Source organism: Brevundimonas sp. Br13 (assembly GCF_055391505.1).
In genome coordinates, this window is record NZ_AP044008.1 from 1,739,433 (window position 1) to 1,850,174 (window position 110,742).

Here is a 110,742-nt window from a genome sequence, read left to right on the forward strand (position 1 = left end):
CGGCGACGAACAGACCCAGCCGATCGCCGAACCGATGCGAAACCGCCAGGGCCGCCTTGCCCGATTTCGGTCGGTCGAACCGGGTCAGCCAGCCGTGCTCGACCGACAGCCGCACATGGTCGTGGTCGGCGTCGAAGGCTGTGGGGGTCTGGATGTCGATCAGCCCGCCCAGGGCGTCGCCGTCCAGATCGGGCGTCAAGGTCTTGCGCACGATCAGGTTCTGGATTCCCTCGGGCGGCAAATAGCTGAGGCGGACGCCGCGATAGAATTTGTCCGCCCGCGACCCGGCTCCGCCCAGACGTACGCCGTTGATCCGATAGGCGTTCCATTCGGTGGACATGCCCCGAACCGTCAACCGGTCGCCCTCGCCGGTCTGATGGTTGCGGACGGCGTTGACGCCAGGCAGGCGCGCAAGACTTTCCGCCAGATTGTTGGTCGGCAGCAGGCCTTCATCATCGGCGCTGACCACATCGCTGACGCCGTCATAGGCGCGTTTGATCGCCAGGGCGTCGTCGATCGCGCCCTTGCGTCCCAGGACCACCACCTCTTCCAGCTCGGCCGCGGGGGGCTGGGGCTGGGCGCGCTCGACGATCAGGGTCTGACCCACGATCCGGCCCCTCAGATCGGGGTGGGCGGCCAGCAGCCGGTTCAGGGCGGTCCAGGCGGTGGTTCGGGCCTGTATGCCCGGCGTGCGGCGGCCACCCACCAGATCGGCGTCAGCCAGCACAGCCAGACCCGATTGGCGCGACAGCGCCCGAAGAGCCTCGGCCATAGGGCCGCTGGATATCTGAAACCTATGGGCTGTTCGGTCAGGTGTGGACTGAAGGTCCCGAGCTTCAGCCTGTGCCGGCGAAAGCCCCGCCGCAAGCCACAGGCTCGTCGCCGCTACGGCGCTCCACAGCCTTGCACGGCCCGTCCCCATGCCTGGCTCACCGCTCGATCAGCAGACGGCCGGAGGCTTCCCTGCGAAGGGTCAGGCCCTGCATGTCCGCGACGGTGGTCAGGACGTCCTGAGGCTCAGAGGCGGCGAACCGCCCGCTGATCCGGCGGCGGCTCAAGGCGGGATCGGCCAACTCGGCCTTCAGCCCCGGCGATCGGCGCTTCAGCTCGATCAGCAGGTCGGCCAGGCTCATATTGTCCGCGTCGATCCATCCCTCGGTCCAGTCCGGCGTCGTCACATCGGCGTCCAGCCGCTGGATCGGCCCGGCGGCGCCGTCGCTCAGCAATCGGCGGCCGGCGGACAGAAGCTGACGGCGCTCGGGATGGTTCAGTGGAACCACCTCGACCCGACCTTCCAGAACCGTGACCTCCACCGCGCCGCCGCTGCGTTCATCGACGTTGAAGCGCGTGCCTAGGGCCGTGATGCGGTGGGTCGCCGTAAGGACGGAAAACGGACGTCTGGCGTCCTTGGCCACTGAGAAGAAGCCTTCGCCGCTGAGCCAGACGTCGCGCCGTTCCGGTCCGAAGGCCGTGCGGACGCGGCTGTCGCCGTTGAGCTGGATCAGGGAGCCGTCCTCTAGGGCCGCCTGAAGACTTTGTCCCGCCACGCCCTCCAGCCTTTGTTCGATGACGACGGGCGCAGAGGGCCACATCAGCACGGCCAGCGCCGCGCAGGCCGCCGCCGCTAAGCCGCCGACCCAAAGCCGTGAAGACCAGCGGTGGAACAGCCGAGGCGCAGGATGGAGGCCGGCGCGCCGAGAACGTCCGGCCTCGGCCGCCAACCGCGCAGTGACGGCGGCAAGGGCGGGATCGGTCAGCAGGCGTTCCTGGGCGTCCAAGAGGCGCGCGCGGTCCGGGGCCTCCGCAAGCCAGGCGCGCAGCGCCTGGTCAGCCGCCGCATCCATCTCGCCGCAGCGGCGCCGGTCGGCCCACAGGGCGGCCTGTTCTTCTGGGGTGGGCGCAGACGGCCTCATCGGGCGCGCTCCATGTCCACCGCGCGGCGGACCTCAACGGCCGCGCGGCTGAAGTGTTTCTGGGCCGCCTCGACTGAAATGTTCAGCCGGGCGGCGATCTCGGCGTAGCTGAGATCGGCGGACTGTCTCAGCACGAAGACTTCGCGCCTCAGCCGCGGCATGCGCTGAAGCGCACGGGTGAAAAGGTCCGCTCTCTGCTTCATGTCGAGAACCTCGAATGGAGAGGGGGCGTCCGACGCCGCCGCCTCGTCGATCGCCTCGCCGGCCGACGGAGAGGCGACGCGCCTGCGATCGCTCAGCAGGTTCAGGGCCACCCGGAAGGCGTAGGCCACCGGATCCTTCAGCGGCGCAGCCTGAGATCGCGCCAGGACGCGGGCGTAGGCCTCCTGACTGATGTCGTCGGCGTCCGCATCATTGTGGACGCGGCTGCGGACGAAGGCGCGCAGACGCACGGCGTTCTTGGCCAGCAGTCGTCCCGCACCCAAATCCTGAACTGACATCCAATCCCCGTGGGCCCACCCGTTGGGCCGCGCTTTTACGGCTCAACGATGACGTTCCGAAAACAGTCCGGCGAATAATCGCGGCGACGGCCTTCGCCGACCAAGACGGTCAGGCGCTCATTGACGGGGAGGGCCGACGACGACGGATGACGTCTTCTGACGCATCGCCCCAATTGCCGAGATCGCCGCTCTTGCCGAGTCGCGTCGCTTGCTGCCAAGTTTCCCGAAAAACGAGGAAATGTGAGCGTGCGCCAGTTGAAGAAGATCCTGATCGTCGGGGGCGGTTCGGCCGGCTGGATGGCGGCGGCCTTGTTCTCCCGCCTGTTTCGGGGGCTTTACGACATCACCCTGATCGAATCGGAAGCGATCGGCACGGTCGGCGTGGGCGAAGCGACCATTCCGGCCATCAAGACCTTCAACGCGCTGATCGGTTTGGACGAGGCCGACTTCATGCGGCGGACCCAGGCCAGTTTCAAACTGGGCATCCAGTTCATCGACTGGGACCGGATCGGCTCCAGCTACATCCACGGCTTCGGCGTCATCGGGCGCGATCTGGAGTGGCTGCGCTGCCACCAGTACTGGCTGAAGATGCGCGCTGCGGGTCGCGCGTCGGACTTCGCCGCCTATTCGATCAATACGGCGGCGGCCTTGCAGAACCGTTTCATGCGGGCCGATCCCCAAAGAACGGGTTCACCGCTGGGCCATATCGCCCACGCCTTCCATTTCGACGCCGGTCTCTACGCCAAATATCTGCGCGGCCTGTCGGAGGCGGCGGGGGTGCGACGGCGCGAGGGCAAGATCGCCTCGGTTCAGTTGCGGCCCGACGACGGCTTCGTCCAGTCGGTGACGATGGAGGACGGGGCGGTGGAGGCGGCCGATCTGTTCATCGACTGCTCGGGCTTTCGCGGCCTGATCATCGAAGAGGCGATGAAGACCGGCTATGAGGACTGGACCCACTGGCTGCCCTGCGACCGGGCCCTGGCCGTGCCCTGCGCCCGCACCGAACCCTTCACCCCCTACACGCGCGCCACCGCCCGGCCGGCCGGGTGGCAGTGGCGCATTCCGTTGCAGCACCGCACCGGCAACGGCCACGTCTATTCCAGCCGCTATATGGACGAGGCGGAGGCCGAACGGATTCTGCTGTCCAATCTGGATGGGGATCAGCTGGCCGAACCCAATCGCATCCGTTTCGTCGCGGGCAAGCGACGCCAGGTCTGGAACAAGAACTGCGTCGCGGCCGGTCTGGCCTCCGGTTTTCTGGAGCCTTTGGAATCCACCAGCCTGCATCTGATCCAGTCGGTCCTGACCCGTCTGGTGCGACTGATGCCGGACGGCGGTTTCGACCCGACCACCATCGCCGAGTTCAATCGTCAGATGGACTTTGAATATGAGCGGATCCGCGACTTCGTCATCCTGCATTACAAGGCGACCTATCGGGACGACACGCCCTTCTGGCGGGATTGCCGCGACATGGCCGTTCCCGACACCCTCCAGCGCAAGATGGACCTGTTCCGCGCCAACGGCCGGGTCTTCCGCGAGGACGACGAGCTGTTCACCGAGGAAAGCTGGATCCAGGTCTTCCTGGGCCAGGGTGTGATCCCCGCCGGCTATGATCCGCTGGTCGACGTCACGCCCGAAGCGGAGATCGAGCGGTTCCTGAACGATGTGGAGACGGTGATCGGCAAATGCGTGGCGGTCATGCCGTCCCACGCCGACTATGTGGCCCGGGTCTGTTCCGCGGTCGCCGCCTGACTCGTCCGGCGGATTGCAGGCCTTAGAACCGTCCAGGCCAGGAGGGCGGCGATGGCGGCCAGGGCGCCGTTCATGGCCCAGGCGGCGGAGTCTTCGTAATGGGCGCCGTGGCGAACCAGGTGTGTCAGCACGACCAGCCCCAGGGCGACGGCGGAGACGAGCCGCAGGATGCGCGACAAGCGCGCCGGTTCGACCCAGACTGACAGTCCCAGGGTCGTCCCCGTGACCAGACCCCAGACCAGCAGGGGCGTCGAGGCGGCGGTGGAGGACAAGCCCAGGACAATAAGGGCCGAGGCGGCGAAGGCGAGGGGTTGGCTCCAGACGGCGCCGATCCAGATCCGTTCCCATCGCGGGGCGGGGCGGCCCTTGTCGCGTCGCCGCGCCAGCCAGATGGCGACGCCGCTGGCCGTCACCGCCGTCAAGGCCAGACCCAGCAGTCCATAGGCGATCTTGACGACGATGCCGCCGAACCAGCCGAAATGCAGCGGCCCCAGGGAGGCCAGGATCTTTTGCCCCAGGTTCGGCTCAGCCGTGCGGCTGATGTCGAGCAGGCGACCCCGTCCGTCGAAATAGAGGTTGGAGCCCGCCATCACCCGATTGGGTTTGGCGACATTGACCACGACCGTCTGTCCCTGTTCGGCAGGATGTTCGATGCTGATGAAGGTCGGCCGCGCATCGGGCGCCAGCCGCTGGGCCGCCTCGACGGCGGCGGCCAGATCGGGCGGGGCGACGGCCGGGCGCGGATCGTCGGGAATGACCGGAACGAACAGGGCGTAGGCCTTGGAGGTGTCGCCCTGGAACATGGCCAGGGCCAGAATTCCGACGATGAGGGTGCTGAGGCCCAACAGGGCGCCCGTCAGCGAGACGATGACGTGAAAGGGCAGGGCCCACACACCCGCCCGATTGTGCAGATCGGCTTCCTGCAGCCGCTTGGCGCCGCCCCAGCGTAGATGAAAGGCGTCCTTGAACACGCGCGGATGGGCCAGGACGCCAGAGATCAGCGAGGACAGAAGGGCGACCCCCGCCAGACCCACGACGAAGCCGCCCCAGGCGCGGGGCAGATGCAGGGCGGTGTGCAGCAGGACCATGAACTCAGTCCAGACGGCCTCGCCTTCATCCCCCAGTCGCCCGGCCGCATCCGCGGCGTAGGTATGCTCCACGCCGTCGGCGTCCGTGCTCACCGTCAAGCGAGGCAGGTCCGGGGTGGGGGGCAGGATGCGGACATGCTCCACCGTCGTCGAGGAACGAGCGATGGCCTGTTCCATGGCGGTCTGCAGGGCGGCCGGCGTCACTGCGGCGATGGGCGTCGCATTCGGCTGTTCCCAACGCTGGAACTCCCGCGCGAAGACGGCGACCGATCCTGAGAAACAGACCAGATAGATCAAGGCTGCGAAGGCCAGGCCGAGGGCGGAGTGGCCTGCCAGGACGGACCGGACGAATCCAGCCGGGACCTTGGGCCAGATGGGCTTGCCAGCCTTCTTGGGCGCGGGATCGAGGCGGTTGTCCTTCATCGTCAGAACCCCTTGAGCATGGCGGCGGCGAAGGTCGCCAGGCTGACGCCGACCAGGACGGCGGTGGCGCGCAGGATCTTGTCGTCGGCCAGGGTCCAGGCCATGGCGGCGCCCCACAGCAGGGGCGCCAGCAGCCCGCCCAGCACCAGCCGGGTCTCGGCCGCGCCCGGACAGAAGGCGACGAAGGCGATGGCGGTGCCCATGGCGGCGATCATGCCGATCGGTCCGGCCAGAAGAGCCCGAAGCCAGCCGCGCCAGGCCTTGGCGCCTCGGTTGGACGGTTCGGGCGCCAGGCTGCGTTCGGCCCGTCCGCGCGCGGTGCGCCGCTCCATGCCCCAGGCCACCACCAGAAGGACGCAGACCGAGATCAGCGTCACGGCGATGAAGGGACCGCGCGCCGGCCCCAGCCAGAAGGCGTATGCGAAGGTAAGTGTCGCCAGCAGCGCCCAGCCGCCGACGATCCACAACGGGCGGCGCGCCGAGCGATCCCCCCAGGCGCGGCGCAGCAGCCGCGCCCCGCCGACCCCGCCGGCGATCAGGGGGATCGACGCGAGGAGGGTGGTCGCCTCGGGGCTCACCAGCGCGCCTGAAGCATCAGGCCGACGACCCGCGGATCGCCCAGAACGGCCTGGTTCGTCTGGGCGCGGTCGTAGCTCATATAGTGTTCGTCGAAGAGGTTTTTGGCGTAGACATAGGCGCCCCAGGGGCCGGTCTCATAGCCGATCTTTCCATTGACCAGGGTGCGGCCGCTGACGCGGCTGTCGCCCTGGCTGAATCCGGTGCTGGTGAACACCTCGGATCGATAGTTGGCGTTCAGATTGGCGACGAAGCCGTCGCCCCAGCGGTAGTTGCCGCCCAGGGCCAGGGTCCAACGGGGGGCGAACGAAAACTCCGAGCCGGTCAGATCGCTGGTCTGGCCGTTCACCGTGGTCGTGAACTCGTCGAACTGGGTGCGGGTGTAACCGGCGGAGGCGTACCAGTCGAAGGTGGACGAAAGCCGGTGCGCCGTCTCGATCTCGAAGCCGTACAGATGCGACCGACCGGCGTTGACCGTGTGGCTGTCGTACAGGTTGATGCCGAAGTTCACATTGACCTGCTGGTCAGTCCAATCGACATAGTAGGCGTTGGCGTTGACGGTCAGGGCGCCGTCCAGCCAGGCGGAGCGCAGGGAAGCCTCATAGTTCCAGGTGTATTCGGGATCATAGGCGAACAGCTGGGATCGGGCCGTATTGCTGCTGGATCCGCCGGAACGATAGCCGCGCTGGACGACGAAACCTGCGGTCACGTCCGGCGTCAGGTCGTAGAGTACGCCCAGCTTGGGCAGAAAGGCCTCGAATTCTCGCGTGGCGGGGGGCGTGGCCGATCCCGCTTGGGCCACCATGGCGGCCACCCCGGCATTGATTCCGGTCACAGCCAGATACAGGGGCGAACCCGCCGCGCCGAAGGCCGCCGGATCGGGATAGACGCCGGCGAACCGGGCTGATTGCGTGACCTGGGTGGTGTTTTCCTCATGATCCCAGCGGAAGCCGCCCACGATCGACAGGCGGTCGGTCAGGTTCCACTCGCCGTCGCCGAACAGGGCGTAGGTCGTGACCTGGGCCGGAAAATCGCCCGTATAGTCCACGGGAATGACGGGCAGGACGGCGGCGTATTGGGCGGCGATGGCGGCTGCGGCGGAGGTCGGGAAGCCGCCGGCGCTCAGGAGGCCCGCAATGGTGTTGACCGGCGTCGGCACGTCGGTGCGGCTGGCCGAAATGCGCCTCTGATCGCGATCATAATAGAAGGCGCCGATCAGGCCGTGCAGACGGTCGCCTTGATAGTTGAAGCGCAACTCCTGGGTCAGGGTCTCGAAGTCGTCGCCGTTCTTGCCGTAGCTGACGGCCTGGGCCGTCCCGTCGCCGTCGTACTGAACACGCTGGGCCACATCGCTCCAGGAGGTCACGGCCGAGATCGACAGCCGGTCGGACAGCCTTTGGGTTAGCTCAAGGGTCGCCAGATCGGCCTCGACATGGCTCAGGTTGGCCGTGTCCGAGAAAGCCTGCCGGTTCTCGTAGAAGTCCGGCGCATTGGTGTTGGTGTAGACGAACAGGTAGCCGCCGTCGCTTTCGAACCGGGTGTAGCCCAGGCGCGCCTCGAATCCCGGCAGAGCCTTGGGCGTCCACAGCAGCCGTCCCCGCACCGTCAGACTGTCGACCGGGTCTTCAGGCTGGTCCAGGGTCACATTGTGCGTGAAGCCGTCACCGTCCCGCTTTTCAGCCGACAGGCGGAACGCCAGCTCGTCCGCGATAAGAGGCCCGCCTCCGGCGACCGCCAATGTGGTTTCGTCAGGCGAGGCGATGGTGGCGCGGGTGCGAAGGTCCCAGTCGAAGGTCGGGTCCACGGTCCGCATCACCACGGCGCCGGCCAGGGCGTTCAGACCTTGCAGCGTCGATTGCGGTCCGCGGAAGACCTCCACCTGACGCATGTCCCAGACGTCGGTCGGACCGTTGAACGTGATGGCGGCGGGCAGGGGCGCGCCATCGACATAGATGGTCGCCAGGGAAGAGTCGCCGCCGCCCGACACGCCGTTGTTGTTGATGCCCCGAATAGTGAAGCCGTTGTGGCCGTAGGTCTCGGACATGTTGGCGGTGCGCTGGAAGATTTCGGCCAGCGACTGGATGGCTTCTTGGTTGATCCGGCGCGCGGTGACGACGCCGACGCTGGTCGGGGTGTCCTGCAACGAGCGATCCGTCTTTTCGCCGGTGACGACGATCTCATCCAGCGTCGTCGTCTGATCGACCGTTTGCGCCCTGGCCCCAAGCGGGCTCAGAGCCAGAACGGCGATGGCCGTAGAGGCCAGAAGGTGAAGTCGCGACATGGCATCCCCCGCTCGCTGAGTTCGTGCGGAGCGCCGTAAAAGGGCCAGTAATGCGAGTCAATCGCATTCTCAAAATAATCTGAGCCGTTCCGATGTTTCGGCGGATCGGGTCTCAGTCGGCGGTGAGGATGGCCTTAACCCGCCGGGCCAGTTCGTCCATGGCGAAGGGCTTGGTCAGTATGTGCATTCCCGGGTCGAGGTGGCCGTGGCTGAGGACGGCGTTCTCGGCATAGCCGGTGACGAACAACACCTTCAGATCGGGTCGGACCGCGCGCGCGGCGTCGGCCACCTGGCGGCCGTTCATCCCACCGGGCAGACCGACGTCGGTGATCAGAAGGTCGATGGGCCGGTCGGTATTCAGGGTCGCGAGCCCGGCCTTCCCGTCCTCGGCTTCCAGGGTGGCGTAACCCAGTTGGCCCAGGACTTCAGAGGCCAGCATCCGCACCGTCGGTTCGTCGTCCACGATCAGGATCGTCTGGCCCGCCGTCGCCTGGGGCGTGTCGGCGGCGCTCGGCGTCGGCTCGGGCGCTTCGGCCGCGCCCAGGTGGCGGGGCAGGTACAGGCAGACCATCGTCCCTTGGCCCGGTTCCGAATAGATTCGGACCTGTCCGCCTGACTGGCGGGCGAATCCATAGATCATCGACAGGCCCAGCCCCGTGCCCTGGCCGATCGGCTTGGTGGTGAAGAAGGGTTCGAAGGCCTTGGCCACGACGTCCGGCGTCATGCCTTCGCCCGTGTCGGACACGCACAGCGACACATATTGGCCCGGCGGCAGTTCGCATTCCGCCGCCACCCGCTCATCCAGCCAGCGATTGCCGCTTTCGATGGTCAGTTTGCCGCCCTCGGGCATGGCGTCTCGGGCGTTGATGCACAGGTTCAGCAAGGCGTTTTCCAACTGACCCGGATCCACCAGCACGGGCCACAGACCGCCCCCGTGCACGGCTTCGACGGTGATGCCCGGCCCCATGGTGCGCTGGATCAGCTCCTCCATCCCCCTCGCCAGCCGGGCCAGATCGGTGGGGCGAGGGGCCAGGGTCTGGCGACGCGAGAAGGCCAGCAGGCGGTGAGTCAGGGACGAGGCGCGGCGCGCGGCGCCCTGGGCGGCGGTGATGAAGCGATCCGCCTCATTGATCCGCCCTTCGGCCAGCCGCTTGGCCAACAGATCCAGGCTTCCGGTTATGCCCGTCAGCAGATTGTTGAAGTCATGGGCGATGCCGCCGGTGAGCTGTCCGACCGCCTCCATCTTCTGGGATTGGCGCAGAGCCTCCTCGCTCTTCATCAAGGCGGCGGTCCGCTCTTCGACTTGACGTTCCAGAGAAGCCGCCAGGTCCGCGAGGTTGCGCTCGACCCGTCGGCGTTCCGTCGCGGCGCGAGTCCGCTCGGCCACGTCGCGGATGAAGGCCATTTCGTCTTCAGGCCATGCACGGGTCGTGGCGTGGTTCAGATAGAGCAGGGCCACCAGACCGCCCTGTTCGGTCAAGGGCATGTTGACGAAGGCGCGCGCACTGATGGCCTCCAGCGCCTGGGCCGTCTGGGACGTGCGGGGGTCCAGCCGTGCGTCGGCGATCACGGCGGTCTCGCCGCGCTTCAGCTCCTCGATGTAGGAGCCGTAGTCGCGGAAGTGCAGCACGCCGGCCAGCGTCTTTATTCCAGGCGCGTTCCAGTCGCGGTCGATGGTGATCGTCTCGGCCTGTCGATCGACCAGGCCGTAACCGGCGCGGCTGACCTCCAGGGTGCGGCCCAGAACCTGGGCCGCTGCGTAGGAGATGTCGGCGGGGTCGTCCAGATCGCGCAGGGCGTCCGACAGCTCCACCAGGGCGGTCCGCATCTTCTGGGACCGCACTTCGCGGGTGATGTCCTGGGTCACGCCCGCGATACGAAGCGGCGCGCCGTCCGCATCGCTGATCAGCACGCCGCGCGCCTTCATCCAGCGGGTTTCGCCCTGGGGCGTGACGATGCGGTGGGTGATGTCGTAGTCCGCGCCGTCGTTAATCGTGGCGTCGCTCTGGGCGCGAACGGCGTCGCGATCCTCAGGGTGGATCAGCGACTGACGATCCTCATAGGTCATCGGCCGATCGCTCGGCCATCCCAGCAGGGCCTTGTAGGCCTCCGAGGCCGCCAAGGATCGGCTGGCGACATCCACGCTCCAGGCGCCCAGCCCGCCGGCGGCCATCGCCAGCTCAAGTTCGCGCTCGCGTTCCTGCGCAAGGGTCAGGCGGTTCGTCAGCTCCGCCGACAGGGCGGCGTTGCGGGATTTCAGCCCCTCGACCTTTTCCCGGTCGCGTGTGACGTCCAACTGACTGGCGAAGAAATAGGCCAGGTCGCCGTAGCCGTCATAGACCGGCGCCAGCAACAGGCGGTTCCAGAAGGCGGACCCGTCCTTGCGATAGTTGCGGATGTCGATCTCGATCGGCGCGGCGTCTTTCACAGCCCTGTGGATGCGCTTGACCGTCTCCGGCTCGGTCTCCGGCCCTTGCAGGAACCGGCAGTTTCGACCGAGAATTTCGGACCGCTCATAGCCGGTCAACCGGCAGAAGGCGTCATTGGCGAAGACGACCGGATTATCCGGCAGACGAGGGTTTGTCACAATCATCGGCATGCGGGTCGCCCGCACGGCGGCGACGAAGGGATCGGTCCCGCGGTCGATTCCAGCGACCTCATCGGCGATTCGCTCGGCGTCCAGGGCCTCCACCTGACCGTCGTTGGCGTTCCGCCTGTCCTTGTCCAAATCTCGCATCCTCAAGTGATCCGCCGAAGGGCGACGCTTAGAACACCCCCGAGGGCAGTTCGGTTCTAAACAGATTCACAGGTTTAGGTTTGATCCTTTCCCCTCGCGTCGCGCGGAAAGGATCGAAAGCGGCCGGCCGCCGTCCCGGCGCCTGAATGCTGGACGAACGGGGCTGGGGTTTCTATGATCGCGCCCGACCGTCGGGGTTTCGCCCGCGGCGTCTTTTCGCGTGGGTTTGACGACGTGCTGAACAAAATTTTCGCCTGGTGGAATGGGGCCACGATCGGCACCCTGTTTACGATCGCCAAGCGCGGCCGCTTCGTCGGGACCGATGAGTTCGGCAACAAATATTACGAAGCTAAGGACCGCTCCAGCTATGACGGCCGCAAGCGTCGCTGGGTCGTCTATGAAGGCTATGCCGACGCCACCAAGGTGTCGCCGGACTGGCACGGCTGGCTGCGTTACACCTTTGACCTGCCGCCGACCGAGGCGCCCCTGTTGCGTCGCCCGTGGGAGAAGGACCATCTGCCCAATCTGACGGGCACGCCCATGGCTTGGCGTCCGCAGGGCTCGCTGGCCGCAGAGGCCAAGCGCCCGGCCGCCACGGGCGATTATCAGGCCTGGACGCCCGAGTGAGACAGAATCGGCTGCTGACGGCTGGGGCGACCCTCGTGCTGGCGCTTAGCGCCGGGGCGGTCACCGCCAGCGTCCTTCAGGATGCGCCCCGCGACGCGCGTCCGGTTCAACAGGATCCGATCGGCGAAATCCTGCGAAACACGCCGGCGACGCCGGCCGTCCCGACCGAGACGGCCCCCGCTGGCACGCCCGCGCCTCGCGCCCCGATCGCCGTCTCTCCTCCACCGTCGGTTCAGATCGCCGAGGACGCGGCCGTGGCCGAAAAAGCCGAGGAAGAGGTCGAGGCGGAAGCCCCGGTGGCCGAAAAGCCGATCGAACAGCCCGAGACTCCGGCTCGCCGTCAGCGGCGCAAGTTCGCCGTCATCCAGGCCCTGGACAAGACCACGGCCGAGACGATGAAGTTCGAGGTCGAGGTCGGCGGTCGGCCGGTCCGGTTCAACAAGAATCTGATCTTCACCGCCCGCGCCTGCGAAGTCTCCACGCCCGACGAGCTGACCGAAGACGCCATCGCCTATCTTCAGGTCGCAATTCAGAGCCGAGGCGCCGCCTCGGCCGAGCCGCGCCAGATCTTCCGCGGTTGGATGTTCGCCTCGTCTCCGGCCGTCAGCGGGCTTCAGCACCCGAACTACGACGCCTGGGTCGTAGGCTGTAAGAACTGAGCGGGGCGGGCGGCGACATGGCGCCTCGGCCGCTGAAGAAGACGGAAACCGTCGAAATCCGTCTGCCGCACGAGACCAAGACGGCCTTCATGGCGCGCTGCCGCGCCGAGGGCCGCACCGCCAGCGACGTGCTTCGCCGTTTTATCGACGCCGAACTGGCCGGGCGTCCGCGCCGGTTCGACGGCCGCCTGCTCCTGGCGGCGGTTCTGGCCGCCCTGGCCCTGGGGGCCGTCGCCGCGCCGTCCCTGGCTGAGAGCGTGACGCCGACCCGAACCGCCTTTGATCGCCTGGACCGCGACCATGACGGCCGTCTCAGCTTCGAAGAGTTCCGCGCCCGCTAGAGCATGATCGTTTCGGACGGAACCGCTTCGCGGTTCCTCCTCAACGGATCAGGCTCTCGCTTTAATCTGGAGCCTGATTCACCGTTTCAGCGGAACCGCGAAGCGGTTCCTTCTCAACGGATCAGGCTCTAGCGGATCGGGACGAAGAACCGGCCTCCGCGCAACTGGGTCCAGGTCCAGGGCTTGACCAGGGCCGCGCCCAGCTTCCAGGACCAGGCGATGAACTCCGCTCTCCCTATGATGTTCTGGGCGGGCAACAGACCGACCCCGACCGAGGCGGGCCAGCGCCCGTCCAGCGAGTTGTCGCGATTGTCGCCCATCATCAAATAGCGGCCGGCCGGCACCTGATAGATTTCGGTGTCGTCGCCGGGCAGGTCGGGACCGCCGTCATAGGTGACATAATGTTTGCCGTTGGGCAGGGTCTCGGCCACCAGCCGCACCGTGCGGCCCGGATCGTCATGGTCTTGGGTGATGCCCAGCCGGGTCTGGGGGATCGGCCGGTCATTGACGAAGACGGTTCCGCCCCGCACCTGAACCGTATCGCCCGGCAGGCCGATCACCCGTTTGATCCAGACCTGACCCGGATCGCGCGGCAGGCGGAAGACGACGACGTCGCCCCGCCGGGGCTGACGCTGACCCAGCCGACCCTCGCCCTCTGGACGGCCTGCGGGCAGGGAGGCCCTGCTCCAGCCATAGGCGAATTTGGAGACGACGATGTAGTCGCCGACCACCAGTCCCGGCTCCATCGAGGCGCTCGGAATGGTGAAGGGCTGATAGGCGATGGTGCGAAAGGCCGTGGCCAGCACGAGGGCGACGATCACTGTCACAGCAATCTCAAACGCGTCACGCCAGAGGGCGCGTGCGGGGAGGGGCGGGGTGTTTGAAGCGGCTTGGGTCATGCGCCTGAAGAGGCCGCATCCCTTACGCCGTCGCCAGGGCGAACCTGTCCGGACGCCGGAATAGCGTGTCCGGACAGCCGGAAATCAGCCGCCCGCGGTCCCCAGCGCGACGGCCTCGGCGCCGCTCATCGGGCCCCACAGGGCGGTCTCGTCAACGACAGTCCTGAGCGCCGGCTTCAGGCGACGCAGATAGGCCGCCTGGGGCGTCTCGACCGCCCCGAACTGGCTGAGGTGTTCGGTCAGGAACTGGGCGTCCAGCAGGCTCCAGCCACCCTTTCTCAACCGTGCGACCAGATGGACCAGGGCGACTTTTGAGGCGTCCCGCTCGCGGCTGAACATGCTTTCGCCGAAGAAGGCGCCGCCCAGGGAGACGCCGTACAGGCCCCCCACCAGCCTTTCGTCCTTCCAGCATTCGATCGAATGGACATGGCCTTGGGCGAACAGGGCGGCGTACAGGCGGCGGATCGGGGCGTTGATCCAGGTGTCCTGACGCTCGGGCCCTTGCGCCGCAGCACAGCCGTCCAGCACAGCTTCGAAGGCCGTATCCACCCGTACCTCGAAAGGCTCGCCCCGGACGGTTCGGCGCAGGCGGGTGGGGATATGGAAGCCATCCAGCGGGATGACGCCGCGCTGCTCGGGCTCGATGATGAAGACGCGCGGATCGTCGCGCGACTCGGCCATGGGAAACACGCCCCGCGCGTAACAGGCCAGCAGGTCCTCGGGGCCGAAGCCGCCGAACGGCCCGCTGGCGCTGTAGTCGGGGTCGGTCAGGCGTCGCCCTTCTGACGGGCGGCCCACTTCTCCAGCCAGTGGATGTCATAGTCGCCGGACAGGATGTCGGGCTCGGCCAACAGGCGCTGGAACAGGGGGATGGTGGTGTCCACGCCGCCGACCACGACCTCATTCAGCGACCGCTTCAGGCGGGCGATGGCCTCCTCGCGGTCGCGGCCGTGGACGATCAGCTTGCCGATCAGGCTGTCGTAATAGGGCGGGATCGAATAGCCGGCGTAGATGGCGCTATCCAGCCGCACGCCCAGGCCGCCCGGCGCGTGGAAGTCGGTGACCTTGCCCGGCGAGGGCGTGAAGGTCTCCGGATTTTCGGCGTTGATCCGCACCTCGATGGCGTGGCCCTGGAACTTGATGTCCTCCTGGGTGAAGGAGAGCGGCAGGCCGGCGGCGATGCGGACCTGTTCGCGCACCAGATCGACGCCTGTGATCATTTCCGTCACCGGATGCTCGACTTGCAGGCGGGTGTTCATCTCGATGAAGAAGAACTCGCCGTCCTCCCACAGAAATTCGATCGTGCCGACGCCCAGATAGCCGATGGCGGCGATGGCCTTGTTGACCGTCTCGCCGATCTTCTTTCTGCCTTCAGCAGAGAGTGCGGGCGAGGGGGCCTCTTCCAGCACCTTTTGGTGACGGCGCTGCAGCGAGCAGTCGCGTTCGCCCAGGTGGACGACATTGCCGTGGCTGTCGGCGATGACCTGAATCTCGATGTGGCGTGGCTTCTGGAGGTAGCGCTCCATATAGACGGCGCCGTTGCCGAAGGCCGCCTTGGCCTCGGATTGGGCGGTCTGAACCGCCTCGACCAGATCGTCAGGCGTCAGGGCCACCTTCATGCCGCGTCCGCCGCCGCCGGCCGCCGCCTTGACGATCAGGGGGAAGCCGATCGATTTGGACGCCTCGATGGCGGCTTCGACCGTTTCCACCTCGCCGTCCGAACCGGGGACGACGGGAATGCCCGCATCCTTGACGGTCTGCTTGGCGGTGATCTTGTCGCCCATCACCCGGATATGCTCGGGCTTGGGGCCGATGAAGGTCAGGCCGTGGGCGCCGACGATCTCGGCGAACCGCGCGTTCTCCGACAGAAAGCCGTAGCCGGGGTGGATCGCCTGGGCCCCGGTGATCTCGGCCGCCGCGATGATCGACGGGATGTTCAGATAGGATTTGGCCGCCGAGGCGGGACCGATGCAGACGCTCTCATCGGCCAGCCGCACCCACATGGCGCCGCGGTCGGCTTCGGAGTGCACGGCGACGGTGGAGATGCCCATCTCCTTGCACGCCCGATGAATGCGAAGCGCGATCTCGCCGCGATTGGCGATCAGGACTTTGGTGAACATCAGGGCGCCTTAGGCTTCCAGCAGGACGAGGGCTTCGCCGTACTCGACCGGCTGGGCGTCGCCGACCAGAATCTCAGCCACCACGCCGTCGCGCGGCGCCTGGATCGGGTTCATGGTCTTCATGGCTTCGACGATCAGCAGGGTCTGACCCTTCTTCACCTTGTCGCCCGGCTGGACGAATGGCGCGGCCTCCGGCGAGGGTTGCAGATAGGCGGTGCCGACCATCGGCGACTTCACCTCTTCGCCGGCGCGGGCGACGATGGTGGCGGGGTCGGACGGCATAGCGGCCGGCGCGGCGACGGCGGCCGCAGGCGCAGCGGCCGGAGCCGGGGCTGCGGCGTACTGCACCGGAGCGGCGTTGACGGTGACTTCGCGCGCCACGCGGATGCGCAGCTCGCCGCGCTCGACCTCGACCTCGGTCAGGTCGGTCTCGTTCAGGATCTCGGCCAGCTGGCGAACCAGGGACGCGTCGATCTCGGCGTGTTTCTTGTCATCGGCCATTGGATTGCGCCTTTGTCTTTCGTCTTGGATTGCGAACGGGTCGGCCCTCAGGCGCGTTCCCGGATCTGGGTCAGGGCCGCCTGCACGGCCAGTTCATAGCCTGCCGCGCCGAAGCCGGCGATGACGCCGGTCGCCGCGGACGACACATAGGAGTGATGGCGGAACGCCTCGCGCGCCGCCGGATTGGACAGATGAAGCTCAATGACCGGTATGGTCAGGGTCTTCAGCGCGTCGTGCAGGGCGACCGAGGTGTGGCCATAGGCCGCTGGGTTGAGGATCAGGGCCTGCGCCTTCTCACGCGCCTCCTGGATCCAGTCCACCAGCACGCCTTCATGGTTGGTCTGGCGGAACACGATCTGCGCCTCGCCCGCCGCCGTCACGCAGCGCTGTTCGATGTCCGCCAGGGTGTCGCGGCCATAGATCTCCGGCTCCCGCACCCCGAGAAGGTTCAGGTTAGGGCCGTTCAGCACATGGATGACGGACGTGTCGGACATCGGTTCTCGAAACGAGGCTCCGGAATCGGGCGACCTCTGACGGTTCAGGGCCGGCCTTGTAGCTCAGGCGCGGCGCGGGTCAAAGCGCAGCGTGGAAACGGCTTGACCTAACGTCATCCGCGCGGGCGTCAACGGATTTCCCGTCGGAGGGGCGAGAAGGCGGGGAAAAGGGGGAGAACGGATGGGTTTGGTGGGCGCTAGCCTTCCGTCTCCCCATCACCCACCGCCGTCGTCCTCGGGTCAAGCCCGAGGACGACGAATAGGGGTAGGCGACGAATAGGGGTAGGCCATGTGAATGCGGCGGCGCCTCATGCCCTCCGCGCCGAAACGCGCTATGACACGCCGACACACGGGCATCGAGGCAGACGGTTTGCGTATTCAAGTCAACGGCGATCCACGCGAGGTCTATGCGACGACGGTGACGGAGCTGGTCGAGGAACTGGCGCTGGACCCCCGCAAGGTGGCGGTCGAGCGTAATCTGGAGATCGTGCCCCGGTCGCTGCACGCCGTCACCGCCCTGGCCGAGGGGGACCGGATCGAACTGGTCCAGTTCGTCGGCGGCGGGTGATCAGACGGCCAATATGGCTTCCTGATAAAGGGTGATGTCGCGGTCGGCGGTCATGAGGACCAGGTCTTCGCAGCGGGCCTGTGCGATCAGGGCGCGGTCGAAAGGGTCGCGGTGCAGCAGCGGCAGGGCCTGGACGGCGAGGCCGTGCAGGCTGGTGAAATCGATCTCGTTGTAGCCGTTGGCCAGAAGCTGATTTCGCAGCCGCTCCGGGTCCAGCTGGAAGTCGAGCCGCTCCAGCCGGCGCTTTATCCCAATCTCCCAGATGCTGACGGCGCTGAAGAACAGGAGGTTGCGCGAATCTTCCAGAAAGCTGCGGGCCCTGGCCGACAGACGCTCGGGTCGTGTCGCCGTCCAGACCAGCAGATGGGTGTCCAGCAGGATGTTCACGGCTTGCCGTAGAACATCTCTTCGATCTCGTCCTTGAACGGCGTCTTGATGTCGTCCGGGATGACGCCTTCGCCCTCCATGAAGCCGATGCGTTGGACGACCCTTTTCGGCGCCTCGTTCAGCGGGACCAGTTTGGCGATCGGCTTGCCTGCCTTGGCGATGGTGATGGTTTCACCCTTGGCCGCCCGGTCCAGCAGGCGGGACAGGTGGGTCTTGGCCTCGTGGACGTTGACCGTTTCCATGCGTCGCCCCGGTGAACTTAGTCCACTTAGTTTAGTTCATCTGACCCGGTCTCGCAACGCGGCGTGATCTATCGGCCCTTTCGCATTTGACGCGACAGGACTAGGTCACCTCCATGACCGATACAGCCCCCGAAACCTGGTCCGTCGCCGGCCGCACCTTTACCTCACGCCTGATCGTGGGCACCGGCAAATACGCCGATTACGCCCAGAACGCCGCCGCCGCCGAGGCGGCGGGGGCCGAGATCGTGACCGTGGCCGTGCGCCGGGTGAATCTGACCGATCCGAACCAGCCGATGCTGGTCGACTATGTGAAGCCCGACCGTTTCACCTTCCTGCCCAACACCGCCGGCTGTTTCACCGGCGAGGACGCGGTGCGCACCCTGCGCCTGGCGCGCGAGGCGGGGGGGTGGAGTCTGGTCAAGCTGGAGGTCCTGTCCAACACCGCCCACCTCTATCCCGACATGGTCGAGACCCTGCGGGCCCTGGACATGCTGATCAAGGACGGGTTCGACGTCATGGTCTATTGCACCGACGACGTGGTCATGGCCAAGCGGCTGGAAGACGCCGGCGCCGCCGCCATCATGCCGGCCGCCGCCCCGATCGGCTCTGGGCTCGGCATCCAGAACGAGGTCAATGTCCGGCTGATCGTCGAACAGGCCAAGGTGCCGGTTCTGGTGGACGCCGGAGTGGGCACGGCCTCGGACGCCACCCGGGCGATGGAGCTGGGCTGCGACGCCGTCTTGATGAACACCGCCATTGCCGGGGCCAAGGATCCGATCCGCATGGCGCGCGCGATGAAGCACGCCGTGATCGCCGGTCGCGACGCCTATCTGGCGGGGCGGATGCCCAAGCGGATGTACGCCGACCCGTCGTCGCCCCTGGCCGGCCTGATCTGAGGCGCGCCATGACCCACTACACCGACAACCTCAGCCAGCTGGGCGCCCAGACCGCCGCCCCGACCAGTCCCGAGACGGCCGTGCTGGAACGGGTGCCGAACCCGCATGCGGATACGCTGTATCTGGCCCGGTTCACAGCGCCCGAGTTCACCAGCCTGTGCCCGGTGACGGGCCAGCCGGACTTCGCCCATATCGTCATCGACTATGCGCCGGGCGACTGGCTGGTCGAGTCCAAGAGCCTGAAACTGTACCTGACCAGTTTCCGCAACCACGGCGCCTTCCACGAGGACTGCACCGTCGCCATCGGCCGGCGGCTGGCGGATCTGCTGGAGCCGAAATGGCTGAGGATCGGGGGGTATTGGTATCCGCGCGGGGGGATACCGATCGACGTCTTCTGGCAGACGGGCCCGGCGCCCGAGGGGCTGTGGCTGCCGGATCAGGGCGTGCCGACGTATCGCGGGCGGGGGTGAGATCGCACCCCGCCCGCGACGTCTGGATCAACCGCCGAAGCGGATACGGACCCCGACGTTGGCGACAAAGCCTTCCAACGGGGCCCAGGCGTCGGTGGTCCAGCGACCGTCCGCCGTCCGGGCCGGTCTGAGCAACGGATCGCTCTGGGTCTGGCGTTCGTCCAGCAGGTTTTCCAGGTTCAGGAAAAGCCGGTAGCGACCCAGAACCACCTCGCCCAACAGCCCCAGCTCCCAGTAGGGGGCGCTGCGATCGCGGTAGGGATCGTCGTCCAACGGCTGGGCGCCTGTGTAATAGGCCTCGAAGCCCAGGCGGCCGCGATCGTGTTCCTCCCACATGGCCACGAAGCCGGCCGAATGACGCGGCGTCATCGGCGTGTCGCGCCGCGCAGATCCTGCTTCCTCCGGCTCGTCGGCGTCCAGATACATGTAGTTGGCGGTGAGCACGAAAGGCGCCCGGCGCCAGCGGCCCAGCAGCTCGACCCCACGGGTGCGGGTGACGCCGTCCACGTTGATCAGCCGCGCTCGGTCGGCGGAGACAGGCTGAAGCCGCACTGCGTCGTCTATGTCCGACCCGAACAGCGTCAGGCTGGTCTCCCAAGATCCTCTGGCCCAGCCCAGGTCCAGCGAGGCGGTCGAGGCCGTTTCCACCTCCAGATTGGCGATGGGCTCCAGCCGCGACAGGCCCGCAGCCTCGGTCTCCTCCACGAAGGGCGTAGGGGCGAAAAAGCCGCGTCCCCACGAACCCCGCACGGTCCACGGACCCGGTCGCCAAAGCAGGGACAATCGCGGGCTGAACTGACCGCCGTAGCGGCTGTGGTCGTCATAGCGGGCGCTGGCCGAAACCGTCAGATCCTCGGTCCAGTCGCGTTCGACCTGGGCGAAAACGGCCGGGGCCGTGTAGCGATAGTCGAAGGCCGGGAAGGCGTCCGAGGCGTAGTCATCCGCCTGCCATACCAGGCCGCCCATCCAGTCGGCGCCCATAGCCTCGGCCGAGACGGAGGACTCCACCAGGAAGGTCTGGTGGCGGTCTTCTTCGATCAGATCGCCGTACCGGTGGCGGTGGCTCTGTTCGACGGCGGACGCGCGGGCCTGGAGCCAGGCGCTGTCGCCCAGAGGCCGTTCATAGACGGCGCCGGCGTCCAGGCGGTCAGTCTCCTGATCCAGTCGGAAGGGCTGACCGTCGGGGGCCAGGGCGCCGTCGCGCGTGCCGCCCCGCCGCCGCTCGGTCATGCCGCCTGCCGTCAGGAACAGGGTCGCGCCGTCGTCGCCGTTCCAAAACAGCCGCGGCCGGGCCGACCAGCGCGTGTAGCCGGCCATGTCGATCCAGCCGTCGTCGTCCAGGTCCTGGATCGCCTGATGATTGTAGGTCGCCAGGACGGAGCCGCTCCAGTCTGAAGACAGGGGAGCAGCGGCGTAGGCCGAGACGTCCTGACCGTCGCGCGAAGTGGCGTTCAGGATCAACTCGCCTTCGCGGGTTTCGCCCGGTCGGCGGGAGATCAGATTGACCACGCCGCCCAAAGCCTGTCCGCCGTATAGAGCCGAGGCGGCGCCCTTGATCACCTCGACCTGCCCCAGATCGCTGGGCGGGATCTGCAGCAGGCCCAGGGACGAGGATTGGCCGCCGTAAAGGGGCAGGCCATCGGCCAGCAACTGAGTGTAGCGACCCCTCATGCCTTGAACGCGGACGTTGGCGGATCCCAGTCCGGGGGAGGTGACCTGGACGCGCACCCCGCCGGTTTCGGCCAGGATCATCGAGATGTTGCCTGGACGCATGATGAGCTTTTCGGCGATCTCCTCTTCGTTCAGCACCTCGATCCGGACGGGCTCGTCCTGAACGCGGCGGCGGGAGCGGGTCGAGACGACGAAGATCTCCTCCAGCTCCGCGACTTCTTCGGCGGGCGGTGTTTGGGGCGGGTATGGCGAGGTCTGGCTCTGGTCTTGGGCGAGGGCGGCGGCGGCGGGCAGCAGAGTCGCGAAGGCGACTCCGGCCAGGAGATGATAGGCGATGGTCATGATCTGATCCTCGGCCGGCGCACGGGCCGGCCCTGACGACGATAGGCGCGCTCCACCCAGCAGCGGAACGACGCGGACGAGGCGAAGTGGGCCTGTGCGGCCCTGGCGGGATCAGACGCGCGGGGGGCGGTCGGGGCCGGCGGTATCGACCGGCGTAGGTTCCGGCGACTGACGCCAGGCGTGACGCGCGGCTGTGTGAGCCAGCGTCTGGATCAGGATCGGGTCTGATCTATATGCGGGGTGAGGCGCGTGGCAGCAGCCGTTGGCGCAGGCAGGCCCGCAATCGATGCAGCCCTGGTCCTGATCCGAAACGGCTTCGCCGACGACAGCGACTGCCGCGCAGTTCGCTTCGGCGCAGGCGTGGGCCGACGCCGCCGGCGCAAAGGCGACAAGCGCCAGCACCAGCTGCAAAACCAGCTTCAGACCGGCTGACAGGGAGGGCCCAGGGCGTCGCATCGCGGGCCGAGGCTTAAGTTGATCGACAGCGGATGGCAAGTCCGCCGGCTTGGGCTAAGCCTTGGGCATGTCGCGAAGTTCCTCCTTGCCTCTGGAAGCCTGGGGGCGCCGTCTCCTCACGCGCGCCCAGACCTGGGCCGACCGGTCTCGTCCGCGTCGCTACGCCTACGAGTTCCTTTGGTTCGGGCTGAAACAGGGGTGGGCGTGTCTGTTCGGGGGGCTGATGCTGGGGCTGATCGTCGGCACCTTCCTGTGGTGGCCGGATCAGTCGCCGATCTCGCGGTATGATTTTCTGGCGGTCGGGGCGGTGATGATCCAGGCGGCTATGCTGGCCTTCCGGCTGGAGAGCTGGGAGGAGGCGCGGGTGATCTTCCTGTTCCATGTGGCGGGGACGATCATGGAGCTGTTCAAGACGGCGCACGGGTCGTGGGTCTATCCGGAGGACAGTCTGCTGCGCATCGGCGCCGTGCCCCTGTTCTCGGGCTTCATGTATGCGGCGGTGGGCAGCTATATCGCGCGGGTGCAGCGGATATTCCATATCCGGGTGCGCGGCTATCCGCCGCTGTGGACGACCTGGGTGTTGGCGGCAGCCGTCTATGTGAATTTCTTCGCCCATCACTGGCTGCCGGACGTGCGGATCGTTCTGTTTCTGGCGACGGCCCTGCTGTTTGGGCGGGGCTGGTTCTATTTCACGGCGGACCGGCGTCGGCGGTCGATGCCGCTGCTGCTGGGCTATGGGCTGGTGGCCCTGTTCATCTGGTTCGCCGAGAACCTGGGCACCTTCGCGCGGGCCTGGACCTATCCGGGGCAGGACGGGGGCTGGGAGCCGGTGTCCCTGCACAAGCTCGGGGCCTGGTTCCTGCTGATGATCATCTCGGTGGTGCTGGTGTCTCTGGTGCACCGGCCGGAGAAAGAACCGTCAGGCGGTGCGGGCCAGTGACGCGGCGCGGGGCCAGGCGACCAGCCCCAGGGCCTCAAGCGCCGGTCTTGCCAACAGATAGCCCTGCATCAGATCGACGCCCAAGTCGCGCAGGACGTCCTGTTCGGCCGGGGTCTCTATACCTTCGCAGACCGGTTCAACGCCCAGATCGCGCAGCATGTTCAGGGTGTTGCGCACGATGGTGCGCTTAACCGGATCGGTGTCGATGTCGCGGATCAGGGCCATGTCCAGCTTGACGATGTCCGGCTGGAACAGGGTCAGCAGACCCAGGCCCGCGTAACCGGCGCCGAAGTCGTCGATGGCCGTCTTGAACCCCATGGCGCGATAGGAGCGCAGGATGTTCAGGATGTGGTCGGCGTCCATCGCCTCGCTCTCGGTGAACTCAAAGATGATCTTGTTCACGGGGAAGCCTGTTCGCATCGCCGCCGCCAGGGTGGCGCGGATGCAGGCGCGCGGCTCATAGACCGCATTGGGCAGAAAATTGATCGACAGGTTGGCGCCCGTCGCCGCCATGTCGAGCCCGGCCGCCAGTTCGATCGCGGTGGTGCGACAGACCTGATCGAAGGCGTAGCGGTTGTGGTCAGCTATCTGAGCCAGCACCTGACCGGCGCCGGCGCCGTCCTTGCCCCGCACAAGCGCCTCGTAGGCGAAGACTGTCTGTGTTGAGACGTTGACGATGGGCTGGAAAGCCATGGTGATGGGCAGGTCGAACCCCGCCCCATCTTTGCAACCCACACAGGACATCGGACCACTCGCTACAGCTAAGGGTCTGACGCTTAGAGGGAAAAGATTAACGACAAGGCCTGTCCAGATCTAGGGCAGGCGGGTGACCTTGGCCGCCATGTCGGGGCGGGGGCGTTCCAGGGCCGGTTCGTTCAGGGTTCCGATATGGATGAAGCCGGCGACCGCCTCGCCGTCGGTCAGGCCGAACAGGGCTGTGGCCTGGGCGTCATAGCTGTACCAGTCCGTGATCCAGCTGGAAGCATAGCCGAAGGCGCCGGCCGCATGCTCCAGATTCATACAGACCGCGCCGGCCGACATCTGCTGCTCCCAGAGCGGCTTGGCGTCGGGCACGGGTGCCGAGATGACCAGGACGGTGACGGGGGCGGCGGTCAGCTTGGCCAGGACCGCCTGCTCCTTGGCGGGACGGCCCTGGGTCTGCGCAAGGCCGGACAGTTTTTCGGCGATTTCCCCGCGGCTCTGCGGCCCCAGGACCACGAACCGCCAGGGAAACAGCTTGCCGTGATCGGGCGTGCGGGCGCCCAGGGTCAGGATCTGATCCAGTTCGGCCTCGGTCGGGCCGGGGCTGGTCAGGGCCTGGGCCGGGGCGGAGCGGCGTGAGGCCAGCCGATCGCGCAACTCCTGCGACGGGACCGGGGCGGGCAGGGGGGCGTTCAACGGAAAGAGAGGCGAAGGGGTCATGCGGTCTAGCTAGGCTTTCCCCCCGCCGTCCGCCATAGCTGAGGTATGAGCGATTTCGACGAACCGAAATGGGCCGCCGGCCTGGCCAAGCCGCCGGCCTGGCGCAGCAAGACCGAGGAGACGGTGTTCGAAAATCCGTGGATGCGGTTGACGCGGCACCGGGTGATCGCCCCGACGGGCCAGCTGGCGGACTATGCGGTGATGCGGCCCAAGAATGTCGCGACCGGGGTGCTGCCGGTGCATGACGACGGCACGGTGGTTCTGGTCGGGCAGCAGAGGTTCGCCTTCGCCAACTATTCCTGGGAGATGCCCGAGGGCGGGGCGTCCCTCGACGAGGATCCGTTCGACGGCGTCCGGCGGGAGCTGGCCGAGGAGGCGGGGCTGGAGGCCGCCCACTGGACGCCGGCCCTGACGATGGAGCTGTCGAACTCTGTCACGACCGAGATGGCGCATACCTGGATCGCCTGGGGCCTGAGGCCTGTGCCGGTGGCGCCGGACCCGACCGAGGTGATCGCCGTCGTGCGCGTGCCGTTCCTGGATCTGCTCGACGAAGTCGGGCGCGGGACGGTGCGGGACAGCCTGACGGTGGCGACGGCGTATAAGGCCTATCATATGGGCTTGAATGGAGCCCTGCCTCCGGCGCTGGCTAAGGCCATGCTGGGGCGGGTATGATGTCGCCGAAGGAGTCCGGCATGCCCAAGCTTGAAGTCGTCGCGGAAACTGACAGCGTGTGGCGCCAGCTGCGCGCCTCCGCCGAGGCCGCCTCGCGCGAGGAGCCCCAGCTGGGTTCGCAGATGAACGCCGTCATCCTGTCGCACGATGATCTGGCCGGCGCCCTCAGCTTCCAGATCGCGCGTAAACTGGCCGATCCGGAAATGAGCGCCATGTCGGTGCGCGAGGTCTGCTTGTCGGCCTTCGCCGCTGATCCGGCCATGGTCGCGGCGGCCGAGGCCGATCTGCGCGCCGTGGCCGAACGCGATCCGGCCATCCGCAATCTGTTGCAGCCCTTCCTCTATTTCAAAGGTTTTCAGGCCTTGCAGGGCTGGCGCGTGGCCCATTGGCTGTGGGGCCAGGGCCGTGAGACCCTAGCCTTCCACTTCCAGAGCCGGATTTCCGAACTGTTCCAGCTGGACATCCATCCGGCCGCGCGGCTGGGTCAGGGACTGTTCCTGGACCACGGCACCGGCATCGTCATCGGCGAGACGGCGGTGGTCGGCGACGACGTCTCCATGCTGCACAGCGTGACCCTGGGCGGCACCGGCGCCGAGCGCGGCGATCGCCACCCCAAGATCGGCAAGGGGGTGCTGCTGGGCGCCGGGGCCAAGGTGCTGGGCAATATCCATATCGGCGACTACGCCAAGGTGGCCTCCGGCTCGGTGGTGCTGAAGGACGTGCCGTCCGGCTGCACCGTGGCGGGCGTGCCCGCCCGCCTGGTCAACTGCCCCACCGGCGCCGAGCCGGCCCGGACCATGGACCATACGCTGGCTGAGGTGGTGTACGACTTCGTGATCTGAGGAGGAGCCGAGCGGACCTTCCGCGCTCCTGATCCCTGCCGTCAGCGGCGAACCATTCGGACATCGCCGATGCGGCCGCCGACCGGCAAGAGGCGCACCCGCATCGCTGCCGAGCCTCTGAAGCCGTCACGCGCTCGGTCCGTCAGCGTATAGATCAGCCTTACGCCGCCGCCGGAATAAACGACGATCAGGTCCCCGTTTCGAATCCGACACTCTGCGGATTCGCCGTCCAGCACGCAGGCGAGACGGCCTCTGGGCTGGGCTGTGATCCTGAGTGGAAAGTTCAGCCGTTCGTTTCCATCCTTGCCCTTGAATGTGATCCTGTTTTCGCTGTCGGGAGCGGGCGTGACCAACAGCGACCATTCGCCGACCACGTCTGCGGCGCCTATGGGGCCGGACGCCTGAGCAATAGCCGCGTCGCCCAGGGCGAGGCTTGCGAGGACGGACGTTAGAACCAGCCGTCGGTTCATACTGGTATTCCTGGAATTCAGCCTCTGATCAATATTGGCGGAAACTCGGGATGGTCACGTGAATCTTTGGACATCTCGTCGAAAGGGCCGGCGCTCGCGCACGTGCGGAGCGAAAGGCGAGGGCCGGATGTGATGGACCTGCGGCGGATTGGGGAAAATGCGCGTCGCCGGTTCCCCTGAAGCCCCGATGTCTCTAGGGTCCGCGGCCAACCCAAGACCATGAGGCCCCCGTGAAAGACACTGACCTGAAGCGCATCGAGGCCCACCTCAAGCGCACCTTCAACACCGGCGGCATCATCGTGAAGGCCCGTCCCAAGCAGAATGACTCGGCCGAAGTCTATGTCGGAGACGAGTTCATCGGCGTCGTCTTTGAGGACGAGGACGAGGAAGGCTCCTTCATGTTCGAAATGGCCATCCTGGCCGAAGACCTGCCGGCCTAAGTCGCGCGCGCCGACCGCCCTGCGACATCGCGCGCAGGGCGGTTGTGAGAACGTTCTCAAAAATGGCTTGACGGGCTGCGCCGGCCCGGCCCTAATCGCGGCGAAGGGCGGCGGATCGATCGCTCGGGAGCAGACGCGCTGAGGGGCAAGGGTCGGGACGTCGCCGTTCCGTCGCGCCCATCCGCCTGTTTTCCGATCCGTCAGACGCACGTCCTCCTGGTTCATCCCGAGAGGAAATCCGATGCGCGCGACTGTGTCCCTGATGGTGCTGGCCCTGGCCGTGAGCGGGGGCGCGCCGGCCCTGGCCCAGACGGCGACGGTTCCCGAAGCGTCGCGAGCCCATCCCGAGCGCTGGCCCCATGCCGCGACCCCGGCGGCCATCAGCGACGCCCGCACCGAGGCATTCGTCTCCGAACTGATGGCCAGGATGACGCTGGAGGAGAAGGTGGGCCAGCTGATCCAGGCCGACATCTCCTCAATCACCCCCGACGATCTGAAGACCTATCCGCTGGGCTCGATCCTGGCTGGCGGCAGCTCCGGTCCCTGGGGCGACGACAAGGCGCCTCCGCAGAAATGGCTGGACCTGGCCCGCGCCTTCCGCGCCGCCAACGAGAGCCGGGGCGGGACGGTGATCCCGCTGATCTACGGCATCGACGCCGTGCACGGGCACAACAACGTCCCCGGCGCGACCATCTTTCCCCACAACATCGGCCTGGGCGCCGCGCGCGATCCGGACCTGATCCGGCGCATCGGCGAGGCGACGGCCCTGGAGGTGGCGGTGACGGGGGCGGAGTGGACCTTCGGCCCAACCCTGGCCGTGCCGCGCGACGATCGTTGGGGCCGGTCCTATGAGGGCTATGCCGAGGATCCGGAGGTTCAGCGGTCCTACGCCGGGCCGATGACCCTGGGCCTTCAGGGCGAGCTGCAGCCGGGGCGGCCGCTGGCGCCCGGCCATATCGCCGGATCGGCCAAACATTTCCTGGCCGACGGGGGCACCTTCGAGGGCGAGGATCAGGGCGATTTCCGGGGCACGGAGCAGGAGCTGATCGACGTCCACCTGGGCGGATACGTCCAGGCCATCGACGCGGGCGTGCTGTCGATCATGGCCAGTTTCTCGGGCTGGAACGGTTACAAGCACTCAGGCAATCCGACCCTGCTGACCGATGTCCTGCGCGGGCCGCTGGGGTTCAAGGGATTCGTCGTCTCCGACTGGAACGCGCACGGCCAACTGCCGGGCTGCACCAATGAGAGCTGCGCCCTGGCGGTCAACGCAGGCATCGACATGCTGATGGCGCCCGACAGCTGGAAGCCGCTGTACGCCTCGACCCTGGCCCAGGCCCGGTCGGGCGAGATCCCTATGGCGCGGGTGGACGAGGCGGTGCGTCGCATTCTGGTGGCCAAGGTCAAGACCGGCCTGTTCGAACCGACGCGGCCGATGGAAGGCCGGTTCGAGGAGCTGGCTTCGCCCGCGCACCGCGCCCTGGCGCGCGAAGCGGTGCGCAAGTCGCTGGTGCTGTTGAAGAATGACGGCGTCCTGCCGGTTGGGGCCAATGCGCGGGTGCTTGTGGCGGGGACGGCGGCTGACGACATCGGCCAGGCCTCGGGCGGCTGGACCTTGAGCTGGCAGGGGACGGGCAATACGAATGCCGACTTCCCCCAGGGCCAGTCGATCTGGAGCGGGATCGAAGAGGCGGTGAAGGCCGGCGGCGGGACCGCAACCTTGAGCGCGGACGGGTCCTTCACCCAGAAACCGGATGTGGCGATCGTCGTCTTCGGCGAGACCCCCTATGCCGAGTTCCAGGGCGACGTGGACAATCTGGACTATGTCCCGACCGCGCCGCTGGAGACGCTGAAGCGGCTGAAGGCGGCGGGGATTCCGACCGTGTCGGTCTTCCTGTCCGGGCGGCCGATGTGGACCAATCCGGAGATCAACGCCTCGGACGCCTTCGTCGCGGCCTGGCTGCCGGGGACCGAAGGCGGCGGGATCGCCGACGTCCTGGTGGGCCGAGCCGACGGCAAACCGCGCCACGACTTCCACGGCAAACTGTCCTTCAGCTGGCCCAAGGATGCGACGGGAACGCCGCTGAACCACGGCCAGCCCGGCTATGATCCGCAGTTCGCCTATGGCTACGGCCTGACCTACGCCGCGCCGGCGCGAGTCGGAATGCTGTCGGAGGAGAGCGGGGTCTCGGCCCAGGCGACCAATCTGGATCGCTATTTCGTCGACGGCCGGTTCGTCTCGCCCTGGAGCTTGTTGCTGAACGACGCAGGAGGTCAGACCCGACCCGGCACGGCGAAGACGGCGACCAGCCCGCGCGCCGGCGTCGCCTCACGCCCGGTAGACGACCTGGCCCAGGAAAGCGGCCAGCAGTTCGCCTTTGCGGGAACCGGGCCGGCCAGCGTTGAGATCTGGGGCACGGCCGTCGATCTGACGCGCCAAGCCAACGGCGCCGTCGCCCTGGGCTTCCGCTATCGTGTTGACGTCGCGCCGTCCGCTCCGGTGGCGTTCAAACTGGGCGGCGGAGCGGTGGACCTGACCGGCCTGTTGCGCTCTGCCCCCGTCGGGCAGTGGCGCGAAGCCCGCATTCCCCTGACCTGTTTCCGCACTGACGGCGGGGACCTGTCGCGCGTCGAGGTTCCGTTCCACATGGCGACCAGCGGTGCGATGACCGTCTCGGTGTCCGAGATCAAGCTGGACGCCAGCCAGACCGAAACGCGCTGCCCGGCCTAAAGGGCGCGACATGGACGGTCCCCTCCGCCTTCACCCCGCGTCGGCGGTGAAGGTCAGGGTGTGGGTGTAGCTGCGGTAGGGGGTGGGGCTGCCTGCCGGGGCGGCGGTGCGGTAGCGGACCTGTGTCATATAGGCACCGGGCGCCGAGACCCGCAGGGTCAGGACGCCGGAGGCGTCGGTGGCGGTTTCGGTCTCGATCGTCTTGCCGTCGTACTGGCCGGCTTCGCGAAAGACGGTGACAGGCGCGTCGGCCAGGGGCTGGCCGTCGAACAGCAGGCGGAAGGTCGCGTCCTCGCCGGCGACGATCTGGTTCGGCTGGATCAGAGGCTGAAGCTCCAGCCCTTGGCCGGTGGGCTTCAGCGCCGCCTCGTCGGGGACGCCCCGCATAACATAGGCCTCGGCGACGGTGATGCTCTGGACATCGACCAGTTCGGCGCCGGGCGGGGGCGGCGCATCCTCTTCGCCGACCATCTTCCAGCCGGAGGGGGTGTGGTACATCTTGGCCGTGCGGCCGGCGCGTGGGCCGGATGACAGACGATAGAGGCCGTCCACCGGCGTCGGCGCCTCGAACACCGCCAGATCGCGCAGATAGGTGACGGCGCTGATCGGCGTGTCGCCGTTTGGCCCGACCACATGGAAGCCGTCGGACCGCATGGCGACCTCGGCGTTGAACACCTCCTCGGTAAAGGCCGCCTCGACGGTCACATGATCGCGCCGCCCCGCGTCGAACAGGTTCGGCCGAAGATAGGGGGAGTGGGCCTGGGCCACGCCCGCGCCCCAGACGGACAGAAGGGAGGCCAAAAGGCCGGCGTGGAGGGGATGTCGGGTCATGGTCGTCCTCATAGGCCGAGGCAGAGTATGCAAGTGAGAACGAATTGCAACAAAGGGTTCGGGATAGGGGCGTCTGGGACCGGACGCCGACGACGGGATGGGCTAGAGTCGCGCCGAATCTGATCTGGAGTTCGATCATGAGTTTTTCCGCCACCGACGCCGCATTCGAGGGGTTTCGCGTGACGCGCCAGAACCCGGCGGCGGTTCTCCTCTGGTCGATGGTCTGGCTGATCGGGCTCATATTGAGCAGTCTGCTCGCGGCGCCCGCAATCATGCCCCATATGGCCGAGTTGCAGGCCGCCAACGGCGATATCAACGCCTTGTCGCCAGAAGCGCTACAAGCCTTCGGCTTGGCCATGGCTGGATTCATGCCGCCGTTGCTGTTGGCCCAGGCCCTCGTCGCGCCGGCCGTCTACCGCGCAGTGTTTGAGCCTGAGAAACGACGGTTCGGCTTCCTGCGACTGGGCAAGACCGAGGCTCGGATGTTGGGGGTTCTGATTATTCTGGTCGTCGTTCAGCTCGTATTGAACGTTGGAGCGGACCTCGCCACTCGGGGCGCCGGCGCGGCGATCGGTCTGGCGGGAGGCGTCATCGTGAATCTGATCGCCTTTGCACTGGGGCTCTGGGTGGCGGCTCGACTCAGCTTGGTCGCGCCTCTCACGCTGCTGCGGAGCGGCCTTCCTCTCGTGGAAGGATGGAAGCGCAGCGGACCCATCGTCTGGCCTCTGATCGGCGTGAATGTGCTCGCCGTCGCCATGGCCTTGTTGGTGGGTCTGCTGCTGGCCCTCGTCGCCTGGCCTATGACGGCGGCCATGTCCGGCTCCGGCGCAGGCGCGGGTTTGGCGGCCCTGCTGCTGATGACGCTGATGGCGCTCGGTTTCGCACTGATCACCGTCCTGCTTTGGAGTCCGTTCGCGGCGATCTTGAAGCAGCTGGAGGGCTGACGGAGACGTTTCAGCGTCTGGAGTAAAACCTCAGGCCGAGGCCTTGACCCGCTTCCGCTTCGCCGGCGGGGGCGTCGCCGCCTGCCCCAGTGCGGCGACCCGCGCCTTGCGCCGGGTCTCGTGACGATCCAGCACCTCCTTGAGGTATTTTCCGGTCCAGCTGGCCTTGTTCTCCGCCACCTGTTCCGGTGTGCCGACCGCGACGATCTCGCCGCCGCCGTCGCCGCCTTCCGGCCCGAAGTCGAGCAGATAGTCCGCCACTTTGATGACGTCGAGATTGTGCTCGATCACCACGATGGTGTTGCCAGCCTCGACCAGTTCCTGAAGCACTTCCAGAAGTTTGCGCGTATCTTCGAAATGCAGGCCGGTGGTCGGCTCGTCGAGGATGTAGAGGGTCCGGCCGGTCGCGCGTTTCGACAGTTCCTTGGACAGCTTGACCCGCTGGGCCTCGCCGCCGGACAGGGTGGTCGCGGGCTGGCCGACCTTGACGTAGCCGAGGCCCACCCGCTCCAGCGTCAGCATCTTGTCGCGGATCGGCGGCACGGCCTTGAAGAACTGGGCGGCCTCCTCGACCGTCATGTCCAGGACGTCCGAGATCGACTTGCCCTTGAACACAATCTCCAGCGTCTCTCGGTTGTAGCGCTTGCCCTTGCAGACGTCGCAGGTGACGTAGACGTCGGGCAGGAAGTGCATCTCGATCTTGATGACGCCGTCGCCCTGGCAGGCCTCGCAGCGGCCGCCCTTGACGTTGAAGCTGAACCGGCCGGGGCCGTAGCCGCGCGCCTTGGATTCCGGCAGGCCGGCGTACCAGTCGCGGATGGGGCCGAAGGCGCCGGTGTAGGTGGCGGGATTGGAGCGCGGGGTGCGGCCGATCGGCGACTGGTCGATGTCGATGACCTTGTCGAAATGCTCCAGCCCCTCGATGCGGTCGAAGGGGGCGGGGGCGTCCGACGCATTGTTCAGACGGCGCGCGGCGGCCTTATACAGGGTCTCGATGGTGAAGGTGGACTTGCCGCCGCCGGACACGCCGGTGATGCAGGTGAAGACGCCGACGGGGATTTCGCCGGTGACGCTCTTCAGATTGTTGCCGCTGGCGCCGCTGATCTTCAGCATCCGCTTGCGGTCGATGGGGCGGCGGCCGTCGGCGGGGATTTCGATCTCCCGCTCGCCGGTCAGATATTTGCCGGTCAGGGAGTTCGGGTTGGCCATGACCTGTTGCGGCGTACCCTCGGCGCAGACCGTGCCGCCATGCACCCCCGCAGCGGGCCCCATGTCGATGACATAGTCGGCGGTCAGGATGGCTTCCTCGTCGTGCTCGACCACAAGGACCGAATTGCCGAGGTCGCGCAGCCCTTTCAGGCTTTCCAGCAGGCGGGTGTTGTCGCGCTGGTGCAGGCCGATGGAGGGCTCGTCCAGCACATAGAGGACGCCGGTCAGGCCCGAACCGATCTGCGAAGCCAGACGGATGCGCTGGCTCTCCCCGCCCGACAAGGTGCCGGATGAGCGGGACAGGTTCAGATAGTCCAGGCCGACGTTGTTCAGGAACCGCAGCCGGTCGCAGATCTCCTTCAGGATGCGCCGGGCGATCTCCATCTGCTTCTCTGTCAGGCTCTCCTCCAGGGTCGAGAACCAGAGGTAGGCCTTGGAGATCGACAGCATGGAGATGTCGGCGATGTCCTCGCCGCCGACCTTGACGGCCAGGGCCTCGGGCTTCAGCCGCTTGCCGCCGCAGGCCTCACAGGGGGTCTCGGACTGATAGCGTGCCAGCTCCTCGCGAACCCAGGCGCTGTCGGTCTCGCGCCAGCGCCGCTCCAGGTTCGGCAGGACGCCCTCGAACGGCTTAGAGACCTCGTATTTGCGGGCGTTGTCGTCATAGGTGAATTTGATCTTCTCAGCGCCCGTGCCGTGCAGGATCGCCTTATGCGCCTGGGCCGGCAGATCGCGCCAAGCCACATCCATCGAGAAGCCGTAGTGGCGGCTGAGCGACTGAAGCGTCTGGGTATAGAGAGGTGAGGGGCCGCGCGCCCACGGCGCTACCGCCCCCTTGTGCAGGCTCTTGTCGCGATCGGGGATCACCAGGTCGGCGTCGAAGGCGAGCTTGACCCCTAGGCCGTCGCACACCGGACAGGCGCCGAAGGGATTGTTGAACGAGAACAGCCGCGGCTCGATCTCCGAGATGGTGAAGCCGGACACCGGGCAGGCGAATCGTTCGGAGAAGACGAGGGTGCGCGGCGCTGTCTCGCCCTCGGCGACGCTGGCCCATTCCGCCGTGGCGATACCGTCGGCGAGGCTCAGCGCCGTCTGCAGGCTGTCGGCGTAGCGACCTTCCTGATCCGGCTTGGTCACGATCCGGTCCACGACGATGTCGATGTCGTGCTTGAACTTCTTGTCCAGGGTCGGGGCTTCGTCGATCGGATAGAATTGCCCGTCGATCTTCAGCCTCTGGAAGCCCTGACGCTGCCATTCGGCGATTTCCTTGCGGTACTCGCCCTTGCGGCCGCGAACGACCGGAGCCAGCAGCAGGATGCGTTCGCCGTCGGGCAGGGCCGTCAGCTTATCGACCATCTGGCTGATGGTCTGGCTCTCGATCGGCAGGCCGGTGGCCGGCGAATAGGGCACGCCGACCCGCGCCCACAGCAGGCGCATATAGTCGTGGATCTCCGTCACCGTGCCGACGGTCGAGCGAGGGTTTTTGGACGTCGTCTTCTGTTCGATCGAAATGGCCGGCGACAGACCCTCGATCAGGTCCACGTCCGGCTTGCCCATCAGTTCCAGAAACTGGCGCGCATAGGCCGACAGGCTCTCGACATAGCGCCGCTGGCCCTCGGCGTAGATGGTGTCGAACGCAAGGGACGACTTGCCCGAGCCCGACAGGCCGGTCATCACCACCAGCTGTTCGCGCGGAATATCCAGGTCCACGCCCTTGAGATTATGCTCGCGGGCGCCGCGAACGCGGATGAAGTTGTGCTTTTCGGTCATGCGGTCCGGGAAACGCGGAGAGGAGCCGGAGGGCTCCGGCGCGACATCGCTATATGGGAATGATTTGCCCGGTTTAAGCAAGAACAATGTGGGAACATTGCGCACTGGGCGCGTCCAGCCCGGTTGACCTACTCCGGCGTCCAGGCCTGTGTCGGGCGCAAGAAACGCTCCCCCTTGGCCAGCATCACTCCGTTTGCGGTCGCGACGCCGAGCTCCAGGCTCTCGGCGATGCGGCGGGCGCGTTCGATGAAATGGGCCGCGGCGACGGGCGGGCACAGGTCGCGGGCGGTCTCGGCGAACAACTCAAGCCAGCGGTCGAAGTGGCGCGCGTCGATCGGCAGGGGCAGATGTTTCGGCATAGGCCGACCCTGGTAGACGCCAGACGAAAGGGCGACCGACGACCAGAACAGCTTCATCTGCGCCAGATGCGGGCCCCAGTCGGCGATCCGATCCGCGAAGATCGGCCCGATCAGCCGGTCGTCGCGGACGCGGGCGTAGAAGCCCTCGACCAGGGCGTCGATCATCGCCTCGTCGATGCCGGTTTCGTCGCGCAGCCGCTGAACAGCCGCGTCGCGGCGCGCGGCGGCTCCGGCAGGGTCTTCTATGCGGAAGCGGCTCTCCATTCCGACGTCCTAGCGGCTTGGTGGGCGGGGCGCCATCGGACCATCGGTCCACCCCGGAGCCACCCCCTCTTCACGCGGGCGTGTTCATAGCAGGGGCTCCCCGGACTTGCGGATTGCATAAATACGACCCATCCTCCTGTCTCTGAGGAGTTTTGAGCAGGAGGCTCGAAGATCATGATCATCGCACTGGCAACCGGTTCCGCCCTGTCCGCCATGCTGCTCGTGATCCTCCATGCCAACCAGCCCAAGCCCAAGCGCGTTCCCGTGCGCGCTCGCGACCCTCGACAAGGTCGCCGCTAGAACGCCTGACGGCGTTACGCTTTTCGACAATCTGAGCCTGACGTTCGGGCCTGAGCGCACCGGCGTCGTCGGTCGCAACGGCGCGGGCAAGAGCACGCTGCTGCGTCTGATCGCCGGCGACCTGTCCCCCAATGAGGGAACGGTCACGTGCCTCGGCTCTGTCGGCGTTCTGGATCAACGGTCCGATCCGTCTCCCGTCGAGACAGCGGCGCAAACCCTGGGCGTCGCGCCGGCCCTGGCGGCGATCGACCGGCTGCTGGCTGGCGCGGGCGACGCCCAGGACCTGGCCGACGCCGATTGGACCCTGGAACCCCGGATCGATTCAGCCCTCGCCGAAGTCGGGTTGGCGGGCCTGCCGATGGACCGGCCGACACGCAGCCTCAGCGGCGGGGAACAGACCCGGCTACGGCTTGCGGGATTGATCCTGGCGGCGCCCGACCTGATCCTGCTGGACGAACCGACCAATCACCTGGACGTCGAGGCGCGGCGCTGGGTGGCCGAGGTGCTGGGTCGCTGGAAGGGCGGGGCGGTGGTGGTCAGCCATGACCGGGATCTGCTGCGTCGCATGGATCGCATCGTCGAGGTGTCCGGCCTGGGGGTCGCCGTCCACGGCGGGAACTACGACCTCTACGCCGCACGCAAGGCGATTGAGCGCGAAACAGCCGAACGCGACCTGGTCGAGGCTGAACGGACGCTGGCCCGCGTGGCGGCGGACGCCCAGCGTCGCACGGAGATGAAGGCGCGGCGGGACGCGGCCGGACGCCGCAAGGCGGCCAAGGGCGACATGCCCAGGATTCTGATCGACGCCCGGGCCGAGCGGGCCGAAAACAGCGGCGGCGGCGACCGGCTCCTCGCCGTGCGCCAGGCGGCGGAGGCGGAAACCGCCTTGGCCGCCGCGCGCCAAGGGGTGGAGCGGGTGCGAACCCTAACCATCCCCATGCGCGCCACAGGCCTTGCGGCGGGACGGACGGTGGCCACCTTGAGCGGGGCGGTCTGGACGACACAGGACGGGCGGCGGATCGTCGGTCCTGTGGATCTGACCTTGACCGGCCCGGAGCGGGTCGCCGTCACCGGCCCGAACGGCGCGGGCAAGACGACCCTGCTGCGGCTCATCACCGGCGATCTTGCACCGACTTCGGGTCAAGTGCAGCGACCCGTTCCCGCAGCCTTGCTGGATCAGGAGGCGGCTTTGCTGCGCCCCCAGGAAACCTTGGTCGAGGCCTGGATGCGGCTGAATCCGGACGGTTCGGTCCAAGAAGCCCAGGCGGCCCTGGCTCGCTTCCTGTTTCGAAATACGGCCGCGCATCGGCGGGTCGGCGACCTGTCCGGCGGTGAACGGCTGCGGGCCGCCCTGGCCTGCGTCATGACGGGAACGCGCCCGCCGCAGCTTCTGGTGCTGGATGAGCCGACCAACCACCTGGACCTCGATTCGGTGGCGGCGGTGGAGGCGGCGTTGAGCGCCTATGACGGCGCCCTCGTTGTCGTCAGCCACGATGCGGACTTCCTGGCGGCGGTCGGGATAGATCGGACGGTCAGCCTAGCCCGCCCGTCTGCCTGAGGCCCTCCCAAAGGGCGATGCCCGCCGTGACCGACAGATTCAGCGACCGGGCCTCGGGTCTGAGCGGAATCACCACGCGCGCGTCTGCGGCGGCGTGCACATAGTCCGGGGCGCCGGCGGTCTCCTTGCCGAACAGAAGCGTGTCGGTGGGTTCGAAGACGAAGTCGGGCAGGGGCGTCGCCCCCTTGGTGGTGAAGAGCACCAGCCGTCCGGCGGGTCGCTCGCGCTGGAACGCGTCCCAATCCGCATGGCGGGTCATGTGCGATAGGGGGCCGTAATCCAGGGCCGCCCGCTTCATGGCGCGGTCGTCAAAACGGAAGCCTGTGGGCTCAATGACGTGCAGGGCGACGCCGAAACAGGCCGACAGCCGGATACAGGCGCCGACGTTCTGAGGAATGTCCGGTTGAAAAAGGGCGAGACGCATTCTAAGCCCTAGGTATACGCGACCTGGGGGTTTGTCGCGGTCTGTTTGCGAGCGTTTCGCAAGAAACGTCAGCAGCTTGCGGCGAACGCCGCAAATACAGGCCGAGGGGACCACAGGGCAGCGCTTTTAGGGTTCGTGCCGTAGCAGAGGAGCGCCAACACAGGCGGTCCCGGCGGTCTTCGAGAGGTGAAACGTGGCCGAAACGGGTGTGATTCCGGAAGGCGAGGGCGATCCGAATCGCCGCGACTTCATCCATATCGCGGCGGGCGCCGCTGCGGTGGGCGCCGGGGCGATGATCGCCTGGCCTCTGATCAATCAGATGAACCCTGCGGCCGACACCCTGGCCCTGGCCTCGATCGAGTTCGACCTGACCAAGGTTCAGGAGGGCCAGCAGGTCGTGATCAAATGGCAGGGCAAGCCGGTCTTCGTGCGCTATCGCACCCCGGCCGAGCTGCAGAAGGTCATTACCGAGGGCGCCGTCGGCAGCCCGCCCCAGACGGATGCGGAACGCACCAAGTCCGGGCATGAGAAATATCTGGTCGTGGTCGGCTCCTGCACCCACCTGGGCTGCGTCCCGACCTTCGGCGCCGGCGATTACGGCGGCTGGTTCTGCCCGTGCCACGGCTCGCACTACGATGCGTCCGGTCGGATCAGAAAGGGGCCGGCGCCCCTGAACCTGGTCGTGCCCGACTACGAATACACGTCCGACACCCGCGTTAAGATCGGTTGAGGGCGAAGGGGGAGGAAATGAGCGAACACGAATCCACCTACGTCCCGAAGACGGGCGTCGAAAAATGGCTGGACACCCGGCTGCCCATCATCCGCTTCGGCGCCGACTATATGTCGCTGCCGACGCCCAGGAACCTGAACTACTGGTGGACCTTCGGCGGCATCCTGGCCCTGTGCCTGATGACGCAGATCGTCACCGGCATCGTTCTGGCCATGCACTATACGCCGAACGTCGACCTGGCCTTCGCCTCGGTCGAACGGATCATGCGTGACGTCAACGGCGGCTGGCTGATCCGCTATGTCCACGCCAACGGCGCCTCGATGTTCTTCATCGCCGTCTATCTGCACATGCTGCGGGGGCTGTACTACGGCTCCTACAAGGCGCCGCGCGAGATGATCTGGATCATCGGCTGCGTGATCTTCTTCCTGATGATCGCCACGGCCTTCCTGGGCTATGTCCTGCCCTGGGGTCAGATGTCCTTCTGGGGCGCGGAGGTCATCACCAATCTGATCGGCGCCGTGCCCCTCGTCGGCGAACCGATCCTGATCTGGCTGCGCGGCGGCCCGGCGATCGACAATGCGACGCTGAACCGCTTCTTCTCCCTGCACTATCTGCTGCCCTTCGCCATCCTGGGCTGCGTGGTCCTGCACCTTTGGGCCCTGCATTCGGCCGGTCAGAACAATCCGGTGGGCATCCTCATTCCGAAGGATCGCGCCAAGAAGGACACTCTGCCCTTCCACCCCTATTTCACGGTCAAGGACGGCTTTGCGATCATCCTGTTCCTGATCCTGTTCGCCGTCTTCGTCTTCTATCAGCCGAACGCCCTCGGCCACGCCGACAACTACATCCCGGCCAACCCGCTGCAGACGCCCGCCCACATCGTGCCCGAATGGTACATGCTGCCCTTCTACGCCATCCTGCGCGCGGTGCCGGACAAGTTCGGCGGGGTGGTCGCCATGTTCAGCGCCATCGGCGTCCTGTTCGTCCTGCCCTGGCTGGATACGTCCAAGGTGCGGTCGATGCGCTATCGCCCGACCATGCGGACCTTCTTCTTCATCTTCCTGGTGGTCGGGGTCGGCCTGGGCTGGTGCGGCGGTCAGCTGCCGGACGCCCCGGTCATTCCGGGCATGGCCAGCTTCGTCCTGTTCGACGGAGAGGTGAACTCCTACCTGTGGCTGACGCGGCTGTTCACCCTCTACTATTTCGTCTTCTTCCTGGTGATCCTGCCCTTCGTGGGCCTGAAGGAGACGCCGCTGCCGATCCCCGCGACGATCTCGGAACCGGTCCTGACGGGCGGCGACGCCGTCCCGGCCGCCGCGCCCGCCTCGCCCGAGAAGAAGGGCTGAGCGTCATGAGCTTTGGAACAATGAGCGTGTCGATGTCCAGACTGGTCGCTTCGGCGGTCGCCGCCCTCGGCCTGATGACGGCGGCGCCCGCCCTGGCGGAGGGCGGGGCGGCCCACCCCCGTTCCGGCGGCTTCAGCTTCGACGGCCCCTTCGGCGTCTATGACCAGGGTCAACTGCAGCGCGGCTACAAGGTCTATCACGAGGTCTGCGCCGCCTGTCACAGCATGAACCTGATGCACTACCGGAACCTGGGCGATCGCCACGGGCCGTTCTGGAATCCGAAATATCCGAATCCGAACGACAATCCGGTGGTGAAGGCCCTGGCCAAGGAGATCCAGGTCCCCGACATCGACAGCGAGACGGGCGAGCCGATCCAGCGCGACGCCACCCCGGCCGACAAGTTCCGCGCCCCCTATCCCAACGCCACCGCGGCTGCGGCCGGCAACGGCGGGGCGGCGCCGCCGGACCTGTCGGTCATGGCCAAGGCGCGTCACGGCGGCGCGGACTACATCTATTCCCTGCTGTCGGGCTATCGCACCCCGCCCGCCGGCCTGCAGATCCGCCCCGGTCAGCACTACAACCCCTATATGCAGGGCGACCTGACCCCCTTCTGGACCGGCGACCCGGACCATGTGCCCGAGGGCGGCTTCATCGCCATGCCGCCGCCGCTCCAGAACGGCCAGGTCACCTATGACGACGGCTCGCCCCAGACGGTGGATCAGTACGCCAAGGACGTCGCGGCCTTCATCGCCTGGACGTCCGAGCCGAAGATGGTCGAGCGCAAACAGGCCGGTTTCGGCGTGATCATCTTCCTGCTGATCTTTGCGGGCCTGACCTACGCCAGCTATCGCCGCATCTGGAAGGGCGTGGCCCACTAGGCGCGCCCGAACGAAAACCGAAACTCAGCCCGCCGAAGCCCGCTTCGGCGGGCTTTGTTTTGCGACATCCTGGCCGCTGACACGGAATCGACATGATGGCTTTACCCGCCTAGGGTTCGGCCTTCTTCTGCGGCTGTGGGGCCCTGTGTTCATGCGTATCCGTTCTTCCTTGGTCGCCGTGCTGATGGCCGGCGCCGCACTCTCCGCCTGCGCCGCGCCGGCGGCTCTTGAAGGTTCAGGCTCGGTCGCGGCCTTCGACGCAGCTCGTATCGCCGAGGACATTCGAACCCTGTCGGACGACAGTTTCGAGGGGCGCGGCATCGCCACCCCGGCCGAGCAGAAGGTGATCGACTATCTGAGCCGCCAATACGCCGCCGCCGGCTTCCAGCCGGGCGGTCCGAACGGCCAATGGACCCAGGACGTGATCCTGAACCGCTTCACCCAGTCCAACGTCCAGGCGGCGCTGAAGCTGGGCGACTGGACCCTGCCGATGACCCAGGGACGCGAGGTCGCCCTCTCGACCCGCCACCCGGCCGAGCACGTCAGCCTGAAGGACGCGCCCCTGGTCTTCGTCGGCTATGGGATCACCGCGCCCGAGCGGAATTGGGACGACTTCAAGGGGCAGGATCTGCGCGGCAAGGTGCTGGTCGTCCTGGTCAATGACGCCGATTTCGAAGAACCGGCCCTGAACACCTTCGGCGGCAAGGCCATGACCTACTACGGCCGCTGGACCTACAAATATGAAGAGGCGGCCCGCCATGGCGCGGCCGGGGTGCTGATCGTCCATGAGACGGCGCCCGCCTCCTATGGCTGGCAGACGGTCGCCAACTCCTGGGGCGTGCCCCAGTTCGACATCCTGCGCCAGAATGCGGCGGCTGAGCGGGTTCCGGTCGAGGGCTGGATCCAGCGCGACGTCGCCGTCGATCTGTTCCGCCGCGCCGGTCTGGATTTCGAGACGCTGAAGGCCCAGGCTCGCCGCCGCGACTTCCAGCCCGTGCCCCTGACCGGCGCCGGCTTCTCGACCGAGTTCGATGTGGCGACCAGTCAGGTCACCACCCATAACGTCATCGCCCGCCTGCCGGGAACCACCCATCCGGACGAGACGGTCCTCTACACCGCCCACTGGGACCACATCGGCATGGGCGAGCCGGACGAGACGGGCGACCGCATCTTCAACGGCGCCGTGGACAACGCCTCGGGCACGGCGGGCCTGTTGGAGCTGGCGCGGATGTACGGTCGGGCTCCTCGGACCGAACGCTCAATCGTCATGATCAGCTTCACCGCCGAGGAGAGCGGCCTTCTGGGCGCTGAATACTACGCTTCCAATCCCGTCTATCCCCTGGCCAGGACGGTGGGCGGCTTCAACATGGATTCGATGAACGTCTATGGCCGTGTCACCGGCCTGGGCGTGACCGGCTACGGCCAGTCCGACTTCGACGAGCGCTTGGCCGCCGCGATCCAGCCCCAGGGCCGCACCCTGATGCCGGATTACGAGAACGCCGCCGGCACCTACTACCGGTCCGACCACTTCCCCCTGGCCAAGCGCGGCGTGCCCATGGCCTATGCCGGCAGTCGGGGCGACTTCCGCGACGAACCGATCGCCGAGCGCCAAGCGGCGCGCAGCGACTACGGCGCCAAACGCTATCACCAGGCCGCCGACGAATGGTCGCCGGACTGGGACTACAGCGGAATGATCGAAGATCTGACGGTCTTCTATGACGTTGGCCGCGCCCTGGCGAACGGTCGCGACTGGCCCGAGTGGAAGTCGGGCTCCGAATTCGGTCCCGTCCGCGCCGTCTCCGCTGCCGAACGCCGCTAAGTCCGCTGCTCCTCCCGTCTTTCCTCATTCGAGAACCTTCATGATCCTGCGTCGTTCTTCCATCATCGCCGCTGCGGCCCTGCTCCTGGCCGCCTGCGCCACGGCGCCGGACGCGCCTGTCGTCCCGCCTTCGGCCGCGACCGACGCCTTCGCCGTGGCCTCGGCCGCCACCCCACAATTCAGCGCCCAGCGCCTGTCCGACCACATCAAATATCTGGCCGACGATCGGCTGGAGGGGCGTTTCCCCGGCCTGGTCGGCGAGCGGCTGACGCTGGAGTATCTGCAGGCCCAGTATGAGGCCATGGGTCTGGAGCCGGGCGGGCGCGACGGCTCCTGGCTCCAGCCGGTCGATCTGGTGCGGTTCACGCCCGAACGGCCCCCCGTCGCGACCTGGACCGGAGCCGACGGCGTCAGCCATGATCTGACGTCGGGCGCGGACATCACCCTGCGGGCCGGCCCGGCCGATCCGGTGGTCAAGGTCTCCGACGCCCCCCTGGTCTTCGCCGGCTACGGCATTGTGGCGCCCGAGCGGGGCTGGGACGACTATGGCTCGACAGACCTCACCGGGAAGGTCGTGGTCATTCTGCGCGGTCAACCAGAGTCCATGGGCGCCGACCCCAACTTCTACGGCTCGGGCGAACACAAGACCCAGGAGGCGCTGAAGCGCGGGGCCGTCGGCGTCATCAGCCTACAGGACGTCGAGGGCCGTTGGCGCCGCGCCGTCGGCGGCGCGAACCGGCCGGTGATGACGGTCAAGGGCGCGCGCGACGCCCGTTTCACCGGTTCGATCAATATGGCGACCGGAGCGGCCATCGGCGGCGACGTCCTGGCCCAGGCCTTGGCGCGTGCCAAGACGGCTGGCCTGGGCGGCGGCGTCGATCTGGGCGCCCGGCTCAGCGTGGACATCGCCGAAAAGACCGAGGTCATCCACTCCAACAATCTGCTGGCCAAGATCACCGGCACGACCCGGCCCGATGAATATGTCTTCTACTCCGCCCACTGGGACCACGTCGGCAAGGCGCGGGAGAAGAACGAGGCGGGGGACGACGTCTTCAACGGCGCCTGGGACAACGCCTCCGGCACGGCCGGCCTGATCGAAATGGCCCGCGCCTTCAAGAACGGCCCGGCGCCGGAGCGGACCGTGGTCTTCCTGCACGTCACGGCCGAGGAACAGGGGCTGCTGGGCTCTGAAGCCTATGCCGCCGACCCGGTCTATCCGCTGGCCAAGACGGCGGCCGACATCAATATCGACATGCTGCCCTTCACCCCGGCGACGCGCGACGTGGCGGTCTTCGGCGTCGGCAAGTCGGAGCTGGAGGATATTCTGGGACGGTTCGCCGCCGTCCAGGGGCGCACCGTCACTGGCGACGGTTATCCGGAAGAGGGCTTCTACTACCGTTCCGACCACTTCAACTTCGCCGCAGGCGGGGTGCCGGCTCTGATGCCGTGGAGCGGCCGTGATTTCGTGGAGGGCGGAATCGAAGCGGGCAAACCCTATTACGAGGCCCAGATGGCTCGCTACTATCACAAGCTGACGGACGAATGGCGGGCGGACTACGACTTCACCGCCGCACTTCAGAACCTGGATCTATTGTACCGGCTGGGTCTGACGGTGGCCGACAGCACCACCTGGCCGGCCTGGAAGCCGACAGCCGAGTTCAACGCCATCCGCGACGCCTCGGCCGCCGAACGGCGCTGAGGCCGTCGGCGGCGGGCGATCCGGACCTCAACGGGCGGCGGCGGGCTGGCTTGATGTGGCCTGGGCAATCAACTCGCGAGCCCGGGCGACGGCCTCGGCCTCAGCGACTTCGCCGTCGGCCAGCGACTGGGCCAGATCCATCAGCGGCGCTCCAGTGACCGCGCCGGTCTCGGCCTCCTGCTGCAGATGGACTCCGTTTCCGGCGACGATGGCTGCATCCCAGGCGTCGCGCACGGCGGCCCAGAAGCCTTGGGTCTTGGCCCAATAGTCGTCCCCCGGCTTGGGGGAATAGCTGTCGTTCCGGTCGTAGGTGTTGATCACATCTTCCTGGACCACGGCGATCGGCGCACCGTCCGGCTGGCCGGCCATCTTCATGTTGTCTTGAATATGCACCCAGCCGGCGGGTGTCAGGATGTGCCGATTGGTCCCCAGATAGCGGTCGTAGATCGGATGCCGCACCGCGTCCCGCCGCGCCAGCGGCCGCCAGGTCGGGTCGGACGTCCAGGCCGTCAGCCCATTGTCATAGGTCCAGCGGCCGACTCCGCCGTAACGAGGTGAATCGTCAGTCTGCCACACGGTCTGAGACCAAGCGCCCTGGCGCTGGGCTTCCGGGACGGGGGTCAGCACCCATCGGTTCGGCCCGGCGTAGGTCAGGACCGTCTGCGGCTGATAGGTCCAGTCCTGGCGCCAGTGTTTGATCGCCATGGTCTGACCGTCGTGCTCCATCACCAATATGTGCTGTAGGCTGATCCGATCGCCCTTGTCGTAGACGACACGCACGATCTCGCTGCCGCCGGACAGCTTCTCCTCCAGCGGATCATAGTCGGCGCGGAAGCCGACGTTCTCGCGCATGTCGAAATGGACGCGGTATTGGCCCGCCTGGGCCAGAATGGCCTGACGGTCTCGCTCGAAGGCGGCGGCCGGTGTGGTGGACGTCGCGGGGGCCGATGCGGCGGGAGCCCGGGACAGGGGCTCCGCCCCCTGGGCGGCGGGGGCGGAAGCCATCAAGGCGGCGGCGATCAATAGGGCGGGCATGGGGCTTGTCTTGGAAAGGTGAACGGTCATGGTCGGTTACAGACGCAGGGTCAGCGACAGGCCGAAGTTGCGGCCCGGCTGGGTGTAGGCGTCCTTGACGCTCGAGGTCTCCGACAGGCCCCGCACATCGCTCCACCAGCCATAGGTCTCGTCGAACAGGTTGAAGGCCCCGCCGCGCAGGGTCACACGCTCGGTCACGTTCCAATAGGCGGTCAGGTCCAGAAGGGCGAAGCTGTCGCCCAGATAGCAGCTCGATCCGCAGGACAGGCCATAGGCGGCCTGATCCTTCTTGCCCGACCAGGTGACGGTCGCCGATCCGCCCCAGACGCCGGACGGCGCGGCGTACTGGAGCCCCGCCACCACCTTGACCGGATCGACGCTGCCCAGTTCGGCCCGCCGGCCGCCGTTCGTCTGTTCGCCCTCGGCATAGGCGGCCGAGCCGATCAGGCTGAAGCCGTTGTCCCAATAGAGATCGGCGCGGGCCTCCAGGCCGCGGATATCGACCTCGGTCAGGTTCACATATTGATAGACCAGCGGATCCACGCCCGGCACGCCCGTTCCGCTGACGGGGATCTGGTCGATGAAGTCGTCATAGTGGGTGGCGAAGGCGGTGGTGTTCAGACGCATCACGCCCCCGGCCACGCCGATGTCGCGCAGTCGGAAGCCGGCCTCGAAGCTTTCGCTGGTTTCCGGCGACAGGTTCGGATTGGGTATCGAACGATAGCCGAAGACGGGATTCTCGAAATAGTTGTTCACCTGCATCGGCGAGGGGGCGCGAAAGCCCAGGCCGTAGCTGGCGAAGACGCCCAGATGCGCGCCGGTCCAATAGACGACGCCCAGCTTGGGCGAGATATGGTCGTCGCTCTGTCCCGAGGCTGCGGCGGGGAACACGGCGTCCACCTTGGGCGACAGCTCGTACCAGTCGTAGCGGACGGCGGGGATGATGCTGAGGGCGCCGCCCAGGGTCTCGATCTCGTCCTGGACGAACAGGCCTGCCAGCTGGAAATCGGTTGTCGGGAAGGCGCGGACAGGGAAGGTCTCGCCGACCGGCGGCGTGATCCCGTCGCGCAGACCCTCCTGGGTCGTCTTGGACCAGTCGCCGCCGAAGGTGACGCGGTGCCGGACCGCGCTCGTCTTGCCGAAGACCCGCGCCCCTTGGGCGGCCAGGCCATAGACCCTGTTGTCGAAGGTGACGTCCCGCGCCCGGTCCACGGCCGGCGTGCGATCCTCAAAGGTGTACTGCCGCGTCTCGGCGTCCTGCCAGTAAAGGCCGATCGAGCCGTCGCTCAGGCCGGCGAAATCATTGAAGCGCCAATCACCGCTTATGCGGTCGCGACGGGTCTCGTCATGGGCGGTGACGGACAGGACGGTCGCGGACCGGCTGCTCAGGGCGTCGCCGGTCATGTCGGAATCCAGATGGTCGTAGGTCAGACGCAGCACATGGTTCGGCGCGGCCTGCCACACCAGCTTGCCCAGATAGGCGTTGGAGGCGAAGTCCTGGGGGTTGGGCTCGGTGCGGGCGGCGCCGACCCCGCCGGTTTGGCCCTTATTCTCCGTCTCCTGATGGTCGCGGCGGGTGTAGGCGATCAGCCCTGACAAGGCGCCCGATCGGCCGGCGAAGGCCAGTCCCTCGGTCCAGCCCTCGTCGGCCGAGCCGTAGCCGACTCGCGCCCGTGCGCCGAAGGCCTGGCCGGCGGTCAGAAAATCGACCGGATCCTTGGTCTTGAACGCCACCGCACCCGCCACGCCGTCCGAGCCGTAAAGGGCCGAAGCCGGGCCGCGCAGGATCTCCACCGACTTGGTCAGGTCCAGGTCGTTATAGCCGCCGCGCCCTACCGCCTGGGCCCCGAAGCTGAAGCCCGCCGGCAGACGAACGCCGTCGTTGATGATCAGCACCCGGTCGCCGCCCATGCCCCGGATGGTGAAGCCCGAATCGCCGTCGCGGCCCGCGCCGGACAGGGCCAGGCTGAAGCGGGCGGGGGAGGTGGGCACGCTGACCCCCGGCTCATACCGGATCAGATCCTTCATGTCTGTCGCCAACATGGTCTCGATCTCGGCGTCAGTGATGACGCTGATCGTGCCGGGCGTCCGGGACGCCTGCCGCTCCGATCGCGTGCCGATCACGACGATTGGATCAATCTGGGTCGCTGCGACCTGCGGCGTTTCGGCCCGCGCGGACGCGGTGGAATGGGCGGTGGCGGCCGCAGTGACGGCGACGGTGCAGAGGAGAAGGTGATTGCGCATAATAGCCCCGGCTGATGAAGGCGGCTTCATTAATGCGAACGATTATCAGAATCAACCGCACTTGTCGCGCGGGTTTGAACCGGAGTTGGGTCTCGACGTTGCGGTGTCATGAGACTCGCCTTGTTTCCGCTGCTCGCCCTGGGTTCCCTGCTGGGCGCTTGCGGCGAGAATGACGTCAATCCTCCCGACCAGCCCGCCGCGCCGCTCAGGACCGCCGAAGCCATGCAGGCGGTTGAACCGCCCGGCCCCTCGTCCCTGGCGTCGCGGGGGCCGCGCAGCTTCGTCGGGGTCTGGGCCGGCGACCTCGCTTGGTGCGCCCGCCCGCAGGGCGACCGATGGACCCTGACCATCACCCCTCAACGGTTCGAGGGGTATGAGAACCGTTGCGACATCGCCCATATTGACGAGACGCCCCACGGCTATGTGGCGACGTTAAACTGCACGGCGGAGGGGCAGGTCGCGACCGAGCGCGTCCACATGGCGGCGGCCGGCGACGTCATGAACCTGACCTATATTGACCGGGACATGACCACGGTGAAGCTGCTGCGCTGCCCCGGCTCGCCACGGGCGCCCGACCCCGCCAATCCGCTGGAGAAGATGCTGAAGCCCGACAAGGACCAGGACCAGGCCGCAGCGCGGCAGTCCCCCTGATCTGACGCCTCAGTTGAACAGGAAGTTCATCACGTCGCCGTCCTTGACGACGTAAGACTTGCCTTCCGCGCGCAGCTTGCCGGCTTCGCGCGCCTTGGCCTCGCCGCGCAGGGCGACGAAGTCTTCGAAGGCGATGGTCTCGGCGCGGATGAAGCCTTTTTCGAAGTCGGTGTGGATGACCCCGGCCGCCTGGGGCGCGGTGTCGCCGACATTGATGGTCCAGGCGCGGGCCTCTTTGGGACCGACCGTGAAATAGGTCTGCAGGCCCAGCAGCTTGTAGGCCTCGCGGATCAGCCGGTTCAGGCCGGGTTCCTCCAGACCCAGGGTCTCCAGGAACTCTTTCTGCTCGGCGTCGTCCAGCACGGCGATCTCGGATTCGATCTGGGCCGAGATGACGACCGAGTTGGCGTTGTCCTGGGCGGCGCGGGCGGCGACCTTGGCCGACAGCTCATTGCCCTGGTCGGCCGAACCCTCTTCGACATTGGCGACATAGAGGGCGGGCAGGGCGGTCAGCAGCTGCAGCATGTGCCAGGCCTTCATATCCTCCTTGGATACCTCGGCGGTGCGGGCGGGCTTGCCGGCGTTCAGCTGGGCCAGGGCCAAATCGACCAGTTTCAGCGTAAGCGCCGAATCCTTGTCGCCGGTCTTGGCCCGCTTCTCCAGCTGGGGCCGGCGGCGCTCCAGGCTTTCCATATCGGCCAGCATCAGCTCGGTCTCGATGATGTCCAGATCGGCGATCGGATCGATGCGGTTTTCGACGTGGGTGATGTCGTCGTCGACGAAGCAGCGGGCGACGAAGGCCACGGCGTCGCAGTCGCGGATATTGGCCAGGAACTGGTTGCCCAGGCCTTCGCCCTTGGAGGCGCCGCGCACCAGGCCCGCGACGTCCACGAAGGTGATGCGGGCGGGAATGATCTCCTTGGAGCCTGCGATCTCGGCCAGGGCGTTCAGGCGCGGCTCTGGCACGGCCACGTCGCCGGTGTTCGGCTCGATGGTGCAGAACGGATAGTTGGCCGCCTGGGCCGCCGCCGTCTTGGTCAGGGCGTTGAACAGGGTGGACTTGCCGACATTGGGCAGGCCGACGATCGCGACTTTCAGGGCCATGGGATTCCTCGTGAGGCGCGAGCCTTTAGCCGGTTCGAACCGGTTTGTCAGGCTCGCGCTTCAAAAGGCCTCAGTGGGCGGCGTGATCCATCCCCGCCATGGTCGGTTGGCGCACCGCCGCCTGAACCGTCACCTCGGGCGCCGAGGCGAACGTCAGGGTGATGGGCACGGTCTCGCCTGCGACCAGGGGGGCGGTCAGGCCGATCAGCATCAGATGATTGGCGCCGGGCGCCAGCTCGACCGCCTGACCGGCCGCCAACGGCAGGCCCTCGGTCAGTTGGGCCATCTTCATCATGCCGTTCTCGGTCTTCATCTCATGGACCTGAAGCTCGGCCGCGCGCGGGGTGGAGCCGCCGGTCAGCCGGTCGTCGGTCGCGGCGGTCAGGGTGACGTAGCAGCCCCCGGCCTTGGCTCCGTTGGGCGAAGGGCGGCACCAGGCGTCGGCGGCGGTCACGGCGGCGGCCGTCGCCTCAGCGGCAGGGGCCGGCTTGTCCGCAGGCGGGTTGCAGGCCGTCAGTGCAAGGGCGGCGACGGCGAGGGACAGATGGGTCTTCATGGCGTCGGTTCTTTCAGGAAACGGCGGGACGGCGCCGGATCATCGGCCGCACGGCTCGATCGAGCAATACGGCGAAGACCAGGCTCAGGCCCGTCAGGGGATAGAGGAGGGCGAGGGGCAGGACGATGCCCAGGACGGCGGCGCGGATGCGCGGTCCGGGCGGGGCGGGCGGGCCGCCCAGTCGCAGGCGCGACAGGTTCGGCGGGCGGCGCTTCCACCACATGACCAGACCGCTGATCGCCAGCAGCCAGACGCCGATACAGCCCAGCAGCATGATGATCCGGTTCAGCTGGCCGTACTGTGTGCCCTGGTGGGTATAGACGCCCCATTCGACGGTTTTGGCGCCGACGCCGAACCGGTCGTAGCCGAGGTCGGCCAGCAGACGCCCCGAGGCGGCGTCGATGTACAGGGACCGGCTGTCCTGAACCCGGCGGGCCTGTGTGGTGATCGTATAGGCCGTGCCGCCGGCGGCGGGGATGTTGACGGCGTAGGGCCGGGCCAGACCGGCGTCGTCGGCGGCCTTCAGCACCCGGTCCAGTGCGCCGTGGCCCGCGTGGTCGTGGGTCATGACCATTCCGTCCATGGCCCAACCGGCGCCGATGGGCTGGTCATGGTGTTCGGCGCGCTGCCAGGCTCCCGCGACAGGCGCGGGCGGGCGGCCCAGACCGCTGGACTTGACGGCGTCCATCACCGTGTCGCCCCAGAAGGCCGACCAGGGCATGCCGGTGACCGCCAGGAACAGCACCACACCGCCGACGTAAAAGCCCGTCAGGGCGTGCAGGTCGCGCCAGAAGGGGCGGCGTCGGGCGTCGGTCGTTCGGAGCGAGACGGTCGCGACAGCCCGTCCACGCGGCCACCACAGATAGAGGCCCGTGGCGAACAGGATGATGGTCCAGCCCGCCACGATCTCGACCAGGATGTTGAACGGCCGCCCCAGCAGGGTCAGGCTGTGGGTCTTCTTCACCAGTTCCATGACCCCGCCGGCGGAAAAGGCGCCGGTGGCGTGGCCGGTGTGCGGATCGACGAAGACCGTCTTCTGCACCCCGTCGGGCCGATCCACGCGCAGGCGGACGGCCTGGTCCAGCCGGGCGGGCAGGACCAGATTGGCGACCCGACCGCCGCCGGCGGCCTGGGCCGCCGACGTCAGCCAGGTTTCCGGCGCGGTCTGGGTTTGGGCCGCCGGCACGCGGATCATGTCCCGATAAAGGGCTCCGTCGATCTCGTCCTTGAACAGATAAAGCCCACCCGTCAGGGCCAGCAGCATCAGCACGGGCATGACGAAGACGCCGGCGTAGAAATGCCAACGCCAGACGGCGCGGTAGGCGCCGGACAGATCGTCCGGCGCCTGGGTTGTGGCCTTCCCGGCCATCAGTAGCTCATCCTGACGCCGACATAGGCCGAGCGGCCTTCGCCGGGGAAGAAGACGGCTGTCGAAGCGGTCCGGGCGTCCGTAACTGCGCTGAAGTTCGAGACATAGGCCTCATCGAACAGGTTGCGCACGTCAGCGAAGACGGTCAGCCCGTCCCGCACGGTCCAGCCCATGTTCAGGTTCGCCACCGTATAGGCGGGCGACTTCAGGGTGTTGGCGTAGTCGACCCAGGCGTCCGCCATCGACCATTCCACGCCGGGGGCCAAGAACCACCCCGCCGGGTGGTCATACCGCAGCTCGGCCCGATAGAGGTGCGGCGGCACCACCGGCAGGTCCGCGTCGCCGTAGACCTTGTCTCCGTCGAAGTGGAAGTCGGAGAAGGCGTAGGTCTGGCGCAGCCGCCATTGCGGCGCGATCCGCCAATCCAGCCCCGCCTCTATACCCTGGTGAACCGTGGGCCCGGCGTTGAAGGTGGAGGCGGGAATGCCCAGCGAGGCGTTGACGACGAAGTTCAGCAGTTCGTGGTTCAGATCGGCGCGATACACGGTGACGTCCCAGGTCACCGGACCGCGGCGACCACGCGTACCGACTTCCCAGGTCACGGCCTCCTGCGGGACCAGGGGGAGATACCCGGCCGCGGTGGGCGACAGGGCCGAGAAGTTGGGCGGCTCGACCGAGCGGGTGACATTGGCGAAGACCTGATCGCCCTGCTCGCTTTCCCACAACAGGCCGGCGCGGGGGGCGAACCAGTCGAAGCTCTTGTCGACGGTCAGGTCGATCGTGCCGGAGACGCCGGGGACCACATAGCTCTGATAGTCCCGCTCGGCGCGGCCCCAGGTTCCCCCGGCGACCAGGGTCAGGCGGTCGGTGACGAACAGCCGCCCCTCGCCGAAGACGTCCAGCCCCTTGCCGTTCTGGAAGCTGCGGGCGCGCAGGCCGTTCTGCTGTCCGGCCAGATTGCCCCACTGTTTGGCGTCCAGATCGCCCTGACGATACCAGGCGCCGTAGAAGGCGTCGGCGCGCAGGCCGAAGACCTGTCCCTGCCAGTCGAACCGTCCGAAGGCGCCGTAGTTGCGGCTTTCCTGATCGATCACCTGGAAGATGGGGTGGTCCAGATCCTTCCAGGTTCCATAGATCGCGCCCTCGAACACGGTGGACTCGTCCAGCCGCCAGCGCGTCTGCACCGTCGTGCGGACTGATTGCATATTGCGCTGGTAGTTCAGGGTGATGTTGCTCGGTGTCGCCGCCTGGGGCTTGGTCAGTGCGTCCGATAGGCTGACGCTGCCGGGGATTTCCTGATGGATGTCGCCCCCCGAGACCAGCAGACGAACCTCCCGGTCCTGGCCGAAGCTGCGGCCGATGTTGGCGGACAGGTGCAGGGACTTGCCCTCGCTCTGTTGACGCCAGCCGTCCACGCTCTGGCCCGTAACGGCGGCGAAGCCGTCCCAGTCGCCCCGGACGCCCGCGACCTCGGCATGGGCGCGCACCGTGCCATAGGAGCCGCCGTCCAGCCGCAGGCTCAGGTTCGAAGTCGCCGTGTGGCCGGTCGGCGTGACCAGATTGATCGCACCGCCCAGCAGGGCGCCGCCGAAACGCAGGGCGTTGCCGCCCTTGTAGACCTCGGTATAGCGGGCGATCAGCGGGTCGATCAGCTGGAAGTCGCCGAAACCGTCGGCCTCGTTGAACGGAACCCCGTCCTGGGCCAGCAGGGTTCCACGGTTATGGATGGAGTTGCCGATGCCCGAGCCCCGGATCGAAAGCCGGATGTCGCCCCCCCACTTCTTCTGGGCATAGACGCCCGGCGCGTCGCGCAGCACGTCGGCGAGGTTGGGCGCATAGCGGTCGGCGTAGGATTCGGCCGAGACGACGGCGACCGCGCCCGGCGTGCGGGCCAGACGCTCCCGCGCCTCGGCGACGACGGCGGGGTCGTCGGCGTTGCGGCGGGCGGTGACGATGACGGTGTCGAGGACGGCGGGCTCTGACGCCTGTTGCGCCAGGGCGGGGCTGGCCCATCCGGTCGTGGACAGGGCGGCGAGCAGCAGGGCGCAGGGCGCCGCAGTGGTCTTGAGAGACATGATGATCCTGAAGTCAGAACGGGAAAGGGCGCGCGGGCGCTGAGCCGGCGCGGGCTTCGTGTCTGGTTCAGGCGTAGGGTGGGGCGGTGGACGGCGGACGCGGCGGCGCGCGGGCCGGCGGCGGGGGGCTGACGCGGGCCGGCATATAGACGACGGTCTCGACCGTGCGGATGACCGGCGCGGGTTCGGGTGCGGGCGGGGCGGGCAGGGCGGCGGCCAGGGGCACGACGCAGGCTGCGCACTTGGCCCCCAGATGCTTGTTGACCGGGCCGTCCATGCCGCCGGACTGGATGGTCTGCGGCCCTTCTGCGGAACAGATGACCAGAGGCTGGCCCGGCTGGGCCGCCGCCAAGGCGCCGAACGGCAGCAGACTTCCGAGCACGATGGCGAAGACCGCCGCCAGGAAGGCGAGCGACTTCGATGTCGACCAATGATCGGCGCCGGAACGGTTCACGCCTCGCCTCTACGGCGTTTCGCCAAGGGCGTACAGGCTACAGTTCGCCGCGCGCCGCCTGTCGGGGGCTGAACTTGGGCGCCGGGGCCAGGCGCATGACCTCGCCCTGATAGCGTTCGTCGTCGCCGGCGACGGCGAAGGGCAAAGCGTCAGCGCAGGCCTGGAGCAGGGCGTCCAGCCAGGGCTGCTCCGCCTTGTGGAAGTCTCCCAGGACGTGGGGCATGACCATCTCCTTCTCGCCGGGATGGCCGATCCCCATTCGGGCGCGACGGAAGTCCGGTCCCAGATGACTGATCAGCGAGCGGATTCCGTTCTGGCCCGCCGCTCCGCCGCCGGTCTTCATGCGGAACCGACCGGGCGCCAGGTCGATCTCGTCATGGAAGACGATGATCTCGCTGGGCTTGATCTTGTAGAAGCGCGCGGCCTCGCCGACGGCCCGGCCGCTCTCGTTCATATAGGTCTGGGGCTTCATCAGCAGGACCTTGACCGGCCCGTTCGCCGTCTCGACCTGACCCTCGCTGACGATCGACTGAAACTTGGCCCGCTCGGGGCCGAACCGCCAGCGCCGCGCGATCTCGTCGGCGGCCATGAAGCCGATGTTGTGGCGGTTCTTCTCGTATTTGGCGCCTGGGTTGCCCAGACCGGCAATGATGATCATGGCGCTCCTCATGCCGTTTGCGTCGCGCAAAGAAAAGCCCCGCCGCGGCGAGCCGCGCGGGGCCTGACTTCGGCGATGCGACGAAGGTTCAGCCTTCGGTCGTCTCGGCCTCGGCGGCTTCGTCGGCGGCGGCCGACAGGGCGGCGGACGAGACCTTGATGGTGGCGATCACGAAGTCGCGGTCGGTGATGGTGGGCTGGGCGCCCTTGGGCAGGGCGATGTCCGAGATGCGGATGGTGTCACCCATCTGGGCCTTGGCCAGATCGACCACCAGTTCTTCCGGAATGCTGTCGGCCTTGACCAGGATTTCAACGGCGTGACGGACGACTTCCAGCGAACCGCCCTGACGGGCGAACGGCGCTTCGTCAGCGTTCTTGAAGTGCACGGGCACTTCGATCTTGACCGGGGCGTGCTCGTCGACGCGCATCAGGTCGAAGTGCAGGGGACGGTCCGACACCGGGTCGAACTGTACGTCCTTGGCGATGACCGGCTGGGTTTCTTCGCCGTACTTCAGCGTCACCAGATGGCCCAGCAGCTTGCCGGTGTAGAGCGACTTGCGGAAGTCCTTCTCGTTCACCGAAAGGGCGACGGGGGCCTTGTCGCCGCCGTACAGGACGCCCGGCACGAAACCGGCGCGACGGGCGGCGCGGGCGCCACCGGTGCCGACGCCTTCGCGGACGTCCACGTTCAGAATGATCTCGGCCATCTGGCTCGCCTCAACAACAACGGAAACACCGCGCCAACCCTGGGCCCGCGCGGCGGGGGTCATGAACCCTCGAATTCAAGAGCGCGGGCTATTACACGCATCATGACGGATGTGCAACCGCCTGAGACCGGATCGGCGACCGCTCAGCGGAATCACGCCGCCTGGGCGTCGATCTTCGGCAGGGCGGCGGGGTCGATGACGATCGCCAGCAGTTCGGCGGCGTTGAACGGCTTGGCCAGATGGTGGTCCGCTCCGGCCGAGCGACCCGCCGCCACATGTTCGGGCATGGCGTTGGCCGTCAACATGACGATCGGGGTTCGCGCCGCCCCGGTCGCGCTTTCATGCAGTCGAATCTCCCGGGTGGCGGTCAGGCCGTCCATCACCGGCATCTGCATGTCCATCAGCACCAAGTCAAAGCTGCGAAGACGGAAGGCGTCAACGGCCTCTGCGCCGTTTTCGACCATGCACAGCTCGACCGAGGTCTGGGCTAGAATCAGCTCGATCACCCGACGGTTGGTGGGATGGTCGTCGGCGACCAGCACCCGCACGGGACGGCGCAGGCGAGCCGGCGTTTCAGGGTCGGCCTGGGTTTCGCTCTGGGCCGGAGCGTCGCAGACCGACAGGGGCAGGGTCAGTATGAAGGCCGAGCCGCCCCCGGGCTCGCTTTCGCAATCCAGGTCGCCGCCCATCATCTCCGCCAACTGGCGGCAGATCGACAGCCCCAGGCCGGAGCCGCCGAACTTGCGCGTAATGCCGCCGTCGGCCTGTTCGAAGCGTCGGAACAGACGCTCTCTCGTCGCTGAGTCGAAACCGATGCCGGTGTCTTCGACGGTGAAGCGCAGGGTCGGCCCACGCGCATGGTCCGCTCCACGCTGGACGGTCAGGCCGACAAAGCCCTGGCTGGTGAATTTGACGGCGTTGGAGATCAGATTGGTCAGGATCTGCTTCAGGCGCACGACGTCGCCCCTGACCCAAAGCCCGTCTTCGACATCGATGTCCACATGGAAGCCGAGGTGCTTCTCGCGGGCGTTCTCGGCATAGAGCTGGGCCGCCTCGCGCACCGCGCCAGCCAGTTCGAAGGCGTCCTCAGTCAATTCCAGCCTGCCCGATTCGACCCGCGCCAGATCCAGAATGTCGCTCAGCAGGGTCCGAAGCGTCTGGCCGGAGGCTTGCATCAGATCCAGGATTTCGCGCTGCTCGGCCGTCAGTTCCGTCTTGGCTAGAGCCTGGGACAGGCCGATGACGCCGTTCAGCGGGGTGCGAATCTCGTGGCTCATATTGGCCAGGAACAGGCTCTTGGCCACATTGGCCGCCTCGGCCGCGTCGCGCGCCTCGCCCAGGGCGCGGGCGTCGTGCTTCAGGTCGGTGATGTCGTTGCAGACGGTGACGGTCCCACCCTCCGCCGTCCGGCGGTCCTGGATCCGCAGCCAGCGGTCGCCAGCCACCTGCTGCTCAATGAAGGAGGATGCGGCGCGGCGCGCCCTCAGCCGCTCGGCGATCCACTCGTCCTCGCGCCCGATGGCGTCGTCATACCGCCCTTCGTCCATGCCGATCCGAATCAGGTCCAGGAAGGGGGTCCCGACCTTTAGAAGCGGCCCCAGTTCCGGGTTCACCTGGGCATAGCGGGCGTTCCACAGCACCAGTCGATCGTCGGCGTCGAAGAAGGCCAGGCCGTCCGGCATGGCTTCGACCGCCTCGCGGATGCGCGCCAGGGCTCCCGCCCGCGTCATATAGGCCATGACCCCGATCACCCCGCCCGTTCCGCCGACGGCCAGAAAGACGAGGATGATCAGGGGGCGCATCGCCTCTGGAGACAAGGCGGCCTGCCGTCCCGCCGCCGGATCGGGCGTCACGCTCAGCGCCGCCGTACCCATGACATGGAGGAACATGATGGCGGCGACCGCCCCGCCGGCGCTCAACAACAGGCGAGGAAGGCTGCCCCGACGATGCAGGAAGGCGGTTGCGCCCGCGATGGCCATGCCGCCGACGATAGACAGAACCACCAGATCGGACCGCCACTCCATCCGACCGGACGCCTGGAAACCCACCATGCCCAGATAGTGCATGGCCGCCACGCCGGACAAGGCGATCAGCCCCGCAAACGTCCGCCACAGCCGTCCTCGCGCCAGGGCCACGACGACGGCCAAGCCGATCATCGCCATAGCCAATATGCTGGACCCCAGGGCCAGGCCGACGTCATAGGTCCCGCCCAGGCGGGCGGCCAGCGCCTTCATGGCCAGGACATGGGCCACCCAGGTCGTGAGCGAGGCGACGATGCCGGCGGCGACGGCGAGCCGCCAGCGCGTCTTGACGTCCCGCCGGCGTGTCAGCTCGATCAACTGCAGGGTCGACGCCATTCCCGCAAAGCAGAAGGCGACGGCGAGCAGGCTGAGCCGCCAGTCGTGACCGTACAGGACCGCGTCCATCGTCCGAACCAAGGAAGTTCCCCCTTTGGCGACAGCCTGCCTAAAACTCCTAAACAAACCGTGCGGTCAGGCTTGGAAAAATCGCCGGTCCTGTCGGCGCGGCGTCACAAAATCCGTGCAAGGATGGGATTTACCCAACCGTTCGAGCGAGTCTCGCGCCGCCCATGTCCTATGATTCCTCGCCTTCGCCGGTGGCGCCGACCTCGACGTCTCGATTGTGGACGGTAGGCATCAGCATCGCGATCGCGGTGGGGGTTCTGCTGGGTCTCGCCTTCGTCCATCCTCAGATCGCCGGATGGCTGGTCGGCGGGGCGGTGGTGGTGGCCGGATCGGCCTGGCTGCTGAACGCCCAGTCGCCGGCGCCGGCGCCGACGCCGACGCCGGAGGGCGCGCCGGCGGACGGGCCGACCGATCCCGTCACCGCCGACCTGCTGGACCGGGTGTTCGAAAGCCTGGACGATCCTGTTCTGATCGTCAGCGGCGGCGAACCGGACGACATCGCCGGTCGGCGCATCGTGATGGCGAACAAGGCCGCGCGCGACCTGTTGCGGATTCATCGTCAGGGCGCGCTGCTGGTCCAGGTGATCCGTGAGCCGGGGGTGCTGGAAGCCGTGGACGAAGCCCTCTTCGGCGACGTCTCGCGCACGACAGACTACACCACCGGCGGGCAGCGGGACCGGCGCTGGCGCGCCTGGACGCGGCCCTTGTCCACCGAGGCGGGGGAGGGGCGCGATCCCCTGGCCCTGGTCGTCCTGCGCGATGAGACCGCCGCGCGCCGCACCGAGATGATGCGCGTCGACTTCCTGGCCAACGCCAGCCACGAACTGCGCACGCCGCTCGCCTCGCTCAGCGGCTTCATTGAAACCCTGAAAGGTCACGCGCGCGACGACGCCGCAGCGCGCGACCGATTCCTGGACATCATGTCGGCCCAGGCGGATCGCATGGGACGTCTGGTCGCCGACCTTCTGTCGCTCAGCCGGATCGAGCTGAATGAACACATCCCGCCGTCAGGCCGGGTCGATCTGGATCGCGCGGCGGCGGACGTGGTCGACGCCGTCAGCATTCTGACCCAGGCCAAACAGATCGTCGTGGCCCTGGATCGCGGGGAGACGCGCGCCTCCATAAACGGCGACCGCGACGAAATCCTCCAGGTCGTCCAGAATCTGCTGGATAACGCCGTCAAATATTCGCCTGCCGGGGGAACGGTGGAGATTTCGGTGCGCTCGGATCTGTCGTTCGACGAGGCCTGGTCGTCCCGCATGCCGGGCGCGACGCGGTTGCCGCTGGTCACGCCGGACCGGGCTGCGGGCGTCCTCTATGCAGCCGTCACCGTGCGCGATCATGGGCCGGGCATGGCGCGCGAGCACCTGCCGCGACTGACCGAGCGATTCTATCGGGTCGAAGGTCAAAAGAGCGGCGAGCGCCAGGGCACAGGACTGGGCCTGGCCATCGTCAAACACATCGTCAATCGCCACGAGGGCGGTCTGGTGGTGGAGAGCGCACCGGGTCTGGGCGCCGCCTTTACCGCCTGGTTCCCCATGGTGGTCGAACGACGGGATGTTCGCGCCGCCTCGTGATCGGCGCGTCGCAAAAGCCTGCGCTGTTATGGAACTGTCACTAAGTCGTCTTATTCCGCTGACCATTCGCGGGCAGTAGTCGCGCCGCTTAGTCGCCGGATCGCCGGCCTTCTTTCGATTCGCGCCTGACCGCCTCGGACCCGGAATGATCTGGATTTACCTACTGATCCTCGTCGCGCTCAGCGTCGCCGCCTATCTGGGCGGTCGCGCCCTGGCCGTCCGCCGCGCCGTCGGGGCCAAGCCGCATTCGCGACCCGGACAGCATGGCGCCTACGCCCTGATCTGGGTCGCCGCGCCGGCCCTGCTGGTTCTGGTGCTGATGAGTCTGTTCTCGGCGCCCCTGGAGCGGCAGCTGACCGCAGTGGACACGCCGCCGGAGGTGGCCGCCCTGGATCCGTTCCGTCGCGACGCTTTCTTCGCCGACGCCCATCGCCTCGGTCGCGGCGAGCCCGCCCTTCAGATCTGGGAACGGCCCCTGGCCGAGCAGCTCCCGGTCGAAGCGCGCCGCATGGTCAGTATCGAGCGCACCTTGAAGTGGGGCGGGGGACTGGCCGCCGTCCTGGCCGCCGTCCTGGGCGGTCTGTTCGCCATGACCCAAATCCGTCCCCAGACACGCGCGCGCAACCGGGTGGAAGGCTGGGTGTACGGCGCCCTGTTCGTCTGTTCCGCCATCGCCGTTCTGACGACGATCGGCATCATCGCCTCCCTGGCCTTCGACTCCTTCCGCTTTTTCCAGCGGGTCCCGATCTTCGACTTCCTGTTCGGAACCCAGTGGAGCCCCCAGATCGCCATCCGCGCCGACCAGGTGGGATCGACCGGGGCCTTCGGCGCCGTGCCCCTGTTCGCGGGCACCCTGCTGATCATGGCGATCGCCATGTGCGTGGCCGCGCCGATCGGACTTCTGTCGGCCATCTATCTGTCGGAATACGCCGGGCCCGGCACGCGGGCGGTGGTCAAGCCGCTGCTGGAGATTCTGGCCGGGGTGCCGACGGTGGTCTACGGCTTCTTCGCCGCCTTGACCGTGGGGCCGCTCCTGCGGGTCTTCTTCAATGAAATCGGGCTGTTTCTGATCGGCGGACCGCTGGACGGCCTCGGTCATTATCTGGCCCTGGTGCAGAACCAGATGGCTCTGACGGCCGGCGCTGTGATGGGGATCATGCTGATCCCCTTCGTCTCCTCCCTGTCGGATGACATTCTGAACGCCGTGCCCCAGACCCTGCGCGACGGCTCCTTCGCCATGGGCGCCACCCAGTCGGAGACGGTGAAGCGGGTTCTTCTGCCGGCCGCCCTGCCGGGCATCGCCGGCGCCCTGCTGCTGGCCGTGTCGCGCGCGATCGGCGAGACCATGATCGTGACCATGGCGGCGGGCCTTGCGGCCAACCTGACCTTCAATCCGCTGGACACGGTGACCACCGTCACGGTCCAGATCGTCACGCTGCTGACCGGCGACCAGGAGTTCAACAGCGCCAAGACCCTGTCGGCCTTCGGCCTGGGGTTGACCCTGTTCATGGCGACCCTGGTGCTCAACATCGTCGCCCACCGCATCGTGCAGACCTATCGGGAACAATATGACTGACGCGACCTCCGATCGCCTCGCCGGCGCGACCGACAGGACGCGGCTGGACCGACTGCGCGCCGGGCTGAAACGACGCCACGCCAAGGAGGCGCGGTTCAAATGGTATGGCCGTCTGGCCATCGCCGCCGCCGTCCTGTTCCTGGCGATCCTTCTGGTGCGGATCGTGGAGCAGGGGCACACCGCCTTCTACACCCATACGGTGACCGTCCCGGTCTATATGGACCCGGCCCGCGTGGATCGGGCCTATCCTCAAGGGTCCAACTTCGAGCAATTGGCCGCCGAGCAGCAGCTGGCGCGCTGGGGCGTTCAGGACGACGCTGCCGGTCGCGCCTCGGCCGAAATGCGCGGCCTGTTCTCGTCCGAGCTGAAGTTCGTCGCCGCCGACCTAGTCGCCAAACGCCCGGACGTCATCGGCGAGACCGTGCCCCTGGCCGCGCCCCTATCGGACGATGCGGACCTGTATCTGAAAGGCGAGATTTCGAAATCGACCCCTGAAGACCAGCGCCGTCTGACGGATCGGCAGATCGCCTGGTTGGAGCGGATGCAGGCCGAGGGGGTGGTGGGGGCGCACTTCAACACCGCCCTGTTCACCAACGGCGACTCGACCCAGCCGGAACTGGCGGGCGTGCTGGGCGCGGTGGTGGGTTCGGCCCTGATGCTGATGGTCACCGCCCTGATCGCCATTCCGCTGGGCGTCGGCGCAGCGGTCTGGTTGGAGGAGTTCGCGCCCAAGAACAGGCTGACCGACATCATCGAGGTCAATATCAACAACCTCGCAGCCGTGCCCTCGATCGTCTACGGCCTGTTGGGCCTGGCGCTGTTCATCAACTGGATGCACCTGCCGCGCGCCAGTCCCCTGGTCGGCGGCCTGGTCCTGGCTCTGATGGCCCTGCCGACCCTGGTCATCGCCACCCGGTCCTCGCTGAAGGCGGTGCCGCCCTCGATCCGGGAGGCGGCCCTGGCCATGGGCGCCTCGCGCACCCAGACGGTGTTCAGCCACGTTCTGCCCCTGGCCATGCCGGGCGTGATGACCGGCGCCATCATCTCCATGGCCCACGCCCTGGGCGAAACCGCGCCCCTGCTGCTGATCGGCATGGTCAGCTTCGTGCCGGGCGTGCCGCACGCCATCGACCAGCCGGTCGGCGCCCTGCCGTCGCTGATCTACATTTGGGAAAACGCCTCTGAACGCGCCTTCCACGAACGCACGGCTGCGGCGATCATCGTTCTGCTCGTCTTCATGATCATCATGAACGCGGCGGCTATCATCTTGAGGCGGCGCTTCGAGCGCCGGTGGTAAGAGCATGAAAACTCGCATCTTCCGTTCTGCTGAAGACCAGACCGGCGCCGGGACGGCCGATCCGACCGACGCCGTGCGCATGGGCGGTCAGGTTCTGCCTGCGGCCGTGAGCGAAGCGTCCGAAACGGCTGGCGACGCAGACCGGATCGAGGCCGCCGCCGAATCTTCGCGCCAGGCGGACCAGACGGTCGTGGCTACGCCGCCCACCGGCCCGATCAAGATCGCCGCGCGCGACGTTTCGGTCTTCTACGAGGGCAAACAGGCCCTCTTTGAGGTGTCGCTGGACATACCAGACAAGACGGTCACGGCCCTGATCGGTCCTTCTGGCTGCGGCAAGTCGACCTTCCTGCGCACCATGAACCGCATGAACGACACCATCTCCGGGGCCAAGGTCACGGGGCGGATCGCCATGGACGGCGAAGACATCAACGACCGCTCCATCGACCCGGTCCTGCTGCGCGCGCGGGTCGGCATGGTATTCCAGCGTCCGAACCCCTTCCCCAAATCGATCTACGAAAACGTCGCCTACGGCCCCAAGATCCACGGCCTGGTCTCGGCGAAGTCCGAGATGGACGGCGTGGTCGAAAGCGCCCTGAAACGCGCGGGCCTTTGGGATGAAGTCGCCGATCGCCTTCAGTCCTCGGCCATGGGCCTGTCGGGCGGCCAGCAGCAGCGTCTGGTGATCGCCCGCGCCATCGCCGTGAACCCCGAAGTGATCTTGATGGACGAGCCCTGCTCGGCGCTTGATCCCATCGCCACCGCCCGGATCGAAGAGCTGATCGACGAACTGCGCGAGCGGTTCTGCATCGTCATCGTCACCCACTCCATGGCCCAGGCGGCCCGGGTGTCGCAACGCACGGCCTTCTTCCACATGGGGCGTTTGGTCGAGACCGGCGACACCGAAGACATCTTCCAGAATCCGCGCGAGCGGCGCACCCTGGACTACATCACGGGACGCTTCGGCTAATGAACCAGCACACGGTCAAGGCTTACGGCGACGAGCTGAATCAGATCACGGCCGAGATCGCCCGCATGGGCGGTCTCGCCGAGGCCCAGGTCGCAGATGCGATCGACTCTGTCGCCCGGCGCGACATCGCCCTGGCCCGCGCCGTGGTCGAGCGGGACCTCAAGCTCGACGCCCTGCACCGTGACATCGAAAAGAAGGCCATTCGCCTGATCGCCCTGCGCCAGCCGGTCGCCAGCGACCTGCGCCGCACCCTGGGCGCCATGAAGATCGCGACCGACCTGGAACGCACCGGCGACCTGGCCAAGAACATCGCCAAGCGCGCCCTGATCCTGGCCGAGGGGGAGCCCATGCAACCCCTGACCCGGTCGATCGAGCGGATGGGGCGGCTGGTCTCGACCCGGCTGCGGGACGTGCTGGACGCCTATACGGCCTCAGAGCTGGATCGCGCCGTCGCCGTCTGGCAGACCGACGACGAGGTCGATGAGCATTACAACGCCCTGTTCCGCGAACTGCTCACCTATATGATGGGCGACCCGCGCACGATCGGGGCCTGCACCCATCTGCTCTTCATGGCCAAAAACCTGGAGCGGATCGGCGACCACGCGACCAATATCGCCGAGACCGTGCACTACGAAATCACCGGCGAAGACATCGTGGGCGAACGCCCGCGCGCCCAACCCACGGCCGAAGATTCCGATCCGACGCCGAACCTTTCGACGCACTGACCCGAGACCGGAGACCCGACGTGCAGCCCTATATCCTTGTGATGGAAGACGAGGACGCGCTGGCGACCCTGCTTCAGTACAACCTTGAAAAGGAAGGCTACGACGTCACCGTCGCCGCCGACGGCGAGGAGGGGATGCTCCAGATCGACGAGCGCCAGCCCGATCTCGTTCTGCTGGACTGGATGCTGCCCAAGCTGTCGGGCATCGAGGTCTGCCGTCGCATCCGGGGCAAGGCCGAGACGCGCAACCTGCCCATCATCATGCTGACGGCTCGCGGCGAGGAAAGCGATAGGGTGCGGGGGCTGGATACCGGCGCCGACGACTATCTGACCAAGCCCTTCTCGATGGTCGAGCTGATCGCCCGCATCCGCGCCGTCTTGCGCCGCATCCGTCCGGGTCTTGCCGACGACCGCCTGAACCACGGCGACATCATCGTCGACCGCGTCTCCCATCGGGTGAAGCGGTCTGGGCAGGAAGTCCATCTGGGGCCGACCGAGTTCCGCCTGCTGGATCACTTCATGCAGCATCCGGGCCGGGTCTTCAGCCGCGAGCAGCTGCTGGACGCCGTGTGGGGGTCGGACGTCTATGTCGAGGCGCGCACAGTGGACGTCCACGTGGGCCGTCTGCGCAAGGCCCTGGCCATCGGCGACGACAGCGCCAATCCGATCCGCACGGTCCGCTCAGCCGGCTATTCGCTGGATCTGGAAGGCTGATCAGCCCTCAGCGCCGGACGCGCCAGGTGCCGGGCTCGATCACCGGCCCCGGATGGGCTTGAACCGATCGATTTGACGCCGTCTGGACGGGGAGGGGAATGGGCGTCGCCGCCTCAAGGCGTCGCTCGATTTCAGGCTCTACCGCACGGGCGATCCGGGGCGCCGCGTCTTCGGCCATGAGGATGTGATGCGGACCAAGGGGAAGCAGAGGCGTGACCCCGTCTTCGCTCTCCAGTCCGTCGGGCAGGCAGGCGGACCGGTCAAATCCATAGAGGTGGCTGGCCAGGTCGAATACGCCGCGTTCCACCAGGGTGCGGACCCCCAGTTGCATCGGCTCCAACTGGCTGGCGCCTCCCGATATGTCGAAGACGTTGCCGTCCAGAAAGTCGAAGACGCCGGCCTTGATCTCTCGGCCGATCAACTGCTTCTGATAGGAGGCGACGGCCGCGACCTGTTGGCTGACGGAATCCACCAGGCGCAGGTCGATGGCGATATTCATCACATAGGCGCTGTTGCGGAAACTGCCCTTGGCGCCCTGGCTGTCCACCTCGCCCCCGGCGGCGTCGACGCCCGAAGATCGGATGTTGTAGTTCAGCTCGGTGACGCCGCCGACGATGTAGTAGCGCGAACCCGCGATCTGACCGGTCAGGACCGGTCGGGGGGCAAGAGCCGTCGCATCGGCCGGAACGACGGTCGAGACCACCTCGGGGTCCGGTTCCGACGGCGTCCGGGGCGCGATCGTCGCGGCAGGCGTCGTTTCGCCGATCAGGGCCCCGGACAGAGCCCCCGTCTGGGCGTAGGCCAGCTCGATGTCGGACACGGAGCGGTCATAGCGTTCGACCACCGGCAGTCCGGCCCTGCCCAAGGCGGTCATGGCGAAAAGCGCGGCGCCCTGGCTGACTTTTCGTCCAGTGTCCCAGTCGTTCTTGCCGGTCAGGTCCGAAATGGCCCCCACGGCCAAGGTCGGCCCGCGCAGGCTCTGGGCGCGCGCCGCCCGTGCAAGGCACTCCAGCGATTGAGTGTAGGGCGTCGGGTTCGGTGTCGCCGGCGCGCCCCCCAGGGTGCGGGCGTAAAGCCCGGTCGCCGGATCGTAATGGGCGCCGACACAGCCGGACATTCCAACGGCCGCGACGCACAGGGCGGCGGTCATTTGTATCGACAGGCGCTGCATGGCGCCTTGAATGCCCCAAATCCGTGAAGATTCAGGAAAGCGTCAGGAGCCGGGCAGGGCGGCGTAGGTCGGCAGCGTCGGACCGGACGGATTGGCGGCCGGGTTCAGACAGTCGGCGGTCGCGTTCCCGCCCTGAAGATTGGCGATCAGCTGAAATACGCCCCGCTCGACGAGCGTGCGCACCGCCGCTTGCAAAGGCTCCATGGCGCCGCGTCCGCCGTTCAGATTGGCGCCGTAGTCTCCGACCGTCCCGACCAGCCCCAGGCTGGCGTCGCGCCCAGTCACCTGTTTCTGGAAAGAGGCCATGTCGATCACCTGCTGTGTGCGGGTGTCCACCAGGCGCAGATCGACGGCGACGTTCATCACATAGCCGGTCGTGGACGCCGTGCCCCGCACCCCGGCTGCGGCCGCCTCTCCGACCGTGGCCTTCAGACCGGAGGAGGCGATATTGTAGTTCAGCTCGGTGACGCCGCCGACGATGTAGTACTGCGACCCGGCGATCTGGCCCGCATAGATGGGGCGGAAGTTCTGTGGATCGGAGCCCGCCCGTTCGGGGGTGTCCGACAACAGATGTTGGCGGGCGTAGTTCAGCTCGATCTCCGCGACGGAATTGTCCAGCCGTTCAACAACGGGAACGCCCGCCTTACCCAGGGCGGTGATGGCGAACAGGGCCGCGCCCTGGGGGATTTTGGCGCCAGTGTCGAAATCCACGCGCCCCGTCAGGTCGGAAATCCGGCCGACCGAGATGCGCGGGGCCGGGCGTCCCGCCGCACGTTCCGCCAGGCAGGTCAAGGCAGGTGTATAAGGAGTCGGATTGGAGGTGACAGGGGCGTCGCCGATCGGCGGGACATAGTTCTGGCGCGTCTCAGCCGACGCCAGGGCGGGCGTCAGTCCCAGACCAGCGGCGATAACGAGCGCGGCGGCGCGAAGGGCGATCGGCGACATGTGTCGTTCCTGAACAGTCTTAGGTCTCTCGACGGTTGAAACGCACCGTTCGGGCCAGCGAGAAATTCGCCCGGAAAACGAAAACACCCGTCGGCGAACCGACGGGCGTCCAGCCTTCCCTGATCGAAGACCTATTGTCCGGTCGTGTTGCGTCCGGTCACTGTGGTGGTCGCATTGATCGGGGCGTTGTTGATCTGTGTCGAATCCAGCACCACCGTGTTCCAGGAACCGTTGACGTTGACGTTGATCTGATTGCCGATCGCCGTCGAACTGGCGGTCAGGGCCCCCGCCGTGAAGCTGTCTGCGCCGGAGCGGAAGAAGTCCGCCCCGGAGGTCTGGCCGTTGGCGTTGACGTTGATCTGGCTTCCGCCCTGACCGTCCTGGATCACCCCGTTCATGATGACGCGGTTGTTGTTCGCATCACGGGTGGACGGATTGAAGGCGGTGGACAGGGTGCGGCGGGCCCCACCGTATCCGGCCTCCATCTGGGCGACGCTGGACTGGGCCTGAACCGCGCTTGCAGCGGCGAGAAGGCTCAGAACGGAGAGCGCAAGCAGCCGGTGTCTCATTTAAGTCTCCTCGCCTGATCTGTGGCGGGACGCGACCGCGGCCGCGTCCCGCCGTAGGATCAGAAGCCCTTGACGGTCAGGCTGTTGCCGATCGACGTGGCGGCGGCGTCGATCTTGCCGGAGACGGCGCCGACCGACAGGTTCGTCACGGCGTTCAGAGGCGCGGCGTGGGCGAACTGGTTGGAGGACAGGTTGGCCACGTCGGCGGTCACATTGGCGATGTTGCCGCCGGCGATGGCGCTGACGGTCAGATCGCCGCCGACCGAACCCAGCTCGGCGTTGACCACGGCCGACGGATCGCGGTTCAGGATTTGCTGGTTCAGATCGATGCGGCCCGCCTGGGCCACGTCCACCGACGTGTTGTTGGCGATGGCGCTGGAGTTCAGGGTGACGTCCGAGGCCGCGTCGCCGATCTTGGCGTTCAGCGTAGCGTAGGCCTCGCCTTGGAAGACTTGGTTCGAAGACAGGGATTCGACCGACCGGCCCTCGGCCTTGAAGTTGTTGCCGATGGAGGTGGCGGCGGCGGTCACGGTGTCGGCGGCGTGACCGATTGTGGTGTTGACCGTGGCGTTCAAGATCGAGTTCGTGCCGTCGATGCGCTGGGTGTTGGCGATCGACTTGCTCCAGACTGCGTCATAGCAGGGGTCGGTGGGGCGGCAGGTGTTGCTGGTGGTGGTCGTGGTGGCGGTCTGGGCGAAGGCGACAGGCGCGACGCTCAGAGCGGCCAGTGCGGCGGCGGCGGCGATGGCGGTTTTCATGGCGATGTCTCGAATTCGGTCAGAGGGACGGTCCTCCGTCCCCCAGGTCGCAAACACCATGCCTGAATGCCCGATCAGATCTGGGCCGCCACCACCTCGTCCGGTTCCAAGGCGTAGACCGTGGCGCAATATTCGCAGGTGACGTGGATACGCCCGTCGTCCTCGATCATTTCGGCCCGTTCGGCCGGGTCGAAGGAGGCCAGGACCGAGGCGATGCGGTCCTTGGAACACCGACAGACGGCCGTCAGCGGTCGCGCACCCTCCAGCCGGACCCCGTCCTCGTGGAACAGGCGGAACAGCAGGGTTTCGGGCGTGATGGTGGGGTCGATCAGTTCGTCGTCGGCCAGGGTGCCGAACAGGGCGCGGGTGCGGTCCCAGACTTCCTCGGTCGAGCCGCGCGTCTCGTCGCCGGCGATGATCTGGATCATCGCCCCGCCGGCGCGCCACTGGACCCCGGCGCCGGTCTGGACCGAGCCGACGGCTAGGCGCACCTTGGTCGGCACCTGTTCTGACTGCTGGAAATAGTGTTCGGCGCACAGGGACAGGCTCTCGCCCTCGATCGGGGTGATGCCTTGCGTTCGTTCGAAATCAGGACCGCGGTCCAGGGTCATGATGAAAACGCCCTGACCCAGCAGGGTCCGGGCGCCCGGCCGCGCGAAGCCCTGAGAGGCCGCCGCCACCTCGTCCTCGTCATAGCGGCAATAGCCCCGCAGAGAGCCGTCCGTGCCATAGTCGGCGACGACATAGCGCACCGGCCCGTCGCCCTGGGCCTGGACCAGGAGCCGGCCTTCGAACTTCAGGCTGGAGCCGATCAGGGCCGCCAGGGCGCAGGCTTCGCCCAGCAGGGCGGCGACCGGCTCAGGATAGGCGTGGGCGGCCAGTATGGTGTCGATCGCCGCGCCCAGCCGAACCAGGCGACCGCGCACGGGCCAGCCCTCGATCTGGAAGGCGGCGGCCAGGTCGTCGGAAACAGCGGATTGGGGCGCGTGATCGGTCACGGCAAGGTCCTTGGAAGGCGTCATTTCGGGATCGGGGCTATTTAGGCGCCCGAGACCGGCTTGGTAAGAGGCGCCCCCAACATCCCGCCGGCCGCGCCTCAAGGGCTTGCGCCTGCGCCCAAGCCAGGCATCTTTCTATCTGACCCGGTCGGGTGGGGCGGAACCGTTTTTGGCGCGGTTCGCTCCTTCGCTGATGCGGAACCGCCGTTCCGCCTATCGGCCGAACGACGGCGGGCGCCGTGACCCGACCGCGAACGGTCTGGATGAAGAGGTTCACTATCCTATGGTTCGTAACTTCAACGCCTTGGACGAAGTCCGCAAACATCCGGGCGTCAGCGCCGGGACCCTGGCCGCCCTTCTGGTCGGCGCCGGTCTGGCCATCTATCTGTCGCAGCGCAGCGGCCCGACCCGCTATGAGCGGATCAAGATGCGGATGAATCCCCGCGGCTGGGTCGATACGGCCGATCTCCGCGACCGGTTGCATGACGCCGTGGACGCTTTCCGCCACCGGGCCGAAGACGCCGGGGAATGGGCCGGCGAGCGCGCCGGCGAATGGTCGCGCGAAGCGCGTCACCGGGCCGCCGACGGCGCCCGTTACGCCCGCGCCCGCGCCGACGGCTGGTTCCACGCAACTCGCAAGGGCTCCAAGAAGGCGCTGAAGAAACAGGGCAAGAAGGCGCGTCACTACGCCGATGAAGCCGGCGCCTACGCCCGGGATCATGCGCGGGAGGGCGGGGCCTTGCTCGCCGTCGCGACCCTTGCGGCTGCGATCGGCGCCGTCGTTCTGGAAAGCCGCCGGCCGGACAGCCGCGTGCGCCGTATCGCCCGGTTCTGAGATTTCTTGCCGCCCGCAGCTCGGAATATCGCGGCGGGCGGCAAGGATTAAGCGCAACTGATAGCCTTCTTCAGCACGCCTCGGCTTTGCCGCAGGCGCGAAGGCGGCTAAGACGCGCTCCATGACTGCGCGCCCCACCCTGATCTTCGACTTTGATTCGACCCTGGTCGATTTCGAGACACTGGAAGCCTTGGCCGACCTCGCCTTGGCGGACTCGCCCCAGGCTGAGGCGACGCGGGCCGAGATCGCCGCCCTGACCGATCAGGCCATGGCGGGCGACCTCGCTTTTGGGGAGGCGCTGCGTCGGCGTCTGGCCCTGCTGCCCCTGACCCGCGACCATGTGCAGTCCCTGGCGGAGCGCGCGTCCGACCGGCTGACCGCCTCTGTGCGGCGCAATCTGAACTTCTTCCAGCAGCACAAGGGCAGGGTGGTCATTCTGTCCGGCGGCTTCCGCGAGGTGATCGCGCCGGTGGCCGAACTGCTGGGCGTTTCGCCCGACCGGGTGCTGTGCAACGACCTGATCTATGACGCGGACGGGCGGGTGACGGGCGTCGACGACGCCAATCCCCTGTCCCACGCCGACGGCAAGCCGGCGGTGATCCACGCGCTGAACCTGTCGGGTCGCGTCGTCATGGTCGGCGACGGCTGGAACGACGCCGAGGTCAAGCTGGCAGGAGGGGCCGACGCCTTCTACGCCTTCACCGAGGTCGCGCGCCGTCCGTCGGTGATCGAGGTCGCCGACGCCGAAGCCGCTTCTCTGGATGAGGTGCTGCACGCCGAGGGCCTGTCGGGCCGCTGGTCCTTTCCGCGCAGCCGGATGAAGATGTTGCTGCTGGAGAACATCCACCCCGTAGCCGTCGAGCGGCTGGAGGAGGCCGGCTATTCCGTCGAGACCATGAAGGGCGCCTTGGACGAGGACGATCTGATCGCCGCCATCAAGGGCGTGCATGTGTTGGGCATCCGCTCGAAGACCACCGTCAGCCGCCGTGTGCTGGAGGAGGCCGATCGGTTGATGGCGGTGGCCGCCTTCTGCATCGGCACCAACCAGATCGACTTAGAGGCCGCCGCCGATCACGGGGTGGCGGTGTTCAACGCCCCCTATTCGAACACCCGCTCGGTCGTGGAACTGGCCATCGGACTGATGATCGTCCTGATGCGCGACGTGCCCGACAAGTCGGCCGCCATGCACGTCGGAAAATGGAACAAGTCGGCGACCGGGTCCAAGGAGCTGCGCGGCAAGACCCTGGGCATCGTCGGTTACGGCGCCATCGGCAGCCAGCTGTCGGTGCTGGCCGAAAACCTGGGCATGCGGGTGCTGTTCTACGACCTGTCGGAACGGCTCGCCCTGGGCAACGCCCGGCGCATGCGGTCGCTGGACGCCCTCTTGGCCGAGAGCGACGTCGTGACGCTGCACGTCGACGGCCGGCGCGAAAACGCCAACATCTTCGGCGCGGCCCAGTTCGCCCGGATGAAAGAGGGGGCGTTGTTCCTGAACCTGTCGCGTGGCCATGTGGTCGACGTCGGCGCCCTGGCCCAGGCCATGGGGTCCGGCCGGATCGCCGGGGCTGCGGTCGATGTCTTCCCGGAAGAACCGCGCACCAATTCCGACCCATTCGAAAGCCCGCTTCAGGGGCTGAAGAACATGATCCTGACGCCGCACATCGGCGGATCGACCGAGGAGGCCCAGGAAGCCATCGCCGAGTTCGCGGCCGAGCGCCTGCTGGGCTATCTGAACCGAGGCGACACCACCTTCAGCGTCAATCTGCCGAATGTGCAACTGGCCGAGGTCTCCGGCGCGCACCGCATCCTGCACATCCACAAGAACCAGCCGGGGGTCTTGGCCGACCTTAACCGGGCGCTCGCGGCGGCGGGTCTGAACATCCTGGGTCAGCATCTGAAGACCGACGAACGCACCGGCTATGTCATCACCGATGTGGACAAGGACTACGATCCGGAGGCGCTGCGCACGCTGAAGACGGTGATCGGCACCCTGAAGTTCCGCACCCTGCATTAAGCGTCTGCGACATATTCTTTCCGAAGACTGACGTAACGGCATCTTGCGCTCTTCGCAGAGTGGCGCATCCTCCCGACCTAACGGCCGCGACACAGACGGCTGTGGGAGGAACATATGTCACGCTATCTCAACGGCGCCGCCGCCGCGGCCCTGGCGCTCGCCGCCTGCGCCTTCGCGGGTTCGGCCTCGGCCCAGACCTATAATCGCCTGGTCGTCTTCGGCGACAGTCTGAGCGACAACGGCAACCTCTATCTGGCCTCGGCGGGCACGCAGCCGCCGTCGCCGCCCTATTATCAAGGCCGGTTCTCTACCGGCCCGGTCTTTACGGAGTTGCTGGGCTTCAACGCCGTCAACTTCAACGGGTCGGTCAGCGGCAGCATCAACTACGCCTTCGGCGGCGCCCGTACCGATTCGTCGGCCGGCCCGCCGCCAGGCATGCTGACCCAGTTGGCCGCCTACACCAGCCGCGGCGGAACCTTCGGGGCCAATGACCTGGTCAGCGTCCTGGGCGGCGCCAATGACATCTTCCAGGGTCTGCCTGCCGCCGGCGCCTCCTCCAGCCCGGTCGCCGCCATCACCCCGGTCGCGACCGGCGCGGCGGCCAACGTCAACAGCCTGGTCAACAGCGTGGCCGGAGCAGGCGCGGGGACCATACTGGTCACCAACCTGCCCAAACTCAGCCTGACGCCCCAGTTCCGAGGCACGACAGCGGCGCCCTTGGCGGATTATGCGGTGACCACCTTCAACACCGCCCTGCAAACGGGCCTGACCGCAACGGCGGCCGCCCGTCCAGGCAGCAACATCATCATGATGGACCTGTTCAAGATCGGCGACACCTTGGCGGCCAATCCCGGCCAATTCGGTGTGACCAACGTCACCCAGGCCTGTTTCAACGGGGTGACGGTCTGTTCGAACCCCGCCAGCTACTTCTACTTCGACGGGGTGCATCCGACCGCGACGGGGCACCAGATCATCGCCCGGCTGGCGACCGACTACCTCTATTATGGCGACATCGGCGCCCAGGCGGCCTTGCAGGGGGAGACCGCCTTCCGGCACCGTGAAGACGCGCTGGACGCCGCCAGCGAGGCCCTGTCCGGCCGCGAGGCCTGGGAGGCGGGCGTGGCGATCACCGCCTCGGCCATGGTCGACAGCGTCGAGACGGATGCGCGCGGCTCGGTCACCGATTCGTCCAGCGACGGCTGGGGTGCTCGCATCGCCCTGGAAGCCGGTCCGTCGGAACATTGGCGTTTCGGCATGGCCGGGACGGCCCGCACCAGCGACGTCGAAAGCCAGGCCTTGACCTTCAGCGTCGAAAGTTTCGGCCTGGACCTGTACGGCGGCTGGCGCTCGGGCGACCTGTTCGTCAATGCGGCGGTCGGGGTGGCGCGCGACAATATCGACGACATCGAACGCACAACCAGCCTGGCGCCGATCGTCCATACAGCCGAGACGCGCGCTCTCAGCACCGGCGCGCGTTTGCAGGGCGGGATGTGGTTCGAGATGGGGGGGCTGGCCCTGTCGCCTCGCGCCGCCGTCACCTGGGCGACCAGCGACGTCGACAGCTATTGGGAGCAGGGCGTCGCCGCCCAGTACCAGTACGAAGACCGCGAGATGAAGGCGATCAGCGGCGAGGTCGCTTTGCGGGCCGAGGCGGAGATGGGCCGTTTCGCCCTGTTCGCCGAGGGCGGCTATCGCGACGCCCTGGACGACAGTTCGGATCCGGTCCGCGTCGGCCTGTACAATAATCCGGCCCAGGTGCTGGAGCGTGAGGTGGAGGAACCCTTCGGCGGCCAGTTCCTGGCCTCGGCGGGGGTCGAGGGCTCGGTCGGCCCTGTGAAGGTGTCGGTAGCCTATCGTGGTCGCTACGGCGAACACGCCGACAGCCATATGGGCGGCGTCCAGCTGCGCCTGCCCCTGTAGGACGGAAGGCGGGGAAGGGGCCTCAGCGCCCCTTCTTGCGCACCCACATGGCGGCGTCGGCCTCGGTCAGCCAGACCTCGGCGTCGGTATGGCCGTCCCAGGCGCGGACCCCGAACGAGCCCCCCAGGGGGGTGCGTTCGCCGTTCCAGACGAAGCCTTCGGTCTCCAGAGCCTCGGCCAGCTGTCGCGCCTTGGCCCGCCCGTCTTCCTGGCCGGCGTTCAGCATCAAGAGGGCGAATTCGTCACCGCCCAGGCGGCCCACGGCGTCGGATTCCCGCAGATGGCCGATCATCAGCCGCGCAACGGCCACCAGGGCCGCATCCCCGGCGGCGTGGCCCAGGCGGTCGTTGACCCCCTTGAACCCATCCATATCCAGATAAAGCAGGACTGCCGGCACCTCATGCCGCTGGCAATAGGCCATGGCCCTTTGTAGGGCGGCGACGAAGCCTCGACGGTTCAGGGCCGGGGTCAGGACGTCGTGATCGGCCGCCGCCTCGGCCGCCGCCGCGCGCTGTTTCCAGGCGTCCAGCTCGGCGCGCAGGCGCGCGATCTCGGCGGTCAGGTCGTGTTCGGCCACGTCGGTCACGGCGCAGGCAGGCTCCGGCGGCGCGACTCAGACGGACGCGCGATAGGTCGATGTTAGAGGCTGGACGGCAGAGATTGAAGGCGGCGCGGCGCGGATTCCGGCGATGAACCGGCGCTGTTCGGTTGCGGCGGCGCCCCGTGTGCTGTAACGGGCGCCTTTCCGCGAGGGGCCTTGAACTATGGCGACTTCCGCAACGCCGGTGGCAATCATCATGGGCAGCCGTTCGGACTGGCCGACGATGAAGCTGGCCGCCGACAAGCTGGATCAGCTGGGCGTCGCCTGGACGGCCAAGGTCGTCAGCGCCCACCGCACCCCGCAGCGACTGGTCGAGTTCTCCACCGGCGCCAAGGCGGCGGGCTTCAAGGTCATTATCGCCGGAGCCGGGGGCGCCGCCCATCTGCCGGGCATGGCCGCCTCGATGACGGACCTGCCGGTGCTGGGCGTCCCGGTTCAGTCCAAGGCCCTGAAGGGCATGGATAGTCTGCTGTCGATCGTGCAGATGCCGGCCGGCGTCCCGGTCGCCACATTGGCCATCGGCGAGGCGGGCGCCGCCAACGCCGGCATCCTCGCTGCCCAGATCCTGGCCCTGTCGGATGAAGCCCTGGCCCAGCGCCTCGCCGCCTTCCGGGCCGCCCTGACCGATTCCGTCGCCGAAACCGTCGAGGACTGAGTGCCCCAGCTTCCGCTTCCCCCAGGCTCCACCCTCGGCATCCTCGGCGGAGGACAGCTGGGTCGGATGCTGAGCCAGGCCGCCTCGCGCCTGGGCTTCGACGTCGTGATCCTGGATCCGGAACCGAACAGCCCTGCGGGCCGCGTGTCCCATAGCCAGATCGTCGCCGCCTATGACGATCCCGAGGCCCTGACGGCGCTCGGCCGCGCCGCCGACGTCGTGACCTTCGAGTTCGAGAATGTGCCGGCCGCCTCCATCGAGCGGCTGGCCGAGGCCGGCGCCCTGGTCGCGCCGGGGCCGACGGCGCTTCGCGTGTCGCAGGACCGGGTGGACGAAAAGACCTTCCTGAACGCCGTCGGCGCCCCGACGGTGGATTTCGCCGTGGTCGATACGCTGGACGACCTGGTCGTCGGCCTGACGGAGCTGGGCCTGCCCGCCCTGCTGAAGACCCGGCGCGAAGGCTATGACGGCAAGGGCCAGGTCTGGATCCACGCCATCGAGGACGCGCCCGCCGCCCTGGAAAGCCTGGGCGGCCGTCCGGCGATCCTGGAGGCCAGGGCGACCTTCGTGCGCGAACTGTCGGTCATCGCCGCCCGCGACTGGGACGGTCATATGGCGGTCTATCCGCTGGGCGAGAACCGGCACGAGGGCGGGGTGCTGCGCACGACCCTGGCCCCCGCGGCCGTCGACGAAAAGACCCAGGTGCGCGCCCGCGCCATCGCCGAGGCGATCCTGGACGGTCTGGACTATGTGGGCGTGATCGGGGTCGAGCTGTTCGACCTCGGAGACGACGTTCTGCTGGTCAATGAGATCGCCCCGCGCGTCCACAATACCGGCCACTGGACTCAGGACGGCTGCGTCTGTGACCAGTTCGAACAGCATATCCGCGCGGTGGCCGGCTGGCCCCTCGGCCCCACGGCGGCCCATGCCCGGATCGAGATGAAGAATCTGCTGGGCGACGAGGTCGATCAATGGCGCGCCCTGTCGGCCAAGGCCGATGAACGGCTGCACCTCTACGGCAAGGCCGAGGCCCGACCGGGCCGCAAGATGGCCCATGTGAACCGGGTGTTGGGGACGGTCTGAGGCCGTCTGTGGCGATCGCTTCGGTCAGCGACCCGATTCGTCGACGATGTGAGCCAGCGCCAGTCGCCCGACGAAGGCTCGTCCCGGATTGTCGCCGGCGCACCATTCGTGCGGGCTGAACAGGTCGAACAGGCCGATCTTGGCCAGTGTGGGCACGGCCAGTTCCAACTGGCGCTCCACATCGCCCCGTGCGCCCTGATTATAATGTTCGATGTTGAGCAACATGGTGGCGACCGTGCCGGTCTGGACCGTGCTGCCGTCCTTCAACTTCACAGCGGGCAGGCGTTCCCCATCCGCCACAAGCTTCTGGTTGATCGCGTTCAAGGCGGTCGTGTGAAGAATCTCGTCGGCCATGCGCATCGCTCCTGGGACTGAAGCTTAGCTGGCGCTCACCCGTCTCGAATGCAACGCTGCGCAGCGACAAAGGAGCGAAAGCGGCGAGACGGGCGCCTAACCTCGCGCCCCATAACGGATGCGACTCAGCACATCCGTCACCTTGCGGAACGGCGCCTCGAAATCCTTGCCAGCCTTCCACTTTTCGAAGGCCATGACGTTTTCGATGCGGCGAGCGACAAAGGCTTCCGCCGCCTCGCTGCCGTCGAACCAGCGCATCGTCAGGGCGGGAATCAGTATGCCCGACAGGATGGTCCGCTTCGAATAGTGGTTCCAGTCGGTCGATTCATCCCCCGCCCAGCGCCACAGATGGTCCGCCGTCTCCCACGCCAGCTTCAGCCCCAGATCGGCATTGACGGGCAGGGCCAGGAAGGCGGCGCAGCGGCGCGTCGCCTCCAGGTCGGTCGCGCCCGCCTCCATCCGTGCAGACACGGCGCGGGCGATTCGCTCGCGAATCTTCAGCGACTTGGGATCGACGGCGCCCAGGGCCTCCAGGGCGCGCGCATCGTGACGGCGCGACAGCAGGGCCGCCAGATCCCGCGCGCCGTTGGGCAGCAGCAGTTCCTCATCCCCCAGCGACAGGCCGCAGGCTTCGCACGCCTCCCGGACCAGCCGGGCGTTCCAGCCCAGGGCGGGGGCGCGGGCGACGGCGGCGTCCAGCACGGTCTGTTCGGTCTGATCGGCCCAATCGTCGGTCTGTGTCATGGGCGGATCATACGCCCGTCTTTTCGGGGTTTCGAGCCTGGAAGAATGGTTGCGACGAACTGGACAGACGCGGCGGGCTCGTGTATCAGCCCGCCTTCATCCGAGAGCCTCGCTCCCGGGAGAGGATTTTATTTGTCTGCCCGTCTCCCTTCGAAAGGACGCGGCGGGCGGCCAAAGGAGAGATACCCCTGGTTCAGATTTTCGTCCGCGACAACAACGTCGATCAAGCGCTGAAAGCCCTCAAGAAGAAGATGCAGCGCGAAGGCAGCTTCCGTGAAATGAAGCGCCACGTGCACTATGAAAAGCCGTCGGAAAAGCGCGCCCGCCAAAAGGCCGAGGCCGTCCGTCGCGCCCGCAAGCTGGCCCGCAAGCGCGCCCAACGCGAGGGCCTGCTGCCCGCGCCCAAGCCGCGCGTCCCCGGCGGCCGCTAAGGCTCAGCCCTAAGGGGCTCAGGCGTAGGCCGAAAGATCAAAGGCCGCTTCCTTCGGGAAGCGGCCTTTTTCTTGTCGCCTCCGTGGTGCGAGGCGGAGAGGAGGCGGCGCCTCATCCCCGTCCCGTCACCGCCCGTCCGAACGTCTTCCAGCTCAGCTTCACGTCCGACAGGGCGCCGGCGCGGAAGGCGCGACCGGCGATCCAGACCATCAGGGCGGCGGTGGCGAACATGCCGATCAAGGTCAGAACGATCTCGATCAGGGGCGGATCGCTGGGCGCACGCGCGCTCATCAGGAAGGGGGTGAAGAAGGGAATCCATGACAGGACCTTCACCACCGGCGCATCGGGGCTGGTCAGGGCCATCTGCATGACCAGGATCGGCACGACCAGGATCATCATGATCGGCCCCATCAGGGTCTGGGCGTCGCGCGGCGTCTCGCAGAAGGCGCCGATGGCTGCGAACAGCACGGCGTACATCAGATAGCCGCCGACCATATAGGCGATGAAATAGAAGACCAGGCCGCCGTCCAGCAGCACCTGGCCGATCGTCGCCGCCGTATCGGGCGAGGCCGACGTCAGCACCGAGGTTCCGATTCCCGCCCAGACCGCCAGCACCGTCAAGGTCAGCATCGCCACCCCCAGCACCTTGCCGGTCAGGATTTCCGAGGCGGAGGCCGAGGACAGCAGCACCTCCAGAATCTTGTTCGACTTCTCCTCCATCACGCTGTTCAGCAGGATGGAGGCGCCGGTGATCACCAGCGACCACAGCAGGAAGCCGGCGCCCAGGCCGATGAAGGCCGGGATTCGATCACGCATCGACACCTCGCCCCCGCTGGCGGCGTTGGGCGAAAAGGCCTTCACCTCGGGCTTGAAGGATTCGATCTGCTCGACCAGGGACGGGGCGACGCCTGCAGCGGTCAGGGCCTGGTCGCGATAGCCGGTCCGCAGGGCGTTGCGGACGAAGTCGGCGACGTCATTGTCCATGGCCCGCGCGGTCCAGACCTGGGCCTGGGGTTTGCCGTCGACGCGGCTCAAGAAGACCACGGCGTCCACGCGCCGGTCCTTGGACGCATCCTTGTCCAGCACCTCGCGCAAGGCCGCCTCACGTGCGGCGCCGGGCGCCGCGACGGTGAGGGCGGGCGGGGCGTCGATCAGCCGCATCTTCGGACCGCTGATGGAGGCGGCGGCGCGGCCGGCCGCGGCCTGGCCCTTCTGGGCTGCTTCCTGCACCCGCTCCGCCAGACGGTCCTTCTCTTCCTGAAGGGCGGCGCGCACCTCGGCGGCCAGGCCGGTCGCCGCCGGACCGTCCTCGATCACCGTCACTACCTTGATCGGTTCCGCCGAGCGGATCAGCAGGGGGATGCCCCCGCCCAGGACGGCGAACATCGGAAAGGCCAGAAGCGACAGCCAAAAGCCCACGGTCTTGGCGTAGGCGACATATTCGCGGCGGGCGATCAGCAGGGTGCGTTTCATTGGACCGCCTCCGGGCGGACGGCGGGTTGATCGGGATTGTCGCCGGTCAGGCCGATGAAGGCGTCGTGCAGGGTCGGTTCCTTCAGGGCGAAGCCCCGGACGTCCAGCCCGCTCAGGAAGGCGGCCTTCAGCGTGTCCTGGCCCCCCGCGCCGGCCGCGAGCACGATCTTCAGTCGGCGCACCCCGTCCTGATCGGACAGGGTCTCGACCCCCGCCACGCCGGGCAGGGCGCCGGCCGCCTCGGGCGAGATGGCGCCTTCCAGGTCCAGGACGCGGGGGGAGGTGGCCTTGGCCTCCTCAACCGTGCCTTCGAACGCCTTACGCCCCTTGGCCAGCAGCACCACCTTGTCGCACAGCCGTTCGGCGTGCTGCATCACATGGGTCGAGAACAGGACCGTCGCCCCGTCCGCCGCCAGGCCGCGGATCATCTCCTCCAGCCCCTGCTGGTTCATCGGATCGAGGCCCGAGAAGGGCTCGTCCAGGATGACGAACTCGGGCCGGTGCACCACGGCGGCGATCAACTGGACCTTCTGAGCCATCCCCTTGGACAGCTCCTTCATCTTCTTCTTCTGCGCCGCGCCCAGGCCCTGCTGCTCCAGCAACTGCCTCGCGCGCTTCTTGCCTTCGTGAGAGGGGAGGCCCTTCAGGGCGCCGAAGAAGGCGATGGCCTCCACCGGGGTCATCTTCTTGTAGAGACCGCGCTCCTCAGGCAGGAAGCCGATCCGGTCGCGGACCAGCCGCCCGTCCGGCGCGCCCAGGATGGCGATCCGGCCCGAGGTCGCCGGTTGCAGCCCCAGGATCATCCGCAGGGTCGAGGTCTTGCCCGCGCCGTTCGGCCCCAGAAAGCCGCAGATCGAGCCCTTGGGCACTTCGAAGCTCAGATCGCGCACGGCGTCGAAACCGCCGTACCGCTTGCTCACGCTCTCCAGCGTCAACGCAGCCGTCATTCCGTCTCCCCTTATGGTTGCGGCCAGCCTAGCAAGGCGGAAGCGGTTCAGGCCAGCCGCTTCCGCCCCGTCGCCCTATTTCAGGACGGGCAGGTCGATGTAGGAGGCGTCGTCTCCGGCGTGATGCAGGGCGTTGTCGGCGACCCGGCCCTGGGTCTCGCTTTCGTTCGGCCCGCCGGTGTTCAGATTGCGGACGAATTTCGGGAAGTTGGAGCTGGTCACCTCGACCCGGATGCGGTGGCCCGGCTGGAAGGTGTTGCTGATGGTGATCGGCGTGGGCTGCACCGTCGCGATCTGGCCGGGCGTCAGGGGGGTGGGCCGGTCGTAGCCGGTGCGATAGCGGGCTCGCATGATGGTGTCGCCCAGGATATAGGCCGTCCCATCCGGCGCCACATCCACCAGCTTGACCGCGAAGTCGGTGTCGGGCGCCGATGACGACACCTTCAGCACCGCATCGACGAAGCCCGTCACCTGCATCGGCTCGGTCAGCGGCTCCGAGGTATAGACCAGCACGTCGTTGCGCGCCTCGATCTGACGCTGGTCAAAGGCGCCGGCCGTGACCAGCCCGCCGTTGCAGCAGTCGCCGCCGCCGATGGTCTGGACCGGGTTCATCGGATCATAGCGATAGCGGTCGGCCTGTTCGCCCGCCGGCGGCGCCTCGGGGCTCAGCCGGCCGTCGCCGTTCAGACTGTTGGCCGCCCCGCCGGATCGCAGATACATCCGCACGGTCTGGACGCCGGCCGGCGGCCACTGGGCGGCGGTGCGCCATTCGTTCTGGCCCATGTTGAAATATTGGACATGCGGGGTGCTGTCGGGGAAGGCGCGGCGCTCGCCCTTCAGCCAGCGGTCGAACCAGGCCAGGACCAGGCCGTCCGCGTCGAAACTGGCGTCGCCCAGGTCGCGATCGCCAGAGCGGAACCCGGCCTTCAGCCCGGCGAAGGCGCAGTGATTGTTCGGCCCCACCACCACATACTGGTTCTCGGCTGCCTCGCGGTCCTGGGGGGTCGAGCGAGCGTGATTGAACAGCTCCATGTTCGGCCCGATGGAGACGTCGTACCAGCTGTTGAACCACAGGGCCGGCACGCCCCAGCCCATGTCGTCGTGATAGAGGCCGCCCTCGCGCCAGGCCGGGTCGGCGGGCGTGCGGGCGATCAGTTCCTCGAAGGTCGCGGGCGGCTCGCCCAGGTCCTTCAGCATTTCATCGACCGGCAGATGGCGGATCTGGCTGGGCCAGTTCACCTCGGGCTTCTTGGCGTCAAGGTCGTTGTAACGGACGATGCGGGCGCGGGTCTCCTGGTCCATCTCCGCCGGGATCTGCGCGCGAAGCGGATTGTCCACCCCGTACAGCCAGACGAAGAACAGATTGCGCGGCACGCCGCCGGTGTACCAGTTGCCCTGTTCCTGAAAGCGCCCGACCTTGCCGATTCCGGCGCCGGACGCCTGAGGGACCATGGCCGCATGGGCGGGATGGTTCTGGGCCGCCAGCGCCAGCTGCCATTCGGCCGAGGACGAGCAGCCCAGGGTGCCGACCTTGCCGTTCGACCAGGGCTGGGCCGCGATCCAGCTCAGGGCGTCATAGCCGTCCGTCTGGGGATAGCCCAGGATCTGATAGTCCCCGCCCGAGAAATAGCGCCCCCGCTCGTTCTGGATGACCAAGGCATAGCCGCGGCTGACCCAGGTCAGGGCGCTGCGGGTGGTGCGGGGGTTATAGGCCAGCTCATTATAGGGAGTGCGGATGAAGACGGTCGGCAGGGGGCCCTGGGCGTTCTTGGGCCGATAGATGTTGGTGGCCAGTCCGACTCCGTCGCGCATCGGCATCATGACCGCCATCTGCACATCGGCGATGCGGGACAGTTCGGTCTGGGCGGCCGCATCGCTGTACCGGCCATAGTCCTGGGCGGCGACCACGGCGGGCGTAGCCGCCAGTACGGCCGCGACGACGGCGGCGACGATTCTGTTCATGATAATGCCCCTCCAAAAAGCTTGCAGAAGGTTAGGCTGCAAAGAAGGGCGCGGCAATCTTTCGCCGGGATCAGTCCTTCGCCTTGACCGCCACCTTGAAATGGCGGCCCACGATCTTGGCCGGGTTCACCTGGGCGCCGCTGCGGCGCACTTCGAAATGCAGATGGGGGCCTGTCGAATAGCCGGTCGAGCCGACCAGGCCGATTCGCTGTCCGCTCGTCACCAGATCGCCGCTGGCCACATCAATGCGGCTGAGGTGGCCGTAAAGGGTGCTGAGGCCGTTCGGATGGCGCACCTCGATGAAGGCGCCGTAGCCCCCGGCCTCATAGCCGGTGCGGACGATCCGACCCTCTGCAGCGGTGAAGACCGACGTTCCCTTTGGCGCGGCGATGTCCACGCCCTTGTGCGCGCGGGCGCGGGCCTCGATCGCCAGCTTGCGCAGGCCGAAGGGGGAGTTGATCGCATAGCCGCGCACGGGGGCGGAAAACCCGATCTCCCGCATCACCGGCCCGGCATTTTCGACCTGAGCCTTCACCGGCGGGGCGACGGGCTCGGCCGCAACTGTCGGCGCCGTTTCGCGCGTCACGCCGGGGGCGGCGGCGGCGGCCAGCAGGGCCACGGTCGCAAAGGCGGCGGTCTGGCCGCCGTGGATCAATAGGCTTTTGCAACGCGCCAGGGGCGCGTCGGTCAGCAGGCGTCGCATTCGGCGGCGTCTCCAGCTTGGACAGGCTCTGGATTGAGCCGGAGCATGGAGCGACACGCGCGGGCGCGTTCGAAACCGTCATGCTCCTGGAAGCGGCGCTTATGCTCCTAGGCTGGGGCGACTTTTGGACCCTGATCGGGCCGGGATGGGGCTGGGCCTAATCCAGCGGGCGTCGAGCGACCAGGTCGATCAGGGCCGAACGGCCCCTGTGGCCGGCCCCTTCGTCCAGATCGGCCTCATAGGCGCGCAAATGCTCGATCCCGAAATCGCCGAACGCCGCCTCCAGCAGTTCAGGGGTGTAGAGCTGTTCGACCTGGGAAGGCCCCCCGGTGCCGTAGTCCAGCTGGCGCGGCGTATAGCCGTGCAACAGGATCAGGCCGCCCGGCTTCACCGACCGCTTCATTCCCTCAAAGATCGCCGCACGGAAGTCGGGTGGCGCGAACTGGATAAAGACCGCCGCCACGGCGTCATAGGCCGCGTCCGGCCAGGTCCACCCCTCGAGGTCCTGGATCTGAAAATCCACCTCGACCCCCTCGCGGGCGGCCAGGCGTTTTGCCTTGTCCTGCGCGGCCGGCGAGATGTCGGTGGCGGTCACCTGGTGGCCGAGTCGGGCCAGATAGACGGCGTTCCTGCCCTCGCCGTCGGCGGGCGTCAGAATCCGACTGCGGGGCTTCAGCCGGTCGGCGTGCGTCACCACGAACTGGCTGGGCGCCGTGCCGAAAACATAGTCGGCGGTCGCCGCATAGCGGGCGTCCCAGCCGTCACTCAAGGTCGCCATGATCGGCCTCCATTCCTGCGAATGGCTATCATTTGCGACCGTTCGGCGCAACCCAAGCCACTGGGCCTTAGGCGATGATGTCCGGCAGGATCTGATCCTCGATTTTGACGATCTCGTCCTTCAGCGCCAGCTTCTTGCGCTTCAGCCTGGCGATCAGCAGTTGATCAGGCACGGCCGCCTCGGACAGGGCGTCGATCGAGGCCGAGAGGTCGGCGTGCTCCTGGCGCAGCAATTTGACGCGGGCGTGAAGCGCCGCTTCTTCCTCGGTGATGTCCGGCACATCGTCGTTCATCGTGCAGTCCATCTTGCAGTCGGTAGAGCCAACATAATCGGACGACCTTCAGGCGGAAAGGGTTTCGGCCAGCCGCTGCAAGGCCGGGCGAGGCGTCACCGGCGCCCAGAGCCGCGCCGTCGCGACCAGGGCCGCCAGGGCGGGGCGCGGGGACGGGCGGGGCGCGTGGTCGTCCGCGTCGTGGATCAGGGCTTCCAGGGCGGCGAGCAGATGGCGTTCCGCCTCCAGCTCCAGCCCCTTGATCTTGTCGCGGACCGCCAGGCGGGGCGCGTCCTCGATGTCGGGGACCGGAGCCTTCAGGGTGCGGCGAACGGCGCGCAGCGGCGCCACCACGACCCCGTCCCAGGCGCGGGCGATGTCGCAGGCCGCCTCGATCGTCTCGGCGTCGGGTTCATGGCCGGCCGCAGCGGCCCAGGCCGACCACAGCAGCAGGGGAACGTTCTGGTCGTGGCTGTCCTGCAAGGCCAGGCAGGCCTCGCCGACGCCGGGTCGCCCATAGGCGGCGACGGCCCAGTCCCACAGGCTGCGCGTCTCGACGGCGGTCACTTCAGCCCGTCCCAGCGCCGCACGGCGCTCCAGCCCAGCCCGAACAGATCCAGGGTCCGCCCCACCGACTGGTCCACCATCTCCAGGATCGATTCCGGCCGCGCATAAAGGGCGGGCAGGGGCGGGGCGATGGTCGCGCCCATTTCGGCCAGGGCCGTCATCGTCCGCAGATGGCCCAGATGGAAGGGCGTCTCACGCACCATCAGCACCAGCGGCCGGCGCTCCTTCAACGTCACGTCGGCGGCGCGGGTCAGAAGCGACGAGGTCACGCCCGTGGCGATCTCGCTCATCGTCTTTATCGAGCAGGGGGCCACGATCATGCCCAAGGTCTTGAAGGAGCCCGAGGCGATGGTCGCCCCGACGTCAGCCAGTTTGTGAACGACCGAGGCCTTTGCAGTCAGGTCTTCGGGCGACAGATCGGTCTCCTGCGACAATGTGAGCAGGGCGGCCTTGGTCACCACCAGATGGGTCTCGACGCCTAAATCCTTCAGCGCGTCCAGCGTCCGCGCGCCGTAGATCGCGCCTGACGCCCCTGAAATTCCGACCACCATCCGATAAGGAGCAGTCCGTATGGCTCCGTTCACATCATCGACCATTTTTGGGGCCAGCCTCCGTCGTGTCCGGACGAAAAGCAGTCACTGGAATGTGATTCCACAGCCTGCCGAACCGGGCGCTCACTCTACTGGTCCCTAACCAACGGAGGCGCAAGCCATGACCATCGAGGCTCGTATTCGCGAACTGGGTAATCGGCATCGCATGCTGGATCAGACGATCCAGCGAGAACTCAACCATCCGTCCGTGGACACGCTGCAGGTCAAGGAATTGAAGCAGAAGAAGCTTCGTTTGAAGGAAGAGATCACCATTCTGGAGCAGCGGGCCCACTGAGGGTCGCGCACGCTCAGACGACGACGGCCCCGGAGACCGCTCTCCGGGGCCGTTTTTATTCCCGTCATCCTCGGGCTTGACCCGAGGATAGGATGATCCGCCGCTGGTGCGAAGACGTCAGCGCACGGCGCCGGGCCCTCAGGCCAAGCCCGAGCGCGACGGACGGATCAATCCTTGGCGCCGAACACCGATTCCGCCGTCGGCTCGGCGCCGGGACGCTGGCGGGCTTCGGGAACGAATTCCGGCTCTTCCTCGACCTCTTCGGCCACGGGCAGGATGGTGCCGCCGCCGTTCTTCAGATCGTCCTTGGCCTTCTTGTCGGCGGCCTTCTTGACGATCTCGTCCAGGGCCAGCTGACCGACCAGGCCCAGGGTCACCGGATCGACCGGCTTGATGTTGGCGCTGTTCCAGTGGGTGCGGTTGCGCACGCTCTCGATCGTGGACTTGGTCGTGCCCAGCAGTTTGGCGATCTGGGCGTCGGTCACTTCCGGGTGGTTGCGCACGAACCAGGCGATGGCGTCCGGCCGATCCTGACGACGCGACACAGGGGTGTATTTCGGCGCAGGCTTGGCCGACTTCAGCAGTTCGGCATGGCGGCTGACGATCGCCTTCATGCGATAGTTTTCGTCGGCCTGAGCCTTGTCCAGCTCTTCGCGAGTCAGTTGGCCGCCGGTGACGGGATCGACGCCGCGGATGTCGCGGGCCACGTCGCCGTCGGCGATGCCGCGGACTTCCAGCGGATGCAGACCGCAGAAGTCGGCGATCTGCTCGAAGCTGAGGGAGGTGTTGTCGACCAGCCAGACCGCAGTGGCCTTGGGCATCAGAATGTCGCTCATGGGGCGTTCGTCCCGGTAGGGTGGGGGCCGCCGAATGGGGGTTCGGCCAGCGTTGGATACGACGGCGCCCGGCCTTTCGACCGGGCGCTTATGGTTTCGATATAGGCCTATTCGCCTGAAAAGAAAACGCCGCCCGACATTCTCGTACAGCCACGGTTCATCCGAGGTGCGGCAACCTTCGCGGTAATCGAGGCTTTCGCCTTTGGGAGAGGAGAACCACCATGTCCATTCTGCTCGGCGCCGCCATGGCCGCCGCCCTGGCTTCCGGCCAGGACATCACCGCCCAGCGGGTCGCCCCGCGCGGCAGCTACAGCCGGTCCTGCACCGAGGCCTACACCCACCGCGGACGGCTCTACGCCGACTGCCGCGACATGCGGGGCCGCGTTCGCGGCACCTCGATCGAACTGGCCCGGTGCGGCGACGAAGAGATTTCCAACCAGGACGGGCTTCTGGTCTGCGGCCGCGAGCGGGGGGACTATGAAGATCGTCGTCCCGACTATCCCGGTGGGAATGGCGGATGGAACGGCGGCGACGACAATGGCGGGGGCTGGGGCGGCGGCTCGGGCGGCGGCTGGAACGGGGGATGGGGCCGGACCTCCATCACCGTCTATGAAAACGCCAACTTCCGCGGCGCCTCGCGCGAGTTCGTCGATGAGGACCGCAACCTGGGCCGCACCCCCTTCAACGACCGGATCAGCTCCATGCGCGTTCGCGGCCGATGGGAGGTCTGCACCGACGCCGAGTTCCGGGGGCGCTGCCGCATCGTCGAAGGCGACGTCCGCTTCCTGAGCGACGGCTTCAACGACCGCATCTCCTCGATGCGGCCGGTGCGGGGCGGCGGGCGCTGGGATCGCTGACGGCGGTTAAGGCGTCAGCACGAACTTGCCGATGTGATCGCCGGCCTCCAGCGCGCCATGCGCCTCGGCGGCCTTGTCCAACGGATAGACAGCCTGCACCGGCGGTTGCACCGCACCGGAGGCGACCCAGGGCCAGACCGTCGCCTTAACGGCGGCGGTCAGCCGGGCCTTCTCATCGGCCGATCGGCTCCGAAGGGTCGATCCCGTCAGGACCAGCCGCTTCAGCATGATCCGCATCAGGTCGATTTCGACCACCGATCCGGACAGGGATGCGATGACCACCCAGCGACCGCCGGGCTTCAACGCCTTCAGGTTCAGTTCGGCGTAGTCGCGGCCCACCATGTCCAGCAGCACATCGACGCCGCCCGCTTCGGCGATCGCGGCCGCCAGGTCGTCGGATCGGGCGTCCAGGCTGACATCGGCGCCCAAAGCCTGGGCCGCCTTCGCCTTGTCCGCCCCGCGCGAGGTGGCGATCACCGCAGCGCCCGCCGCCTTGGCCATTTGGATCGCCGTCACCCCGATCCCGCTCGTCGCCCCGTGGATCAGCAGCGTCTGGCCCGCCTTCAGCCCGCCCGCCTCGAACACATTGGCGAAGACGGTGAAGACGGTCTCGGGCAGGGCGGCCGCCTGAACGAAGGACAGGTCCTCCGGGATCGGCAGAACGTGGCGGGCGTCCACCACCGCCTGTTCGGCATAGCCTCCGCCGACCAGCAGGGCGCAGACCCGGTCGCCCCGGCGCCACTGGCTCACGCCTTCGCCCAGGGCCGCGATTTCTCCCGCGACCTCCAGTCCCAGGACAGGGGAGGCGCCGGGCGGGGGCGGATAGCCGCCCCGCCGCTGCAGCAGGTCGGGCCGGTTGATTCCGGCCGCGCGCACCTGGATCAACACCTCGCCGGGGCCAGGCGTCGGATCAGCCTGTTCGGCGATCTTCAGCGCCTCAGCCGGACCCGAACCGCCCTCGATCTGGATAAGCCGCATGTCGCCTCGCTTGCATTCGTCGCTGTCCGCGCGTTCAGATAGGGGTTCCGGCCGACTTCGGCCATGACAGGCGCAGAAAGGCGACGACCATGTTCGACGATTTCGAGCCTCGCCCGCGGCGTGGAGAGGCCCTGACCACTCTTGAGCGCGAGGATCTGGACCCCTATTCCATTGAAGACCTGCAGGAGCGGATCGGCGCACTGACGGCCGAAATCAGTCGCGCCCAGACAGCGATCGAGAAGAAACAGGCCAAGAAAAGCGCCGCCGACGCCCTGTTCAGTTTTAGACCCTGATCGCCCGCGTCTCAAATCCGTGGCATGACGGTTGCAAACCCTTCGGCCCAGGCCGTTTGTGGCCCCAAGTCGGAACAGGCCTAACCTTCATGATGATGTCCCCCATGACCCTGAGCGACGATCAAGACATGGCCGCCCGGGCCGAACGCGCTCGCAAGGTGCAGGATTTCACCCGTTCCGAACTGTTCGACCGCACCTTCCGCGAAGGCATGGAACTGGTGGAGGAGACGGCGGCCTATCTGGACGGAGAGGGACGTCGCGATTCCAAGATGCTGTCCCGCTCGGCCGCCCTGGCCTATGCGGCCGAAAGCATGAAGCTGACCACGCGCCTGATGCAGATCGCCTCCTGGCTGCTGGTGCAGCGGGCCGTACGCGAGAACGACATGACGGCCGAGACCGCCTGCGAGCCGCGCTATCGTCTGAACGACCGCAAGATCGAGAGCCAGCCCAGCCACGCGGAACTGCCGATCGCCCTGGTCGAATATCTGGTCCGGTCGGAAAAACTGTTCGACCGCGCCCTCTATCTCGACCGCCGCATGTATCTGGAGGCGCCTGAGGAACAGCCGCAGAATCCGGTCCTCAGCCAGTTGGGCCTGCTGGAAGCCGCCTTCAAGGGCTGACGCCTCTAAAGCCCGAACTTACGGCCCGACATCGTCGGCGTCGCGACGCCCGTCGTCGATCGGCCGAGGCAGGCTGACGGCGATCCCCAGGGCCTGGGCCAGCTTGTCGTCGCGGCCATAGACGTCCTCGCGGAAGGCGACCCGTCCCTGACCGTCCACGAAGGCGGTCCAGTACAGCAGCCGCACCGTGATTTCGCGCCCGGTGGTCACCCGAGTGGTCTCACGCGTCTCCTGGGCCGTGTCGAACTCGGCCAGCTTGGCGGGATCGGGCGACAGCAGCAGCCGGGCGAATTCCACGGCGTTCTGCACCCGCACGCAGCCATGGCTGCGCTGGCGCATGGACAGGTTGAAGGCGGCCTTGGACGGGGTGTCGTGCAGGAAGATGGCGTAGCTGTCGCGCAGCTCGAACTTCACATAGCCCAGGGCCGACTTCGGCCCGGCGCGCTGGATCACCGTTCCGTTGGCCACATACATGTCGTTGGCCGCCAGATAGCCGGGGCCCTTGGGCAGGATTTCGCGCCGTGCGATGCCGGCGGGCACGTACCAGGGCGGATTGGCGACGACCGAGGCGAAGGGCTTCTCCAGGCTGGGCGTCTGGTTCTCGGCCGAGCCGACCACCACCCGGTTGGAGTGCACCGGCTTGCCGTCTTTCCAATAGACCATGATGGCGGCGGCGGTGTTGACCTCGATCCGCTCTGGCGCAACGTCGCGCTTCAGCCAGCGGCGGCGTTCCAGGTTCAGGGCGATCTGACGCGCCCGGTCCTCGGCCGAGGCTGAGAGGGAGCGCTGGGTGCCCGTTCCGATGCGGCCGTCTGCGCCCAGGCCGTGCCGCGTCTGAAAGCCCTGGACCGCCTGTTGCAGCTCGGCGCCGTAAGTCAGGCCCTGGGCCTTCAGCCGCGCGCCCTGTGCCGCCGTCAGATCGCCCTCGGCCGTCAGCCGGTCGATCAGGGCGGGGATGCGGCGGTCGCTCATGTTGGGTTCAATCGTCGGACCGGCCGGGAAGGCGGGCCAGCCGCCGCCGGCGGCCAGTCGGCGATAGCGCACATAGCCGGCCGACAGGTTCTGATAGCCGATGTCGGTCGGCGCCAGACCCTCGAACCAGTCCAGCAGGATGTTGCGGGCCAAGGCGTCGCTGAGGCCGCGCGGCAGGTCCACGCGGTTTTTCTGCATTTCCCACAGATCCTCGACCGTCTCGGGCCGCACCTTGCCCTCGGCCAGGACGCGGCCATAGGCCAGGGCCGCCGCCGTCGTGCGCAGATCGGCTGAAGCAGGATCGGCGGCTAGGCCCACGAAGTCGAAATAGTCGCCCGCCGACAGGCCATGGCGTTCGGCCCGGGCGGCGACGGCGTTCAGGGCGCGCATCCGTTCGCCGGTCCATACCGGCCGCCAGCCGTTCATCTCATAAAAGGCGCGAACGTCCGGTTGCTGGGTTTCCGACAGGCGCGAAATCTGATCGTTGAAACTGTTGTAGAAGGCGGTGGCCGCCGCAGGGCGCTGGATGGAAACCTGTTGCGCCCGCGCAGCGGAGGCGAGGGCGATCGTCGCCGTTGCGACGCCCAAACCCAGTTCCCGTCTATTCATAACCCGTCCGCTTCTCGATGGCCCGATCCCCGTGAACCGACGCCCTTGTTCTTGCTGATTTGAACGCCGTCCATGTTATCGACGTTCCAGGCAAACAAAAAGCGCCGGCCATCGGACCGGCGCTCTTCGTGACGTGATTGCCGCAATGTGTCGCAGCCAGGACGCGCTTACTTCTTGATGAAGCCGGCGAACTTGTTGTTGAAGCGCGAAACGCGGCCGCCGCGGTCCATCAGCTGGGCGTTGCCGCCGGTCCAGGCCGGGTGCGTCGTCGGGTCGATGTCGAGGGCCAGCTTGTCGCCTTCCTTCCCGTAGGTCGAACGGGTCTGATAGGTCGTGCCGTCGGTCATCACCACAGTGATGAAGTGATAGTCGGGGTGGGTGTCCGCCTTCATGGGTCGTCGTCCGGTCTCTGGGCGCGATGACGATGCCGACCGTCGCTGCGCATGAAATGAGAAACCCGCCAGAAAATCCGGCGGGAATGAGGGGCGGCGTTTACACCGGGGGGCGTTCCGGGGCAAGAGGCGGTCGCAATGACTGATCAATCCGCCGCCTCCGCCCGCTCCGCCAGTCTTCCTGCGGGGCGCGCCGCCGGCGCGGCCAGCCTGGACGGGCGGCCCAGCGCCGGCGCTGTCCTGGCCGAACAGATGTCTGAAGCGGGCGAGAAGCGCGCGAAACGCCGGGACATCCGGCCCCTGGCCCGGCTGATTCCCTATGCGCTTCGGCACAAGGGCCACGCCCTCATGGCGGTCTTCTGGCTGCTCTTGTCCACCACCGCCTCCCTGGGGCTGACGGCCCTGGCCCGAGGGGCCATCGACCACGGATTTGAAGACGGCGGCGCGCGCCTGAACCTTTGGTTCCTGCTGCTGGGGGCCAACGCCCTGTTCCTGGGGCTCGCGACCGCCGCCCGCTATTTCTACGTCACCCGGACGGGCGAGCGGGTCATCGCCGACGTCCGAAAGGGGCTGTTCGGCCGCATCCTGACGCTGGACCCTTCCTTCTACGCCCATATGCGGACCGGCGAGGTGCTGTCGCGCCTGACCACGGACATCGCCCTGGTCGAGACCCTGATGACCACCTCGGTCTCCTATGCGCTGCGGAACTTCCTGACCCTGATCGGCGGGGTGGTGCTGCTGTTCTTCGTCAGTCCGAAACTGACCGGCCTGGTCCTGTTGATCGTGCCGTTCCTGCTGGGGCCGATCTTCATTTTCGGCCGCCGGGTCCGCAAGCTGACCGTCGCCTCCCAGGACCGGTTCGCCGGCGCCGTCGGCTTCGCCGGTGAAAGCGTGGACGCCGTCGAGACGGTCCAGGCCTTCGGGCGCGAACACAGCGCCATCGCCCGCTTCGGCGCGGCGGTGGAAGACGCCTTCGACGCCTCTCTGAAGCGGATGCGGGCGCGGGCCTGGATGACGGCCCTGATCATCGTCGTCATGTTCGGCGGCGTGACTCTGGTCCTGTGGCTGGGCGCGCGCGATGTGGTGGCCGGTCAGATGACGCCCGGCGCCCTTCTTCAATTCGTCCTCCTGTCGGTCTTCGCCGCCGGGGCCGTGGGCGCGCTCGGCGAAAGCTGGGGCGATGTGCAGAAGGCCGCCGGCGCCATGGAGCGGATCGAGGAGCTGATGCGGGCCACGCCCGACATCGCCGCCCCGGCCCGGCCCGTCGCCCTGCCCACCCCGCCGCGCGGCGAGGTCTCCATGTCGGCCGTCGATTTCGCCTATCCCGGCCGGCCCGATCTTCCGGCCCTGAAGGGGTTCAGCCTGACCGTCCGTCCCGGCGAGACCGTGGCTCTGGTCGGTCCCTCCGGCGCGGGCAAGTCCACCGTCTTCCGCCTGCTGCTGCGCTTCTATGATCCGCAGACCGGTCTGGTCTCGGTCGACGGGGTGGACGTGCGCCAGGCCGATCCGGTCGAGGTTCGCAATCGCTTCGCCTGGGTGTCGCAGGAGACGCCGCTGTTTTCAGGCTCGGCCTTGGAGAACATTCGCTTCGGCCGCGAGACCGCCACCCTGGAAGAGGCCCGCGCCGTCGCTGAAAAGGCTCAGGCCCTGGGCTTCATCGACGCCCTGCCGGAAGGCTTCGACACCCCACTGGGCGAACGCGGCAAGAGCCTGTCGGGCGGTCAGCGCCAGCGTCTGGCCATCGCCCGGGCCCTGGTCCGCGACGCCCCCATCCTGCTGCTGGACGAGGCGACGAGCGCGCTCGACGCCGAAAGCGAACGGCTGGTCCAGGCGGCCCTGGATCAGGCCATGACCGAACGCACCACCCTGGTCATCGCCCACCGCCTCGCCACCGTCCTGCGCGCCGACCGCATCGTCGTCATGGATGACGGCCGTGTGGTGGAGGAGGGGACCCACGCCCAGCTGGTCGCCCAGGGCGGCCTCTACGCCCGCTTGGCCGAGCTTCAGTTCCGGGCGGATTGAGCCGAAGGGCCTTCATTGGATCAAGGATTCGCAGAGCGTCCTGATCGCGCCAGGGCCGGAAAGTCGGTGAAGACGGCGTCCACCCCCGCCTCGGCGAAGGCGGCGGCGTAGCCGGCCATGTCGCCGTGCTCGGCAAAGCCTTCGCCCCGGCGCCGCTCGGCCGGCAGGAAGGCGTTCTCGGCCCTCAGAGTCCAGATCACCACCTTCAGCCCTGCGGCGTGGGCGTCGGCGACCAGGGCGCTCGGCCCGATCGTCCGCCCGTCCGCGTTTCGCGGCAGGACCAGGGTCATGTCCGGCGCCGCCCAGTCGGCATAGGCGGCCATGGCCTTCAGCCCTTCCGGCGTGATCATCTGGGCATAGGTCAGGTCCGGCCGATCCACGGGCCCGCCCTCGGACGCGATCAACTGGGCCAGGGGCGCGTCGATCCGCCTCGACAGCCGCTCCAGCGGCCCGACCTCGAAACACTGGATGATGATCGGGGCGTCGGCGCCGGTCAGGTCCAGTCGTCTCAGCTCGGCCACAAAGGCGTCCTCCATCGGCAGGCCGATGCCGGCGAAATAGGTCGGGTGTTTCAACTCGGGCGCCACCGCTATGGTCCGGCCCGTCCGGGCCGAGGCCTCGCGCGCAATGGCGACCACCTCGTCGAAGGTCAGGATGGGCTCGCGCCCGTCATAGGCGGCGCTGCCGGGCCGGAAAGCGGGCAGCCGTTCCTTGGCCCGCAGCGTCTTCAGCTCGGCCAGGGTGAAGTCCTCGGTGAACCAGCCCGTGACCTCGGTCCCGTCGATGGTCTTGGTGGTCTTGCGATCCGCAAACTCCGGCCGTTCGGCGACATCGGTCGTTCCGCTGATCTCGTTCTCGTGCCGGTCGATGAAGACCCCGTCCTTGGATAGCACCAGATCCGGCTCGATCACGTCCGCGCCCTGCTGGATCGCCAGTTCATAGGCCGCCCGCGTATGCTCGGGGCGTTCGCCCGAGGCGCCGCGATGGGCGATGATCAGCGGCTGGGCCATGGCCGGCGTTCCGACAAGGAGGGCGAGGGCGGTGACGATGGCGCGGATCATGCCCCCTGGATAGGGGCGCCGCGCGACAAGGATATGAATGTCTACTCCCCACGCAGTGGGGAGGGAGACCGCCCCCGGGTCTCGCGGAAGGCGAGCCCGAGAACAAGCTACGCCGGTGGAGGGGTTCTTGACGCCCCACCGGCCGCTGGTGATGCGGCAAGAGCCCCTTCGTCACGGCGCTGAAGAAGCGCCGCGCCACTTCCCCGCAAGCGGGGAAGAGACAGAAGCGAGCCTCAGGATGCCTGCAACACCTTGCGCAGTTGCGGGTGCAGCTCGGTATTGGACGCCAGCACCGACGCCCCCGTCTTCGGGTCGCCGTCGTTGTCGATGGTCGTGACCCGGCCCCCGGCCTCGGTGACGAACAGTATGCCCGCCGCCACGTCCCAGGGCTTCAGATTGCGCTCATAGTAGGCGTCGTACCGGCCGGCGGCGACCCAGGCGAAATCCAGGGCGGCCGAGCCCAGACGTCGGATGCCGGCGACGCGCTGGCCCACGGCGTGGATGTCCTTGATCGCCTGGGCGTGACCCGACTTGCCGATGAAGGGCAGGCCGGTGGCGATCAGGCTTTCCGACAGGTCGCGACGCCCGGAGACGCGAATCCGCTGATCGTTCAGATAGCAGCCCTTGCCCTTCTCGGCCCAGAACAGCTCATTCATGACGGGATTGTAGGTCACCCCGGCGACGATCTCGCTGGACCCGTCCGGGGCGCGCCGCTCCAGGCCCACCGTTATGGCGAAATGGGGCAGGGCGTGCATGAAGTTGGTCGTGCCGTCGATCGGATCGACGATCCAGGTGTGGGACTTGTCGGTCCCCTCGACCATGCCCCGCTCCTCGCCCAGGAAGCCGTAGCCGGGGCGGGCCTTGGTCAGCAGTTCGAACAGGGTCTCTTCCGCCTTCAGGTCGGCGGCGGTGACAAAGTCCCCCGGCCCCTTGCGCGACACCTGCAACTGGGACACCTCGCCGAAGTCGCGAAGCATGGGGCGGGCGGTCTTGCGGACCGCGTCGGTCATGACCTGAAGCAGGGCGGAGGCGAGGGCCATTGTGGGATCTCCTGGTCCGCATGTCCTCTAAAGCCGCTTAGGCCGGAGATGCGGAGAAGTTCGAGGGGGACGCGGAAGGCGTTGGGAAGTGCTGGTGAGCAGAAGGTGAGCGGAAGTCGTGCGGAGCGCCTTGGCGCGCCGGCCCCTCTGCTCACCAGCACTATTCACCAGCACCTGTCGGAGTTCAGTCCGCGCGGCGGACGTATTCGCCGCTGGTCGTGTCGACGACGATCTTCTCGCCGGCCGACATATAGGGGGGGATCATGATCCGCACGCCGTTCGAGGCGATGGCGGGCTTGTAGGAGGACGAGGCGGTCTGGCCTTTCACGGTCGGCTCGGTCTCGGCGACTTCCAGAACCACCTGATCCGGCAGCTCCAGGCCGATCGGACGCTCTTCGTGCATCTCGATGACGACCTTCATGCCCTCTTGCAGATAGGGGATGCGCTCGTCGCCGACCCAGTCCTTCTGCAGCTCGATCTGCTCGTAGGTGGCGTCGTCCATGAAGACCAGGCTGTCGCCGTTGTCGAACAGATAGGAGAAGTCCTTCTGCTCCAGGGTGACGCGTTCGACCTTGTCTTCCGAGCGGAAGCGTTCGTTCAGCTTGTTGCCGGTCTCGAGGTTCTTGGCTTCGACGTTGGCGAAGGCGCCGCCCTTGCCGGGCTTGACGTGGCTGGCCTTGGTGACGACCCACAGGCCGCCGTTGTGTTGCAGGACCATGCCGGGCTTGATGGCGTTGCCGTTGATCTTCATGGGGTCACATCGGGAATGGGGTTGCGCCCGCGCGCCCAGGTTGGAGCGTGGCGAATAGGGCGCGATCCCTAGAGGAAGCCCCCGAAAAGGGCAAGGCGGACCTAGTGGAGGGTCCGCTCGTTCATCTGATCGGCTTTCCGATGAAGGAAGTTGCCCATCCGAACGCCGCCGCCTGTCGGGGCGGCCATCTTGCCGGCGCCCTCGTCCAGTTTGCGGGCCTCATGGGCGAAGGCCGCCGCGAGACCGGCTGACGACATGGCGGCCGCCACCTGTTTCCACATCGACGAGGGGCGCAACCCCAGCCAGACCGCGTTGACCGTCTGGGCGGCGACCCAAAGCCCCATGGCGCGCGTCCTTTCGGGCCGATGCGGCGCATTCCAGACCCGCACCGCCGACAGGGTCGTGGCCGAAAACACCGCCGGCAGGATCAGGCTGAAGGCGCCGCGCGGCTTCTCCGTAATGGGCAGATCGCCGTCGCGCACATGTTTCAGCTTTCGTTTGGGGGTGAATGCGCCTGACGCTATGCCCGTCGCCAGCAGAGCAAACCCCACCGTCAGCGCCACCCCAACCGCGACATGCGCCGCGCTCCGCCCCTCGCTGTTCAACAGATCCACGGCCGCGTCGCGCACGTCGTCGATGGCGTCGTCGATATCCGTCATGGTCCGCTCCCGCTTGTCAGGAAAATCTAATGGGCGGACGGGGCGCCGGTTCCGTCAGACCTCGTCCGGTTCGACCGGTTCCGTCTCGCGCGGATCGAAATCATAGTCCAGCAGGTCGCCGGGGCGGCACTCCAGCACCGCGCACAGCCGCGCCAGAGTGCTGAACCTTATGCCCTTCACCTTGCCGGATCGAAACAGCGAGAACTGGGTCTCGCTGAGGCCCACCTGGGCGGCGACGTCGCGCGCCTTCAGGCCCTTGCGAACCATCAGATCATTCAGGGTGACGCGAACCGGCATTCAGATCATCTCGTCCATCTCGGCCTGTATTCGGCCGGCGTGGTCGATGACGCGCCCCAACAGGAACAGGGCGCCGCCGATCATGCCCAGAGTCATGCCGGCGATGTCGAAATAGGCGAAGCCGCCCTGGGTAAGACCCAACAGCCGCATCAGGTTGGTGACGCCAAAGACGCTGAGCACTCCGCCAAGGCCAAGCGCCAACCCCACGCGACGCAGGGCGGACGATAAGGTCGGCTGGATCAAACGCCCCTTCGCCAACTGCCCCATCGCCGACCCGATCGACCAGACGGCGAAAAGGTAGAATAGGGCGGGCAGGGCCCAAAGGACTTGTTCAACCAGCAGCCGGACCGGGCGATCTCCCTGCGCCAGGAAGAAGGCGACCGGCGCCAGGGCCAGCAAGCCGCCGACGCTGACGACCATGAAGATCGCAAGCGCGCGGAACTGCCGGCACATCAGCCGAAAGCGGGCGAGGTTGTCAGCGGTCATGGGTCTTGTTCCGAGTTGAAACCTGTCTTGTTTTTAATCTTGACTTAAAAATCCGAGGGCCGCAACTTTATCTAAGAGTTAAAGATTGGGTTGGGCATGGCGGCTATAGAGACTGAGGGACTGACCCGTCTTTTCGGGGATCGTCGGGCGGTGGACGGCGTGTCCATGACCGTGCCGGATCATTCGGTCTATGGCGTCCTGGGCCGCAACGGCGCTGGCAAGACCACGACGATGAAGATGCTGACCGGCCTGCTGCGGCCCTCATCGGGCGTGGCTCGGGTTTGCGGCGTCGATGTCGTCAAGGACCGCAGAGGCGCGGCCCGCAAGATCGGGGCCCTGCTGGAGGCGCACGGCTTCTATGGCCATCTGTCGGGACGAGAGAATCTGGACCTGACCCGGCGACTTCTGGGCCTGGCGACGACTGAGGTCGATCGCGTGCTGGACGTCGTCGATATGACGCGCGACGGCGGACGGCGCGTCGGCGACTACTCCCTGGGCATGCGCCAGAGGCTCGGCATCGCCCGCGCCCTGCTGGGGTCCCCGCCGGTGCTCATGCTGGACGAACCGACGAACGGGTTGGACCCCGACGGCATCGCCGACATGCGTCATTTCCTGCGGGAACTGCCGATCCGCGCGGGGGCGACGGTCCTGCTGTCCAGCCACCTGCTCGGCGAGATCGAACAGACCGCCACCCATGTCGGCGTAATCCATCAGGGTCGGCTGGTGGTCGAGGGCGAACTGGCCCGGCTTAAGGCCGAACTGGCGCCAGAGATCGGGCTGCGTGTCGATGACCCGACACGCGCCCGCGCCGTCTTGCGTTCGCGAGACCTGACCCTGAGCGACGACGCCGATGGGCTGGTGGCGCAGCTGCGTCCCGGCGACGATCATGACCAGGTCTGCGCGGCTTTGAACCGCGATCTGGTTGCGGCCGGCGTAGCCGTCTTCTCTATCGGCGCCCGCGCCCGTTCGTTGGAGAGCGTCTATCGCGCCGCCTCCGCCGTCTCCCCAACACCTGTTTCGGAGCCCGTCTGATGCTGACCGTCCTGTCCGTCGAAGTCCGAAAGCTGAACCGCTCCCTGGCTCTGGTGCTTGCGGCGACTGCGCCCGCCCTGATCGCCGTCTTCGCCTTTTCGATGCAGCTGCGGTCCAAGACGCCGTCCGAGTGGGACATGTGGATCGGCAGCGGCATGGCGATCTGGGCCTATTTCATGATGCCCCTGTGCGTCGCGGCCCTGACCGCCCTGGTCGCGCACATGGAGCACGGGCCGCGCAGCTGGGATCATCTGCGCGCCCTGCCTGTTCCCCGCTGGACCCTCTACGCGGCCAAGGCGGTCTGCGTGATCGCTCTGGTGCTGATCATGAGCGCGGCGGTGCTGGGCGCGACCATAGGGGCGGTGGCCCTGGGCGGCCTGATCAAGCCGGAGGCCGCGGCTATGGGAGCGCTCGATTTGACGGGCTACGCCTGGACGATGGCGCGGATGGCGGCGGCCGCCCTGCTGATGATCGCCATACAGTTTTGGACCGCCATCCGTTTCGCCAGCTTTGTGCCGGGCCTGGCCCTGGGCATAGGAGGGACCTTCTTCGCCGTCGTGGCCACATCCGCCAGGCAAGGGGCGTTCATGCCGTGGCAGATGCCCGTCAACGTCCTGGCGACCGAGCCGTGGCGGGTGCAGACCGCATTGACGCTGGGCGGCGGTCTGGGCCTCGTCGTGCTCGCGGCGGCGGTGCTGCACCTGGCCCGCCGCGAGGGACGCTAGAGCATGATCGTTTCGGACGGAACCGCTTCGCGGTTCCGACAGAAGCGTGAATCATGCTCTCGCTTTAATCTGGAGCCTGATTCACGGCTTCAGCGGAATCGCGAAGCGATTCCACTTCAACCGATCAGGCTCTAAGAGCCTCAGCCGCCCGTCGCGGCGCTGTCGGTGACTATCTCCTTCATGGCCGACTGCAGATAGTTCTGTGCGCCCATCAGTTCGATCAGCTTGTGCTGGTTTTCCAGGAAGTCGATGTGCTCCTCGGTGTCGGACAGGATCTTCATCAGCAGGTCGCGGCTGACATAGTCGCGGGCCTCTTCGCACTGGGTCACGGCGGCGGCGGTGGCGACACGACTGTCCAGCTCCAGCTGCAAGTCGGCGCCCAGGCATTCGATCGGATCTTCACCGACCTTGAGCTTATGCAGATCCTGCAGATTCGGCAGGCCGTCCAGGAAGAGGATGCGTTTGATCAGCATGTCGGCGTGCTTCATCTCGCCGATCGATTCTTCGTAGATCACGTGGCCGAGGTGGGCCAAGCCCCAGCTCTCGAACATGCGCGCGTGAAGGAAATACTGATTTACCGCCGTCAGTTCGTTGGTCAGCACAGCGTTCAGCGTGCGGAGGATTGCGGGATCGCCCTTCATGGCCCTGTCCTTGCTCTGGAGACGGCCCCTGCGCCGTCTGTCAGGCCGTGCCGTACCACAGTAAAAGCCAGTTTGTTTATTTGCGAGTTTTTATCACTACATTGATAGTGCGAGTGATTTTCGCCCGCGAAGGCTTCGGCGACTATTCGGCGGCGAGGGCAAAGGCTTCGCGGCTGTCCTGGATCATCTGCCGCATCTCACAGACGCATTTGGCGCACTGGGCCTGACACTGGTGGCGCTCAAAAATGTCGCGCGGACGGCCGGCGCCGGCCTCGATGGCTTGAGCGACGTCTCTTTGACGCAGACCGTTGCAGTTGCAGACGTACACGAGGATCCATGCGGTCGAGGCTGATAATGGATCGCTATAGCATCGGTTAAGGCGATTGCAAGTCGTTCGCACGCTCTGCGCCGTCTGAAACCGTTGACGAATGGTCGCAGGAGAGGGAAGCAGCGCCATGGCCAAGACCCCTACCGTTCACGTCCGCCCGCCCTGCCGCCTCTATCTGATCACCCCGCCGGTGATTTCGGATCTGGACGCCTTTGCGAACCTGTTGGGTCAGGCGTTGGACGCGGGCGACGTGGCGGCGCTGCAAATCCGGCTCAAGCCGGCCGACGACGCCGCGGTCCGGGCGGCGGTCGCGGCGCTGGCGCCCGTCGCGCGTCGCCGCGGCGTGGCCGTTCTGCTGAACGACCGCCCGGATCTTGCTAAGGAGACCGGATGCGACGGCGTGCACATCGGCCAGCAGGACGCTTCTCTGGCCGAGGCTCGGCGGATCATGGGGCCCGACGCCATGATCGGCGTCACCTGTCACGACGACCGTGAACTGGCCTGGGACGCCGCAGAGGGCGGAGCCGACTATGTCGCCTTCGGCGCCTTCTATCCGACCGGCACCAAGACCACGACGCACCGGCCGGAGTTGGAGCTTCTGACCGTCTGGCAGGAAACGGTCGAGGCGCCCTGTGTCGCCATCGGCGGGATCACGGTGGACACGGCCCAGGATCTCGCCCGCGCGGGTGCCGATTTCATCGCCGTCAGCAGCGGCGTCTGGTCCTATGCCGAGGGGCCGGCGGCGGCGGTCAAGGCTTTCAACGAAAGGTTGAAGTTCTGACCCGCGCCCCTGCTTCAGGGTATTTTAGCATGATCGGCGTCTAGTCTTCGGCGGATCCATTCGCCGAGACCCGTTACATGACGATGAGCCGCGCGCTCGACATCGCAACCGCAGCCCCTGCGTCGGCAGCCGGCCTAGGCCGCAGCAAGGCGGCCAGTGATCTGTTCGCCCACCCCGTCGTGCCTGTCTTGACCGGCGTGGCGGTGGCCTTGCTGGTCGCCGTGGCGGTCAATTTTGCGCGCAGCTCCGGCCTGATGGTCGGCCTGTGGGCCGCCAGCGGCGTGGCGGTTGCGGTCTGGCTGAGGACCGGCAGCGGACGCCGTCACGACATGGTCTACGCCCTGGTTCTGACCGTCAGCCTCATGATCGGCGAGCTGATCTCGGGCAACAGCCCGGCCCTGTCCTTGCTGTTCACCACGGCCGACATGATCGAGATCGCTGCGGCCGTGTTTCTGGTGCGCCGGGTTTTGCCGAGCCTGCATGTTCTAAGCCTGGACAGCGCGGTCCGCTTTCTGTTGTGCGCCCTGATCGCCCCTATCCCAGCGGGCCTGACGGCGGCGTTCGGCTTGGCCTTTCTGGGTCAAGAGGCGTCGATGGAGAGTTTCAAGACCTGGTGGTTCGGCCATACCCTCGGCATTGCGGTGATCGGGGCTCTGGGGCTTTCATTGACCCGTTCCACCCTGACCCGCCTGAACCGCTCGCAGACGCGATTTGAGGCGGCGGGCCTGATGGCCGCCATTCTGGCCTTCTACTACATCGGCTTCACCGGACAGATGTCCATGGGCTTCATAATGACGCCGCTGCTGCTGGCGGTGGCGGTGCGTCTGGGCGTGGCGGGCTCGGCCTTCAGCCTTCTGCTCGTCTCGATCCTGGCGGTGGGCAGCGCCATGGCCGGCGCCGGCCCCTATGTCACCGGAATGGAGCGCGCCGAACAGGTGATGATGGCGCAGCTGCTGGTTCTGATCGGCTATATGCCGACCCTTCTGGTGGCCGCCCTTCTGGAGGAACGAGATCGGCTGGCCGAGCGAGCGCGTCTGGGACAGGTTCGGGCCGAAATGACTTCCGAAGCCAAGTCTCGCCTGCTGGCCAATGTCGCGCACGAGATCAAAAGCCCGGTCGCGGGCGTCATCGGCATCGGCCAACTCTGGTCAAGCGGGCAACTGGGCCCGGTGACGCCGAAACAGGCGGAGATGGCGGACATGCTGGTCAAGACGGCCCGGCAGGTCGAGGCCCTGGCGCACGATCTGCTGGACGTGGCGCGCGCCGAATCCGGCTCAGTCAAGGTCGAACTGCGCCCGACCGACGTGGTCGGCGTGCTCGATGACGTCCGCCGCAGTGCGGTGCTGTTGCCCGAGGCCCAGGGCGTGGAGATCACCGTCGTCTGCGAGGACGGCCATGCGGTGGCAGTGGCGGACTCCCAACGACTGGTTCAGGTCGTGACCAATCTGGCGGTCAATGCGCTCAAATACGGCGGTGCGGGCGGCGGCGTGATCCTGCGAGCGATCCCGCAGGAGGATTGCGTTCGCATCGAGGTGTCGGACTTCGGCCCCGGCCTGTCCGAGGAGAAGCAGGCGCAGCTGTTTGAGCCCTTCAACCGTCTGGGGCTGGAACGATCCAGCGTGGAAGGCCACGGCGTCGGCCTGGCCCTGGCCAAGCGGCTGGTTGAGCTTCAAGGCGGCGCCATAGGCGTGGTGTCGGCGCCGGGCGAGGGCGCGACCTTCTGGATCGAGCTGCCGCGCGTCTGACCAACTCTTGCGGTTCGGTCTGCGGCGCGTAATGGTCGCGTCATGCTCGCTCTCGCTCTCATCGTCACGCTTCTGTCCGGCCAGGAGGCGTCATCCGCGCGCTCGCCGTCGGATCTGACGCGGGATTTGAACAGCGGTCCGCCCTTCAAACCGACGATCGCGTCTCAACCCCAGCCGCCGGCGACCTCTTCTCAAACCGGTGCGGCGCCGGTTCAGGCGGGGGCGTCGTCTGTGACGCGCGACCTCAACAGCCTGCCGGCGGGGCGCACGCCGGCCGCCGCGCCCGCGCCCGCGACGCCCTCCGCAACGTCCGCTGCGACCCGAGCCGAGCCCTCGGCTGCGGCGCCGACCTCTCCGGCGGCGCGGCCGGCGATCACGCCCTCACCACGGCCCACGCCCGCGACGACGCCCGCCGTCACGCCGCCCGCCGCGCCGACCTCTTCGGCGACCAGCGCCGCGCCGTCGGCGAACCCCGGGGGAGTGTCAGGTCTGGACGCCGCCGCCATCGCCGCCTTGCCCTTTACCCTTGAGCTGCCCCAGGGCCTGATCCTGACCCGCGCCCCGGCAGGCGCCGACGCCGCCGTCTATTCGGTTCGGGGCGCCGGGGGGCTTCCCCTCGTCATGATCTATGCGGGTCCGGCGTCGCAATTCCCGATCTACGACGGCGAGGTGGTGCGGGCCGGAGGGCGCGCCTCCGTCGTGGTCAGCGAAGGCGGGCGACGTCAGGCGCTTGAGCACCTGTTCCAGCGGTCGTCCGCGCCCCAGGAAATCCATATTTGGGTGGCGAGTGTGGATGGCGCCGACCGCGACTTGGCCGAGAGAATTGCGCAGTCGGTGGACGCCCGCTGACGTCTTGGCGTCAGTTTTCCGACCAGACCGCCATCTCCGTTCCCGCAGGATCGGCGAAGTGGAAGCGACGACCGCCCGGAAAGGCGTAGATCGACTTTAGGATCACGCCGCCGGCCGTCTCGACCTTGGCCTGCATGGCCTCCAGGTCGTTCGCGTAGAGAACGGGTAGAGGCGTCTTCGTTCGTTCCGCCTCGTCGGCGTCGAAACCGCCGTCCAATCCTTGGTCAAAGGCGGCGTAGGTCGGACCGTAATCGACAAAGGTCCAGCCGAAGGCCTCACTGTAGAATTGCTTGGTCCTGGGCAGGTTTGCAGCGGGCAGTTCGAGGTAGTCCAGCTTTCCGTCTTCACGCACGGTTGATCTCCTGGAGTGCGGCGCCACCGACGAACCTGTCTTGCACGCCGCTCAGATGTGCGCAAACCTGCAAACGGTTCGCAATTGCAGGATTCGGCGATGATCGTGATGACGACGGGTCTAACCGGCCTGATGGCGCTCATGCGGCAGGACGAGAAGCCGAAGGACAGAGCGAACGGCGACGCCTGTCAGCCGTCCAGCCTGCGGCCGAGTACGATCACCTCCTGCCGCTCCAGGCCCAGTCGCTGATAAAAGCCCATAGCCGCTTCGTTATCGCTGCGGACCATGAGCTGAAGTTTGGGGGCGCCTCTAACGATCAGCCAGTCTTGCGCCGCCGCCATCAGGCTGCGCCCCAAGCCGATGCGGCGACGCCCAGGGTCGACCGCCAGATAATAGACCCAGCCGCGATGGCCGTCGAAGCCCACCATGATGGTCCCGCCTATCCCCGCGTCGTCCGCCGCGACCAGAACGGCGGAGGTCGCGCCGCCCTTCGCCAGGTTCAGGTCCGCAACTGGGTCGTTCCACGGGCGCGTCAGGCCGCACGCTGTCCAAAGTGCGACGACCGCCTCGTCTTCCCCTTCGCGGATGGGTCGGATGTGCGTCATCCGACCTGGGCGCGGTGCCGCAGGAAGGCGTCGGCCAGCACGCAGGCGGCCATAGCCTCCACCACCGGGACGGCGCGCAGGGCGACGCAAGGGTCATGGCGGCCCTTGGTTCGCAGATCCGTCTCTTCGCCGTCGCGCGTGATGGTCTGGCGCGGCGTCAGGATCGAGGAGGTAGGCTTGAACGCCACCCGCGCCGTGACGGGCTGCCCCGTGGAGATGCCGCCCAGCACCCCGCCCGCATGGTTCGACAGGAAGACCGGCTGTTTGTTCAGGTCCAGCCGCATCTGGTCGGCGTTGTCCTCGCCCGACAGTTCCGCCGCTCCAAAGCCGGCGCCGATCTCCACCCCCTTGGCGGCGTTGATCGACATCAGGGCGGCGGCCAGTTCGGAATCCAGCTTGCCGTAGAGCGGCGCGCCCCAGCCGGCGGGGACGCCCGTCACCTCCAGGGCGACAACGGCGCCGATGGACGAGCCGGCCTTGCGGACCGCGTCCAGATAGGCCTCCCATTCCGCTACGACCGCGCTGGAGGCGGCGAACAGCGGGTTGCCGTGCACGGCGTCGAAATCAATGGCGTCCGGTGCGATCCGGTGCGGCCCGATCTGCACCACGCCGGCCCGGATTTTCACGCCGTCGCCCAGCACCTTGCGCGCCACAGCCCCCGCCGCCACCCGGCTGGCCGTCTCGCGCGCCGACGAGCGCCCGCCGCCGCGCGGATCGCGGACGCCGTATTTGGTCTGATAGGTGAAGTCGGCATGGCCGGGACGATAGGCCCGCGCGATCTCGCCATAGTCCTTGGATCTCTGGTCCTCGTTTTGGATCAGGATCGAGATGGGCGTGCCGGTCGTGACCGGGCCCTCGCCGTCGTCGAACACGCCCGACAGAATCTGCGCGGTGTCGCTTTCGCGCCTCTGGGTCACGAAGCGCGAACCGCCGGGCTTTCTCTGGTCAAGCCAAGGCTGAAGATCGGCCTCGGTCAGAGGGATCAGCGGCGGGCAGCCGTCCACGACGCAGCCGATGGCTGGGCCGTGGCTTTCGCCCCAGGTGGTCACGCGAAACAGATGGCCGAAGGTGTTGTGCGACATAGGGCGACGCTTAGAGCATGACGGCGGCCGGCGAAACCGTCACGCCGGGTTCGCGAAGCGCTTTGCGGCCTCAGGCCGCCAGCCGTTCCGGCGTCCAGGCCCGGGTGAACTGCGCCAGCAGGTCTTCGGCCGGGGACCGCGTGTCGGACGACGGCGTCAAGGTGACGAACAGATGGCCTGCGGAGCGTGACCCGCGGGCCGGCAGGCCCAGGTTTTTCAGCCGAATGCGGACCGGCGCCGCACGGTCCGGCGTGATCCAGGCGGAGCGTGTTCCAGCGTGGGTGTCGATCTCGACCCGACCGCCTTCCTGCAACAGGCGCTGAGGCGTCGGCCAACTCATGAACAGATCGTCGCCCAGGACCGACAGGCCGTCCTGGGGGCGGATCAGCACCGCCAGGAGAAGGTCCGCCCCGTCGGCCGCCCCGCCGCGCAGCCGCAGCGTCTCTCCGGTTCGAAGGCCCGGCGGCGCCGCGACCCGGATCGTGCGCGCACCCAGCCGCAGATCAATCTTGGCGCCCGCGACCGCCTGCAAGGGGCTGAGGCTGAGCACAGGCGGGGCGGCGGGGCGGTCCGGCGTCCTCGGCGCGGCGTCGCCGGGCCTGTAGGCCTGGACCAGGCGATAGGCGGCGATGACTCTGCGAAACCGATCGGCGTCTCCGCCAGGCTGGTCCGGGCGCGCCGCCTTGACCGCCGCGCGGAAGGCCGCCTTCAGCGATTCAGCGTCGGCGGCGTCCTGAAGCCCCAAGGTGGAAAGGGCGTCTCGAACCGCATCGGCGTCTGATCGGAAATGAGAAGGGCTCATTTCGCTACCGTTCGCGCCTTAGGGTCAACGCCGGGTTAACCAGCTTGATCTGGACGGCGGGGAGGGGGGATTTGATCCCGATCATTTTCATCGGCTCCTTCACAGTCTAAATCCTGCGCATGACCGCACCAGTGATCCCGCCCAGTCCGTCGCGAGAGGAATACGCTCGCGACTACGCCGCCGCCCTGGCCGCCAACGGCGACGAAAGCCTGTTCGACCGCACCGAACCGATCGGTCCCTTCATCGAGTGGCTCGCTGAGGCGCGCGCGCATGAGGTCAATGATTCCAACGCCATGACCCTGTCCACCGTGGACGCCGACGGCATGCCGGACGCGCGGATCGTGTTGTTGAAGGACGTCGATGCGCGCGGCTTCACCTTCTATTCGAACCGCGAAAGCGCCAAGGGCGTCGAACTGGCGGCGCGGCCGGTCGCCGCCTTGACCTTTCACTGGAAGTCGCTGCGCCGTCAGGTGCGGGTGCGAGGCTCAGTCGAACCGGTGACGCCTCAGGAGGCCGACGACTATTTCGCCAGCCGGGCCCGCGAGAGCCGCATCGGCGCCTGGGCCTCGGACCAGTCGCGACCGCTGGACGATCGCCAGACCCTGGAGGCGGCCGTCGCCCGCGAGACTGCGCGTTTTGAGGACCTGGATGTGCCGCGTCCTGAGCGGTGGAGCGGCTGGCGGGTGACGCCCCATGTCGTCGAATTCTGGCGCGACCGGCCGTTCCGCCTGCATGACCGGCTGCGCTTCACCCGCGACGGCGACGCCTGGCTGCGACAGCGCCTTTGGCCCTAGGTCGTTCTGCGGGACTGAATCGGTTCGCACAGGGATATTTGCACGGGCGCGCGCGTTAAAGTCGCTTCGTCACGGCCAAGGTTCTCTATGCGTCTGCTGTCGCTGCTGTTCGCGTCCCTCGTTCTGGCGGCCTGCGCCGTCCATCCGGGCAAGGTCCTCTCCATTAAGTTTGCGCCGGACGCTCGCCCGGTTCTCGCCGCCACCGAGGCCGGGACGGTTCGGGGCGTAGAGGGCGCGGGCGCGCGGGCGTTTCTGGGCGTGCCCTTCGCGCGCCCGCCCGTCGGCGAACTGCGCTGGCGGGCGCCTCAGCCCGTTGAAGGCTGGAGCGGGGTGCGCGACGCCACCCGCATAGGGTCCGACTGCACCCAGGCTATAGGGCGCAAGGCGATATTGGGCGGCGGGGGCGGTCTGGTGGTCGGGTCAGAGGATTGCCTCTACCTCAACATCTACGCCCCGGCCGGCGAACCGCAGCGGCGCCGGCCTGTCATGGTCTATATACCGGGCGGCGCCTTCACCGTGGGCTCGGGCGCCAACTACGATCCGTCGCGGCTGGCGGTGGATCAGGACCGGGTGGTCGTCACTTTGAACTACCGGCTGGGGGCCCTCGGCTGGCTGGCGCATCCTCAGTTCCAGGCTGAGGGTGAGGGGTTCGGCGGCAACTTCGGCCTGATGGATCAGTTGGCGGCGCTGAAATGGGTGAACCGCAACGTCGCCGCCTTCGGCGGAGACCCGGCCAATGTCACCCTGTTCACGGAAAGCGCCGGCGCCTGGGCCGCCTGTTATCTGATGACCTCGCCCCAGGCCGAGGGTCTCTATCAGAGGATGATCCTGCAAAGCGGCGGCTGTCTGGAGCCCTCGTCTCTGGTCAGCGCTGAAGAGGCCGCCGCCTCCGGCCCGCTCTTCGCCCGGCGTTTGGGCTGCACCGGCGCCGATCAGATCGCCTGCCTGAAGGCCTTGCCCGCCTGGCGTCTGTCGCGGGCGCCGTCAGTTCGGGCGGGCATCAACGGCCCAGGGTCGTGGGGACCGGTGCACACCGATGCGACCGTGCCTGAAAACCCCGCCCTGGCTATCGACCAAGGGCGGTTCACCCGCGTGCCCGTCATCGTCGGGACCAATCTGGACGAGGGGCGTCTGTTCGCCAATGAAGTCAAGGACATGGACCGCTACCAGAAGGAGACGCTGTGGATGTACGGCGATGTCGGTCCCCGCGTGCTGGACCGCTATCCGGTCGGCCCGGATGGCCCGGCCTATGCCATCGCCGCCAACTTCACCGACCAGAGGTTCGCCTGTCCGTCCCAGGCCCTGCGGCGTCAGCTGTCGCGCTATACGCCAGTCTGGGGATATGAGTTCGCCGATCGCGACGCCCCATTCGTCCTGCCCGACGGGATCGTGGGCCTGGACCTGGGCGCTTATCACGCCAGCGAACTGGCCTATGTCTTCGGGACCAGTTGGATCTTCGCCGACGTCGACCGGTTCACGCCAGAGCAGAAGGCGTTGTCGCTCCGCATGCAGGGCCTGTGGGCCGGATTCGGACAGCAGGATTTCGGCGCTGAATGGCCCCGTGTGGCGGGCGCGGGGCCGGTTCGGGTGTTTACGGCCCAGGGCGATCGACTGGATGACGCCTTCTTCGCTCGTCACAACTGCGACTTCTGGGACGGGACGCCCTTCGGCGCCGTCCACTAGGTCCAGCACCTAGACGAAGCGGACAGTCACGCCTGGCTTGACCTTGTCGGCCAGGGTCCAGGCGTCCCAATTGGTCAGGCGAACGCAGCCGTGCGACGCGGTCTTGCCGACCAGATGTGGATCCGGCGTGCCGTGGATGCCGTAGCTGGGCTTGTTCAGATCGATCCAGACCACGCCCACAGGATTGTTGGGCCCGGGGGCCACGACCACCTTGCGATCCAGATCGCCATAGCTGAGCTTTGACGGGTCGTAGACATAGTCGGGATTGCGGGCGACGCCGTTGACCTTGACCGTGCCCGTCGGGGTGGGATTGTCCCGACTGCCGATCGTCGCCGGGAAATAGGCGAGCAGCGTCCCGTCCGCGCCATAGGCCCGCACCGCGCCTTGGGCCTTGTCCACCTCAATTCTTTCGACATCCGCAGCCAAGGGCGTCGTATTGATCGCGGGAACCAGCAACTTCTGGCCTGGGCGGTTGAAGTCTGCCGCAGGATTCAGGGCCCTCAGCAGGTCCTCGGTCACATGAAAGCGCTCGGCCAGCGCTTCGACGATATTGGCGTAGCCCATAGACGGCGCCCGGCCCTGGGCCTCCAGCTCGGTCGGGACTATGCCAAGATAGGAAGCCGAAACGTCCTGTTGGGTTATCTCATAGGTAGAGGTCACGGCACCCTGGCTGGCGGCGCGCAACCGCCCCATGACCTCGGCGTCGAGGCGGCCGTTGACGGGCAGACCCTGGACCTTCTGAAAGGCGGAGACGGCCTGACGCATGTTGGACCCTTCCAAACCGTCGATGGCGCCTGGCGAGAAGCGGGCGCGTTGCAACAGCACTTGGGCGCGGATCAGGGCGGGGTCCGGTTGCGGTCGAGCCGCAGGGCTCGCACCTTCACCCTCGGTCGACGGCGGGGAATAGGCGGTGTTCTCGATGGCGTCGCGCGACAGACGGCCCTGCGCCCCGACCTGGGCGGTCTGCTCTGCGGGGGCGGCGGACGGACGGTCGTCGTTGGGATCGCAGGCGGCGACAGCCAAGCCCGCGACGGTCAGGGCGGCGACGGTTGGCGCCAGGACGATGAAACGAGGGGGCATGAATAATCCTGGAAGGTCGGGGGACGATGGCAGCGGGGTCAGTTCGCTTCCCCTGTCGCCGGGTCCGTCGCCGTCTTTCCTGAATTGCTGGAGCCTTCGGCGCCCTTTGGCTCCGTCGCCGGGCGCGGCGGCTCGCCGTCGGAGTCCGGGCGCAGGTTTTCATTTTCGACTTTGCGGTCATCGGGGCGGGTGTCGGTCATCGGCTTCATTTCCAAGGAGACGCGGGGCGTCCGAGACGGAGCCAACGCATCCGGAGCGCCACGGCTCCCTCCTCATGCGTCAACAGACGTTCACCATGCCGGTGAACCCTAACGAAACAGCAGATTGGTTAGGAGGCGTGATGGAACGGACCTCGCCTGTCGAGGTCGCGCGAGGGCGTCATGGCGGAAACGCTGCAGGTCGAGATCATGAAGGCGGAGGCGATGGATCCCGCCGCCGTCGACCTGTGGCGGCGGTGGACCTTAACCAACCCCGCCCTGGCAAGCCCCTATTTCCGGTGGGAATTCACCGAGATCGCCGCCCGCGTCTGCCCGGGCGCCGCCGTCGCCGTGTTTCGGCGGGGCGAGCGGATTGTGGGTTTCTTTCCCCACCAGAGGCGCGGCGGCGCGGTGCAGCCGCTGGGCGCCCCGATGAACGACTACCACGGCGTCATCGCCGCCGAGGACGAGATGCTCAGTCTGGAGGCGGTCGCCGGCGTGCTGAACCCGCGAAGGCTTAATGTGCCGAGCTGGGTGGGGCCGGCCCAAGCGGGGCAGGCGCGAGGAACGGTCCAGGTCGCCATGTCGGAGCCCGGTTACGAGGCCTGGTACGCCGAGCGGCGATCGACCTACGGCAAGTATTTCAAGGACAAGGAGCGCGCCCGTCGCAGTCTCGAGGCCGAGCTTGGGCCGATCCGCGTCGAGGCGGGCCTGCGCGACCCGTTTCTCCTGGACCGTCTGATCGCCCTGAAGGCGGCCCAGTACCGTCGATCCGGTCTGCACGACATCTTCGCCTGCGGATGGACACGCGACCTGCTGCACGCCCTGATGCTGGCCCGGCACGAAGACTTCGGCGCCTCGATGGCCGTCATGCACGCCGGCGACAGCCTGGTGGCGCTGGAGTTCTCGCTCCACGCCGGCCGTCATTACCACTTCTGGTTCCCGGCCTATGAGCCGCGGCTGGCGCGGTGTTCGCCCGGCATTCTGTTGAGCATGGACACAATGCGGTTGGCGGCGGCGGACGGCTTCCGCGTCTTCGACTTCGGTTTCGAAGGCGAGGGGTACAAGAAGTATTTCGTCAATGCGCGCCAGACGGTGCGGGAGGCGGTGGTGATCCGGCCCGGCCTGGGCCGGAGCCTAGGCGAGGCGGCCGTGGCCGCCCTGGGCGGAGCCGGAGGACGGGGGCAGGCCCTGCGCAACTCTCTGCGTCGCCGCTGGTCCACCATCGAGGCCTGCGAAGCCTCCTCCCTTGGCCAGTTGCGCGGCGCCGCCTTCGCCCTTCGGTCCGCCGTGAGCAAGGCGGCGGCCAAGCGCAAAGGCCCGACCCGCGTGGCCCACGTCTAAGCGAAGCCGAGGAAAGCCGATGAACGAACGACGCACCCGCTATCCCGGTCCGATCTCAGAGGCGGCGGACCACCCGCACACCCTGGTCGATCAGGGGTTCGCCGAGGATGCGGTCCTGGCGACGGTGTTGGATCGCTATCCCGCCGAACTGTTCGACATCAACCTGTATGACTATGACGAGGCGGGGCAGGTCAGTCTGCGGACCGGCGCGCGAGGGCGGCTGTCCGGCGAGGCCCTGCTGGAGGCCATCAAACAGGGCCGGCTGTGGGTCAATTTGCGGAGCGTGGAGACCGGCTGGCCAGAGCTTTGGGCCGCCGCCATGGACGAATTTCGCAAGATCCAGGCGACCTACCCCGGTCTTAGAGCCGTTCGGAACGCCGGTCAGCTGATCCTGTCGTCGCCCAAGGCGCGGGTGCCCTATCATTTCGACGCGGCAGGGG

At 67.3% G+C, this 110,742-nt stretch carries 113 protein-coding genes (2 of these 113 running past the window's edge); 47 read left to right on the forward strand and 66 right to left on the reverse strand.

Annotation, left to right across the window (positions count from 1 at the left end; all coding sequences use genetic code 11):
- The 3 genes from ACZ5M6_RS08520 to ACZ5M6_RS08530 form a co-directional block, all read right to left on the reverse strand.
- A protein-coding gene (locus ACZ5M6_RS08520; RefSeq protein WP_464158155.1) for a TonB-dependent receptor crosses the window boundary here: on the reverse strand, positions 1-772 show its 5' end (the start). 2,219 nt of this gene lie to the left of the window's left edge; only the first 772 of its 2,991 coding nucleotides appear in the window; its start codon is at positions 770-772; its stop codon lies off the left edge, out of view.
- Between the two features lie 157 nt (positions 773-929).
- Complete coding sequence (locus tag ACZ5M6_RS08525) at positions 930-1,913, reverse strand: FecR family protein (RefSeq protein ID WP_464158157.1); 984 nt, start codon at positions 1,911-1,913, stop codon at positions 930-932.
- Positions 1,910-2,413, reverse strand: a complete 504-nt coding sequence (locus tag ACZ5M6_RS08530) for a sigma-70 family RNA polymerase sigma factor (protein ID WP_333896087.1) — start codon at positions 2,411-2,413, stop codon at positions 1,910-1,912. The genes ACZ5M6_RS08525 and ACZ5M6_RS08530 overlap by 4 nt, the downstream gene beginning before the upstream one ends.
- 246 nt (positions 2,414-2,659) lie before the next feature.
- Here ACZ5M6_RS08530 and ACZ5M6_RS08535 point away from each other — a divergent pair, with 246 nt between their 5' ends.
- Positions 2,660-4,165, forward strand: a complete 1,506-nt coding sequence (locus tag ACZ5M6_RS08535) for a tryptophan halogenase family protein (protein WP_464160113.1) — start codon at positions 2,660-2,662, stop codon at positions 4,163-4,165.
- On the opposite strand, the gene ACZ5M6_RS08540 is transcribed toward ACZ5M6_RS08535, so the two are convergent.
- The 4 genes from ACZ5M6_RS08540 to ACZ5M6_RS08555 form a co-directional block, all read right to left on the reverse strand.
- Complete coding sequence (locus ACZ5M6_RS08540; protein WP_464158159.1) at positions 4,129-5,676, reverse strand: PepSY-associated TM helix domain-containing protein; 1,548 nt, start codon at positions 5,674-5,676, stop codon at positions 4,129-4,131. The two genes, ACZ5M6_RS08535 and ACZ5M6_RS08540, sit on opposite strands and share 37 nt — an antisense overlap.
- Positions 5,677-5,678: 2 nt before the next feature.
- Positions 5,679-6,254, reverse strand: coding sequence for a hypothetical protein (locus ACZ5M6_RS08545; RefSeq protein ID WP_182713685.1), 576 nt, complete (start codon positions 6,252-6,254; stop codon positions 5,679-5,681).
- The gene (locus ACZ5M6_RS08550) at positions 6,251-8,533 is read right to left on the reverse strand and encodes a TonB-dependent receptor (protein ID WP_464158161.1); all 2,283 of its coding nucleotides are present in this window, start codon (positions 8,531-8,533) and stop codon (positions 6,251-6,253) included. The genes ACZ5M6_RS08545 and ACZ5M6_RS08550 overlap by 4 nt, the downstream gene beginning before the upstream one ends.
- Positions 8,534-8,645: 112 nt before the next feature.
- Positions 8,646-11,261, reverse strand: a complete 2,616-nt coding sequence (locus tag ACZ5M6_RS08555) for a PAS domain-containing protein (protein ID WP_395941989.1) — start codon at positions 11,259-11,261, stop codon at positions 8,646-8,648.
- Between the two features lie 243 nt (positions 11,262-11,504).
- Here ACZ5M6_RS08555 and ACZ5M6_RS08560 point away from each other — a divergent pair, with 243 nt between their 5' ends.
- The 3 genes from ACZ5M6_RS08560 to ACZ5M6_RS08570 are packed head-to-tail and all read left to right on the forward strand — an operon-like array spanning position 11,505 to position 12,897.
- A complete protein-coding gene (locus ACZ5M6_RS08560; RefSeq protein WP_464160114.1) occupies positions 11,505-11,897 on the forward strand; it encodes an NADH:ubiquinone oxidoreductase subunit NDUFA12 in 393 nt (130 codons plus the stop codon).
- Entirely contained in the window at positions 11,894-12,556 is a 663-nt protein-coding gene (locus ACZ5M6_RS08565; RefSeq protein ID WP_464158163.1) for a DUF2155 domain-containing protein, read from the forward strand. The genes ACZ5M6_RS08560 and ACZ5M6_RS08565 overlap by 4 nt, the downstream gene beginning before the upstream one ends.
- Positions 12,557-12,573: 17 nt before the next feature.
- The gene (locus tag ACZ5M6_RS08570) at positions 12,574-12,897 is read left to right on the forward strand and encodes an EF-hand domain-containing protein (protein WP_333896082.1); all 324 of its coding nucleotides are present in this window, start codon (positions 12,574-12,576) and stop codon (positions 12,895-12,897) included.
- Between the two features lie 128 nt (positions 12,898-13,025).
- Here the strand turns inward: ACZ5M6_RS08570 and lepB are convergent, their stop codons facing one another.
- From lepB to aroQ, 5 genes are all read right to left on the reverse strand, one after another.
- A complete protein-coding gene (gene lepB / locus ACZ5M6_RS08575; protein ID WP_464158165.1) occupies positions 13,026-13,796 on the reverse strand; it encodes a signal peptidase I in 771 nt (256 codons plus the stop codon).
- Between the two features lie 84 nt (positions 13,797-13,880).
- Positions 13,881-14,567: a leucyl/phenylalanyl-tRNA--protein transferase gene (gene aat / locus ACZ5M6_RS08580; protein WP_464160115.1), complete on the reverse strand. Its 687-nt coding sequence runs from the start codon at positions 14,565-14,567 to the stop codon at positions 13,881-13,883.
- Complete coding sequence (gene accC / locus ACZ5M6_RS08585; protein WP_054765364.1) at positions 14,564-15,916, reverse strand: acetyl-CoA carboxylase biotin carboxylase subunit; 1,353 nt, start codon at positions 15,914-15,916, stop codon at positions 14,564-14,566. Before accC ends, aat begins: the two co-directional genes overlap by 4 nt.
- Positions 15,917-15,925: 9 nt before the next feature.
- Positions 15,926-16,417 carry an acetyl-CoA carboxylase biotin carboxyl carrier protein gene (accB, locus tag ACZ5M6_RS08590; RefSeq protein WP_054765365.1) on the reverse strand — a complete coding sequence of 164 codons (492 nt, stop codon included), beginning with the start codon at positions 16,415-16,417 and terminating at the stop codon, positions 15,926-15,928.
- 47 nt (positions 16,418-16,464) lie between these two features.
- Positions 16,465-16,911: a type II 3-dehydroquinate dehydratase gene (gene aroQ, locus ACZ5M6_RS08595; protein ID WP_054765366.1), complete on the reverse strand. Its 447-nt coding sequence runs from the start codon at positions 16,909-16,911 to the stop codon at positions 16,465-16,467.
- A gap of 370 nt (positions 16,912-17,281) precedes the next feature.
- Between aroQ and thiS the strand changes: the two genes are divergently transcribed.
- Positions 17,282-17,479 (forward strand): sulfur carrier protein ThiS, encoded by a 198-nt coding sequence (thiS, locus tag ACZ5M6_RS08600; protein ID WP_054766899.1) that lies wholly within the window; start codon positions 17,282-17,284, stop codon positions 17,477-17,479.
- Here the strand turns inward: thiS and ACZ5M6_RS08605 are convergent, their stop codons facing one another.
- On the reverse strand, positions 17,480-17,866 hold the full coding sequence (locus ACZ5M6_RS08605; protein WP_191555455.1) for a type II toxin-antitoxin system VapC family toxin: 387 nt from the start codon (positions 17,864-17,866) through the stop codon (positions 17,480-17,482).
- Positions 17,863-18,108 carry a type II toxin-antitoxin system Phd/YefM family antitoxin gene (locus ACZ5M6_RS08610; protein WP_191555456.1) on the reverse strand — a complete coding sequence of 82 codons (246 nt, stop codon included), beginning with the start codon at positions 18,106-18,108 and terminating at the stop codon, positions 17,863-17,865. Before ACZ5M6_RS08610 ends, ACZ5M6_RS08605 begins: the two co-directional genes overlap by 4 nt.
- Before the next feature lie 113 nt (positions 18,109-18,221).
- Here ACZ5M6_RS08610 and ACZ5M6_RS08615 point away from each other — a divergent pair, with 113 nt between their 5' ends.
- The gene (locus ACZ5M6_RS08615; protein WP_054765369.1) at positions 18,222-19,004 is read left to right on the forward strand and encodes a HisA/HisF-related TIM barrel protein; all 783 of its coding nucleotides are present in this window, start codon (positions 18,222-18,224) and stop codon (positions 19,002-19,004) included.
- A gap of 8 nt (positions 19,005-19,012) precedes the next feature.
- Positions 19,013-19,474 carry a preQ(1) synthase gene (gene queF / locus ACZ5M6_RS08620; protein ID WP_054765370.1) on the forward strand — a complete coding sequence of 154 codons (462 nt, stop codon included), beginning with the start codon at positions 19,013-19,015 and terminating at the stop codon, positions 19,472-19,474.
- A gap of 27 nt (positions 19,475-19,501) precedes the next feature.
- Here the strand turns inward: queF and ACZ5M6_RS08625 are convergent, their stop codons facing one another.
- A complete protein-coding gene (locus ACZ5M6_RS08625; protein WP_191558038.1) occupies positions 19,502-21,487 on the reverse strand; it encodes a TonB-dependent receptor plug domain-containing protein in 1,986 nt (661 codons plus the stop codon).
- 249 nt (positions 21,488-21,736) lie between these two features.
- Here ACZ5M6_RS08625 and ACZ5M6_RS08630 point away from each other — a divergent pair, with 249 nt between their 5' ends.
- On the forward strand, positions 21,737-21,919 hold the full coding sequence (locus tag ACZ5M6_RS08630; protein ID WP_152949872.1) for a hypothetical protein: 183 nt from the start codon (positions 21,737-21,739) through the stop codon (positions 21,917-21,919).
- Positions 21,920-22,010: 91 nt separating this feature from the next.
- A complete protein-coding gene (locus tag ACZ5M6_RS08635) occupies positions 22,011-22,883 on the forward strand; it encodes a DUF817 domain-containing protein (protein WP_464158169.1) in 873 nt (290 codons plus the stop codon).
- On the opposite strand, the gene ACZ5M6_RS08640 is transcribed toward ACZ5M6_RS08635, so the two are convergent.
- Positions 22,863-23,627 carry an EAL domain-containing protein gene (locus ACZ5M6_RS08640; RefSeq protein WP_152949874.1) on the reverse strand — a complete coding sequence of 255 codons (765 nt, stop codon included), beginning with the start codon at positions 23,625-23,627 and terminating at the stop codon, positions 22,863-22,865. The genes ACZ5M6_RS08635 and ACZ5M6_RS08640 overlap by 21 nt on opposite strands.
- Positions 23,628-23,696: 69 nt before the next feature.
- Positions 23,697-24,305, reverse strand: coding sequence for a nitroreductase family protein (locus ACZ5M6_RS08645; protein WP_054765374.1), 609 nt, complete (start codon positions 24,303-24,305; stop codon positions 23,697-23,699).
- A gap of 45 nt (positions 24,306-24,350) precedes the next feature.
- On the opposite strand from ACZ5M6_RS08645, the gene ACZ5M6_RS08650 reads away from it, so the two are divergent.
- Positions 24,351-24,977: an NUDIX domain-containing protein gene (locus ACZ5M6_RS08650; protein ID WP_152949875.1), complete on the forward strand. Its 627-nt coding sequence runs from the start codon at positions 24,351-24,353 to the stop codon at positions 24,975-24,977.
- A gap of 20 nt (positions 24,978-24,997) precedes the next feature.
- Entirely contained in the window at positions 24,998-25,819 is an 822-nt protein-coding gene (cysE, locus tag ACZ5M6_RS08655) for a serine O-acetyltransferase (RefSeq protein WP_201462448.1), read from the forward strand.
- Between the two features lie 41 nt (positions 25,820-25,860).
- Here the strand turns inward: cysE and ACZ5M6_RS08660 are convergent, their stop codons facing one another.
- On the reverse strand, positions 25,861-26,289 hold the full coding sequence (locus tag ACZ5M6_RS08660; RefSeq protein WP_152949876.1) for a hypothetical protein: 429 nt from the start codon (positions 26,287-26,289) through the stop codon (positions 25,861-25,863).
- A 230-nt stretch (positions 26,290-26,519) separates the two neighbouring features.
- On the opposite strand from ACZ5M6_RS08660, the gene ACZ5M6_RS08665 reads away from it, so the two are divergent.
- Complete coding sequence (locus tag ACZ5M6_RS08665; protein WP_182713675.1) at positions 26,520-26,729, forward strand: DUF3126 family protein; 210 nt, start codon at positions 26,520-26,522, stop codon at positions 26,727-26,729.
- Between the two features lie 241 nt (positions 26,730-26,970).
- Positions 26,971-29,460 carry a glycoside hydrolase family 3 protein gene (locus tag ACZ5M6_RS08670; protein WP_464158173.1) on the forward strand — a complete coding sequence of 830 codons (2,490 nt, stop codon included), beginning with the start codon at positions 26,971-26,973 and terminating at the stop codon, positions 29,458-29,460.
- A gap of 30 nt (positions 29,461-29,490) precedes the next feature.
- Here ACZ5M6_RS08670 and ACZ5M6_RS08675 read toward each other — a convergent pair whose 3' ends face one another.
- Positions 29,491-30,291, reverse strand: a complete 801-nt coding sequence (locus ACZ5M6_RS08675) for a DUF4198 domain-containing protein (protein WP_333896068.1) — start codon at positions 30,289-30,291, stop codon at positions 29,491-29,493.
- A gap of 137 nt (positions 30,292-30,428) precedes the next feature.
- Here ACZ5M6_RS08675 and ACZ5M6_RS08680 point away from each other — a divergent pair, with 137 nt between their 5' ends.
- On the forward strand, positions 30,429-31,235 hold the full coding sequence (locus ACZ5M6_RS08680; protein ID WP_464158175.1) for a hypothetical protein: 807 nt from the start codon (positions 30,429-30,431) through the stop codon (positions 31,233-31,235).
- 30 nt (positions 31,236-31,265) lie between these two features.
- Here the strand turns inward: ACZ5M6_RS08680 and uvrA are convergent, their stop codons facing one another.
- Together uvrA and ACZ5M6_RS08690 are read right to left on the reverse strand one after the other, a co-directional pair.
- Positions 31,266-34,214, reverse strand: a complete 2,949-nt coding sequence (uvrA, locus tag ACZ5M6_RS08685; RefSeq protein WP_183215953.1) for an excinuclease ABC subunit UvrA — start codon at positions 34,212-34,214, stop codon at positions 31,266-31,268.
- A 128-nt stretch (positions 34,215-34,342) separates the two neighbouring features.
- Positions 34,343-34,837, reverse strand: a complete 495-nt coding sequence (locus ACZ5M6_RS08690; protein ID WP_054765380.1) for a group III truncated hemoglobin — start codon at positions 34,835-34,837, stop codon at positions 34,343-34,345.
- Positions 34,838-35,069: 232 nt separating this feature from the next.
- On the opposite strand from ACZ5M6_RS08690, the gene ACZ5M6_RS08695 reads away from it, so the two are divergent.
- Positions 35,070-36,695 (forward strand): ABC-F family ATP-binding cassette domain-containing protein, encoded by a 1,626-nt coding sequence (locus tag ACZ5M6_RS08695; protein WP_444572134.1) that lies wholly within the window; start codon positions 35,070-35,072, stop codon positions 36,693-36,695.
- Here the strand turns inward: ACZ5M6_RS08695 and ACZ5M6_RS08700 are convergent.
- On the reverse strand, positions 36,670-37,119 hold the full coding sequence (locus ACZ5M6_RS08700; RefSeq protein WP_054765382.1) for a tRNA (cytidine(34)-2'-O)-methyltransferase: 450 nt from the start codon (positions 37,117-37,119) through the stop codon (positions 36,670-36,672). The genes ACZ5M6_RS08695 and ACZ5M6_RS08700 overlap by 26 nt on opposite strands.
- 193 nt (positions 37,120-37,312) lie before the next feature.
- Between ACZ5M6_RS08700 and petA the strand changes: the two genes are divergently transcribed.
- The 5 genes from petA to ACZ5M6_RS08725 all read left to right on the forward strand — a co-directional run bounded on the left by petA (position 37,313) and on the right by ACZ5M6_RS08725 (position 43,591).
- A complete protein-coding gene (gene petA, locus ACZ5M6_RS08705; protein ID WP_054765383.1) occupies positions 37,313-37,849 on the forward strand; it encodes a ubiquinol-cytochrome c reductase iron-sulfur subunit in 537 nt (178 codons plus the stop codon).
- Between the two features lie 17 nt (positions 37,850-37,866).
- Positions 37,867-39,195 (forward strand): cytochrome b, encoded by a 1,329-nt coding sequence (locus ACZ5M6_RS08710; protein WP_054765384.1) that lies wholly within the window; start codon positions 37,867-37,869, stop codon positions 39,193-39,195.
- A gap of 32 nt (positions 39,196-39,227) precedes the next feature.
- Positions 39,228-40,073, forward strand: a complete 846-nt coding sequence (locus tag ACZ5M6_RS08715) for a cytochrome c1 (protein WP_054766902.1) — start codon at positions 39,228-39,230, stop codon at positions 40,071-40,073.
- Between the two features lie 151 nt (positions 40,074-40,224).
- Entirely contained in the window at positions 40,225-41,892 is a 1,668-nt protein-coding gene (locus ACZ5M6_RS08720; protein WP_191555462.1) for a M28 family metallopeptidase, read from the forward strand.
- Between the two features lie 40 nt (positions 41,893-41,932).
- Entirely contained in the window at positions 41,933-43,591 is a 1,659-nt protein-coding gene (locus tag ACZ5M6_RS08725; protein WP_191555463.1) for a M28 family peptidase, read from the forward strand.
- A gap of 27 nt (positions 43,592-43,618) precedes the next feature.
- Here the strand turns inward: ACZ5M6_RS08725 and ACZ5M6_RS08730 are convergent, their stop codons facing one another.
- Both ACZ5M6_RS08730 and ACZ5M6_RS08735 read right to left on the reverse strand, forming a co-directional pair.
- On the reverse strand, positions 43,619-44,626 hold the full coding sequence (locus tag ACZ5M6_RS08730; RefSeq protein ID WP_464158178.1) for a DUF6607 family protein: 1,008 nt from the start codon (positions 44,624-44,626) through the stop codon (positions 43,619-43,621).
- Positions 44,627-44,662: 36 nt separating this feature from the next.
- Positions 44,663-46,870 (reverse strand): TonB-dependent hemoglobin/transferrin/lactoferrin family receptor, encoded by a 2,208-nt coding sequence (locus ACZ5M6_RS08735; RefSeq protein ID WP_464158180.1) that lies wholly within the window; start codon positions 46,868-46,870, stop codon positions 44,663-44,665.
- A gap of 108 nt (positions 46,871-46,978) precedes the next feature.
- On the opposite strand from ACZ5M6_RS08735, the gene ACZ5M6_RS08740 reads away from it, so the two are divergent.
- Positions 46,979-47,521 carry a hypothetical protein gene (locus ACZ5M6_RS08740; RefSeq protein WP_464158181.1) on the forward strand — a complete coding sequence of 181 codons (543 nt, stop codon included), beginning with the start codon at positions 46,979-46,981 and terminating at the stop codon, positions 47,519-47,521.
- Positions 47,522-47,530: 9 nt separating this feature from the next.
- Here ACZ5M6_RS08740 and ychF read toward each other — a convergent pair whose 3' ends face one another.
- The 8 genes from ychF to ACZ5M6_RS08780 all read right to left on the reverse strand — a co-directional run bounded on the left by ychF (position 47,531) and on the right by ACZ5M6_RS08780 (position 56,881).
- Positions 47,531-48,625 carry a redox-regulated ATPase YchF gene (gene ychF / locus ACZ5M6_RS08745; RefSeq protein WP_152949891.1) on the reverse strand — a complete coding sequence of 365 codons (1,095 nt, stop codon included), beginning with the start codon at positions 48,623-48,625 and terminating at the stop codon, positions 47,531-47,533.
- A 70-nt stretch (positions 48,626-48,695) separates the two neighbouring features.
- On the reverse strand, positions 48,696-49,181 hold the full coding sequence (locus ACZ5M6_RS08750; RefSeq protein WP_054765391.1) for a copper chaperone PCu(A)C: 486 nt from the start codon (positions 49,179-49,181) through the stop codon (positions 48,696-48,698).
- 13 nt (positions 49,182-49,194) lie between these two features.
- The gene (locus tag ACZ5M6_RS08755) at positions 49,195-50,550 is read right to left on the reverse strand and encodes a PepSY-associated TM helix domain-containing protein (protein ID WP_464158184.1); all 1,356 of its coding nucleotides are present in this window, start codon (positions 50,548-50,550) and stop codon (positions 49,195-49,197) included.
- Positions 50,550-52,625, reverse strand: a complete 2,076-nt coding sequence (locus ACZ5M6_RS08760) for a TonB-dependent receptor family protein (protein WP_464158186.1) — start codon at positions 52,623-52,625, stop codon at positions 50,550-50,552. The genes ACZ5M6_RS08755 and ACZ5M6_RS08760 overlap by 1 nt, the downstream gene beginning before the upstream one ends.
- Before the next feature lie 67 nt (positions 52,626-52,692).
- Positions 52,693-53,079 (reverse strand): DUF2946 family protein, encoded by a 387-nt coding sequence (locus tag ACZ5M6_RS08765; protein WP_464158188.1) that lies wholly within the window; start codon positions 53,077-53,079, stop codon positions 52,693-52,695.
- Positions 53,080-53,116: 37 nt separating this feature from the next.
- A complete protein-coding gene (gene pth / locus ACZ5M6_RS08770; protein WP_182713913.1) occupies positions 53,117-53,737 on the reverse strand; it encodes an aminoacyl-tRNA hydrolase in 621 nt (206 codons plus the stop codon).
- Positions 53,738-53,825: 88 nt separating this feature from the next.
- Positions 53,826-54,443 carry a 50S ribosomal protein L25/general stress protein Ctc gene (locus ACZ5M6_RS08775; RefSeq protein ID WP_054765396.1) on the reverse strand — a complete coding sequence of 206 codons (618 nt, stop codon included), beginning with the start codon at positions 54,441-54,443 and terminating at the stop codon, positions 53,826-53,828.
- 152 nt (positions 54,444-54,595) lie between these two features.
- Entirely contained in the window at positions 54,596-56,881 is a 2,286-nt protein-coding gene (locus ACZ5M6_RS08780; protein ID WP_464158190.1) for a hybrid sensor histidine kinase/response regulator, read from the reverse strand.
- Between the two features lie 152 nt (positions 56,882-57,033).
- Here ACZ5M6_RS08780 and ACZ5M6_RS08785 point away from each other — a divergent pair, with 152 nt between their 5' ends.
- The 6 genes from ACZ5M6_RS08785 (at position 57,034) to phoB (ending at position 63,724) form a co-directional block, all read left to right on the forward strand.
- Complete coding sequence (locus ACZ5M6_RS08785) at positions 57,034-58,446, forward strand: sensor histidine kinase (protein WP_054765398.1); 1,413 nt, start codon at positions 57,034-57,036, stop codon at positions 58,444-58,446.
- Between the two features lie 145 nt (positions 58,447-58,591).
- On the forward strand, positions 58,592-60,022 hold the full coding sequence (gene pstC, locus ACZ5M6_RS08790; protein ID WP_464158192.1) for a phosphate ABC transporter permease subunit PstC: 1,431 nt from the start codon (positions 58,592-58,594) through the stop codon (positions 60,020-60,022).
- On the forward strand, positions 60,015-61,319 hold the full coding sequence (gene pstA / locus ACZ5M6_RS08795; protein WP_054765400.1) for a phosphate ABC transporter permease PstA: 1,305 nt from the start codon (positions 60,015-60,017) through the stop codon (positions 61,317-61,319). The genes pstC and pstA overlap by 8 nt, the downstream gene beginning before the upstream one ends.
- Before the next feature lie 4 nt (positions 61,320-61,323).
- Positions 61,324-62,286, forward strand: a complete 963-nt coding sequence (pstB, locus tag ACZ5M6_RS08800; protein ID WP_054765401.1) for a phosphate ABC transporter ATP-binding protein PstB — start codon at positions 61,324-61,326, stop codon at positions 62,284-62,286.
- The gene (gene phoU, locus ACZ5M6_RS08805; RefSeq protein WP_054765402.1) at positions 62,286-63,011 is read left to right on the forward strand and encodes a phosphate signaling complex protein PhoU; all 726 of its coding nucleotides are present in this window, start codon (positions 62,286-62,288) and stop codon (positions 63,009-63,011) included. The genes pstB and phoU overlap by 1 nt, the downstream gene beginning before the upstream one ends.
- A 20-nt stretch (positions 63,012-63,031) precedes the next feature.
- Complete coding sequence (phoB, locus tag ACZ5M6_RS08810; protein ID WP_464158195.1) at positions 63,032-63,724, forward strand: phosphate regulon transcriptional regulator PhoB; 693 nt, start codon at positions 63,032-63,034, stop codon at positions 63,722-63,724.
- Positions 63,725-63,731: 7 nt separating this feature from the next.
- Here the strand turns inward: phoB and ACZ5M6_RS08815 are convergent, their stop codons facing one another.
- From ACZ5M6_RS08815 to ACZ5M6_RS08835, 5 genes are all read right to left on the reverse strand, one after another.
- The gene (locus tag ACZ5M6_RS08815) at positions 63,732-64,895 is read right to left on the reverse strand and encodes a CsgG/HfaB family protein (RefSeq protein WP_464158197.1); all 1,164 of its coding nucleotides are present in this window, start codon (positions 64,893-64,895) and stop codon (positions 63,732-63,734) included.
- A gap of 42 nt (positions 64,896-64,937) precedes the next feature.
- A complete protein-coding gene (hfaB, locus tag ACZ5M6_RS08820; protein WP_409614011.1) occupies positions 64,938-65,840 on the reverse strand; it encodes a holdfast anchoring protein HfaB in 903 nt (300 codons plus the stop codon).
- Positions 65,841-65,971: 131 nt separating this feature from the next.
- Positions 65,972-66,409 (reverse strand): holdfast anchoring protein HfaA, encoded by a 438-nt coding sequence (hfaA, locus tag ACZ5M6_RS08825; RefSeq protein ID WP_182713917.1) that lies wholly within the window; start codon positions 66,407-66,409, stop codon positions 65,972-65,974.
- 59 nt (positions 66,410-66,468) lie between these two features.
- On the reverse strand, positions 66,469-67,167 hold the full coding sequence (locus ACZ5M6_RS08830; protein ID WP_054765407.1) for a hypothetical protein: 699 nt from the start codon (positions 67,165-67,167) through the stop codon (positions 66,469-66,471).
- Positions 67,168-67,241: 74 nt separating this feature from the next.
- The gene (locus ACZ5M6_RS08835) at positions 67,242-68,165 is read right to left on the reverse strand and encodes an Hsp33 family molecular chaperone (protein ID WP_054766903.1); all 924 of its coding nucleotides are present in this window, start codon (positions 68,163-68,165) and stop codon (positions 67,242-67,244) included.
- Positions 68,166-68,334: 169 nt separating this feature from the next.
- Here ACZ5M6_RS08835 and ACZ5M6_RS08840 point away from each other — a divergent pair, with 169 nt between their 5' ends.
- From ACZ5M6_RS08840 to ACZ5M6_RS08850, 3 genes are all read left to right on the forward strand, one after another.
- Positions 68,335-69,000 (forward strand): YtxH domain-containing protein, encoded by a 666-nt coding sequence (locus tag ACZ5M6_RS08840; protein ID WP_227975895.1) that lies wholly within the window; start codon positions 68,335-68,337, stop codon positions 68,998-69,000.
- A gap of 121 nt (positions 69,001-69,121) precedes the next feature.
- Complete coding sequence (gene serA, locus ACZ5M6_RS08845) at positions 69,122-71,014, forward strand: phosphoglycerate dehydrogenase (protein WP_464158200.1); 1,893 nt, start codon at positions 69,122-69,124, stop codon at positions 71,012-71,014.
- Between the two features lie 114 nt (positions 71,015-71,128).
- Positions 71,129-72,934 (forward strand): autotransporter domain-containing protein, encoded by a 1,806-nt coding sequence (locus ACZ5M6_RS08850; protein ID WP_464158201.1) that lies wholly within the window; start codon positions 71,129-71,131, stop codon positions 72,932-72,934.
- A 22-nt stretch (positions 72,935-72,956) separates the two neighbouring features.
- On the opposite strand, the gene ACZ5M6_RS08855 is transcribed toward ACZ5M6_RS08850, so the two are convergent.
- Positions 72,957-73,520: a GGDEF domain-containing protein gene (locus ACZ5M6_RS08855; protein ID WP_287105792.1), complete on the reverse strand. Its 564-nt coding sequence runs from the start codon at positions 73,518-73,520 to the stop codon at positions 72,957-72,959.
- A gap of 178 nt (positions 73,521-73,698) precedes the next feature.
- On the opposite strand from ACZ5M6_RS08855, the gene purE reads away from it, so the two are divergent.
- Positions 73,699-74,190 carry a 5-(carboxyamino)imidazole ribonucleotide mutase gene (gene purE / locus ACZ5M6_RS08860; RefSeq protein ID WP_152949906.1) on the forward strand — a complete coding sequence of 164 codons (492 nt, stop codon included), beginning with the start codon at positions 73,699-73,701 and terminating at the stop codon, positions 74,188-74,190.
- A complete protein-coding gene (locus ACZ5M6_RS08865; protein WP_054765412.1) occupies positions 74,191-75,273 on the forward strand; it encodes a 5-(carboxyamino)imidazole ribonucleotide synthase in 1,083 nt (360 codons plus the stop codon). It begins immediately after the preceding gene.
- 24 nt (positions 75,274-75,297) lie between these two features.
- Here the strand turns inward: ACZ5M6_RS08865 and ACZ5M6_RS08870 are convergent, their stop codons facing one another.
- Together ACZ5M6_RS08870 and ACZ5M6_RS08875 are read right to left on the reverse strand one after the other, a co-directional pair.
- On the reverse strand, positions 75,298-75,627 hold the full coding sequence (locus ACZ5M6_RS08870; RefSeq protein WP_182713922.1) for a DUF7709 family protein: 330 nt from the start codon (positions 75,625-75,627) through the stop codon (positions 75,298-75,300).
- 96 nt (positions 75,628-75,723) lie between these two features.
- The gene (locus tag ACZ5M6_RS08875; RefSeq protein ID WP_464158203.1) at positions 75,724-76,371 is read right to left on the reverse strand and encodes a COQ9 family protein; all 648 of its coding nucleotides are present in this window, start codon (positions 76,369-76,371) and stop codon (positions 75,724-75,726) included.
- Between the two features lie 188 nt (positions 76,372-76,559).
- On the opposite strand from ACZ5M6_RS08875, the gene rpsU reads away from it, so the two are divergent.
- A complete protein-coding gene (gene rpsU / locus ACZ5M6_RS08880) occupies positions 76,560-76,802 on the forward strand; it encodes a 30S ribosomal protein S21 (protein WP_087120183.1) in 243 nt (80 codons plus the stop codon).
- Between the two features lie 112 nt (positions 76,803-76,914).
- On the opposite strand, the gene ACZ5M6_RS08885 is transcribed toward rpsU, so the two are convergent.
- The 8 genes from ACZ5M6_RS08885 to ACZ5M6_RS08920 all read right to left on the reverse strand — a co-directional run bounded on the left by ACZ5M6_RS08885 (position 76,915) and on the right by ACZ5M6_RS08920 (position 84,100).
- The gene (locus tag ACZ5M6_RS08885; protein WP_191558806.1) at positions 76,915-78,276 is read right to left on the reverse strand and encodes an ABC transporter permease; all 1,362 of its coding nucleotides are present in this window, start codon (positions 78,274-78,276) and stop codon (positions 76,915-76,917) included.
- Positions 78,273-79,223 (reverse strand): ABC transporter ATP-binding protein, encoded by a 951-nt coding sequence (locus ACZ5M6_RS08890; RefSeq protein WP_464158205.1) that lies wholly within the window; start codon positions 79,221-79,223, stop codon positions 78,273-78,275. The genes ACZ5M6_RS08885 and ACZ5M6_RS08890 overlap by 4 nt, the downstream gene beginning before the upstream one ends.
- A 75-nt stretch (positions 79,224-79,298) precedes the next feature.
- Positions 79,299-81,185, reverse strand: coding sequence for a CocE/NonD family hydrolase (locus ACZ5M6_RS08895; RefSeq protein WP_464158207.1), 1,887 nt, complete (start codon positions 81,183-81,185; stop codon positions 79,299-79,301).
- 70 nt (positions 81,186-81,255) lie between these two features.
- Positions 81,256-81,888 carry a M23 family metallopeptidase gene (locus ACZ5M6_RS08900; protein WP_333897472.1) on the reverse strand — a complete coding sequence of 211 codons (633 nt, stop codon included), beginning with the start codon at positions 81,886-81,888 and terminating at the stop codon, positions 81,256-81,258.
- Between the two features lie 157 nt (positions 81,889-82,045).
- Entirely contained in the window at positions 82,046-82,666 is a 621-nt protein-coding gene (locus ACZ5M6_RS08905) for an SAM-dependent methyltransferase (RefSeq protein ID WP_182713926.1), read from the reverse strand.
- A gap of 67 nt (positions 82,667-82,733) precedes the next feature.
- Positions 82,734-82,958: a YdcH family protein gene (locus tag ACZ5M6_RS08910; protein ID WP_054765420.1), complete on the reverse strand. Its 225-nt coding sequence runs from the start codon at positions 82,956-82,958 to the stop codon at positions 82,734-82,736.
- Positions 82,959-83,006: 48 nt separating this feature from the next.
- The gene (locus ACZ5M6_RS08915) at positions 83,007-83,504 is read right to left on the reverse strand and encodes a TIGR02444 family protein (protein WP_287106359.1); all 498 of its coding nucleotides are present in this window, start codon (positions 83,502-83,504) and stop codon (positions 83,007-83,009) included.
- Positions 83,501-84,100 carry a UbiX family flavin prenyltransferase gene (locus ACZ5M6_RS08920; RefSeq protein ID WP_464158209.1) on the reverse strand — a complete coding sequence of 200 codons (600 nt, stop codon included), beginning with the start codon at positions 84,098-84,100 and terminating at the stop codon, positions 83,501-83,503. The genes ACZ5M6_RS08915 and ACZ5M6_RS08920 overlap by 4 nt, the downstream gene beginning before the upstream one ends.
- Positions 84,101-84,215: 115 nt before the next feature.
- On the opposite strand from ACZ5M6_RS08920, the gene ACZ5M6_RS08925 reads away from it, so the two are divergent.
- Entirely contained in the window at positions 84,216-84,389 is a 174-nt protein-coding gene (locus ACZ5M6_RS08925; RefSeq protein ID WP_054765422.1) for a YdcH family protein, read from the forward strand.
- A 167-nt stretch (positions 84,390-84,556) separates the two neighbouring features.
- On the opposite strand, the gene ACZ5M6_RS08930 is transcribed toward ACZ5M6_RS08925, so the two are convergent.
- The gene (locus ACZ5M6_RS08930) at positions 84,557-85,225 is read right to left on the reverse strand and encodes a DUF1013 domain-containing protein (protein WP_054765423.1); all 669 of its coding nucleotides are present in this window, start codon (positions 85,223-85,225) and stop codon (positions 84,557-84,559) included.
- Positions 85,226-85,446: 221 nt separating this feature from the next.
- Between ACZ5M6_RS08930 and ACZ5M6_RS08935 the strand changes: the two genes are divergently transcribed.
- A complete protein-coding gene (locus ACZ5M6_RS08935; RefSeq protein ID WP_464158211.1) occupies positions 85,447-86,082 on the forward strand; it encodes a beta/gamma crystallin-related protein in 636 nt (211 codons plus the stop codon).
- Positions 86,083-86,088: 6 nt separating this feature from the next.
- Here the strand turns inward: ACZ5M6_RS08935 and ACZ5M6_RS08940 are convergent, their stop codons facing one another.
- Positions 86,089-87,060 carry an NAD(P)H-quinone oxidoreductase gene (locus ACZ5M6_RS08940; protein ID WP_464158213.1) on the reverse strand — a complete coding sequence of 324 codons (972 nt, stop codon included), beginning with the start codon at positions 87,058-87,060 and terminating at the stop codon, positions 86,089-86,091.
- A gap of 89 nt (positions 87,061-87,149) precedes the next feature.
- On the opposite strand from ACZ5M6_RS08940, the gene ACZ5M6_RS08945 reads away from it, so the two are divergent.
- Together ACZ5M6_RS08945 and rcdA are read left to right on the forward strand one after the other, a co-directional pair.
- Entirely contained in the window at positions 87,150-87,353 is a 204-nt protein-coding gene (locus ACZ5M6_RS08945; protein ID WP_182713930.1) for a DUF1192 domain-containing protein, read from the forward strand.
- 104 nt (positions 87,354-87,457) lie between these two features.
- Positions 87,458-87,973 (forward strand): protease adaptor protein RcdA, encoded by a 516-nt coding sequence (gene rcdA / locus ACZ5M6_RS08950; RefSeq protein WP_224761396.1) that lies wholly within the window; start codon positions 87,458-87,460, stop codon positions 87,971-87,973.
- Between the two features lie 18 nt (positions 87,974-87,991).
- On the opposite strand, the gene ACZ5M6_RS08955 is transcribed toward rcdA, so the two are convergent.
- Positions 87,992-89,554, reverse strand: coding sequence for a L,D-transpeptidase family protein (locus ACZ5M6_RS08955; protein WP_464158215.1), 1,563 nt, complete (start codon positions 89,552-89,554; stop codon positions 87,992-87,994).
- 167 nt (positions 89,555-89,721) lie between these two features.
- Positions 89,722-89,946 (reverse strand): 50S ribosomal protein L31, encoded by a 225-nt coding sequence (gene rpmE / locus ACZ5M6_RS08960; protein ID WP_054765428.1) that lies wholly within the window; start codon positions 89,944-89,946, stop codon positions 89,722-89,724.
- Between the two features lie 138 nt (positions 89,947-90,084).
- Between rpmE and ACZ5M6_RS08965 the strand changes: the two genes are divergently transcribed.
- Positions 90,085-91,968, forward strand: a complete 1,884-nt coding sequence (locus ACZ5M6_RS08965; protein WP_191558344.1) for an ABC transporter transmembrane domain-containing protein — start codon at positions 90,085-90,087, stop codon at positions 91,966-91,968.
- Positions 91,969-91,988: 20 nt separating this feature from the next.
- Here ACZ5M6_RS08965 and ACZ5M6_RS08970 read toward each other — a convergent pair whose 3' ends face one another.
- The 6 genes from ACZ5M6_RS08970 to ACZ5M6_RS08995 all read right to left on the reverse strand — a co-directional run bounded on the left by ACZ5M6_RS08970 (position 91,989) and on the right by ACZ5M6_RS08995 (position 96,262).
- Positions 91,989-93,029 carry a glycerophosphodiester phosphodiesterase gene (locus ACZ5M6_RS08970; protein ID WP_464158218.1) on the reverse strand — a complete coding sequence of 347 codons (1,041 nt, stop codon included), beginning with the start codon at positions 93,027-93,029 and terminating at the stop codon, positions 91,989-91,991.
- A gap of 233 nt (positions 93,030-93,262) precedes the next feature.
- On the reverse strand, positions 93,263-94,069 hold the full coding sequence (locus tag ACZ5M6_RS08975; protein WP_464158219.1) for an inositol monophosphatase family protein: 807 nt from the start codon (positions 94,067-94,069) through the stop codon (positions 93,263-93,265).
- Positions 94,070-94,253: 184 nt separating this feature from the next.
- On the reverse strand, positions 94,254-94,820 hold the full coding sequence (gene efp, locus ACZ5M6_RS08980; RefSeq protein ID WP_054765432.1) for an elongation factor P: 567 nt from the start codon (positions 94,818-94,820) through the stop codon (positions 94,254-94,256).
- Between the two features lie 101 nt (positions 94,821-94,921).
- The gene (locus tag ACZ5M6_RS08985) at positions 94,922-95,479 is read right to left on the reverse strand and encodes a tryptophan-rich sensory protein (RefSeq protein WP_152949927.1); all 558 of its coding nucleotides are present in this window, start codon (positions 95,477-95,479) and stop codon (positions 94,922-94,924) included.
- A 54-nt stretch (positions 95,480-95,533) separates the two neighbouring features.
- Positions 95,534-95,776 carry a helix-turn-helix domain-containing protein gene (locus tag ACZ5M6_RS08990; protein WP_054765434.1) on the reverse strand — a complete coding sequence of 81 codons (243 nt, stop codon included), beginning with the start codon at positions 95,774-95,776 and terminating at the stop codon, positions 95,534-95,536.
- Entirely contained in the window at positions 95,777-96,262 is a 486-nt protein-coding gene (locus ACZ5M6_RS08995) for a hypothetical protein (protein WP_054765435.1), read from the reverse strand.
- Positions 96,263-96,358: 96 nt separating this feature from the next.
- Here ACZ5M6_RS08995 and ACZ5M6_RS09000 point away from each other — a divergent pair, with 96 nt between their 5' ends.
- Entirely contained in the window at positions 96,359-97,294 is a 936-nt protein-coding gene (locus tag ACZ5M6_RS09000; RefSeq protein WP_464158223.1) for an ABC transporter ATP-binding protein, read from the forward strand.
- A complete protein-coding gene (locus ACZ5M6_RS09005; RefSeq protein ID WP_464158225.1) occupies positions 97,294-98,019 on the forward strand; it encodes an ABC transporter permease in 726 nt (241 codons plus the stop codon). The genes ACZ5M6_RS09000 and ACZ5M6_RS09005 overlap by 1 nt, the downstream gene beginning before the upstream one ends.
- 140 nt (positions 98,020-98,159) lie before the next feature.
- On the opposite strand, the gene bfr is transcribed toward ACZ5M6_RS09005, so the two are convergent.
- Positions 98,160-98,660, reverse strand: coding sequence for a bacterioferritin (bfr, locus tag ACZ5M6_RS09010; protein ID WP_054765438.1), 501 nt, complete (start codon positions 98,658-98,660; stop codon positions 98,160-98,162).
- 142 nt (positions 98,661-98,802) lie between these two features.
- Complete coding sequence (locus ACZ5M6_RS09015; RefSeq protein ID WP_152951097.1) at positions 98,803-98,988, reverse strand: (2Fe-2S)-binding protein; 186 nt, start codon at positions 98,986-98,988, stop codon at positions 98,803-98,805.
- A 127-nt stretch (positions 98,989-99,115) separates the two neighbouring features.
- On the opposite strand from ACZ5M6_RS09015, the gene thiE reads away from it, so the two are divergent.
- From thiE to ACZ5M6_RS09030, 3 genes are all read left to right on the forward strand, one after another.
- Positions 99,116-99,769, forward strand: coding sequence for a thiamine phosphate synthase (thiE, locus tag ACZ5M6_RS09020; RefSeq protein WP_464158227.1), 654 nt, complete (start codon positions 99,116-99,118; stop codon positions 99,767-99,769).
- 77 nt (positions 99,770-99,846) lie between these two features.
- On the forward strand, positions 99,847-101,514 hold the full coding sequence (locus ACZ5M6_RS09025; protein ID WP_464158228.1) for a sensor histidine kinase: 1,668 nt from the start codon (positions 99,847-99,849) through the stop codon (positions 101,512-101,514).
- A gap of 42 nt (positions 101,515-101,556) precedes the next feature.
- Positions 101,557-102,363, forward strand: coding sequence for a hypothetical protein (locus tag ACZ5M6_RS09030; RefSeq protein WP_464158230.1), 807 nt, complete (start codon positions 101,557-101,559; stop codon positions 102,361-102,363).
- 10 nt (positions 102,364-102,373) lie between these two features.
- Here ACZ5M6_RS09030 and ACZ5M6_RS09035 read toward each other — a convergent pair whose 3' ends face one another.
- The 4 genes from ACZ5M6_RS09035 to ACZ5M6_RS09050 all read right to left on the reverse strand — a co-directional run bounded on the left by ACZ5M6_RS09035 (position 102,374) and on the right by ACZ5M6_RS09050 (position 105,204).
- Positions 102,374-102,715, reverse strand: a complete 342-nt coding sequence (locus ACZ5M6_RS09035; protein ID WP_191555491.1) for a VOC family protein — start codon at positions 102,713-102,715, stop codon at positions 102,374-102,376.
- 188 nt (positions 102,716-102,903) lie between these two features.
- Positions 102,904-103,320, reverse strand: a complete 417-nt coding sequence (locus tag ACZ5M6_RS09040; protein WP_464158232.1) for a GNAT family acetyltransferase — start codon at positions 103,318-103,320, stop codon at positions 102,904-102,906.
- On the reverse strand, positions 103,317-104,402 hold the full coding sequence (gene aroC, locus ACZ5M6_RS09045) for a chorismate synthase (protein ID WP_464158234.1): 1,086 nt from the start codon (positions 104,400-104,402) through the stop codon (positions 103,317-103,319). Before aroC ends, ACZ5M6_RS09040 begins: the two co-directional genes overlap by 4 nt.
- Positions 104,403-104,472: 70 nt before the next feature.
- Positions 104,473-105,204, reverse strand: a complete 732-nt coding sequence (locus tag ACZ5M6_RS09050; protein ID WP_464158235.1) for a DnaJ C-terminal domain-containing protein — start codon at positions 105,202-105,204, stop codon at positions 104,473-104,475.
- A 119-nt stretch (positions 105,205-105,323) separates the two neighbouring features.
- On the opposite strand from ACZ5M6_RS09050, the gene pdxH reads away from it, so the two are divergent.
- A complete protein-coding gene (pdxH, locus tag ACZ5M6_RS09055; RefSeq protein WP_054765448.1) occupies positions 105,324-105,998 on the forward strand; it encodes a pyridoxamine 5'-phosphate oxidase in 675 nt (224 codons plus the stop codon).
- A gap of 87 nt (positions 105,999-106,085) precedes the next feature.
- A complete protein-coding gene (locus ACZ5M6_RS09060) occupies positions 106,086-107,681 on the forward strand; it encodes a carboxylesterase/lipase family protein (RefSeq protein WP_152949947.1) in 1,596 nt (531 codons plus the stop codon).
- A 9-nt stretch (positions 107,682-107,690) separates the two neighbouring features.
- Here ACZ5M6_RS09060 and ACZ5M6_RS09065 read toward each other — a convergent pair whose 3' ends face one another.
- Together ACZ5M6_RS09065 and ACZ5M6_RS09070 are read right to left on the reverse strand one after the other, a co-directional pair.
- The gene (locus ACZ5M6_RS09065) at positions 107,691-108,761 is read right to left on the reverse strand and encodes a L,D-transpeptidase family protein (RefSeq protein ID WP_464158237.1); all 1,071 of its coding nucleotides are present in this window, start codon (positions 108,759-108,761) and stop codon (positions 107,691-107,693) included.
- Positions 108,762-108,799: 38 nt separating this feature from the next.
- Positions 108,800-108,961, reverse strand: a complete 162-nt coding sequence (locus ACZ5M6_RS09070; protein WP_191555498.1) for a hypothetical protein — start codon at positions 108,959-108,961, stop codon at positions 108,800-108,802.
- A gap of 180 nt (positions 108,962-109,141) precedes the next feature.
- Between ACZ5M6_RS09070 and ACZ5M6_RS09075 the strand changes: the two genes are divergently transcribed.
- Positions 109,142-110,302 carry a GNAT family N-acetyltransferase gene (locus tag ACZ5M6_RS09075; RefSeq protein ID WP_201462483.1) on the forward strand — a complete coding sequence of 387 codons (1,161 nt, stop codon included), beginning with the start codon at positions 109,142-109,144 and terminating at the stop codon, positions 110,300-110,302.
- 19 nt (positions 110,303-110,321) lie between these two features.
- A protein-coding gene (locus ACZ5M6_RS09080; RefSeq protein WP_464158239.1) for a transcriptional regulator crosses the window boundary here: on the forward strand, positions 110,322-110,742 show its start. The gene runs 488 nt beyond the window's last position; 421 of the gene's 909 nt are visible here — the first part of the coding sequence; its start codon is at positions 110,322-110,324; the stop codon falls past the right edge of the window.

Coding starts and splice junctions, on each gene's coding strand:
- ACZ5M6_RS08710 (WP_054765384.1), top strand. CDS start 37,867: ATGAGCGAACACGAATCCACCTACGTCCCGAAGACGGGCGTCGAAAAA.
- ACZ5M6_RS08725 (WP_191555463.1), top strand. CDS start 41,933: ATGATCCTGCGTCGTTCTTCCATCATCGCCGCTGCGGCCCTGCTCCTG.
- ACZ5M6_RS08750 (WP_054765391.1), bottom strand. CDS start 49,181: ATGAAGACCCATCTGTCCCTCGCCGTCGCCGCCCTTGCACTGACGGCC.
- ACZ5M6_RS09040 (WP_464158232.1), bottom strand. CDS start 103,320: ATGACGCACATCCGACCCATCCGCGAAGGGGAAGACGAGGCGGTCGTC.
- ACZ5M6_RS08870 (WP_182713922.1), bottom strand. CDS start 75,627: ATGGCCGACGAGATTCTTCACACGACCGCCTTGAACGCGATCAACCAG.
- accB (WP_054765365.1), bottom strand. CDS start 16,417: ATGGCCGATGACAAGAAACACGCCGAGATCGACGCGTCCCTGGTTCGC.
- ACZ5M6_RS08695 (WP_444572134.1), top strand. CDS start 35,070: ATGCCAACCAGCCCAAGCCCAAGCGCGTTCCCGTGCGCGCTCGCGACC.
- ACZ5M6_RS08540 (WP_464158159.1), bottom strand. CDS start 5,676: ATGAAGGACAACCGCCTCGATCCCGCGCCCAAGAAGGCTGGCAAGCCC.
- ACZ5M6_RS08720 (WP_191555462.1), top strand. CDS start 40,225: ATGCGTATCCGTTCTTCCTTGGTCGCCGTGCTGATGGCCGGCGCCGCA.
- ACZ5M6_RS09030 (WP_464158230.1), top strand. CDS start 101,557: ATGCTCGCTCTCGCTCTCATCGTCACGCTTCTGTCCGGCCAGGAGGCG.
- ACZ5M6_RS09050 (WP_464158235.1), bottom strand. CDS start 105,204: ATGAGCCCTTCTCATTTCCGATCAGACGCCGATGCGGTTCGAGACGCC.
- serA (WP_464158200.1), top strand. CDS start 69,122: ATGACTGCGCGCCCCACCCTGATCTTCGACTTTGATTCGACCCTGGTC.
- ACZ5M6_RS08850 (WP_464158201.1), top strand. CDS start 71,129: ATGTCACGCTATCTCAACGGCGCCGCCGCCGCGGCCCTGGCGCTCGCC.
- ACZ5M6_RS08975 (WP_464158219.1), bottom strand. CDS start 94,069: ATGGCCCTCGCCTCCGCCCTGCTTCAGGTCATGACCGACGCGGTCCGC.
- queF (WP_054765370.1), top strand. CDS start 19,013: ATGACCCACTACACCGACAACCTCAGCCAGCTGGGCGCCCAGACCGCC.
- ACZ5M6_RS08955 (WP_464158215.1), bottom strand. CDS start 89,554: ATGAATAGACGGGAACTGGGTTTGGGCGTCGCAACGGCGACGATCGCC.
- hfaB (WP_409614011.1), bottom strand. CDS start 65,840: ATGTCGCCGATCGCCCTTCGCGCCGCCGCGCTCGTTATCGCCGCTGGT.
- ACZ5M6_RS08920 (WP_464158209.1), bottom strand. CDS start 84,100: ATGGTCGATGATGTGAACGGAGCCATACGGACTGCTCCTTATCGGATG.
- ACZ5M6_RS08875 (WP_464158203.1), bottom strand. CDS start 76,371: ATGACACAGACCGACGATTGGGCCGATCAGACCGAACAGACCGTGCTG.
- ACZ5M6_RS08775 (WP_054765396.1), bottom strand. CDS start 54,443: ATGGCCGAGATCATTCTGAACGTGGACGTCCGCGAAGGCGTCGGCACC.
- purE (WP_152949906.1), top strand. CDS start 73,699: ATGGCGACTTCCGCAACGCCGGTGGCAATCATCATGGGCAGCCGTTCG.
- ACZ5M6_RS08525 (WP_464158157.1), bottom strand. CDS start 1,913: ATGAGGCCGTCTGCGCCCACCCCAGAAGAACAGGCCGCCCTGTGGGCC.
- ACZ5M6_RS08615 (WP_054765369.1), top strand. CDS start 18,222: ATGACCGATACAGCCCCCGAAACCTGGTCCGTCGCCGGCCGCACCTTT.
- ACZ5M6_RS09060 (WP_152949947.1), top strand. CDS start 106,086: ATGCGTCTGCTGTCGCTGCTGTTCGCGTCCCTCGTTCTGGCGGCCTGC.
- ACZ5M6_RS09025 (WP_464158228.1), top strand. CDS start 99,847: ATGACGATGAGCCGCGCGCTCGACATCGCAACCGCAGCCCCTGCGTCG.
- ACZ5M6_RS08940 (WP_464158213.1), bottom strand. CDS start 87,060: ATGCGGCTTATCCAGATCGAGGGCGGTTCGGGTCCGGCTGAGGCGCTG.
- ACZ5M6_RS08625 (WP_191558038.1), bottom strand. CDS start 21,487: ATGACCATCGCCTATCATCTCCTGGCCGGAGTCGCCTTCGCGACTCTG.
- ACZ5M6_RS08680 (WP_464158175.1), top strand. CDS start 30,429: ATGAGTTTTTCCGCCACCGACGCCGCATTCGAGGGGTTTCGCGTGACG.
- ACZ5M6_RS08675 (WP_333896068.1), bottom strand. CDS start 30,291: ATGACCCGACATCCCCTCCACGCCGGCCTTTTGGCCTCCCTTCTGTCC.
- pstB (WP_054765401.1), top strand. CDS start 61,324: ATGAAAACTCGCATCTTCCGTTCTGCTGAAGACCAGACCGGCGCCGGG.
- ACZ5M6_RS08785 (WP_054765398.1), top strand. CDS start 57,034: ATGTCCTATGATTCCTCGCCTTCGCCGGTGGCGCCGACCTCGACGTCT.
- ACZ5M6_RS08930 (WP_054765423.1), bottom strand. CDS start 85,225: ATGAGCGACATTCTGATGCCCAAGGCCACTGCGGTCTGGCTGGTCGAC.
- ACZ5M6_RS08935 (WP_464158211.1), top strand. CDS start 85,447: ATGTCCATTCTGCTCGGCGCCGCCATGGCCGCCGCCCTGGCTTCCGGC.
- ACZ5M6_RS08925 (WP_054765422.1), top strand. CDS start 84,216: ATGACCATCGAGGCTCGTATTCGCGAACTGGGTAATCGGCATCGCATG.
- ACZ5M6_RS08690 (WP_054765380.1), bottom strand. CDS start 34,837: ATGGAGAGCCGCTTCCGCATAGAAGACCCTGCCGGAGCCGCCGCGCGC.
- ACZ5M6_RS08885 (WP_191558806.1), bottom strand. CDS start 78,276: ATGAAACGCACCCTGCTGATCGCCCGCCGCGAATATGTCGCCTACGCC.
- ACZ5M6_RS08660 (WP_152949876.1), bottom strand. CDS start 26,289: ATGAACCGACGGCTGGTTCTAACGTCCGTCCTCGCAAGCCTCGCCCTG.
- ACZ5M6_RS09070 (WP_191555498.1), bottom strand. CDS start 108,961: ATGACCGACACCCGCCCCGATGACCGCAAAGTCGAAAATGAAAACCTG.
- ACZ5M6_RS08635 (WP_464158169.1), top strand. CDS start 22,011: ATGTCGCGAAGTTCCTCCTTGCCTCTGGAAGCCTGGGGGCGCCGTCTC.
- ACZ5M6_RS08900 (WP_333897472.1), bottom strand. CDS start 81,888: ATGCGACGCCTGCTGACCGACGCGCCCCTGGCGCGTTGCAAAAGCCTA.
- ACZ5M6_RS09075 (WP_201462483.1), top strand. CDS start 109,142: ATGGCGGAAACGCTGCAGGTCGAGATCATGAAGGCGGAGGCGATGGAT.
- ACZ5M6_RS08970 (WP_464158218.1), bottom strand. CDS start 93,029: ATGATCCGCGCCATCGTCACCGCCCTCGCCCTCCTTGTCGGAACGCCG.
- ACZ5M6_RS08640 (WP_152949874.1), bottom strand. CDS start 23,627: ATGTCCTGTGTGGGTTGCAAAGATGGGGCGGGGTTCGACCTGCCCATC.
- accC (WP_054765364.1), bottom strand. CDS start 15,916: ATGTTCACCAAAGTCCTGATCGCCAATCGCGGCGAGATCGCGCTTCGC.
- ACZ5M6_RS08895 (WP_464158207.1), bottom strand. CDS start 81,185: ATGAACAGAATCGTCGCCGCCGTCGTCGCGGCCGTACTGGCGGCTACG.
- ACZ5M6_RS08670 (WP_464158173.1), top strand. CDS start 26,971: ATGCGCGCGACTGTGTCCCTGATGGTGCTGGCCCTGGCCGTGAGCGGG.
- pstC (WP_464158192.1), top strand. CDS start 58,592: ATGATCTGGATTTACCTACTGATCCTCGTCGCGCTCAGCGTCGCCGCC.
- ACZ5M6_RS08830 (WP_054765407.1), bottom strand. CDS start 67,167: ATGAAAACCGCCATCGCCGCCGCCGCCGCACTGGCCGCTCTGAGCGTC.
- ACZ5M6_RS08985 (WP_152949927.1), bottom strand. CDS start 95,479: ATGACGGATATCGACGACGCCATCGACGACGTGCGCGACGCGGCCGTG.
- thiE (WP_464158227.1), top strand. CDS start 99,116: ATGGCCAAGACCCCTACCGTTCACGTCCGCCCGCCCTGCCGCCTCTAT.
- ACZ5M6_RS08550 (WP_464158161.1), bottom strand. CDS start 8,533: ATGTCGCGACTTCACCTTCTGGCCTCTACGGCCATCGCCGTTCTGGCT.
- ACZ5M6_RS08650 (WP_152949875.1), top strand. CDS start 24,351: ATGAGCGATTTCGACGAACCGAAATGGGCCGCCGGCCTGGCCAAGCCG.
- ACZ5M6_RS08610 (WP_191555456.1), bottom strand. CDS start 18,108: ATGGAAACGGTCAACGTCCACGAGGCCAAGACCCACCTGTCCCGCCTG.
- ACZ5M6_RS08815 (WP_464158197.1), bottom strand. CDS start 64,895: ATGCAGCGCCTGTCGATACAAATGACCGCCGCCCTGTGCGTCGCGGCC.
- phoU (WP_054765402.1), top strand. CDS start 62,286: ATGAACCAGCACACGGTCAAGGCTTACGGCGACGAGCTGAATCAGATC.
- ACZ5M6_RS08645 (WP_054765374.1), bottom strand. CDS start 24,305: ATGACCCCTTCGCCTCTCTTTCCGTTGAACGCCCCCCTGCCCGCCCCG.
- ACZ5M6_RS08570 (WP_333896082.1), top strand. CDS start 12,574: ATGGCGCCTCGGCCGCTGAAGAAGACGGAAACCGTCGAAATCCGTCTG.
- hfaA (WP_182713917.1), bottom strand. CDS start 66,409: ATGAGACACCGGCTGCTTGCGCTCTCCGTTCTGAGCCTTCTCGCCGCT.
- pstA (WP_054765400.1), top strand. CDS start 60,015: ATGACTGACGCGACCTCCGATCGCCTCGCCGGCGCGACCGACAGGACG.
- ACZ5M6_RS08700 (WP_054765382.1), bottom strand. CDS start 37,119: ATGCGTCTCGCCCTTTTTCAACCGGACATTCCTCAGAACGTCGGCGCC.
- cysE (WP_201462448.1), top strand. CDS start 24,998: ATGCCCAAGCTTGAAGTCGTCGCGGAAACTGACAGCGTGTGGCGCCAG.
- ACZ5M6_RS09000 (WP_464158223.1), top strand. CDS start 96,359: ATGGCGGCTATAGAGACTGAGGGACTGACCCGTCTTTTCGGGGATCGT.
- ACZ5M6_RS08910 (WP_054765420.1), bottom strand. CDS start 82,958: ATGAACGACGATGTGCCGGACATCACCGAGGAAGAAGCGGCGCTTCAC.
- ACZ5M6_RS08945 (WP_182713930.1), top strand. CDS start 87,150: ATGTTCGACGATTTCGAGCCTCGCCCGCGGCGTGGAGAGGCCCTGACC.
- aroQ (WP_054765366.1), bottom strand. CDS start 16,911: ATGTCCGACACGTCCGTCATCCATGTGCTGAACGGCCCTAACCTGAAC.
- ACZ5M6_RS08905 (WP_182713926.1), bottom strand. CDS start 82,666: ATGGCGACCTTGAGTGACGGCTGGGACGCCCGCTATGCGGCGACCGCC.
- rcdA (WP_224761396.1), top strand. CDS start 87,458: ATGACCCTGAGCGACGATCAAGACATGGCCGCCCGGGCCGAACGCGCT.
- ACZ5M6_RS09065 (WP_464158237.1), bottom strand. CDS start 108,761: ATGCCCCCTCGTTTCATCGTCCTGGCGCCAACCGTCGCCGCCCTGACC.
- ACZ5M6_RS09005 (WP_464158225.1), top strand. CDS start 97,294: ATGCTGACCGTCCTGTCCGTCGAAGTCCGAAAGCTGAACCGCTCCCTG.
- uvrA (WP_183215953.1), bottom strand. CDS start 34,214: ATGACCGAAAAGCACAACTTCATCCGCGTTCGCGGCGCCCGCGAGCAT.
- ACZ5M6_RS08755 (WP_464158184.1), bottom strand. CDS start 50,550: ATGGCCGGGAAGGCCACAACCCAGGCGCCGGACGATCTGTCCGGCGCC.
- ACZ5M6_RS08715 (WP_054766902.1), top strand. CDS start 39,228: ATGTCCAGACTGGTCGCTTCGGCGGTCGCCGCCCTCGGCCTGATGACG.
- ACZ5M6_RS08890 (WP_464158205.1), bottom strand. CDS start 79,223: ATGACGGCTGCGTTGACGCTGGAGAGCGTGAGCAAGCGGTACGGCGGT.
- ACZ5M6_RS08990 (WP_054765434.1), bottom strand. CDS start 95,776: ATGCCGGTTCGCGTCACCCTGAATGATCTGATGGTTCGCAAGGGCCTG.
- aroC (WP_464158234.1), bottom strand. CDS start 104,402: ATGTCGCACAACACCTTCGGCCATCTGTTTCGCGTGACCACCTGGGGC.
- ACZ5M6_RS08530 (WP_333896087.1), bottom strand. CDS start 2,413: ATGTCAGTTCAGGATTTGGGTGCGGGACGACTGCTGGCCAAGAACGCC.
- ACZ5M6_RS08730 (WP_464158178.1), bottom strand. CDS start 44,626: ATGCCCGCCCTATTGATCGCCGCCGCCTTGATGGCTTCCGCCCCCGCC.
- ACZ5M6_RS08740 (WP_464158181.1), top strand. CDS start 46,979: ATGAGACTCGCCTTGTTTCCGCTGCTCGCCCTGGGTTCCCTGCTGGGC.
- ACZ5M6_RS08760 (WP_464158186.1), bottom strand. CDS start 52,625: ATGTCTCTCAAGACCACTGCGGCGCCCTGCGCCCTGCTGCTCGCCGCC.
- rpmE (WP_054765428.1), bottom strand. CDS start 89,946: ATGAAGGCGGACACCCACCCCGACTATCACTTCATCACTGTGGTGATG.
- efp (WP_054765432.1), bottom strand. CDS start 94,820: ATGAAGATCAACGGCAACGCCATCAAGCCCGGCATGGTCCTGCAACAC.
- ACZ5M6_RS08735 (WP_464158180.1), bottom strand. CDS start 46,870: ATGCGCAATCACCTTCTCCTCTGCACCGTCGCCGTCACTGCGGCCGCC.
- pdxH (WP_054765448.1), top strand. CDS start 105,324: ATGACCGCACCAGTGATCCCGCCCAGTCCGTCGCGAGAGGAATACGCT.
- pth (WP_182713913.1), bottom strand. CDS start 53,737: ATGATCATCATTGCCGGTCTGGGCAACCCAGGCGCCAAATACGAGAAG.
- ychF (WP_152949891.1), bottom strand. CDS start 48,625: ATGGCCCTGAAAGTCGCGATCGTCGGCCTGCCCAATGTCGGCAAGTCC.
- bfr (WP_054765438.1), bottom strand. CDS start 98,660: ATGAAGGGCGATCCCGCAATCCTCCGCACGCTGAACGCTGTGCTGACC.
- lepB (WP_464158165.1), bottom strand. CDS start 13,796: ATGACCCAAGCCGCTTCAAACACCCCGCCCCTCCCCGCACGCGCCCTC.
- ACZ5M6_RS08965 (WP_191558344.1), top strand. CDS start 90,085: ATGACTGATCAATCCGCCGCCTCCGCCCGCTCCGCCAGTCTTCCTGCG.
- ACZ5M6_RS08995 (WP_054765435.1), bottom strand. CDS start 96,262: ATGACCGCTGACAACCTCGCCCGCTTTCGGCTGATGTGCCGGCAGTTC.